106 protein-coding genes, 1 tRNA gene and 1 riboswitch (1 of these 108 running past the window's edge) are annotated in these 111,977 nt (G+C 71.7%); of the genes, 51 read left to right on the top strand and 56 right to left on the bottom strand.

Annotated elements, in window-relative coordinates; genetic code table 11:
* The 3 genes in view from P4R38_RS12470 to P4R38_RS12460 are tightly spaced (at most 45 nt apart) and all read right to left on the bottom strand, a layout consistent with a single transcriptional unit that may run on beyond the window.
* Window positions 1-664, bottom strand: the start of a protein-coding gene (locus tag P4R38_RS12470; protein WP_275238377.1) for a M16 family metallopeptidase. 689 nt of this gene lie to the left of the window's left edge; the window shows 664 of its 1,353 coding nt (coding positions 1-664); the start codon lies at window positions 662-664; its stop codon lies beyond the left edge, outside the window.
* Window positions 661-1,935 (bottom strand): M16 family metallopeptidase, encoded by a 1,275-nt coding sequence (locus P4R38_RS12465; protein ID WP_275238376.1) that lies wholly within the window; start codon window positions 1,933-1,935, stop codon window positions 661-663. Before P4R38_RS12465 ends, P4R38_RS12470 begins: the two co-directional genes overlap by 4 nt.
* Window positions 1,936-1,980: 45 nt before the next feature.
* On the bottom strand, window positions 1,981-3,381 hold the full coding sequence (locus tag P4R38_RS12460; RefSeq protein ID WP_277192408.1) for an NAD(P)/FAD-dependent oxidoreductase: 1,401 nt from the start codon (window positions 3,379-3,381) through the stop codon (window positions 1,981-1,983).
* 109 nt (window positions 3,382-3,490) lie between these two features.
* On the opposite strand from P4R38_RS12460, the gene P4R38_RS12455 reads away from it, so the two are divergent.
* The 5 genes from P4R38_RS12455 to P4R38_RS12435 all read left to right on the top strand — a co-directional run bounded on the left by P4R38_RS12455 (window position 3,491) and on the right by P4R38_RS12435 (window position 9,581).
* The gene (locus tag P4R38_RS12455) at window positions 3,491-4,567 is read left to right on the top strand and encodes an FHA domain-containing protein (protein WP_277192407.1); all 1,077 of its coding nucleotides are present in this window, start codon (window positions 3,491-3,493) and stop codon (window positions 4,565-4,567) included.
* A gap of 135 nt (window positions 4,568-4,702) precedes the next feature.
* Window positions 4,703-7,369: an ATP-binding cassette domain-containing protein gene (locus tag P4R38_RS12450; protein WP_277192406.1), complete on the top strand. Its 2,667-nt coding sequence runs from the start codon at window positions 4,703-4,705 to the stop codon at window positions 7,367-7,369.
* Window positions 7,370-7,510: 141 nt separating this feature from the next.
* On the top strand, window positions 7,511-8,251 hold the full coding sequence (locus P4R38_RS12445; RefSeq protein ID WP_277192405.1) for an ABC transporter ATP-binding protein: 741 nt from the start codon (window positions 7,511-7,513) through the stop codon (window positions 8,249-8,251).
* Complete coding sequence (locus P4R38_RS12440; RefSeq protein WP_277192404.1) at window positions 8,248-8,982, top strand: ABC transporter permease; 735 nt, start codon at window positions 8,248-8,250, stop codon at window positions 8,980-8,982. The genes P4R38_RS12445 and P4R38_RS12440 overlap by 4 nt, the downstream gene beginning before the upstream one ends.
* The gene (locus P4R38_RS12435; RefSeq protein ID WP_277192403.1) at window positions 8,979-9,581 is read left to right on the top strand and encodes a TetR/AcrR family transcriptional regulator; all 603 of its coding nucleotides are present in this window, start codon (window positions 8,979-8,981) and stop codon (window positions 9,579-9,581) included. Before P4R38_RS12440 ends, P4R38_RS12435 begins: the two co-directional genes overlap by 4 nt.
* 90 nt (window positions 9,582-9,671) lie before the next feature.
* On the opposite strand, the gene P4R38_RS12430 is transcribed toward P4R38_RS12435, so the two are convergent.
* Together P4R38_RS12430 and P4R38_RS12425 are read right to left on the bottom strand one after the other, a co-directional pair.
* Window positions 9,672-9,748: transfer RNA gene (locus P4R38_RS12430), tRNA-Met, on the bottom strand.
* A gap of 55 nt (window positions 9,749-9,803) precedes the next feature.
* Window positions 9,804-12,902 carry a UPF0182 family membrane protein gene (locus P4R38_RS12425; protein ID WP_277192402.1) on the bottom strand — a complete coding sequence of 1,033 codons (3,099 nt, stop codon included), beginning with the start codon at window positions 12,900-12,902 and terminating at the stop codon, window positions 9,804-9,806.
* Between the two features lie 168 nt (window positions 12,903-13,070).
* Between P4R38_RS12425 and P4R38_RS12420 the strand changes: the two genes are divergently transcribed.
* The gene (locus tag P4R38_RS12420) at window positions 13,071-13,562 is read left to right on the top strand and encodes a PPA1309 family protein (protein WP_277192469.1); all 492 of its coding nucleotides are present in this window, start codon (window positions 13,071-13,073) and stop codon (window positions 13,560-13,562) included.
* Between the two features lie 42 nt (window positions 13,563-13,604).
* Here P4R38_RS12420 and P4R38_RS12415 read toward each other — a convergent pair whose 3' ends face one another.
* The 3 genes from P4R38_RS12415 to P4R38_RS12405 are packed head-to-tail and all read right to left on the bottom strand — an operon-like array spanning window position 13,605 to window position 16,215.
* Window positions 13,605-14,708, bottom strand: a complete 1,104-nt coding sequence (locus P4R38_RS12415) for a YlbL family protein (RefSeq protein ID WP_275238368.1) — start codon at window positions 14,706-14,708, stop codon at window positions 13,605-13,607.
* A complete protein-coding gene (locus P4R38_RS12410; RefSeq protein ID WP_275238367.1) occupies window positions 14,705-15,151 on the bottom strand; it encodes a molybdenum cofactor biosynthesis protein MoaE in 447 nt (148 codons plus the stop codon). The genes P4R38_RS12415 and P4R38_RS12410 overlap by 4 nt, the downstream gene beginning before the upstream one ends.
* On the bottom strand, window positions 15,148-16,215 hold the full coding sequence (locus P4R38_RS12405; protein ID WP_277192401.1) for an NAD(P)H-binding protein: 1,068 nt from the start codon (window positions 16,213-16,215) through the stop codon (window positions 15,148-15,150). The genes P4R38_RS12410 and P4R38_RS12405 overlap by 4 nt, the downstream gene beginning before the upstream one ends.
* Window positions 16,216-16,351: 136 nt before the next feature.
* Here P4R38_RS12405 and P4R38_RS12400 point away from each other — a divergent pair, with 136 nt between their 5' ends.
* Together P4R38_RS12400 and P4R38_RS12395 are read left to right on the top strand one after the other, a co-directional pair.
* Window positions 16,352-17,842 carry a zinc-dependent metalloprotease gene (locus P4R38_RS12400; RefSeq protein WP_275238365.1) on the top strand — a complete coding sequence of 497 codons (1,491 nt, stop codon included), beginning with the start codon at window positions 16,352-16,354 and terminating at the stop codon, window positions 17,840-17,842.
* A complete protein-coding gene (locus tag P4R38_RS12395; RefSeq protein WP_275238364.1) occupies window positions 17,839-18,414 on the top strand; it encodes an NUDIX hydrolase in 576 nt (191 codons plus the stop codon). The genes P4R38_RS12400 and P4R38_RS12395 overlap by 4 nt, the downstream gene beginning before the upstream one ends.
* A 6-nt stretch (window positions 18,415-18,420) precedes the next feature.
* Here P4R38_RS12395 and P4R38_RS12390 read toward each other — a convergent pair whose 3' ends face one another.
* The 6 genes from P4R38_RS12390 to P4R38_RS12365 form a co-directional block, all read right to left on the bottom strand.
* Window positions 18,421-18,810, bottom strand: a complete 390-nt coding sequence (locus tag P4R38_RS12390; RefSeq protein WP_277192400.1) for a hypothetical protein — start codon at window positions 18,808-18,810, stop codon at window positions 18,421-18,423.
* 90 nt (window positions 18,811-18,900) lie between these two features.
* Entirely contained in the window at window positions 18,901-19,494 is a 594-nt protein-coding gene (locus P4R38_RS12385) for a M48 metallopeptidase family protein (RefSeq protein ID WP_277192399.1), read from the bottom strand.
* A 49-nt stretch (window positions 19,495-19,543) separates the two neighbouring features.
* Window positions 19,544-19,963, bottom strand: coding sequence for a metallophosphoesterase family protein (locus tag P4R38_RS12380; RefSeq protein ID WP_277192398.1), 420 nt, complete (start codon window positions 19,961-19,963; stop codon window positions 19,544-19,546).
* Between the two features lie 53 nt (window positions 19,964-20,016).
* A complete protein-coding gene (locus P4R38_RS12375; protein ID WP_277192397.1) occupies window positions 20,017-20,289 on the bottom strand; it encodes a metallophosphoesterase family protein in 273 nt (90 codons plus the stop codon).
* 32 nt (window positions 20,290-20,321) lie between these two features.
* Entirely contained in the window at window positions 20,322-20,672 is a 351-nt protein-coding gene (locus P4R38_RS12370; protein WP_277192396.1) for a hypothetical protein, read from the bottom strand.
* Entirely contained in the window at window positions 20,657-21,517 is an 861-nt protein-coding gene (locus tag P4R38_RS12365; RefSeq protein ID WP_277192395.1) for a DUF2207 family protein, read from the bottom strand. The genes P4R38_RS12370 and P4R38_RS12365 overlap by 16 nt, the downstream gene beginning before the upstream one ends.
* An 87-nt stretch (window positions 21,518-21,604) precedes the next feature.
* Between P4R38_RS12365 and P4R38_RS12360 the strand changes: the two genes are divergently transcribed.
* Together P4R38_RS12360 and P4R38_RS12355 are read left to right on the top strand one after the other, a co-directional pair.
* Window positions 21,605-22,426, top strand: coding sequence for a TOMM precursor leader peptide-binding protein (locus P4R38_RS12360; protein WP_275238359.1), 822 nt, complete (start codon window positions 21,605-21,607; stop codon window positions 22,424-22,426).
* A gap of 27 nt (window positions 22,427-22,453) precedes the next feature.
* Window positions 22,454-23,776 carry an ABC1 kinase family protein gene (locus tag P4R38_RS12355; RefSeq protein WP_277192394.1) on the top strand — a complete coding sequence of 441 codons (1,323 nt, stop codon included), beginning with the start codon at window positions 22,454-22,456 and terminating at the stop codon, window positions 23,774-23,776.
* A 364-nt stretch (window positions 23,777-24,140) separates the two neighbouring features.
* Here the strand turns inward: P4R38_RS12355 and P4R38_RS12350 are convergent, their stop codons facing one another.
* From P4R38_RS12350 to nudC, 4 genes are all read right to left on the bottom strand, one after another.
* The gene (locus P4R38_RS12350; RefSeq protein WP_275238357.1) at window positions 24,141-24,428 is read right to left on the bottom strand and encodes a WhiB family transcriptional regulator; all 288 of its coding nucleotides are present in this window, start codon (window positions 24,426-24,428) and stop codon (window positions 24,141-24,143) included.
* 221 nt (window positions 24,429-24,649) lie between these two features.
* The gene (locus tag P4R38_RS12345) at window positions 24,650-24,949 is read right to left on the bottom strand and encodes a hypothetical protein (protein WP_277192393.1); all 300 of its coding nucleotides are present in this window, start codon (window positions 24,947-24,949) and stop codon (window positions 24,650-24,652) included.
* A 138-nt stretch (window positions 24,950-25,087) separates the two neighbouring features.
* Window positions 25,088-27,202, bottom strand: coding sequence for an ATP-dependent DNA helicase UvrD2 (locus P4R38_RS12340; RefSeq protein WP_277192468.1), 2,115 nt, complete (start codon window positions 27,200-27,202; stop codon window positions 25,088-25,090).
* 76 nt (window positions 27,203-27,278) lie between these two features.
* On the bottom strand, window positions 27,279-28,220 hold the full coding sequence (gene nudC / locus P4R38_RS12335) for an NAD(+) diphosphatase (protein ID WP_277192392.1): 942 nt from the start codon (window positions 28,218-28,220) through the stop codon (window positions 27,279-27,281).
* Window positions 28,221-28,286: 66 nt separating this feature from the next.
* On the opposite strand from nudC, the gene P4R38_RS12330 reads away from it, so the two are divergent.
* From P4R38_RS12330 to P4R38_RS12300, 8 genes are all read left to right on the top strand, one after another.
* Window positions 28,287-29,582, top strand: a complete 1,296-nt coding sequence (locus tag P4R38_RS12330; protein ID WP_277192391.1) for a protein kinase family protein — start codon at window positions 28,287-28,289, stop codon at window positions 29,580-29,582.
* 82 nt (window positions 29,583-29,664) lie between these two features.
* Window positions 29,665-29,782, top strand: a riboswitch (SAM riboswitch).
* A 32-nt stretch (window positions 29,783-29,814) separates the two neighbouring features.
* Window positions 29,815-29,901 carry a putative leader peptide gene (locus tag P4R38_RS20105; RefSeq protein WP_409201262.1) on the top strand — a complete coding sequence of 29 codons (87 nt, stop codon included), beginning with the start codon at window positions 29,815-29,817 and terminating at the stop codon, window positions 29,899-29,901.
* A 147-nt stretch (window positions 29,902-30,048) separates the two neighbouring features.
* Complete coding sequence (ssuE, locus tag P4R38_RS12325) at window positions 30,049-30,612, top strand: NADPH-dependent FMN reductase (RefSeq protein ID WP_277192390.1); 564 nt, start codon at window positions 30,049-30,051, stop codon at window positions 30,610-30,612.
* Window positions 30,613-30,637: 25 nt separating this feature from the next.
* Window positions 30,638-31,666 carry an ABC transporter substrate-binding protein gene (locus P4R38_RS12320; RefSeq protein WP_277192389.1) on the top strand — a complete coding sequence of 343 codons (1,029 nt, stop codon included), beginning with the start codon at window positions 30,638-30,640 and terminating at the stop codon, window positions 31,664-31,666.
* Window positions 31,663-32,508, top strand: coding sequence for an ABC transporter ATP-binding protein (locus P4R38_RS12315; RefSeq protein ID WP_277192388.1), 846 nt, complete (start codon window positions 31,663-31,665; stop codon window positions 32,506-32,508). The genes P4R38_RS12320 and P4R38_RS12315 overlap by 4 nt, the downstream gene beginning before the upstream one ends.
* Entirely contained in the window at window positions 32,508-33,407 is a 900-nt protein-coding gene (locus P4R38_RS12310) for an ABC transporter permease (protein ID WP_277192387.1), read from the top strand. The genes P4R38_RS12315 and P4R38_RS12310 overlap by 1 nt, the downstream gene beginning before the upstream one ends.
* Window positions 33,408-33,444: 37 nt before the next feature.
* The gene (locus P4R38_RS12305; RefSeq protein ID WP_277192386.1) at window positions 33,445-34,785 is read left to right on the top strand and encodes an LLM class flavin-dependent oxidoreductase; all 1,341 of its coding nucleotides are present in this window, start codon (window positions 33,445-33,447) and stop codon (window positions 34,783-34,785) included.
* On the top strand, window positions 34,782-35,684 hold the full coding sequence (locus P4R38_RS12300; protein ID WP_277192385.1) for a TauD/TfdA dioxygenase family protein: 903 nt from the start codon (window positions 34,782-34,784) through the stop codon (window positions 35,682-35,684). The genes P4R38_RS12305 and P4R38_RS12300 overlap by 4 nt, the downstream gene beginning before the upstream one ends.
* Before the next feature lie 52 nt (window positions 35,685-35,736).
* Here the strand turns inward: P4R38_RS12300 and P4R38_RS12295 are convergent, their stop codons facing one another.
* The 4 genes from P4R38_RS12295 to moeB are packed head-to-tail and all read right to left on the bottom strand — an operon-like array spanning window position 35,737 to window position 43,673.
* On the bottom strand, window positions 35,737-39,042 hold the full coding sequence (locus P4R38_RS12295) for an ATP-dependent helicase (RefSeq protein WP_277192384.1): 3,306 nt from the start codon (window positions 39,040-39,042) through the stop codon (window positions 35,737-35,739).
* Complete coding sequence (locus P4R38_RS12290) at window positions 39,042-42,176, bottom strand: ATP-dependent helicase (protein WP_277192467.1); 3,135 nt, start codon at window positions 42,174-42,176, stop codon at window positions 39,042-39,044. The genes P4R38_RS12295 and P4R38_RS12290 overlap by 1 nt, the downstream gene beginning before the upstream one ends.
* 22 nt (window positions 42,177-42,198) lie before the next feature.
* Window positions 42,199-42,555, bottom strand: coding sequence for an MGMT family protein (locus tag P4R38_RS12285; protein WP_277192383.1), 357 nt, complete (start codon window positions 42,553-42,555; stop codon window positions 42,199-42,201).
* Window positions 42,555-43,673 (bottom strand): molybdopterin-synthase adenylyltransferase MoeB, encoded by a 1,119-nt coding sequence (moeB, locus tag P4R38_RS12280; RefSeq protein ID WP_277192382.1) that lies wholly within the window; start codon window positions 43,671-43,673, stop codon window positions 42,555-42,557. Before moeB ends, P4R38_RS12285 begins: the two co-directional genes overlap by 1 nt.
* A 115-nt stretch (window positions 43,674-43,788) precedes the next feature.
* Between moeB and P4R38_RS12275 the strand changes: the two genes are divergently transcribed.
* From P4R38_RS12275 to P4R38_RS12265, 3 genes are all read left to right on the top strand, one after another.
* On the top strand, window positions 43,789-44,433 hold the full coding sequence (locus tag P4R38_RS12275) for a TetR/AcrR family transcriptional regulator (RefSeq protein WP_346770757.1): 645 nt from the start codon (window positions 43,789-43,791) through the stop codon (window positions 44,431-44,433).
* Between the two features lie 86 nt (window positions 44,434-44,519).
* Window positions 44,520-44,741: a DUF3107 domain-containing protein gene (locus P4R38_RS12270; protein ID WP_275238344.1), complete on the top strand. Its 222-nt coding sequence runs from the start codon at window positions 44,520-44,522 to the stop codon at window positions 44,739-44,741.
* Window positions 44,742-44,872: 131 nt separating this feature from the next.
* On the top strand, window positions 44,873-45,172 hold the full coding sequence (locus P4R38_RS12265; protein ID WP_277192381.1) for a GlsB/YeaQ/YmgE family stress response membrane protein: 300 nt from the start codon (window positions 44,873-44,875) through the stop codon (window positions 45,170-45,172).
* Window positions 45,173-45,239: 67 nt separating this feature from the next.
* Here P4R38_RS12265 and P4R38_RS12260 read toward each other — a convergent pair whose 3' ends face one another.
* On the bottom strand, window positions 45,240-45,929 hold the full coding sequence (locus P4R38_RS12260; protein WP_275238342.1) for a ferritin-like fold-containing protein: 690 nt from the start codon (window positions 45,927-45,929) through the stop codon (window positions 45,240-45,242).
* A gap of 198 nt (window positions 45,930-46,127) precedes the next feature.
* Between P4R38_RS12260 and P4R38_RS12255 the strand changes: the two genes are divergently transcribed.
* On the top strand, window positions 46,128-47,624 hold the full coding sequence (locus P4R38_RS12255) for a DEAD/DEAH box helicase (protein WP_277192380.1): 1,497 nt from the start codon (window positions 46,128-46,130) through the stop codon (window positions 47,622-47,624).
* 10 nt (window positions 47,625-47,634) lie between these two features.
* Window positions 47,635-48,669 (top strand): helix-turn-helix transcriptional regulator, encoded by a 1,035-nt coding sequence (locus P4R38_RS12250; RefSeq protein ID WP_275238340.1) that lies wholly within the window; start codon window positions 47,635-47,637, stop codon window positions 48,667-48,669.
* Between the two features lie 252 nt (window positions 48,670-48,921).
* On the opposite strand, the gene P4R38_RS12245 is transcribed toward P4R38_RS12250, so the two are convergent.
* Window positions 48,922-49,989, bottom strand: coding sequence for an NAD(P)-dependent alcohol dehydrogenase (locus tag P4R38_RS12245; RefSeq protein WP_277192379.1), 1,068 nt, complete (start codon window positions 49,987-49,989; stop codon window positions 48,922-48,924).
* Window positions 49,990-50,194: 205 nt separating this feature from the next.
* On the opposite strand from P4R38_RS12245, the gene P4R38_RS12240 reads away from it, so the two are divergent.
* On the top strand, window positions 50,195-52,033 hold the full coding sequence (locus tag P4R38_RS12240; protein ID WP_409201258.1) for a BCCT family transporter: 1,839 nt from the start codon (window positions 50,195-50,197) through the stop codon (window positions 52,031-52,033).
* Here P4R38_RS12240 and P4R38_RS12235 read toward each other — a convergent pair.
* Both P4R38_RS12235 and P4R38_RS12230 read right to left on the bottom strand, forming a co-directional pair.
* Complete coding sequence (locus P4R38_RS12235) at window positions 51,973-52,836, bottom strand: RecB family exonuclease (RefSeq protein WP_277192378.1); 864 nt, start codon at window positions 52,834-52,836, stop codon at window positions 51,973-51,975. The two genes, P4R38_RS12240 and P4R38_RS12235, sit on opposite strands and share 61 nt — an antisense overlap.
* 58 nt (window positions 52,837-52,894) lie before the next feature.
* The gene (locus P4R38_RS12230) at window positions 52,895-53,743 is read right to left on the bottom strand and encodes a PHP domain-containing protein (protein ID WP_277192377.1); all 849 of its coding nucleotides are present in this window, start codon (window positions 53,741-53,743) and stop codon (window positions 52,895-52,897) included.
* A 90-nt stretch (window positions 53,744-53,833) separates the two neighbouring features.
* Between P4R38_RS12230 and P4R38_RS12225 the strand changes: the two genes are divergently transcribed.
* Window positions 53,834-54,394: a hypothetical protein gene (locus tag P4R38_RS12225; protein ID WP_277192376.1), complete on the top strand. Its 561-nt coding sequence runs from the start codon at window positions 53,834-53,836 to the stop codon at window positions 54,392-54,394.
* A gap of 77 nt (window positions 54,395-54,471) precedes the next feature.
* Complete coding sequence (locus P4R38_RS12220; RefSeq protein WP_277192375.1) at window positions 54,472-55,113, top strand: DcrB/PsbP domain-containing protein; 642 nt, start codon at window positions 54,472-54,474, stop codon at window positions 55,111-55,113.
* A gap of 2 nt (window positions 55,114-55,115) precedes the next feature.
* Here the strand turns inward: P4R38_RS12220 and P4R38_RS12215 are convergent, their stop codons facing one another.
* Entirely contained in the window at window positions 55,116-56,633 is a 1,518-nt protein-coding gene (locus tag P4R38_RS12215; RefSeq protein ID WP_277192374.1) for a threonine/serine exporter family protein, read from the bottom strand.
* A gap of 93 nt (window positions 56,634-56,726) precedes the next feature.
* On the opposite strand from P4R38_RS12215, the gene P4R38_RS12210 reads away from it, so the two are divergent.
* The gene (locus P4R38_RS12210; protein ID WP_277192373.1) at window positions 56,727-58,241 is read left to right on the top strand and encodes an aminopeptidase P family protein; all 1,515 of its coding nucleotides are present in this window, start codon (window positions 56,727-56,729) and stop codon (window positions 58,239-58,241) included.
* Between the two features lie 52 nt (window positions 58,242-58,293).
* On the opposite strand, the gene P4R38_RS12205 is transcribed toward P4R38_RS12210, so the two are convergent.
* Both P4R38_RS12205 and P4R38_RS12200 read right to left on the bottom strand, forming a co-directional pair.
* Window positions 58,294-58,806, bottom strand: coding sequence for a general stress protein (locus tag P4R38_RS12205; protein ID WP_275238332.1), 513 nt, complete (start codon window positions 58,804-58,806; stop codon window positions 58,294-58,296).
* Between the two features lie 95 nt (window positions 58,807-58,901).
* Window positions 58,902-59,654: a L,D-transpeptidase family protein gene (locus tag P4R38_RS12200; protein ID WP_277192372.1), complete on the bottom strand. Its 753-nt coding sequence runs from the start codon at window positions 59,652-59,654 to the stop codon at window positions 58,902-58,904.
* Between the two features lie 471 nt (window positions 59,655-60,125).
* Between P4R38_RS12200 and P4R38_RS12195 the strand changes: the two genes are divergently transcribed.
* The 4 genes from P4R38_RS12195 (at window position 60,126) to P4R38_RS12180 (ending at window position 63,769) form a co-directional block, all read left to right on the top strand.
* Window positions 60,126-60,608, top strand: coding sequence for a hypothetical protein (locus P4R38_RS12195; protein WP_277192371.1), 483 nt, complete (start codon window positions 60,126-60,128; stop codon window positions 60,606-60,608).
* 55 nt (window positions 60,609-60,663) lie between these two features.
* Window positions 60,664-61,962, top strand: a complete 1,299-nt coding sequence (locus P4R38_RS12190) for a magnesium transporter MgtE N-terminal domain-containing protein (protein WP_275238329.1) — start codon at window positions 60,664-60,666, stop codon at window positions 61,960-61,962.
* Window positions 61,963-62,049: 87 nt separating this feature from the next.
* Window positions 62,050-62,598: a DUF1003 domain-containing protein gene (locus tag P4R38_RS12185; RefSeq protein ID WP_409201261.1), complete on the top strand. Its 549-nt coding sequence runs from the start codon at window positions 62,050-62,052 to the stop codon at window positions 62,596-62,598.
* 34 nt (window positions 62,599-62,632) lie between these two features.
* On the top strand, window positions 62,633-63,769 hold the full coding sequence (locus P4R38_RS12180; RefSeq protein WP_277192370.1) for an Mrp/NBP35 family ATP-binding protein: 1,137 nt from the start codon (window positions 62,633-62,635) through the stop codon (window positions 63,767-63,769).
* A gap of 3 nt (window positions 63,770-63,772) precedes the next feature.
* Here P4R38_RS12180 and P4R38_RS12175 read toward each other — a convergent pair whose 3' ends face one another.
* Genes P4R38_RS12175 through sigE form a run of 5 tightly spaced genes read right to left on the bottom strand, consistent with a single transcriptional unit; the run spans window position 63,773 to window position 67,382 of the window.
* A complete protein-coding gene (locus P4R38_RS12175; protein WP_277192369.1) occupies window positions 63,773-64,210 on the bottom strand; it encodes a CoA-binding protein in 438 nt (145 codons plus the stop codon).
* Window positions 64,211-64,250: 40 nt separating this feature from the next.
* On the bottom strand, window positions 64,251-64,628 hold the full coding sequence (locus P4R38_RS12170) for a Sec-independent protein translocase family protein (RefSeq protein ID WP_277192368.1): 378 nt from the start codon (window positions 64,626-64,628) through the stop codon (window positions 64,251-64,253).
* 32 nt (window positions 64,629-64,660) lie between these two features.
* Window positions 64,661-66,094: a S1C family serine protease gene (locus P4R38_RS12165; RefSeq protein ID WP_277192367.1), complete on the bottom strand. Its 1,434-nt coding sequence runs from the start codon at window positions 66,092-66,094 to the stop codon at window positions 64,661-64,663.
* A gap of 29 nt (window positions 66,095-66,123) precedes the next feature.
* Window positions 66,124-66,726, bottom strand: coding sequence for an anti-sigma factor family protein (locus P4R38_RS12160; protein ID WP_277192366.1), 603 nt, complete (start codon window positions 66,724-66,726; stop codon window positions 66,124-66,126).
* Window positions 66,726-67,382, bottom strand: a complete 657-nt coding sequence (gene sigE / locus P4R38_RS12155; protein ID WP_275238323.1) for an RNA polymerase sigma factor SigE — start codon at window positions 67,380-67,382, stop codon at window positions 66,726-66,728. The genes P4R38_RS12160 and sigE overlap by 1 nt, the downstream gene beginning before the upstream one ends.
* 145 nt (window positions 67,383-67,527) lie before the next feature.
* Here sigE and P4R38_RS12150 point away from each other — a divergent pair, with 145 nt between their 5' ends.
* Window positions 67,528-68,160, top strand: coding sequence for an O-methyltransferase (locus P4R38_RS12150; protein ID WP_275238322.1), 633 nt, complete (start codon window positions 67,528-67,530; stop codon window positions 68,158-68,160).
* 6 nt (window positions 68,161-68,166) lie between these two features.
* On the opposite strand, the gene P4R38_RS12145 is transcribed toward P4R38_RS12150, so the two are convergent.
* Both P4R38_RS12145 and P4R38_RS12140 read right to left on the bottom strand, forming a co-directional pair.
* Window positions 68,167-69,393 carry a glucose-1-phosphate adenylyltransferase family protein gene (locus P4R38_RS12145; RefSeq protein ID WP_277192365.1) on the bottom strand — a complete coding sequence of 409 codons (1,227 nt, stop codon included), beginning with the start codon at window positions 69,391-69,393 and terminating at the stop codon, window positions 68,167-68,169.
* A gap of 77 nt (window positions 69,394-69,470) precedes the next feature.
* Window positions 69,471-69,638 (bottom strand): DUF3117 domain-containing protein, encoded by a 168-nt coding sequence (locus P4R38_RS12140; RefSeq protein ID WP_275238320.1) that lies wholly within the window; start codon window positions 69,636-69,638, stop codon window positions 69,471-69,473.
* Window positions 69,639-69,854: 216 nt separating this feature from the next.
* On the opposite strand from P4R38_RS12140, the gene P4R38_RS12135 reads away from it, so the two are divergent.
* Window positions 69,855-70,679, top strand: a complete 825-nt coding sequence (locus P4R38_RS12135; RefSeq protein ID WP_277192364.1) for a PaaX family transcriptional regulator — start codon at window positions 69,855-69,857, stop codon at window positions 70,677-70,679.
* A 28-nt stretch (window positions 70,680-70,707) separates the two neighbouring features.
* On the top strand, window positions 70,708-71,499 hold the full coding sequence (locus P4R38_RS12130) for an enoyl-CoA hydratase/isomerase family protein (protein ID WP_277192363.1): 792 nt from the start codon (window positions 70,708-70,710) through the stop codon (window positions 71,497-71,499).
* Window positions 71,500-71,880: 381 nt separating this feature from the next.
* Here P4R38_RS12130 and P4R38_RS12125 read toward each other — a convergent pair whose 3' ends face one another.
* Genes P4R38_RS12125 through dapE form a run of 6 tightly spaced genes read right to left on the bottom strand, consistent with a single transcriptional unit; the run spans window position 71,881 to window position 76,375 of the window.
* Window positions 71,881-73,143: a hypothetical protein gene (locus P4R38_RS12125; protein ID WP_277192362.1), complete on the bottom strand. Its 1,263-nt coding sequence runs from the start codon at window positions 73,141-73,143 to the stop codon at window positions 71,881-71,883.
* A complete protein-coding gene (locus P4R38_RS12120) occupies window positions 73,140-73,733 on the bottom strand; it encodes a DNA-3-methyladenine glycosylase I (RefSeq protein WP_275238316.1) in 594 nt (197 codons plus the stop codon). The genes P4R38_RS12125 and P4R38_RS12120 overlap by 4 nt, the downstream gene beginning before the upstream one ends.
* Window positions 73,730-74,170 carry an SRPBCC family protein gene (locus P4R38_RS12115; RefSeq protein WP_277192361.1) on the bottom strand — a complete coding sequence of 147 codons (441 nt, stop codon included), beginning with the start codon at window positions 74,168-74,170 and terminating at the stop codon, window positions 73,730-73,732. Before P4R38_RS12115 ends, P4R38_RS12120 begins: the two co-directional genes overlap by 4 nt.
* A 10-nt stretch (window positions 74,171-74,180) precedes the next feature.
* Window positions 74,181-74,495 (bottom strand): DivIVA domain-containing protein, encoded by a 315-nt coding sequence (locus P4R38_RS12110; RefSeq protein ID WP_275238314.1) that lies wholly within the window; start codon window positions 74,493-74,495, stop codon window positions 74,181-74,183.
* A gap of 36 nt (window positions 74,496-74,531) precedes the next feature.
* Window positions 74,532-75,284: an LOG family protein gene (locus tag P4R38_RS12105; RefSeq protein WP_275238313.1), complete on the bottom strand. Its 753-nt coding sequence runs from the start codon at window positions 75,282-75,284 to the stop codon at window positions 74,532-74,534.
* A complete protein-coding gene (gene dapE, locus P4R38_RS12100) occupies window positions 75,281-76,375 on the bottom strand; it encodes a succinyl-diaminopimelate desuccinylase (protein WP_277192360.1) in 1,095 nt (364 codons plus the stop codon). The genes P4R38_RS12105 and dapE overlap by 4 nt, the downstream gene beginning before the upstream one ends.
* Before the next feature lie 111 nt (window positions 76,376-76,486).
* Here dapE and dapD point away from each other — a divergent pair, with 111 nt between their 5' ends.
* A complete protein-coding gene (gene dapD / locus P4R38_RS12095; RefSeq protein WP_277192359.1) occupies window positions 76,487-77,428 on the top strand; it encodes a 2,3,4,5-tetrahydropyridine-2,6-dicarboxylate N-succinyltransferase in 942 nt (313 codons plus the stop codon).
* The gene (locus P4R38_RS12090) at window positions 77,425-78,375 is read left to right on the top strand and encodes a hypothetical protein (RefSeq protein ID WP_277192358.1); all 951 of its coding nucleotides are present in this window, start codon (window positions 77,425-77,427) and stop codon (window positions 78,373-78,375) included. Before dapD ends, P4R38_RS12090 begins: the two co-directional genes overlap by 4 nt.
* Window positions 78,376-78,444: 69 nt before the next feature.
* On the opposite strand, the gene P4R38_RS12085 is transcribed toward P4R38_RS12090, so the two are convergent.
* From P4R38_RS12085 to fdxA, 3 genes are all read right to left on the bottom strand, one after another.
* Entirely contained in the window at window positions 78,445-79,737 is a 1,293-nt protein-coding gene (locus P4R38_RS12085; protein ID WP_275238309.1) for a citrate synthase, read from the bottom strand.
* Between the two features lie 126 nt (window positions 79,738-79,863).
* Window positions 79,864-80,961, bottom strand: a complete 1,098-nt coding sequence (gene dapC, locus P4R38_RS12080) for a succinyldiaminopimelate transaminase (RefSeq protein ID WP_277192357.1) — start codon at window positions 80,959-80,961, stop codon at window positions 79,864-79,866.
* Between the two features lie 69 nt (window positions 80,962-81,030).
* Window positions 81,031-81,357 carry a ferredoxin gene (fdxA, locus tag P4R38_RS12075; RefSeq protein WP_275238307.1) on the bottom strand — a complete coding sequence of 109 codons (327 nt, stop codon included), beginning with the start codon at window positions 81,355-81,357 and terminating at the stop codon, window positions 81,031-81,033.
* 66 nt (window positions 81,358-81,423) lie between these two features.
* On the opposite strand from fdxA, the gene P4R38_RS12070 reads away from it, so the two are divergent.
* The 3 genes from P4R38_RS12070 to P4R38_RS12060 are packed head-to-tail and all read left to right on the top strand — an operon-like array spanning window position 81,424 to window position 84,033.
* Entirely contained in the window at window positions 81,424-82,431 is a 1,008-nt protein-coding gene (locus P4R38_RS12070) for a GNAT family N-acetyltransferase (RefSeq protein WP_277192356.1), read from the top strand.
* Between the two features lie 10 nt (window positions 82,432-82,441).
* Entirely contained in the window at window positions 82,442-83,170 is a 729-nt protein-coding gene (locus P4R38_RS12065) for a Type 1 glutamine amidotransferase-like domain-containing protein (RefSeq protein WP_277192355.1), read from the top strand.
* Between the two features lie 50 nt (window positions 83,171-83,220).
* Window positions 83,221-84,033: a GNAT family N-acetyltransferase gene (locus P4R38_RS12060; protein ID WP_277192354.1), complete on the top strand. Its 813-nt coding sequence runs from the start codon at window positions 83,221-83,223 to the stop codon at window positions 84,031-84,033.
* Between the two features lie 17 nt (window positions 84,034-84,050).
* Here P4R38_RS12060 and P4R38_RS12055 read toward each other — a convergent pair whose 3' ends face one another.
* The 5 genes from P4R38_RS12055 to typA form a co-directional block, all read right to left on the bottom strand.
* Entirely contained in the window at window positions 84,051-86,897 is a 2,847-nt protein-coding gene (locus P4R38_RS12055) for an FAD-binding and (Fe-S)-binding domain-containing protein (protein ID WP_277192353.1), read from the bottom strand.
* A gap of 96 nt (window positions 86,898-86,993) precedes the next feature.
* Window positions 86,994-89,528 carry a VanW family protein gene (locus tag P4R38_RS12050; protein ID WP_277192352.1) on the bottom strand — a complete coding sequence of 845 codons (2,535 nt, stop codon included), beginning with the start codon at window positions 89,526-89,528 and terminating at the stop codon, window positions 86,994-86,996.
* Window positions 89,525-90,031, bottom strand: coding sequence for a flavin reductase family protein (locus tag P4R38_RS12045; RefSeq protein WP_275238301.1), 507 nt, complete (start codon window positions 90,029-90,031; stop codon window positions 89,525-89,527). The genes P4R38_RS12050 and P4R38_RS12045 overlap by 4 nt, the downstream gene beginning before the upstream one ends.
* Window positions 90,028-90,900, bottom strand: a complete 873-nt coding sequence (locus P4R38_RS12040) for a PIG-L family deacetylase (protein WP_277192351.1) — start codon at window positions 90,898-90,900, stop codon at window positions 90,028-90,030. Before P4R38_RS12040 ends, P4R38_RS12045 begins: the two co-directional genes overlap by 4 nt.
* 12 nt (window positions 90,901-90,912) lie before the next feature.
* Entirely contained in the window at window positions 90,913-92,805 is a 1,893-nt protein-coding gene (gene typA / locus P4R38_RS12035; protein WP_275238299.1) for a translational GTPase TypA, read from the bottom strand.
* 79 nt (window positions 92,806-92,884) lie between these two features.
* Between typA and P4R38_RS12030 the strand changes: the two genes are divergently transcribed.
* The gene (locus P4R38_RS12030; protein WP_277192350.1) at window positions 92,885-93,370 is read left to right on the top strand and encodes a MarR family winged helix-turn-helix transcriptional regulator; all 486 of its coding nucleotides are present in this window, start codon (window positions 92,885-92,887) and stop codon (window positions 93,368-93,370) included.
* Here the strand turns inward: P4R38_RS12030 and P4R38_RS12025 are convergent.
* Together P4R38_RS12025 and P4R38_RS12020 are read right to left on the bottom strand one after the other, a co-directional pair.
* Window positions 93,333-94,787 (bottom strand): alpha/beta fold hydrolase, encoded by a 1,455-nt coding sequence (locus P4R38_RS12025; RefSeq protein ID WP_277192349.1) that lies wholly within the window; start codon window positions 94,785-94,787, stop codon window positions 93,333-93,335. The genes P4R38_RS12030 and P4R38_RS12025 overlap by 38 nt on opposite strands.
* A gap of 38 nt (window positions 94,788-94,825) precedes the next feature.
* Window positions 94,826-95,287: a (deoxy)nucleoside triphosphate pyrophosphohydrolase gene (locus P4R38_RS12020; protein ID WP_409201257.1), complete on the bottom strand. Its 462-nt coding sequence runs from the start codon at window positions 95,285-95,287 to the stop codon at window positions 94,826-94,828.
* Window positions 95,288-95,475: 188 nt separating this feature from the next.
* On the opposite strand from P4R38_RS12020, the gene P4R38_RS12015 reads away from it, so the two are divergent.
* From P4R38_RS12015 to P4R38_RS11985, 7 genes are all read left to right on the top strand, one after another.
* Entirely contained in the window at window positions 95,476-97,143 is a 1,668-nt protein-coding gene (locus P4R38_RS12015; RefSeq protein ID WP_277192348.1) for an ABC transporter substrate-binding protein, read from the top strand.
* 128 nt (window positions 97,144-97,271) lie between these two features.
* The gene (locus P4R38_RS12010; protein WP_277192347.1) at window positions 97,272-98,279 is read left to right on the top strand and encodes an ABC transporter permease; all 1,008 of its coding nucleotides are present in this window, start codon (window positions 97,272-97,274) and stop codon (window positions 98,277-98,279) included.
* 4 nt (window positions 98,280-98,283) lie between these two features.
* Window positions 98,284-99,297 carry an ABC transporter permease gene (locus tag P4R38_RS12005; RefSeq protein WP_277192346.1) on the top strand — a complete coding sequence of 338 codons (1,014 nt, stop codon included), beginning with the start codon at window positions 98,284-98,286 and terminating at the stop codon, window positions 99,295-99,297.
* A gap of 7 nt (window positions 99,298-99,304) precedes the next feature.
* Window positions 99,305-100,342, top strand: coding sequence for an ABC transporter ATP-binding protein (locus P4R38_RS12000; RefSeq protein ID WP_277192345.1), 1,038 nt, complete (start codon window positions 99,305-99,307; stop codon window positions 100,340-100,342).
* Window positions 100,342-101,499, top strand: coding sequence for an ABC transporter ATP-binding protein (locus P4R38_RS11995; protein WP_277192344.1), 1,158 nt, complete (start codon window positions 100,342-100,344; stop codon window positions 101,497-101,499). The genes P4R38_RS12000 and P4R38_RS11995 overlap by 1 nt, the downstream gene beginning before the upstream one ends.
* A gap of 111 nt (window positions 101,500-101,610) precedes the next feature.
* Window positions 101,611-102,318 (top strand): VOC family protein, encoded by a 708-nt coding sequence (locus tag P4R38_RS11990; RefSeq protein WP_277192343.1) that lies wholly within the window; start codon window positions 101,611-101,613, stop codon window positions 102,316-102,318.
* A gap of 4 nt (window positions 102,319-102,322) precedes the next feature.
* Complete coding sequence (locus tag P4R38_RS11985) at window positions 102,323-102,913, top strand: GNAT family N-acetyltransferase (RefSeq protein WP_277192342.1); 591 nt, start codon at window positions 102,323-102,325, stop codon at window positions 102,911-102,913.
* A gap of 36 nt (window positions 102,914-102,949) precedes the next feature.
* Here the strand turns inward: P4R38_RS11985 and P4R38_RS11980 are convergent, their stop codons facing one another.
* The 4 genes from P4R38_RS11980 to P4R38_RS11965 form a co-directional block, all read right to left on the bottom strand.
* A complete protein-coding gene (locus tag P4R38_RS11980) occupies window positions 102,950-103,828 on the bottom strand; it encodes a carbohydrate ABC transporter permease (protein ID WP_277192341.1) in 879 nt (292 codons plus the stop codon).
* Between the two features lie 13 nt (window positions 103,829-103,841).
* Window positions 103,842-104,804 (bottom strand): carbohydrate ABC transporter permease, encoded by a 963-nt coding sequence (locus P4R38_RS11975; protein WP_277192340.1) that lies wholly within the window; start codon window positions 104,802-104,804, stop codon window positions 103,842-103,844.
* Window positions 104,804-106,105 (bottom strand): extracellular solute-binding protein, encoded by a 1,302-nt coding sequence (locus tag P4R38_RS11970; RefSeq protein ID WP_277192339.1) that lies wholly within the window; start codon window positions 106,103-106,105, stop codon window positions 104,804-104,806. Before P4R38_RS11970 ends, P4R38_RS11975 begins: the two co-directional genes overlap by 1 nt.
* A gap of 146 nt (window positions 106,106-106,251) precedes the next feature.
* The gene (locus P4R38_RS11965) at window positions 106,252-107,205 is read right to left on the bottom strand and encodes a LysR family transcriptional regulator (RefSeq protein ID WP_277192338.1); all 954 of its coding nucleotides are present in this window, start codon (window positions 107,203-107,205) and stop codon (window positions 106,252-106,254) included.
* A gap of 221 nt (window positions 107,206-107,426) precedes the next feature.
* Between P4R38_RS11965 and P4R38_RS11960 the strand changes: the two genes are divergently transcribed.
* From P4R38_RS11960 to P4R38_RS11945, 4 genes are all read left to right on the top strand, one after another.
* Window positions 107,427-109,151, top strand: coding sequence for a M4 family metallopeptidase (locus tag P4R38_RS11960; RefSeq protein WP_275238285.1), 1,725 nt, complete (start codon window positions 107,427-107,429; stop codon window positions 109,149-109,151).
* A 352-nt stretch (window positions 109,152-109,503) separates the two neighbouring features.
* A complete protein-coding gene (ectA, locus tag P4R38_RS11955; RefSeq protein ID WP_275238284.1) occupies window positions 109,504-110,022 on the top strand; it encodes a diaminobutyrate acetyltransferase in 519 nt (172 codons plus the stop codon).
* Window positions 110,023-110,101: 79 nt separating this feature from the next.
* Window positions 110,102-111,439 carry a diaminobutyrate--2-oxoglutarate transaminase gene (ectB, locus tag P4R38_RS11950; protein ID WP_275238283.1) on the top strand — a complete coding sequence of 446 codons (1,338 nt, stop codon included), beginning with the start codon at window positions 110,102-110,104 and terminating at the stop codon, window positions 111,437-111,439.
* 45 nt (window positions 111,440-111,484) lie between these two features.
* On the top strand, window positions 111,485-111,886 hold the full coding sequence (locus P4R38_RS11945; protein WP_275238282.1) for an ectoine synthase: 402 nt from the start codon (window positions 111,485-111,487) through the stop codon (window positions 111,884-111,886).
* The last annotated feature ends 91 nt before the right edge of the window (window positions 111,887-111,977 follow it).

Here is a 111,977-nt window from a genome sequence, read left to right as displayed (position 1 = left end):
GCTCGAGCTCGTCGACCACGGCGGCGTCGTCGACGTCGCCGGCCACGACGACCGTGCCACCCTCCGGCCGGACCCACGAGCGGTGGTACGAGGCGCAGTCCGCGCTCTCGATCGGCTCGACGGTGTCGCGCGCGCCGGCGGTCGGTCGGGACCCGCGGGAGTCGTCGGTGTAGAACGTCCGAGCCCACTCCAGGGCGGCCCGGGACGCCGCGCCCGCGCGCTCGTGGTCGATCTCGGAGAGGCGCTGACGGACGTGTCGCCGGACCTCGGTCCCGTCGAAGACCGGCTCGCCGAGGCACTCCGTGGTCAGCTCCAGCGCGCGACCCAGCCGAGCGGTCGTGGCCTCGACCTCCACCACCAGGCCCTGCTCGGTGACACCCGCGCCCAGGCCGATGCCGTTGCGCTCGAACAGCTCGGCGAGCTCCTCACCGGTGTGCGAGCGCGTTCCCTCGTCCATGGTGCGCGACACGATGGAGGCCACGCCCTCCCGCGAGCGCGGCTCGCCCGACAGCAGGGACGGCAGCGCGATCCGGGTGGAGGCGACGTGCTGCCCGGGCAGCCGGTAGACCAGGGCTCGCATGCCGTTGGACAGCCGGTGCTCGGCAGGCGCCGGGAACGCCCACGGCTCGGGGGGTGCCACGTCCGGGCGGGCGGGGGTGCTCATGCGCCGGCTTCCTTCCGGTAGGCCACGACGGCTCGGCACTGCGGGGTGAGCCACCGTGCGGCGACGTCCCTGATGCGCTCCGGCGTCATGGCGCCGACCTTGTCGAGGTAGGTGTTCACGTACTGCGGGTCGTCGTGCAGCAGGGTGTACTGGCTGATCGTGTCCGCCCGCTCGTCGTGGGAGGCGAGCGCCGAGAGCCACCACCGCTCGGTGTCGTTGAGCAGCGTCTCCATCTCCACGTCCGTCGGGCCCTCCTCGCCGAGACGGACGAGCTCCTCGCACACTGCCTCTTCGACCGCGTCGGGATCCACGTCGTCCGAGACGTCGGCGACCAGCAGGCCGAGCGAGGTGCCGTCGACCAGCCCCATCGCCGTGCGGGACACCGAGGTCGCGATCTGCTCGCGACGCACGATGCGGCGGTACAGGCGCGAGGTCGCGAGGCCACCGAGCAGGTCCATCGCCAGCTCGGCGGCGTCGAACTCGGGCGAGCCCGCGACCGGCAGCCGGAAGGCGAGGTAGAGCCGGTTGCTCGGGACGTCCTCGGTCAGCTCGACCCGGACCGGGGCGGCCAGAGGTTCCAGCGGCTCCACCGGCCCGCGGGACGACTCAGCCGAGGCCGGGAGGTGTCCGAAGTAGCGCTCCGCGGCAGCGAGGCCGTCCTGCGCCGTGACGTCCCCCACCAGGGTCAGGACCGTGTTGTTCGGTCCGTAGTAGCGCCGGAAGAAGTCGTGCACGTCCTCCAGGGACGCCGCGTCCAGATCGGCCATCGACCCGATCGTCGAGTGGTGGTACGGATGGCCCGCGGGGAAGACGGCGGCGTACACCTCCTCCAGCGCGTGGCCGTACGGGCGGTTGTCGTACCGCTGCCGCTTCTCCTCCTTGACCACGTCGCGCTGGTTGTCCAGGTTCCCCTGGTTCACGGCGTCCAGGAGGTACCCGTGCCGGTCGGCCTCCATCCACAGCGCGAGCTCGTACGCCCCGGTGGGCACCGTCTCGAAGTAGTTGGTGCGGTCGAACCACGTGGTGGCGTTGAGGCGGGCGCCCTGAGCCATCAGCCGCGAGAAGTGCTCTCCCTCGGCGACGTTGCGCGAGCCCTGGAACATCAGGTGCTCGAACAGGTGGGCGAACCCCGTCTTGCCCTCCCGCTCGTGCCGCGAGCCGACGTTGACCCAGAGGTTCACGGTGACCGTGGGCACGCTGTGATCGGGTGAGACGACGACCCGCAGCCCGTTGTCGAGCGTGCGTTGATGGATGGGGTAGTCCAGCGGCATGCCCGCCACCCTAGGTCGCCGCACGCAGGCCACCGCCGCGCGGGCTCAGCCGACCGTCTGCTCGACCCGCTCGCCGGCGTTCCGGTCCAGGTTCAGCGAGGGCGTGAAGTCGTCCCCGAGACGCTCGAGCGCGAGGCGTGCGTAGATCTGCTGCTCGGTCGAGGTGCGCTCGCCCCGGGCCCGGCCGAGGAAGGCGACGGCCCAGTGCAGCAGGGTCGTGATGCGGCTCTTGAACCCGATGATGTAGACGAGGTGGACGGCCAGCCACATCGCCCACGCGACGAAGCCGGACAGCCGCAGCCGACCGATGCTGGCGACCGCGCTGAACCGCGAGATCGTCGCCATGCTGCCCTTGTCCTTGTAGCGGAACGGGCCCTCGGGAGCCTCGCCCGCGAGGCCGCGCTTGATCTGACGAGCGGCGTAGCGCCCGCCCTGGATGGCGACCTGCGCGACTCCGGGCAGCCGATCGAGGGAGATCATGTCGCCGACGACGTGGACCTCGGGGTGGCCGGGCAGGGTCAGGTCGGGCTGCACCTCGATCCGGCCGGCGCGGTCGACACCGGCCCCGGACTGCTCGGCCAGCTGCTGGCCGAGCGGGCTGGCCTGAACGCCGGCCGCCCAGACCTTGCAGATGGACTCGATGCGGCGGTGCTCGCCGTCCTGGTCCTCGATCTCGATGCCGGTCGCGTCGACGTCGACGACCTTGGCGCCCAGCTGGACCTCCACGCCCATCTGCTCCAGGCGCTGCTGCGCCTTGCTGCCGAGCCGGTCGCCGAACGCGCCCAGGACCGAGGGCGCCGCGTCCAGGAGGACGACGCGCGCGACGGTCGGGTCGATGTTGCGGAAGTCGCGCCGCAGCGTCCGCCGGGACAGCTCGCTGATCTGGCCGGCCATCTCGACGCCCGTCGGCCCGGCGCCGACGACGACGAACGTCATCAGCGCGGAGACCTCGTCGTGCCGACCCGCGGCCGCCGCGATCTCGGCGAGCTCGAACGAGCCGAAGATGCGCCCGCGCAGCTCGAGGGCGTCGTCCACCGACTTCATGCCCGGCGCGAAGCGGGCGAACTGGTCGTTGCCGAAGTAGGACTGACCGGCGCCGGCCGCGACGATCAGGCTGTCGTAGTCGTACGTCTCGGTGCTGTCCAGCGCCTTCGCGACGACCTGCTTGCGCTCGAGGTCGATCTCGTTGACGTGGCCGAAGATGACCTCGGCGTTGCGCTGACGGGCCAGTACCTCACGGGTCGCCGGGGCGATCAGGCCCTCGGACAGGATGCCGGTCGCGACCTGGTAGAGCAGCGGCTGGAACAGGTGGTGGGTGGTCGAGGAGATCAGGGTGACGTCCACGTCGGCACGCTTGAGAGCGCGCGCACTGAAGAGTCCCCCGAACCCGGAGCCGATGATCACCACACGGTGCCGACCGGTCGGCACATGTCCCTTGTTGCTCATACTGAAAGGGTAGTAACCACAGCGTGACGCGCTAGGACGCTGATCACACGGCGATACGCTGGCCGCAAGGACAGGACGCAGGACCACCCGACTGAGGCTGGAGACCGCTATGACTCACCCCCATGACGCCTACCGCGCGCCGGACAGCGCGAGCGGCGAGTACCAGTCACAGCCGCGCGGTGGCGCCCACCCGGCCGGGTCGTACGACGCCTCCCAGTACGACCCGGGCTACTCCTCGTCGCCGCAGGGCGGGTACGACCAGGGTCAGTCGCCCTACGACCAGGGCCAGTACGCCGCTGCGCCCGCCCCCGGGGCCGCGGCGCCGATCGTGTGGGGCAGCACCTCCGCGACCGGGGCGCCGGCGTGGTCGGGTCCCTCGGCCCGTGGCGGCTCGCGACAGGCGCCCGTCCAGGAACCGGCGTACCAGGGCGGCGGCTCAGCCGTCGGCGGCTGGCAGCAGGCACCGTCCTCCTCGGCCGGCTGGGCGGACGCACCCGCGCGCAGCGAGTCGATCTCCGACGTCCCCGAGCGCCCCGAGGTGCCCGCTCAGCCCGGGCCCGACGTACCGGACCGCCCGTCAGAGCCGGACAGCCCGGACCAGCCGGGCAACCCGCCTCAGCCACCGGCTCCGAGCCCGACGCCCTCGCCGGCACCGGACCCCGCCTCCTGGGGTGCCGAGCCGGGTCAGGGCAGCCGCGTCCCCTGGGGCGAGCAGCAGCGCTCCTCGGCTCCCGAGGCGCCGTCGTCGTGGGCGCAGTCCCCTGCCTCGGCCCCGTACCAGTCCCCGCAGCAGCACGTCCCGAGCGACCGCCGGCCGCCGGCGTACGACGGTCCGCCCGCAGCCGCGAACGCTCCGCTCGCCCCGTCGGAGGCGGCCGAGGCGCTGCCGACGCAGATGACGCCGGCCGTCGCGCCGCCGACCTCGGGGCAGGAGGCGGCCGAGGAGGCCCTCACCATCGGCCGCGGCCGCGCCAACTCCATCGTGCTGGACGACATGCTCGTGTCCCGCCAGCACGTGCGGATCACCGTGGACGACGAGGGCCTCGTGCTGGAGGACCTCGGCAGCCGGAACGGGACCTTCGTCAACGGACGTCGGATCGAACGCACGCACCTGCACGAAGGTGACCGCATCGGTATCGGGGCCTCGACGTTCGAGGTCCGGGACGGCTGGCTCGTCTCGATCTGATCGCCGCACCCGGCCACCCTGCCGATCGGTAGGGTGGCTGGCGCCTGCGGGGGAAGTCACGGTCGAGGCCGAGGCAGTCGGTTTCGTGGGTGCTTGCTGCCGACCGGACGCCCGCGACCTGATCACGGAGAGCTCATGACGACACCGCCCACGGGCCCGCCCGATCTTCGGCTGGTCTTCGACGGCCGGCCACACCCGGTACGCCCGGGCCAGACCGCGGTCATCGGCCGCGACCTCGGATGTGAGCTCACGGTCGCCGACGCGCGCGCGTCGCGGCGCCACGCCCAGGTCCACTTCGACGGTCGTGCCTGGGTCCTGACCGATCTCGGCAGCTCCAACGGCACCTATCTCGCGGGCCAGCGGCTGGCGACCCGTTCCTCGGTGCCGCTCACCGGCGACACCGCCGTACGGCTCGGCGCGGTCGACGGACCCGAGATCGAGATCCGGATCGACACCGCCCCCGCGTCGGCGACCGGCGCACCCCCAGCGGGTCAGCGGCTGCCCAGGCCCGCGACGGGTCCGACCGCCCACCGCACGCCCTCGGCTCCCATGCCCTCCGCCTCCCAGCCCGCAGCCGCCCGGCCCTCCGCCTCCCAGCCAGCAGCCGCGCGGCCGGCCGCGGCGCAGGCCGCGTACGCACCGGCAGGCGGCTCGCCGGCCGGCCCGGCGCAGTCCGCGGAAGCCCGGTCGTCCCGGCTCAGCCAGCCGCTCCCCCAGCGCAAGGCCGGCCTGCTCCCGACCAGCCCGTCGCACACCGGCGTCGTCTTCGACCGGTGGTCGCTGCCGAGCGGTCCGCTGGCGACCCGGACGCCGTCCGGGCGTGCCACCGTCACCGGCGCCGTACCCCAGGTCCTCTCGGTGCCGGAGCCCCAGCGAGGCGTGGGCGCCGGTTTCACGATCGGTCGCGGCCTGGAGAACCAGATCGTCGTCGACGACCTGCTCGCCTCCCGCCAGCACGTCCGGCTCGTGCCCCGGCCCGGCGGGTTCGACGTGCACGACCTCGACAGCCGCAACGGGACGTACGTCAACGGTCGCCGTGTCCAGCACGCGGGCCTGGCCGAGGGCGATCTGCTCGCCGTCGGGCACAGCCGGTTCACCGTCCGGCACGGCCAGCTCGTGGCCAGCGTCGACGAGGGCGACGTCAACTTCGTCGCGAACCACCTGACCTTCACCCTCGAGTCGGGCAAGGTCCTGCTCGACGACGTCTCCTTCGCGCTGGAGGGCTCCAGCCTGCTCGCGGTCGTCGGTCCGTCCGGCGCCGGCAAGTCCACCCTGCTCAAGGCGCTCACCGGCTCCCAGCAGGCCACGTCCGGCGAGGTCTACTACGACGGACGAGACCTCTACGACAACTACCAGGACCTGCGGCACCGCATCGGCGTGGTTCCTCAGGACGACGTCGTTCACCGGCAGCTGACCGTCAAGCAGGCCCTGCGCTTCGCGGCGGAGCTGCGCTTCCCGGACGACCTGGACAAGCACCTGCGCGAGCAGCGGGTGGATGAGGTCATGCACGAGCTCGACCTGACCAACCACGCCGACACCCGCGTCGACAAGCTCTCCGGCGGTCAGCGCAAGCGCACGTCCGTGGCGCTGGAGCTGCTGACCCGGCCCTCGCTGCTGTTCCTGGACGAGCCGACCTCGGGCCTGGACCCGGGCCTGGACAAGCAGGTCATGCACACGCTGCGCGGGCTCGCCGACGGCGGTCGCACGGTCGTCGTCATCACCCACTCGGTCGCCAACCTGGGCGTCTGCGACAAGGTGCTGCTCCTCGCTCCGGGCGGCAAGGTGGCCTACTTCGGTCCGCCGAACGAGATGCTGTCCTTCTTCGCCGCGAGCGACCACGCGGACGTGTTCACCGCGGTTTCCCGCGACGCCGAGGGCGCCAAGCAGCGGTTCCAGCACTCCCCGCTGATGCAGGAGCAGGTCGAGGCGCCACTGCGAGCGCCACGCCCGTTCCAGCCGGGACCGCCCGAGAAGCCACCGCGTCAGCAGTCGATCCCCTCGCAGCTGTCGACCCTGGCCCGCCGTCACCTGCGGGTGATCCTCGCCGACAAGGGTTACGCGCTCTTCATGCTGCTGCTGCCGATGGTGCTGGCCGTGCTGACCATGGTCGTGCCCGGCAAGTCCGGCCTCGGCATGCCGATCCCACCCCAGCTGCGGACCACCGAGGCCATGCAGCTGCTCGTCGTGCTCATCGTCGGGGCGATCTTCATGGGGACGGCGGCCAGCGTGCGCGAGCTCGTCGGCGAACGCGCGATCTTCCTGCGGGAGAAGGCCGTCGGGCTCTCACCCCAGGCGTACCTGTGGGGCAAGATGACGATCTTCGGCGTCCTGACCCTGATCCAGAGCATCATCATGGTGCTGCTGGTCCTGCTGGTGAAGCCGGGTCCGCAGGACGCCATCCTGCTCGGCTCGCCGACCGCCGAGCTCGTCGTCACGTGCTGGTTCACCGCGTTCGCAGCGGTCGCGCTCGGTCTGGTGATGTCGTCGTTCGTGAAGACGTCGGAGCAGGTGATGCCGCTGCTGGTCGTCTCGGTGATGGCCCAGTTGGTCTTCTGCGGCGGCCTGTTCCCGGTCAACGGGCGGCCCGTCCTGGAGCAGCTGTCCTGGATCACCCCCGCCCGTTGGGGGTACGCGGGTACGGCCGCGACGTCGGACCTGAGCGCGATCTGGCCGAAGGCCGACGACCCCCTCTGGCAGCACGAGCCCACCTACCTGCTGCTGGCGCTCGGGATGCTCGTCGTCATCGCGCTGGCGTTCTCGTTCGTGACGCTCTGGCGGCTGGGCCGTAAGGCCGACGCCTGACCCGACCCCGCGAGCGGCCACGCCCCACCACCTGACAGCACTGTCCGGTCCCCTCCCGGGGGCCGGACAGTGCGCGTTCGGCGACCGGGCCGCCACCTGGAGGTATTGACAACGGACGGCCATGAGGTCGATATTCATCACATGATGAATTCAACACCTGATGAGGCGGCGGTGTCCGTCGACGGGTTGAGCGTCGACCGGGGCGGCCATCCCGTGCTGCGCGACCTCGACTTCGCCGTACCGACCGGAGCTGTCGTCGGCCTGATGGGCCCGTCGGGCTGCGGGAAGACGACCCTCATGCGCACCCTGGTCGGCGTGCAGCGGATCACCTCCGGCACCGCCCGGGTCCTCGGGCACATCCCCGGCGCACCCACGCTGCGGTCGCGGATCGGGTACGTCACGCAGGCCGTCAGCGTCTACCGCGACCTCACCGTCGAGCAGAACGTCGCGTACTTCGCGACCCTGGCCGCAGCCCCTCGCAGCAGCGCTCGGGAGGCCATCGACACCGTAGGGCTGGGCGCGTACGCCGACCGCCGCGTCGACCGGCTGTCCGGCGGCCAGGCGAGCCGGGCCTCGCTGGCCTGCGCCCTGGTCGGCTCTCCCGAGCTGCTCGTCCTCGACGAGCCGACCGTCGGGCTCGACCCGCTCACCCGCGAGGAGCTGTGGACCTCGATGCGCGCACTCGCCGAGAACGGCGTCACGCTGCTGGTGTCCAGCCACGTCATGGACGAGGCGTCCCGGTGCGACAGCGTCCTGCTGATGCGCGACGGCCGGCTCCTCGCGCACGAGCCGCCGCAGGAGCTCATCCGCAGCACGGGTACCGACTCGATGGACGAGGCCTTCCTGGCTCTCATCCGCACGCAGCAGGAGGTCGCCGCATGAACCCTCGCATCGCTCTCGCCACCGCCGGGCGCAACCTGCAGCAGCTGCGGGCGGACCCGCGCACCATCGGCCTCATCGTCGCCGTGCCCACCTTGCTGCTCACGCTGCTCTCCTTCGTCTACGACGGCAGCGCGCGCTTCACCGGCATCGCGGTCGCCATGCTGGGGATCCTGCCGATGCTGGTGATGTTCCTGATCACGTCGGTCGCCATGCTGCGCGAACGCACCACCGGCACGCTGGAACGGCTGCTCACCACTCCCCTGCACCGCGCCGACCTGCTGGCGGGGTACGGCGCAGCGTTCGCGCTGGCGGCGCTGGTCCAGGCGGCCGTGCTCGTCGCGGTCAGCGTGTGGTTCCTCGACGTGCAGACGGCCGGCCCGGTGCTGTGGGTGCTGGTCGTCGCCGTCTTCGCCGCCGCGGTCGGTGTCGCGACCGGTCTGCTGGCCAGTGCGTTCGCGCGCACCGAGTTCCAGGCGGTGCAGTTCATGCCCCTGTTCGTCGGGCCGCAGGTGTTCCTGTGCGGCCTGCTCGCCCCGCGCGACTCGATGCCGCAGCTGCTGCAGTGGATCTCCGACTGCCTGCCCATGACGTACGCCGTCGACGCGCTGAGGTCGATCGCGGAACAGCAGGACCCGTCCGGCGACGTGCTGAAGGACGTGGGCGTGCTCGCCGCGTTCGCCGTGGGTGCGCTCGTGCTGGCTGCTCTGTCCATGCCCAGGAAGACGCGATGAGCGCAGCGGTCCGTCGCAGCGGTCGCCCGAGCGGCCCGTCCGACACCCGCGTCCGCATCCTCGACTCGGCCCGAGAGCTGTTCAGTACCAAGGGCTTCGAGCAGACGTCGATGCGAGCGGTCGCGGCGGCTGCGGGTGTCGACGCGGCTCTCATCAGCCACTACTTCGGGAGCAAGCGCGGGCTCTTCCTGGAGGTGGTCGCGCTGCCGGTCGACCCCGAGGTCGTCCTCGCACCGCTCGTCGAGGCGTCGGTCGAGGAGCTGGGAGCGACGCTGCTGCGGCAGATCGCCACCACCTGGGACTCCTCCGCCGGCCCGGCAGCCGTCGCGGCGTTCCGTACGGTGATGGCCGGTGGCGAGGAGGCGATGCTGCGCGAGTTCCTGCTCGGCATCGTCCTCGCGCCGCTGCGCGAACGGCTGCGCGGCACGGTCGACGACCTCGACCTGCGTCTCAGCCTGGTGGCCACCCAGGTGGCCGGCCTGCTGGTCGTCCGCAAGGTCGTCCAGGTGGAACCCCTCGCGTCCCTGCCTGTCGAGGACGTCGTCCGCATGGTCGGCCCGACAGTCCAGCGCTACCTGACCGGCGACCTTCGCAGCTGAGTCGCGGCCGTCGTCCGGGCTGCCTCGTCGGACTGGCGGAATGACGAAGGCCCGGACCACATGGTCCGGGCCTTCGTCCGCCTGACGCGTTGGTAGCGGGGGCAGGATTTGAACCTGCGACCTCCGGGTTATGAGCCCGGCGAGCTACCGAGCTGCTCCACCCCGCGTCGGTGAACCCAACAGTACGGGACCGGGCGCCGAGTGCCAAATCGAGCCGGCGACCTACTTCGACGAGGGTGACGGCGTGGTCGACGGCGTCGGCGTCACCGTCACCGAACCGCCCGACGGGTTGGCCTTGACCGCGCGGTCGATCGCCGCCTTCAGCTTCTTCTGCGCCTGGTCGTACGCCGTGAAGTCGCCCCGCTTGAGCGCCTGCTGGCCCTCGTTGTAGGCGTCCTGGATGTCCTTGACCGCCTGCTGCTGAGGGTTGAGCGTCCCCGACGGACCAGGCGTCGGAGGCGCACTGGAGGAACCGCTCGGCGAGGGTGACGGACTCGGCGAGGGTGACGGCGACGTCCCCGGTGGCGTCGTCGGTGTCGTCCCCGCGTCTCCGGCGGACGCGCCCGAGTTGCCGCCGAACAGCTGGTCGAGCGCGCCGTCCAGCGTGCCGGACCACGCGAGCTTGTTGCCGAAGGCCGTGACGACGTACCGCTGCAGCGGGTAGGACGTCTCGCCCTGGGCCTGGACGTAGATCGGCTCGACGTACAGCAGACCGCCGCCGACCGGCAGGGTGAGCAGGTTGCCGAGCGCGACGGTCGAGCCCTGCTGGCGGTTCAGCGCGAGCGTCTGCGACAGCGTCTGCTCGAAGCCCGTGCTGCGGACCGGAGAAGACTCGATGTCGTTCTGGAACTGGCCGGGGCCGCGGATGGTCGATGCACGTGGCATCTCCAGCAACCGGATGGTGCCGTACCCCGCGCGTTTCTTCCCGGTCTCACCCCCCGCGTCTGCATCGACGGCCATGAAGCCGGACAGGTTCTGGCGCGAGCCTGCAGGGATGAACGTGGTCGTCAGCGAGAACGCCGGCGCGGGCTGGCCCGGCATCGCGACGGACAGGTAGTACGGCGGCGTGACCGGGCCCTGCGCGACGCCGCTCGCGGTCGTCGTGCGCGCCTGCGTCGGGTCCGTCGGCACCTGCCAGGCATCGTTGCCCTGGTAGAACGCGCTCGGGTCGGTGACGTGGTAGCGGGCGAGCAGCTCCCGCTGCACCTTGAACAGGTCCTCCGGGTAGCGCAGGTGGCTCATCAGCGTGCCGTTGACCTGGGACAGCGGCTTCACGGTGTTGCCGAACGCCTTCGACCACGCCTTCAGCACCGGGTCCTGGTCGTCCCACGCGTACAGGTCGACCGAGCCGTCGTACGCGTCGACGGTCGCCTTGACCGAGTTGCGGATGTAGTTGACCTGACCGCCCTCGACCGCGCGGACGTTCTGGGACCGGTTGGTCAGCGAGTCGGAGGTGACGTCGCCGATCGAGGCCAGCTGGGAGTACGGGTAGCGCGCGCTGGTCGTGTAGCCGTCGACGACCCACTTGATCCGCCCGTTGACCACGACCGGGTAGGCGTTGCCGTCCAGCGTCAGCCACGGCGCCACGCGCTGGACGCGCTCGCGCGGCTCGCGGTGGTCCAGCAGGCGCGACCGGTCGTTCACGACGTCGGACAGCATGATGTTGTACTGCCGGTACTTGATGGCGTAGGCCAGCTTGCGCGCGGTGGAGCCGACGTTGACGCCGCCGCTCCCCCGATAGGTGTTCTTGGTCTCGCCGCCGGCCGCCTCGTTGGGGTAGTCCAGCTCCCGGGGCGCGCTGCCCGGTGCGCCGCCGACGATCGAGTACGTCGGCGAGGACTCCCCGAAGTAGATGCGCGGCTCGTACTTCCCGAGCTCACCCACCGGCGGGATGCTGCGCTCGAAGAACTGCGGCTCGCCCTCGGCGGTGCGCTTGTTGCCGTACGCCGCGACGAGGCCGAAGCCATGGGTGTAGACCGAGTGCTGGTTGACCCAGTTGCGCTGCCCCGCGGGGATACCGCTGAGGTCGAGCTCGCGCGCCGCGATGACGGTGTCGCGGGTCTGACCGCCGATGTCGTACCGGTCGACGTCCAGGGCGTCCGGGAACTGGTAGTAGTTCACCCGTCCCTGCAGCTGGCGGTAGGTGGGCGAGACGACCGAGGGGTCGACGATCCGGATGCCCGGGACGGTCGCGGCGTCCTCACGCAGCTGCCCGGCCGAGACGTCCGTCTTCGGCTGGTAGTTCTGCGACTTCGTGCTCGACAGGGCGTACGCCGTGCGCGTCGCGTCGATGTTGCGCTTGATGTACGGGGCCTCACGGGTCTGCTCGGACGGCCGCACGCTGAAGTTCTGCACCAGCGCCGGGTAGATGCCGCCGATCAGCACGGCGCACACCACCAGCAGACCGGTGCCGAGCAGCGGCAGCCGCCAGGTCCGGGTCCAGATCGTGGAGACGAACAGCGCGGCGCACAGCAGCGCCGCGATGGCCAGGATCGCCTTCGTGGGCAGCACTGCGTGCTGGTCGGTGTACCCGATGCCGGTGAACAGCCGGCCCTTGCTGGTCGTCAGGTCGTACCGGTCCAGCCAGTACGCGAGCGCCCGCAGCAGCACGATGCCCGCGAGCAGGAGCGACAGGTGGACGCGCGCCGCGTCCGTCGTGCGAGGACCCTTGCCCTGCAACGCGATCCCGCCGTAGACGTAGTGCGTCAGGACCGCGGCCACGAGCGAGAGCACCAGGGCCATCGTCAGGAAGCCGACCAGGAAGCCCAGCAGGGGCAGCGTGAAGACGTAGAAGCCGATGTCGAGGTGGAACTGGGGGTCCTTGACACCGAACGACTGGCGGTTGAGCCACAGCAGCGGGAGCTTCCACTGCGCCTGTGCCGCCACACCGGCGAACAGGCCGAACACGATCGGGACGGCGACGAAGGCGACCCGCCGGAAGGGGTCGAGCATCTCGCGGTAGCGGTCGAGGTTGTCCTGCTCCGGCGTCGACGGCGCGTAGATCGGCCGGCTCCGGTGCGCGACCACGAGACTGAGCGCGATGAGAGCGCCCGTGATCGCCCCGCCGATCAGGAACATCAGAATCTTGGCGGTCAGCTCCGTCCGGAACACCGAGGAGTAGCCCACGCTGTCGTACCAGAGCTTCTCGGTCCACAGGTTCGACCACAGCAGCGCGACGACGACGACGCCGACCACGGCGGCCAGGGCCGACGCCAGCGGCGAACGCCGGGATCGCAGGGCGCCCGGCACCCGAGGCCCGCGCGCGAAAGGGGATCGGCCGCGGCGGCCGCCGTCACCGTCGAAGTCGTCCGTCGAGCTCACCGAGATCCGCTCTCTCCAGGGGTGGCCAGGGGCCCCTAACCTAACCCGCCGACCTGGGTCCACCGGCGGCAGACCCGCCCGAGCGTCTGCGGGACGGGCGCTCCCGTGGGGCACGATGGCCCCGTGACGTCATCTGAGCCGCCCCTCCGCCCGGTCCTCACCCCCCTGATGAGCTGTGCCGTGGACACCGAACGCCACGTGGCAGGCGCGGGTTGGGACCAGCCGCCCAGGCTGTTCGCGATCGCCCGCAACGCCGACATCGCCCGCCGCGAGCCCGCCCTGGCGGACCAGCTCGCCGGGGTCGACCCGGACGCGTACAGCACCATCGAGCAGGAGGGCATGCCCCCGACCTCGTCGCTGGAGTCGATGCTCGGCCGGCTCGCGTGGCCCGAGGAGGTGGACGGCGTCGCCCTCGCGATCGAGCGGATCGTGGTGCCGCCGGAGGCCGAGCGCGACCTGCCCGAGAACCCCGAGGAGGCGAGCGAGGCCCTCGCCGCGCACCCCGAGCGCGAGGACGTCCGACTGCTGGTCGCCGTGCTCCGCGACGGCGAGGCGGTCTGTCTGCTGCGCCAGCGCAGCAACGACTCCGACGACAAGGTCGCCATCGGCAAGGACATCGCCCCCGGGCTCGTCGAGGCGCTGCGCGCGACGCTCAGCTGACCGCGGCGACCCGGCCGGGCGCGACAGCGCGCACGGCCGGGGTCAGCCGCAGGACGGGAGTCCGGACGTCTGCCCCTTGGCCACCTTCTCGACCGAGCTGCGCGCGTCCGCGAACGTCGTGACCTTGATGACGGTCATCCCGTCGGGCACGTGTCCCTTGACCTCGTTGCAGTTGTCCTTCGGCGCGAGGAAGAAGTCCGCGCCGTCGTCGCGCGCACCCACCAGCTTCTGCCGGATGCCGCCGATCGGGCCGACGGTGCCGTCGGTGTCGATCGTCCCGGTACCGGCGAACTCCTTGCCGGCGGTCAGCGGTCCGGGCGTGAGCTTGTCGTAGATCGCGAGGCTGAACATCAGACCCGCCGAGGGCCCACCGACGTCACCGGCGTTGACCTTGATCTCGACCGGGAAGTCGAACTTCGGCGCGAGCGTGATCCCGATCACCGCGCGTCCGCTCTGCGGGTCCTTCACGGTGGGCACGGCGACGGTCTGCCGGGTACCGGCGCGGGTCACGACGACCTGCACCGTGCCGCCCGCCTGCACCGAGTCCATCCGCTGGTGCACCGCGGCGAGCGTCGTCGCGGGTCGGCCGTCGATCGACTCGATGCGATCACCCGCCTTCAGCCGGCCATCGGCCGGGCGCCCCTTGCTCACCGCGCCGACGCTGACGGTCTCGCCGACCTTCTTGCCGGCGGCCCGCACGCCGACCACCTCCGCGGCCTGCTGGGAACCCACCATCTCCGCGGTGTTCTCCTGCTCGACCTGCTTGCCGGTCACGCCCTTGGGGAAGACGCGCTCCTCGGGCACGATCTGGCTGTCGTCGTCCGTCTTGGCCCGCAGCCACTGCCAGAGGCTCACCGGGTAGTTCGGGCCGCCGTACAGCGACACCGTGGTGAAGTCGAGGCGCCCCGAGGTCGGGTACGTGGGCGCGCCGCTGATCGCGATGATGTCCTGCTTGCCGGTCTTGCCGAGCGTGTCCTGCGCCGGGCCAGGGCTGAAGATCGCGTACGGCATCTTGACCATCTGGCCGACCGCCCCGATGATCACCGCGAGCACGACGACGACCAGGAGCCACGTCGTACGGCGGGAGAGGCCGCCACCGGTGGTGCGGCGCCGCTGCCCGGGCGGCGCGACCTGCTGCGTACTCATGGCAGACCCACCCACTCATCGCTCCCGTCACTGAACTGCTGGTGCTTCCAGATCGGCACCGTGCGCTTGAGAGTGTCGATCATCTCCCGGCACACCTCCAACGCGGGCCCGCGATGGGGTGCGCTGACCGCGACCACCACCGCGGTGTCACCCACCTCGAGGTGGCCGGTCCGATGGACGGCGGCCAGCGCGGTCACCTCGTCCGTCAGGACCGCCGCGGCTGCGCGACCGAGTGCGTCGACGGCGCTCGGGTGTGCGGAGTAGTCGAGTGCGGAGACCGGCTGGTCGTGATCGACCTGCCGGACGACGCCGACGAACAGCGCGATCCCGCCCGCCGCCGGGTCCTTGACCGCGGCCAGGACCTCGTCGACGGAGAGGGGCTCGTCCCGGACGTCCAGCAACCGCGCCCTGAGGTCGGTTCCTGCGATGGGCTGCTCGCTCACGCACTGCCTTTCTTCCGACGTCGGCGCACGATGGCCGCGGTGGCTCCGATCGCGACCGCCGCGCTCGCCGCGCCGATCGCCGCCCCATCCTTACGGTCGAACCTGCGAGTTGTCCCCATGCGGTGCGCCCGGGCATCGGTGAGCAACAGCTCCACGCACTCGCGGTTGTCGTGCTGCGGCTGCCAGCCCGCGTCGCGCAGCAGTTGCGCGGCGACGGCCCACGGGTGGGCGACGAAGTCCAGGTCCGTCGCCGGCGACGGGAGGGAGCCCACGCGGTGCAGCCGGTGCGCGATGCCCTGTGCAGCCGCACCGCTCAGCTCCACCGTGCGCAGACCGGACACCTCCTCCAGCTCAGACTGGGTCAGCCAGCCCTCACACGCGACGGTCACCGTCGGTCCGAGGTCCTGGTCGACGACCTGGGCGACCGCCCGGCCGAGGTCGTCGACATGGCACAGCTGCCAGGCGGGGGCCGAGTCCTTGAGTCGCAGCAGCCGCGGTGCGGCGACGTGCCGGGTGATGATCGTGTCGGTGCCGCCGACGAGGGTCGCCGGCCGCACGATGGTCGTCCGCAGCCCGGGGTGGAGTGCCGCAGCCCCCTCCAGCGCCTCCTCGGCGGCGACCAGGTCGCCGACCAGTCCGACCAGCGCCTCCGCGCGGCGGGGCGCGTCGTCCGGGAGCGGCACCGGGTTGTCCGGGAGCGCGCCGTGCACCATGGCGCTGGTCACCAGCACCAGGTGATCGACGGACGTCGCGGCGGCCGCCAGGACGAGCGTGCGCACCTCCGTGGCGATGCGGTCGCGGCGGTCGCGCTCGGCGAGCTCGGCGGCCAGGTCGTCGGGTGCGAGCACGAGGACGATCGCGCGCGCTCCGGCGAGGTGATCGGCGACGGAGGGTGCGGCCAGGTCGACGTCGGCGACGACCGCGACGCGCTCGGACGCGAGCTCGGGCTCGACCGTCCCCCCGGCCACGCCGAGCGCGCGGACGGCCACCCGGCCCGCCGGTCGGTCGGCCAGCGCGCGGACGATCGCCTCACCGGACGGGGTGCCGGCCCGCGCGACGACCACGGGAGAAGTGCGCCGAGAGCGAACGCGCCGGGCTGCGGAACTCACTACGGCCCCCTCGTGGTTATCTGGGAAGAGACGTCATCCTCTCACCGCGTGACTCGCGCGGCTCACCACCGACGTCAGAGGGAGACCCACCGTGTCCGACACCCCGCACCTGCAGCCGAGCGGCCCGGGTGACGACGAGCCCGACCTCTCCGAGATCCTGCGCGCTCTCACCGGTGGCGACCTGTCCGCCAACCCTGAGCTGGCCGACGCCCTGAAGCAGATGGGCGTCGACAACCTCGACCCCGCGATGCTGCAGATGGTCCAGGCCCAGGTCCAGGCGATGATGTCCGGCCCGAGCGACGGGTCGTTCAACGTCGCGCTCGCGACGGACGCCGCCCGCAAGACGGTCTCCGCCGCAGGCGACTCCACCGTGGGCAGCAGCACGGCCCGCGACGTCGAGCAGGTCGTCCAGGTCGCGAACCTGTGGCTGGACGAGGTCACCGACCTGCAGGCGCCTGCCGCGGGGGCACGCGCCTGGTCGCGCGCCGAGTGGGTCGAGCAGACGATGCCGGTCTGGCGCACGCTGGTGGAACCGGTGGCGGTCGGCGTCGGCACCGCGATCCGGGAGGCGATGAAGCAGCAGCTCGGCCAGCTGGGCGACGCGGACCTGTCCGCCGAGCTCGGTCTGCCACCCGGCGTCGACGCCTCGGCGCTCGTCGGTCAGATGGAGCCGATGGTGGCCCGGATGAGCAGCGCGATGTTCGGCATGCAGGTCGGCCAGGCGGTCGGTGCGCTCGCGGGCGAGCTGGTCACCGGCACCGAGGTCGGCCTCCCCCTCGTCGAGGGCAACCCCGTGGTGGTCCTCCCGGCCAACGTCGCCGCGTTCGCCGAGGGACTCGGTATCGAGGCGGGCGAGGTGCATCTCTACCTGGCGGTGCGTGAGGCCGCGCGCGCCCGGCTGTTCGACGAGGTGGCGTGGCTCGCTCCCGCTCTCCTCGCCGCCGTGCAGTCCTACGCCGGCGACATCAGCATCGACACCGAGCGCATCGAGGAGGCCCTCCGCGAGGCGGACACCTCGGACCCCGCCGCCATGCAGAGCGCGCTCCAGGGGTCGCTGTTCACGCCGGAGCCGAGCGAGGCGCAGCAGCGGGCCGTGCAGCGCATCGAGACGACCCTCGCGCTCGTCGAGGGCTGGGTCGACGTCGTCACCGAGCGGGCGACCAGCCCGCATCTGCCGCACGCCGCAGCGCTGTCGGAGGCCGTACGCCGTCGCCGCGCCGCCGGTGGTCCGGCCGAGCGGGTCTTCTCCTCGCTGGTCGGTCTGGAGCTGCGGCCCCGCCGGCTGCGCGATGCCGCCAACCTGTGGAGCGCGCTGGAGGAGGCCGCCGGCGCTCAGGAGCGCGACCGGGCCTGGGAACACCCCGACTTCGCGCCGAGCGGCGAGGACCTCGACGACCCGCTCGCCTACGTCGCACGACGGACGGCGATCGATGCCGACGAGCCCGCTCGCGACGAGATGGACGACGCGCTCGACCAGCTGCTGGCCCAGGGTCGCGCCGAGATGGACGCCGACGGCGCCGCGAGCGCCGATGACGACAACGAAGACGGTGGCTCCGGCGCCGGCGAGCGCAAGCCGGAGTGACGACCTCCATCTCCGTACCCTCCGCCTTCACCCGGCTCGACGCCGATGCCGCACGCCTGCTGACCGCCTGGGCGCCACCGGACGCGGCCCAGGCGGCGCTGCGGCAGCGGTTCCTGGAGCAGGTTCACCGTCACCCGGGCGCGACGTGGCGCCACGGGCCGGCGGAGCACCTGACCGCGAGCGCGCTGATCCTCGACGCCACGCTGGACCAGGTGCTGCTGACGCTGCACAAGAAGGCGCGCATCTGGGTCCAGGTCGGCGGCCACCTGGAGGAGACCGACCACGACGTGCACGCCGCCGCGACCCGCGAGGCCCGTGAGGAGTCGGGTATCGCCGGGCTCACGGTCCGGCCGGGGCTGGTGCAGCTGCACGAGCACGCGCTGCCGGCGGCGTTCGGCCGCTGCCGGGCCCACCTGGACCTCCGCTTCGCGGCGCGCGCGACGCCGGGTGCCGTACCTGTCGCCTCGGAGGAGTCCGAGGACCTCGCGTGGTGGCCGGTGGACGCACTTCCCGAGCGGACCGACCCCGACATGCACGAGCTCGTCGACGCAGCGCGCTCGGCCCTGGGCTGAGCCGACCTACCAGACCAGACCGGCCTGGGCCAGGTCCGCCTCGACCTGCAGACGCTCGGTGGCGTCCAGCCGGTCACCCGGCGGGAGCGGGACCTCCAGCGCGACGCAGCAGGAGCGCAACGTGTCGTCGTACGCGAGCGCCACTGCCTCCATGCGTCGTACCCGGGCCGGCTGGGCCGACAGCTCCAGGCGGGCGATCTCGGCGTCCAGCCGACGCAGGTCGGCGACCAGCCGCTCGAGCGGCGGGTGCGGGACGACGGGAGCCTGCGGTGCCTGCGTACTGCGGCTGCGCGGCCAGGGGGTCTCGCCCGTCCAGGCGCGGTAGCACCGCTCGGCGACCAGGAAGGTCACGCCGGGCAGGACACACACCACCAGGTAGAGGACCACGACGCTCATCGACGCTCCAGGCGACCGGCGCACCGGGCGACGTCGACCGGTTGCGACCGCCACGACCATGGTCGCACCGCGACCGGCGAACCGCCAGGGTCAGCCGCTCGCCTCGCCGGCCCCGATGTCGCCGGACTCGGCACCGTCGTCGGCGTCCTGGGTCGGCAGCCCGTCGGCGTGCGCGACCCCTTCGAGGAACCCGCGGGCGCGAGCCAGGTGCGGATAGCCGTCCAGCAGGGACCAGAACGACTTGCCGTGGCCGGGCTGGAGCAGGTGGGCGAGCTCGTGCAGCAGCACGTAGTCGACGACCCACTCCGGCATCCCCTGCAGCCGGTGGGACAGGCGGATGGTGCCGTCCATCGGTGTGCACGACCCCCAGCGGGTGCGCTGGTTGCTCACCCACCGCACCGAGGTCGGTCGGGCGAGCCCACCGAGGTAGCGCGCCGACAACGCCTCGGCCCGGCCGGCGAGCCTGCTGTCGCTGGGCTTCAGGCGCTGGTCCCGAGCCTGGATCTTGGACACCATCTCCGCGACCAGCGTGCGCTCCTGGACCTTGGTCAGCCGCGCCGGCACCAGGACGATGATGCGGTCGCCCTCCCGGTAGGCGCTCACCGTGCGCCGACGCCGGGCGCTGCGACGGATCTCCACCGCCGGCTCGGCGGCGGAGTCGATCGTCAGCGGCTGCTCGCCCATACCCACGAACTTAAGCGACACCCCTGACAAAGTCCCGTACGCGGGGCTCTCAGCGGCCGTCGCGGGGGCCGAAGGCGCGCACGGCGCCCGCGTCGGAGTTCCTCGACCACAGGTACTCCTCGACCCACTCCCGTACGTCCGGGTAGCCGCTGCTCGCGACGACCTGCTCGCACGCTGCGGCGATGTCGTACGCGGTCCGTCGCAGCTGCACGACGCCGTCGGCGAGCAGCGCCCAGTGCGCCCCGGCGCCGCCGTAGGGCATGCCGACGCTGCCGGGGTTCAGGACGAGGCGACGGTCCACCAGACGCTGAAACGGCATGTGCGTGTGCCCGCAGACGACGGTACGGACGTCCTCGGGCACGTCCGCGAGGACGTCGATCCAGCGGTCGATGCGCGTGTCCACCAGGACGACCTCGTCGTCGTCGCGCGGGCTGCCGTGGCAGAAGAGCACCGGTCCGAACCCCGACACGTCCAGCGTGACCGGGTGCGGCAGGCCGTCCAGCAGAGCGATCTGGTCCTCCCTCAGCTGCGCCGCACCCCAGACGTCGATGGGGTAGTCCGAGGTGGCCCCCGTGCACAGGCGACCAGCTCGCGGTCGGCGTTGCCGCGTACCCAGACGACCCGGTCATCCAGAGCGCTGAGCCGGTCCAGGGTCGCCACCGGTTGCGGGCCGGCGGCGATGTCGCCGGTGAGCACGATGCGGTCGGCGGCACGCACGTCCGGCTCCTCCAGGACGGCGTCCAGCGCCGGCAGCACGCCATGGATGTCGGAGAGGACCGCGACGGAGGAGATCATGAGCCGATCATGCCCCGCCGACGCCGGCACGATCAGTCGCCGCCACCACCGCCACCACCGGAGTCGCCTCCCCCGCCGGAGTCGCCTCCCCCGCCACTGTCCCCGCTGCCCGACCCGCCGTCGCCGGCAGCATCGCCGACGCCGGCCGACACGTCCGCGACGAGACCGTCCACCGAGCCGATGACGTCGGACACCGCGGTGTCGACCGCCGCGGCGAGGTCCCCCACAGCGGAGTCCAGCCCTGCCTGGACGTCACCGAGCCACGCCAGGTCGGTGGACCACCCCGGATCGCTCACGACCACGGTCCCGGCGCCGCCGTCGCGCGCGAGGGTCAGCACCTCCCGGAAGACCGCGCACCAGTGCTCGGTCAGACCGAAGGACACGGCCCACGGCAGGTACCGGCTGAAGATGCCAGCAGCCTCCTCGAAGCGCAGCTGTCGTGCCTCGGCCGTGGCGATGTACCGGCGGAAGCCGCCACCTGGACGGCCATGGCCGTCCCCTCTGCCGTCCGCGGGCGCACCCGATGGATGGCCACGGAGATCACGGACCAGATCATCGAGACCACGGCGAAGAACTTCACCGGGTCAGGGACGCCTCCCAAGGAGCCGGCGACCACGAGCAGCACGATCCCGAAGAGACCGAGCGCTGCAGCCGTGGGCACACCACCGGCCCGGTCCTGGCCGAACCACCCCAGCCGGCGCGCCTGCCACTCGACGTCGTCCCGGAGCCCCCTCAACGGCCCTCCGATCGCGCTACGCCGGGCTGCCAGCGTGGTCACCGCGTACCTGGGGAACAGCGTCGCGAGCACCTGTCGCTCGGCCTCGCTGAGCGGACCCGACGCAGCGACGAGCGGGGGCTCGAGCACCCACTCCCCCCGCCTCGTCCCGTTCTCGTGCGGCCCGGGGCGGCGGATCCGGAAGAACCCGCGAACGGCGAGGTCGAGGAATCCGGCGCTGAGGTCCCGGGCTCGGACCTCGCGGTCGAGCAGCAGCCCGGCGGCGACCGGCGGGACGCCGTCCGGTGGGGTGAGACGGACCGCCGCCTGCGAGACCAGCTCGCCCGCTCGAGCACCCGTACGACGGCTCGGGGCCTGGTCCGGGCCGGGAAGCAGCCCGGGTACGAGGTCGACGAAGTACTCGTCCCGGCCACCTCGGCGCCGTCGTCGTCGCGACACCGCTGCCACCGCAGGCGCTCCCAGGAGCACCACCAGTGCGATCACCAGACCCATGCCCACCTCCTCGACGCCCCTGTGGACGACGGCCGACGCCATCGGCGTTCCCTGCCAGAGTTCGACCACGCGAACCTGGAGGCCCGCATGACCACCGACATCCCACCTCATCTGGTGCCGCTGCGCGCCACGGCGTACGGCCCCGACTCGGTGCACGTCAGCCTGTCGCGACTACGAGCGATGGTGCTGGACGGTCTTGCCCCCGCCGAGACGGGGTTCCTGCTCGGCCTCGGAGCGACGAGCTCCGCGGCGCTGCGTGCCGCTGCGGCCCACGAGCGGACGCCCGACGGCGCACGCTCCCCCCTGGAGCGCCTCGCCCGGGCGGCCGAGTCGGCGGCGTCCGCGGCCCTCGTGCCGCACCGCGTCGCCGTGACGGGCAGTGGAGCAATGGCCGCGGCGCTCGGAGAGCTGTTCGCCACCGGCCGCGGCACCGTGGTCGATCCGCCCTCGCCGGGGCCGCACCCGGATCTGCGGGCGTCCGGTGCTGGTCCGGCCATCGTGATCTGCGTGAGCTCGGAGGTCGTCGACCTCGTCCGGGCGCAGGAGTGGCGCGCCACCGGTACGACCGTGGTCCCCGTCGTCGAGCGCGGCGACCGCGTGGCCGTCGGCCCGGTGCTTCGACCCGGCCGTGGTCCCTGCGCGCGCTGCCTGGAGCTGTACCAGGTCGGACGCGAGCCGGGTCGGGCCGCGCTCGCGGCGGCGCTGCTCGACGCGCCGCAGCTGGCCGACGGCGACCCCGCCCTCACGGCGCTGGCTGCAGGGCTGACCGCCCTCACGACACGCAGCGAGCTGGCGGGTTCCGGGCCGCCGGACGGCGTCGGTCTCGTGGCGTCGCTCCCGTCCGGGACGGTCACTCACCACCGGTGGCCTCAGCACCCCGAGTGCTCGTGCGTGACAATGGCTGCATGACCTTCGCACCAGGGCGCAGTCACAGCCATGAGTGAGATCCCCCGTCGAGCGGTCGCCCGCTCCGCCCGGCTGGCCACCTTGCCGATCGGGTTCGCCGGGCGTGCGGCGCTCGGCCTGGGCAAGCGGGTGGGAGGCCGCCCGGCCGAGCTGGTGGCGGCCGAGCTGCAGATGCGTACGGCCGAGCAGCTGTTCCAGGTGCTCGGCACCCTCAAGGGCGGCGCGATGAAGTTCGGCCAGTCGCTGTCGATGTTCGAGTCCGCCCTGCCCGAGGAGCTCGCCGGCCCGTACCGCGCCACGCTCACCCGACTGCAGGACGCGGCTCCGCCCATGCCGGCGTCGATGGTCCACACGCGGCTCGCGGAGGAGCTGGGTGAGGACTGGCGCGACCTGTTCACCAGCTTCGACGACCAGCCGGCCGCCGCCGCATCGATCGGCCAGGTGCACCGCGCCGTCTGGGCGGACGGCCGCGACGTCGCCGTGAAGGTGCAGTATCCCGGCGCCGCCCAGGCGCTGATGTCCGACCTGAACCAGCTGACCCGCGTCGCCCGGCTCGCCGCCGGCTGGGTCCCGGGCCTGGAGCTCGCGCCGATCCTGGACGAGCTCAAGGGACGGATGGCCGAGGAGCTGGACTACGAGCTCGAGGCCGGCTCCCAGGACCAGCTGGCGGAGGCGTACGCGGACGACCCCGACTTCATGGTGCCGGACGTCGTGGAGTGGTCCGAGCACGTCATCGTCTCGGAGTGGGTGGAGGGCACCCCGCTGTCGAAGATCATCGCCTCCGGCACACAGGCGCAGCGTGACCTCGCCGCGACGCGCTACCTGGAGTTCCTCGTCGGAGCGCCCGAGCGATCGGGCCTGCTGCACGCCGACCCGCACCCGGGCAACTACCGGCTGCTGCCCGACGGCCGGCTGGGGGTGCTCGACTTCGGCGCCGTGAACCGGCTGCCCGACGGGCTCCCCCCGGCGATGGGCGAGCTGCTCACCCTGGCGATGGAGGGTGACGCCGAGGGCCTGCTCGAAGGTCTGCGCGAGGAGGGCTTCATCAGGTCCCGCATCACCATCGACCCCGAGGACCTCCTCCAGTACCTCGGCCGGTTCCTCGAGCCGTTGCACGAACCGACGTTCGCGTTCTCACGGGCCTGGCTGCGGGGGATCTTCGCCTACGTCAACGACCCGCGCAGCAGCCACTTCGCGGTCGGCATGCGGCTCAACCTGCCTCCGCAGTACCTGCTGATCCACCGCACCTGGCTCGGCGGCATCGCGGTGCTGTGCCAGATCGAGGGCACCGTTCCGGCTCGGGACATCGTCAGCCGCTCGGTCCCCGGCGCCGACCTGCCGCACCTGCCCTGACGCATCCGTCCCAGGACACGGCGAAGCCGGGCGGAGTTGGCCGACTCCACCCGGCTTCGTGTGATCACGCCCGTGATCTGCTCACCTCGACCAGCGAGGTCCGGATCCTTCGGGCGCCCGGCGCCCGACATCACCGCGTGAGACGGTGACGCTCCTGACGACGCACGTGCAGGTTCACCTGGAGCGACCTGCGACGTACGCCCTGGCTGGCGGGCTGTACTCGCTGGCGAGCGAGCTGTTCGTTGAGAACGTTGTACATGGTGAGTCTCCTTGAGACGAAAAGGTTTTCGGTTGTCTTCGGTGAGCACGTCCTCCGCCGGAGGAACGTGCGGGACGGGAGTCGGGTCGGCACGGCGGCCACGACTTACGCCGCGACCGGGTGCTTGCGCGGACGCCCCCGCGGCCGCTTGCGCGGAATGACGGTGCCCTGGAGGAAGAGCTCGCCACCCCAGACGCCCCACGGCTCCCGGCGGTCCTTCGCGCCGGCCAGGCACGCCTCCTGCAGCGGGCAGGTACGGCACAGGGCCTTGGCGAACTCGACGTCCTCGGGACGCTCGGCGAACCACAGCTCGGGGTCGTTCACCCGGCACGGCAGCTCCGTGCCCTGGTCGACGGCCTCGATGGCGTCGGCGATGAGGTCGGTCAGCATCATCGGTGGCACCTCCTTCTTCTCCTGACCCCGGTCCTGGGGTCCCTCGTTCGTGCTCCGGAGCTGCGGATCGGTCGCGGCTGCGGTGGTCTGGCGCTGGCATCGGACTGGCGTGCTGGTAGGCATCTGCTCGCTTATCTGTGAGTTCGATGGCCCCGCGGACACGAGAAAGGCCGCGGACCCTGGTGTCGGGTTCCGCGGCCTGAAGGAGGCTGGTCTAGCAGCTAGACCGGATGACTCCGAGAAGCGGAACGAACGACACCGTCGGCAAAGGACGGGACGGACTTGTAGATGGGGGCGTCGACGGCGATGACCGGGGTGCCGGCTGCGTCGACGTGGCGCTCGATGTCGACGAGGCACAGGTCGACCTCCGCGCGATCGCGGACGGCGGCCTGGGCGGCAGCGGACACACTCGTCCCCTGGGCCTGGATGCGAGCGGACCCGAGGATCGGACGCATGAAGGCAGCGGTGAACGGCATGCCGGTGCTCTCGCACGTCATGCTCTGCATCGTGGTGATCTCCATGTGGCCAACCCTCCTTCTTCGCATCGCGGGCCCCATCCGGCTTCCTGAACCGGTGGGCTGAACATCTGACAGGCTACGACCGCGCGATGACGGCGCACAACTTATTTATGGGCGAATCCTGAAGATTCTTCGACCACATCATGCGGACTCCTCGGATTCCATTGCGGCACAGCACTTCTCGGCCTCCTGCTGCGGGTCGTTCCCGCCCATGACGGCGAGCACGAACGGGCCGTAACGCTGCAGCTTCCGGACACCGACCCCGGCGATCGTGCTGAGCTCCTGCGCCGACCCGGGGCGCCGCTCGGCGATCGCGATGAGCGTCGCGTCGGTGAAGACGACGTACGCGGGCACCTTGCTGGCCGTCGCGACCGCGAGCCGCCACGTACGCAGCGCCTCGAACTGCGCCTCGTCGTAGGTGGGCGGGCAGTCCTGGCAGCGCCCGATCTTGCGGTCGGCGGCACTGGTCAGCTCGGTACCGCAGCCCCGACAGTGCGTGCTCGTGGCGACCTTGCGCTCCTTGGCGGTCCGTCGGCGGGGCTGTGAGCGGGCGGCCTCCCCCAGGACGGACGCGGCCCCGTCGAGGAAGCGGGACGGGCGCCGGGACGCGCGGCCGCCGGAGTGACGGGCGGCGGCGTACGACAGCTGCAGCTGCCTGCGGGCACGGGTCAGCCCGACGTACAGCAGGCGCCGCTCCTCCTCGATCGCCTCGGGCCCCTCGGCCATGACGATGGGCAGCAGGCCGTCGCTGCAGCCGACGAGGAAGACGGCGTCCCACTCCAGCCCCTTGGCCGAGTGGAGGGAGGCGAGCGTGACGCCCTGGACCGTCGGTGCGTGCTGCTCGGCGGCGCGGCGGTCGAGCTCGGCCACCAGGTCGGGCAGCCGGACGGCCTCGCCGGCCTCGGCGAAGTCGTCTGCGAGCTGGGCGAGAGCGGTCAGGGACTCCCACCGCTCCCGGACCGCGCCGCCGGCCGGCGGCTCGGGCGACCAGCCAGCCCCGGTGATCACGTCCCGCACCAGGTGACCCAGGGGCACGCTGCCGTCGTCCGAGCGAGCCGCGCCCCGCAGCAGGAGGACGGCGTTGCGGACCTCCTGGCGGTTGAAGAACCGTTCGCCGCCGCGTACGAGGTAGGGCACGTCGGCATCGGCGAGCGCGGACTCCAGCGCCTCGGACTGCCCGTTGGTCCGGAACAGCACCGCGATCTCGCTCAGCGGGGTGCCCTTCCGCGCGAGCTGGGCGATCTGGTCGGCCACTCCACGGGCCTCGGCCTGGTCGTCGGGGTACGTCGTCATCGTCGGCGCGGCTCCGGTCTCGCCCTGTGCCTGCAGCTGGACCGACCCTCGCGTCCCCGCGCGGACGACGAGGTTGGCCAGGCCGATGATCTCCGGGCTGGACCGGTAGTTGCGCACCAGCTCGACCTGCTCGGCGTCCGCATGGCGCCGCCGGAACCCGAGCAGGTGCTGGGGCGAGGCGCCGGTGAAGGAGTAGATCGTCTGGGCCGGGTCGCCCACCACGCACAGGTCGCGTCGCTCACCGACCCAGGCGTCCAGCAGCTGCTGCTGGACGACGTTGACGTCCTGGTACTCGTCGACGACGAAATGCCTGTACTGCGAACGGATCTCGCGTGCCACGTCATCGCGGTCGTGCATGATCCCGACCATCAGCAGCAGGACGTCCTCGAAGTCGATGACGCCACGCTCGGTCTTCACCTCCTCGTACACCTCCAGCAGGCGCGCCATGGCGGTGAGGTCGAGCTCGGCGGGGCTGCGGCCGGCCCTCCTGGCCGCGGCGGGGTAGGTCTCGGGGGTCAGCATCGAGACCTTCGCCCACTCGATCTCCGATGCGAGGTCGCGCATGACCACACGGTCCAGCTGCAGCCGCAGCCGGGAACCGGCCTCACCGACGGCCGGCGCCTTGTGCGGCATGACCTCCGGAGCGGGACCGCCGATGACCTTGGGCCAGAAGTAGTGCAGCTGACGCAGCGCCGCCGCGTGGAACGTCCGCGCCTGCACCCGTGGCACGCCCAGCTCGCGCAGCCGGGTGCGCATCTCGCCGGCGGCCCGCGCGGTGAACGTCACCGCGAGTACGCGCTGCGGCTGGTAGGCCCCCGAGTGGACGCCGTACGCGATCCGGTGGGTGATCGCCCGGGTCTTGCCCGTGCCGGCGCCGGCCAGGACGACCATGCGACCGAGCGGGGCAGCGGCGACGGCTCGCTGCTCGGGGTCCAGGGCTGCGAGGACGTCGTCGGCGTTCATCGCGACCATGCTCCCACCTCGCGCGGACAGTCGACCGTCTGCGGCGCCGATCCTGTGGGCGACGGGCTGGGCGCCGTCACGCCCGGCGGGACCACTGCTCGGACGCGCCCTGCGGCTCGGTGATCCTCCCGCCGTACCAGTCCTCGATCAGGTGCCGGGCGATCGACAGGTGCGGGGAGAGCGACACCTCTCCGGCGGCGACCGCGGCGGCGAGCTCGTCCCGAGCGAACCAGCGGGCGTCCGCGATCTCCTCCGGGTCCAGGTGCAGCTCGGTGGTCGTGGCTCGGGCCCGGAAGCCGATCATCAGCGACGAGGGAAACGGCCACGGCTGGTTGCCGCGGTACCGGACGGCGTCGACCTCGACACCGACCTCCTCCATCACCTCACGGGCCACCGCCGCCTCGAGCGACTCCCCCGGCTCGACGAAGCCGGCGAGCACGGACATCCCGGTCGGACGCCACTGCGGGCCTCGGGCGAGCAGGAGCCGGTCGGCCTCGTCGACCACCGCCATGATCACCGCAGGGTCGGTGCGCGGGAAGTGCGACGACCCGTCGTTGGTGCAGACCCGCACCCAGCCGCCCTCGCGCGCCTCGGTCGGCGATCCGCACCGCGGGCAGAACCCCTGGGCGGCATGCCAGTTCGCCAGTCCCACCGACGCCGCGAGCACGCCCACGTCGAGGTCGTCCAGCTCCATGCCCAGCGAGCGCAGGTTCGCCCGTGAGTCCTCACCGTCGTCCTGCGCGGGCCGCACGGCGCACGCGTACGACACGCCGGCGTGAGCCCCCAGGTAGGCGACCAGACGCTCGGTGTCGGCGTCCTCCGGCGGCCGGTACCGCAACCGCCGCTCCCCTGGCTCGCCCTCGTACGGCGCGCGGTCGCCGTACAGGTCGAGGATGCGGGTCGTCGGGTCCCGCAGGATCGCGGCCGTCCGTCCGGAGTCCTTGCGTACCGTCGCGGAGCGGTCGAGCGCCGATCGCGACAGGCCCAGCTCGAGCAACGTCTCTGAGTCGTAGGGCACCACGAGTCCGAGGCTATGCCGCGTGCCTGCGAGCCAGTCACCGGTCCCTGACCTACCGTGATGGACGTGCCCAGTAGCCCGCTCGCCCTGGCCGCTTTGGCCACCGCAGCAGTCCCGGGCCTGCGACCGACGCAGGTCCAGGGTCTGGCGAGCCGCGCCGGTGACCGGTATGCGCAGGCGGTGGTCACCGACGACGAGGACCGCCGGTGGCACGTGCGCCAGGCGCGGACGACGAGCGCCGGCGCCGCCCTGGACCAGACCGAGCGGCTGGCCGTCCTGCTGGACAAGCGCCTGTCGTTCCGCATGCCCCGACTGGTCGGCACCGCGAGCGCGCGCGACAGCAGCACGGTCGGCGTCCTGCACCTGCTGCCGGGCGAGCCGCTTCCGTGGCGCGCACTGACCCCGCGGTCGGAGGAGGCCCGCTCGCTCGGTCGCGTGCTCGCGGAGCTGCACGACACGGACCCGAGGCTGTACGACGAGGCGGGCCTGCCGACGTACGACGCCGACGCCTACCGCAGCCGACGGCTCGCCGAGCTGGACCGCGCTGCCGCCACCGGGCACGTACCGGCCGGCCTGCTGGGCCGCTGGGAGCGTGCTCTGGAGGAGGTCGGCCTGTGGCGGTTCGCGACGACCCCCACTCACGGCAGCCTGCACGACGGTGACGTGCGGGTCGAGGGCGGCGAGGTCGTGGCCCTCGACGGGTGGGACGAGGCGGCGGTGAGCGACCCTGCCGCCGACTTCGCACTCCTGTCGCTCCTGGCTCTGCCGGAGGCCGTGGACACGGTGGTCGAGTCGTACGCCCAGTCCCGCCGCGAGCGCCCGGACACCCACCTGGAGCGACGGATGCGGCTGGCGGCCGAGCTGCGGCGGGTGACGGCACTGATGGAGGCCGCTGCCGCGGACGACGACGAGCTGGTCGAACGCCGCGCCGCCGCCCTGCGCCGGCTCGAGGAGCGCACGGAGTCCGACGAGTCGCTGCTGCCGCCTCCGGTCGCCCGTCGCAGCACCGGCAGCGCGGTCGGTGGCGCCGCACCGGCACCCGGGCCGTCCGTCGACCCGGCCGACATCGAGGTCGTCGAGGTGCGCGAGTCCGACGACGACGACGAGACCCTCGAGATCCCGCACGTGGACGAGGAGTCCGCCGACGACGGCTCCGGTGCCGGTTCGCACTCCGAGGACGACACGCAGGCCCTCCCGGTCGTTCTCGCGCCGGCCACCCGGGCCGGGGTGGCCGACCGGCAGGACGAGCAGGAGCCGGGGGAATGGATCCGGCCGCTGTCCGCCCCGGCCGGGGACCGGCACGAGGCCGACACCCAGCCGATCCGGCGTGAGCGAGCCGATCCGGGACGGCACGCGGGCTGACCGTCGGGCCGCTCGTCCCACATAACGAAACGTTGGGATAACTAGTTGCTTGGGTTATTCCGACCTCGCTAGGTTCTCACCAGGTCACGAGCTCCAGCGACCAGCCCCGGCTAGCTGGACAGCAACCCTCCCTTCGCGGCGGGGTGCTCCGGGTGATGACCTGGCGGACCGCCATGACCGGTCGTCCGCAAGCGCGAGGCATCCCAGCCTCTTCACGAGACGGGTCACGACCGTGAGCACCCAACGGCCGAGTGAGCGCCTGACCTGGCGCCGCCATGTCGACCTCCAGCGCGTGTCCAGCGCGCTCTGTCGGCGCTGACCTGATCCGCCGGCTCCGGCCGGCCGTCCCCGTCCCGGCGTCACCGACGACGCCTCTCCCAGCCGCGCCCCTGCTGCCCGGCTGCCATCCCCGCCTGCCCTGACGCCCGGCACCTGCGTGCTCGGCGCCCACCACCCGGAGGACCCCATGGCCCATGTCGTCGCCATCTCCAGCAGTCCCAGCAGCACCTCACGGACCGAAGCCGTGCTCGGCACGGTGACCGGCGCGCTCAGCGCCGACGGGCACGACGTGCACACGATCGCCCTGCGGGGCCTGCCCGCCGCACCCCTCCTGCTCGGCGACGCCACGGATCCCTCGGTGGCCGCCGCTGCGGAGCGGGTCACGACCGCGGACGCCGTCATCGTGACGACACCCGTCTACAAGGCGTCCTTCGGTGGGCTGCTCAAGACGTTCCTCGACCTCCTGCCCCAGTACGCGCTGCAGGGCAAGGCCGTCCTGCCGCTCGCGACCGGGGGCACGCCGGCTCACGTGCTCGTCGTCGACTACGCCCTCCGTCCGGTGCTGTCCAGCCTCGGAGCCACCCACGTCACGCCGGGGTGGTTCGTCCTGTCCTCGCACGTCACCGTCGCCGCCGACGGGTCCGTGCTGCTCGACGAGGCGGCCTCGACGCCGCTGGCCGAGGTCACCCGCCAGTTCGCCGACGCGATCGGCCGCCTGTCCCCCGTACGCGCCGCCGTCGCCGTCGCGTGACGACCCGTCACCTCAGGAGATCACCATGAACGATCCACGCCCCCTTGCACTCGCCAGCAGCGCCGCTCTCGTGCTGTCCCTCGGCGCCTGCGCCATCGGGACGGGCTCGGCCGCCGAGCGCGACGACTCCGGTCGTACGGTCCTGCGCTACCAGGGCTCGGCCAACGCCGTGACCCTCCCCGAGCTCGCCGCGGACCTCGGGTACTTCCACCGGATCACCCTCAAGTGGGTCGGCAACACGACCAGCGGTCCGCAGGACATCCAGTCCGCCGCCACCCGGCAGACCGACGTCGGTGGCGCCTTCTCCGGCGCGGTCGTCAAGCTCATCACCGCCGGCGCCCCGGTCAAGGCGGTCGTCAACTACTACGGCTCGGACGCCAAGAGCTTCACCGGGTTCTACGCCAGGGCGGGCAGCCCCGTCCGGGGCGCCCGCGACCTCATCGGCAAGAAGGTCGCCGTCAACACCCTCGGCGCGCACTCCGAGGCCGTGATCGACACCTACCTGACCCGCAACGGCCTCACGCCCGCCGAGATCAAGAAGGTGCAGCTGGTCGTCCTCCCGCCCAACGACACCGAGCAGGCCGTCCGGCGCGGCCAGGTCGACGTCGGTTCGCTGGGCGGGGTCCTGCAGGACCGCGCCGTCGCCGGCGGCGGCCTGCGCAAGGTCTTCGACGACTACGGGCTGTTCGGCACGTTCGACGGCGGACAGTACGTCCTGCGCAACGACTTCACCGCCCAGCACCCCGAAGCGGCCAAGGACTTCGTCACCGGCGTCGGCAAGGCGATCGAGTGGGAGCGGAGCACTCCGCGGGCGCAGGTCATCAAGCGGTTCACCTCGATCATCGCCGAGCGAGGACGGGGTGAGACGACGACGAACCTGAAGTACTGGAAGAGCGTCGGCATTCCGGCTCGCGGCGGCGTCGTCAGTGACCGCGACTACACCCAGTGGACGTCCTGGCTGGAGAGCAGCGGCATCGTCCGCAAGGGCGGTCTGCAGCCGAAGGACCTCTACACCAACGAGTTCAACGACCTGGCCGGCGGCGGTGCGCGATGACCGCCAAGATCAGCCTGCGGGGGGTCGGCAAGCAGTTCGTCGTGCGCCCGAGCCGGGACCAGACGCACGCCGCCGTGCTCGACGCGCTGCGCGACATCGACCTGGACATCGCCGCCGGCGAGCTCCTCACCCTGCTCGGTCCCAGCGGCTCGGGCAAGACCACGCTGCTGGACCTGCTCGGCGGGCTGAGCACGCCGTCGTCCGGCCAGGTCCTGCTCGACGGGAGCCCGACCACCGGTCCGGGTCTCGACCGCGGCATCGTCTTCCAGCAGTACGCCCTCTTCCCGTGGCGTACGGCACTCGCGAACGTGACCTTCGGCCTCGAGCAGCAGAACCTGTCCAGGGCCGCCCGGGACCTGCGGGCCCGCGAGTACCTGGAGCTCGTCGGGCTCGCGGGGTTCGAGGACCGCTACCCGCACGAGCTGTCCGGCGGGATGAAGCAGCGGGTGGCGATCGCGCGCAGCCTGGCCTACGAGCCGGACGTGCTGCTGATGGACGAGCCGTTCGCCGCACTGGACGCCCAGACGCGCGAGCAGCTGCAGGACGAGCTGCTGCGGATCTGGCGGACGACCGGCGCGACCGTCGTGTTCATCACCCACAGCATCGAGGAGGCGGTCTACCTCGGTCAGCGGGTCGCGGTGCTCACCTCACGTCCGGGCCGGATCAAAGAGGTGGTCGACATCGACCTGCCCGGTCGCGAAGGAGGCACCGACCTGCGCTCCGACCCGGCGTTCGTCGCCTACCGGCACCGGCTCTGGCAGCTGCTGCACGAGGAGATCGCCAGAGCCCGGGACGCCGGACACCGAAGGATCCAGCCCGACGGCACCGAAGGAGCCGCGTGATGTCCTCCATCCTGACCGACCCCACCACCCGACCGCCCCGGAGCGCCGAGCCCGCCCCCGGTCGACCCGAGGCAGCGGCGCCCGAAGCCGTTGCTGCTCAACGTCGTTCGCTCGTGCACCGCGTCGAGCGCAGCGCCCGGGCCGGCGTCTGGCGATCGGCGGCTGTCGTCCTGTTCCTCCTGCTCTGGGAGATCGGTCCGCAGACGCTCATCACCCCTGACACGCGAGTCTTCCTGCCACCGCTGCACGTCACCCTCGGCGCCTGGGTCGACCTCGTCCGGGACGGCACCCTGCAGACCCACCTGCAGGCGAGCCTCACCCGCTCGGTGCTCGGCTTCGGCATCGCCGTCGTCGGCGGGATCACCGTCGGTCTCGTCGTCTCCTGGTACGCGACCGTCCAGTCCTTCCTGACTCCGCTGCTGGAGCTGTTCCGCAACACCGCCGCTCTCGCCCTGCTGCCGGTCTTCACGCTGCTGCTCGGGATCGGCGAGGTCTCCAAGGTCTCGATCGTGGCGTACGCCGCGTTCTTCCCGGTGCTGCTCAACACCATCGCCGGCGTCCGGACGGTCGACCCAATGCTGATCCGGGCGGCGCGCTCACTCGGGCTGTCCCAGCTGCGTGTCTTCCAGAAGGTCGTCCTGCCCTCGGCCGTACCGACGATCTTCACGGGTGTCCGGATGGCTGGGACCGCGTCCATCCTCGTCCTGATCGCCGCCGAGATGGTCGGCGCGAAGGCCGGGCTCGGGTACCTGATCGTCAACTCCCAGAGCAGCTTCCAGATCCCCCAGATGTACGCGGGAATCCTCACGGTCTCGCTGCTCGGGCTCGCCGTGAACCTCGGCCTGGTCCGGCTCGAACGGCACTTCTCCCGGTGGCGGCCCGACGCGACAGGCCGCTGACGACCTCCCTCAATCCCTTTCCACAGGAGGAGAACTCATGACGAATCCTGCACGCCGTCTGCATCTCAACGCATTCGTGATGGCGAACGGCCACCACGAGGCCGCCTGGCGCCACCCGGACGTCCGGCCCACCGACGCGCTCACCCTGGCGCACTACGTCGACATCGCCCGGACCGCCGAACGCGGCCGGCTCGACTCGATCTTCTTCGCCGACAATCTCGCGCTGCCGAGGAACGTCCGGTTCAACGGGCACTCCGCCTTCGAGCCGATCACCCTGCTGTCCGCGATCGCCGCGGTGACCGAGCACATCGGGCTGATCGCCACGGCCTCGACGACGTACAACGAGCCGTACCTCCTCGCCAGGGCGTTCGCCTCGCTCGACCATCTCAGCCGCGGCCGTGCCGGCTGGAACATCGTCACCTCGGCCGGGCAGGACGAGGCCCGCAACGTCAACCTCGCCGAGCGGCCCGACCACGCCGACCGGTACGCGCGGGCGGCGGAGTTCCTCGACGTCGCGACCGCCCTGTGGGACAGCTGGGCCGACGATGCCGTCGTCGCCGACCAGGCCGCGGGCATCTGGGCCGATGTCGACGCCATCAGATCGATCGACCACGAGGGCGAGCACTTCCAGGTGCGCGGACCGCTCAACATCCGGCGGCCGGTGCAGGGACACCCGCTGCTGGTGCAGGCCGGCTCGTCCGAGGCCGGCAAGGAGTTCGCCGCCCGGACCGCGGAGGCGGTCTTCACGGCCCAGCAGACCCTCGAGGACGCGCAGGCCTTCTACCGCGACCTCAAGGGCCGCCTCGGCGGGTACGGACGCTCGCCCGAGGACCTGCTCGTCCTGCCCGGCATCAGCCCGGTCATCGGACGTACCGAGCAGGAGGCGCGCGATCGCGAGGCGGAGCTCAACAGCCTCATCAATCCGCAGTACGGGCTCGCCCAGCTGTCGGCGATGCTCGACACAGACCTGACCGACGTCCCGCTCGACGAGCCGCTTCCCGACGTCGCTCCCGGGACCGAGGGCAACCAGAGTCGCTTCGACCTGGTCGTCGGACTCGCCCGCCGGGAGGACCTCACGGTGCGCCGGCTGCTCGAACGGCTCGCTGGCGGACGCGGACACCGCGTCGTCGCCGGCACGCCGGAGCAGATCGCCGACGAGATCGAGCGGTGGTTCACCGACGGGGCGGCCGACGGCTTCAACGTCATGCCGCCCACGCTGCCCGGCTCGCTGGACGACTTCGTCGACCTCGTCGTCCCCGTGCTCCAGCGCCGCGGACTGTTCCGCACCGAGTACGACGGCGCCACCCTGCGCGAGCACTACGGGCTCGCCCGACCGACCGTACGAGACCGCCACCCCGAGAAGGAGAACGCAGCATGACCACCATCGCCACCGACCGCACCGTCCGCCGACTCACCGCCCACATCGGTGCCGAGATCTCCGGCATCGACATCACCCGAGCCCTCAGCGGCTCCGACGTCGAGCTCATCACCCGAGCGCTGCACGACCACAAGGCGCTGGTGTTCCGCAACGCGCCGCTGGACGACGCCGGCCAGCAGCAGTTCGCCTCGCACTTCGGGACGCTGACGACCGCGCACCCGACCGTCCCGGCCGTGGAGGGGGCGCCACACGTCCTGCCGGTCGACAGCGAGGGCGGCATGCCGGCCAACACCTGGCACACCGACGTGACGTTCGTGCTGAACCCGCCGAAGGCCAGCACGCTGGTGAGCCATGTGGTCGCGCCGTACGGCGGTGAGACCCTCATCGCCGACACCGCTGCCGCGTACCGCAACCTGCCCGAGCCCTTGCGCCGGCTCGCGGACACGCTGTGGGCCGTGCACACCAACGACCACGACTACGCGGTCGTACCCGAGGACCTCGACGACCAGGCCCGGCTACGGCGGGAGATCTTCACCTCCACGGTCTTCGAGACGCTGCACCCGGTGGTGCGAGTCCATCCGGAGACCGGCGAGAAGGGCCTGTTCCTCGGAGGATTCGCGACCCGGCTGAAGGGGCTGTCGACCTCGGAGTCGCGCGACATCATCCGGCTGCTGCAGGCGTACGTCACGAGGCCGGAGAACGTCGTGCGCGTCACCTGGGAGCCGGACCAGCTGGTGCTGTTCGACAACCGCATCACCCAGCACTACGCGCCGGACAACTACGACCGGACGCCGCGCCGGCTGCACCGGGTCACCGTCGCGGGCGACGTGCCGGTGTCGGTCAGCGGTGAGCGCAGCACGTCCCTCACCGGCGACGCGTCGCACTACACCGCGAGCTGAGGTCCGACCGGTCGTGCGGAGGCGGCGTCGGCACCGCCTCCGCACGACCGACTCAGCCGGGGATCGTCGCCAGCAGCTCCTGCAGCGCGGACTCACCGGGCAGGTCCGGCCAGACCGTGTCGCCGGTCGCCGCGTAGTAGAAGGCGGCCGCTACGTCCTCGACGGGGACGTCCCGCAGGCGCGCGTACGCGAGCCGGTACGCGGCCAGCTGGAGCACACGGTGCCGGGCGAGGTCACCGCTCGGCGGACGGCCCGTCTTCCAGTCCACGATGGTGAATCCGCCTGTGCCACGCGGGAACACGGCGTCGATGCGCCCGCGTACGGCGATCCCGTCCACGACGGTCTCGACCGCGACCTCGATCGCGACCGGCCGTTGCGCCGCCCACTCCGACGCCAGGAAGTGCTCCTTCATCGCCGGCAGGTCCGCGTCGTCGCCCGGGTCGGCGTCGGCCGCGCCGGGCATCTCGTTGACGTCGACGAGGGCCGCCTGGGCGTAGTGCTGCTCGACCCAGGCGTGGAACGCGGTCCCCCGCCGGGCTGCGATGGCGGGCGGGTGCGGCATCGGCCGTCGCAGCTCGCGGGCGAACGCCGCGGGATCGGTCGCCAGCGCGACCACCGACGAGGCCGACAGGTGCCGCGGAACGGTGACCGAGGCGTCGTGCGGCCGCAGATGACGGTCCCGCTCACGCAGCAGCAGGTCGATCTCCAGGGCTCGCTCGTCGACCGGTACGAGACCCTGCTCGAGGGGCGGTGGCTCGGCGATGGCCTCGCGCAGCCGCAGCGCACCGTCGGCGAGCTGCGCGCGGCGCCGGGCGAGCGGGTCGTGCGGCCACAGCGTCGTGAGCGCCTTGGCCAGCCGGGGGTTGGGCACGGACTTCTCACCGGGCGGGACCGCCGGCATCGGCGCCCACTCGCCCCGGCGTACGACACCGGACTCCAGGGCCTCCTGCACGAACCGTGACGTGACCCGCGGTGTCTTGCCGTCGGCCCACACCGGTGCCGTCAGCAGCAGCTCCTGGCGCGCCCGGGTGAAAGCGACGTACGCGAGCCGGCGCTCCTCCGCGACGGCGTGCGCCCCACCGTCCTGCTGGAACGTCACGAACGCGTCCTTGAGCTCCTGGGTGCCCTCGGCCGTCCGCCACGGCAGCACCGGCAGCCCGTCGGCGTCGCCGCGCAGGTCGTACGGGACGCCCTCGAGCCCGCTGGTCCAGCCCTTGTCCTTGACGACTCCGATGCGCCACTCGCCCGCGTCGTCACCCTCGCCCTCTGCGGCCGTCCAGGACGCGCGTGCATCGTGCGCCGGGAAGGTGCCCTCGGTGAGCCCGGGTACGGCCACGAGGTCCCACTCCAGACCCTTGGCGGCGTGGACGGTCAGGACCTGGACCGCGTCCGTCTCGACCTCGAGGTAGCCCAGGTCCAGGCCGCGCTCCTCCTTCTCGGCCGCGTCCAGCCACGCGAGGAACCCGCCGAGGGTCGGCCGGTCCGCCGAGGCGGCGAACTGCGCCGCCACGTCCGCGAACGCGTCGAGGTGGACCCGGGCGGTCGTCGGTGTGTGCTCCGGCCGGGAGAGCACCTCGATGTCGAGCCCGAGGACCCGCTCGGCCTCGCCGGCGAGGTCGGACAGCGGCAGACCGGTCAGGCTGCGCAACCGGCGGACGGCGGCAGCCAGGCCCGCGAGACGCTCGCGCGCGGTGGGACCGACCCGCTGGCCCTCGCGGCCGGTCCAGTCCGGCTGGGGCAGCTCGTCCAGGGCCTCGACCAGGGACGCCTGCTCGCGCGAGTCCGCCGCGATGTCCCCCCGCGCCCGCGGCACCTCCGGGCGGTCGCGCGCGGCAAGATGCCGCGACCAGGCGGCCAGTCCGTCGAGGTCCGCCGGGCCGAGCCGCAGGGCCGGTCCGGTGAGAAGGCGCATCAGCCGATCACCGCGACCGGGGTCCTGGACGACCCACAGCAGGCTCACCAGGTCCGAGACCTCGGGGGTGCTCAGCAGTCCGCCGATGCCGACCATCTCGACCGGCAGGCCGGCCTCGGTCAGCGCCTCGGCGACGAGCGAGAACTGGGAGCGCTTGCGGCACAGCACCGCCGCCGTACGACCCGAGCGCTCCCCCTCCGGGGTGAACCACCGCGCACGGACCCACTCCGCGACGTGCTGCGCCTCCTCCTCGGTGGTCTCCAGCCGGGCGGCCCGGATGCGACCCTCCCCCGCGTCCGGCCGCGGGTGCAGGATCTCGACGGCGACCCGGCTGGACTCCCGCAGCGGCGCGGCGGTGGCGTTGGCGACCTCGAGCACGCCCCGGTCGTTGCGCCAGCTGGTGGACAGCGGCAGCACCGTGGCGTCGCCGTCGGTGTCGGTGAACAGGTGCGGGTACCTCGCCAGCGTGGTGGCCGAGGCGCCGCGCCAGCCGTAGATCGACTGGTGCGGGTCGCCGACGGCCGTGACCGGGACCGCCTCGCCGGCGGCGGCGAACAGCGAGCGCAGCAGCACCATCTGGGCCTCGCTGGTGTCCTGGAACTCATCCAGCAGCACCGCCCGGAACCGCTGCCGCTCCATCGCGCCGAGCGCCGGGAACCGCCCGGCGAGCCGCGCCGCGAGGGCCATCTGGTCGGAGAAGTCCAGCGCCGAGCGCTGCCGCTTGAGGTCGGCGTACGCCTGCACGAGGGGGATGACGTCCCGGCGGGCGGCCAGCGTCTTCAGCATCGCGGTGGCGTCCGGCGGCGTACCACGGGTCCGTCCGGTGACGGGCAGCGTGGGGACGTGGGCGGCCACCTGGTCGAGGTACTGGCCGACCTGTGCGGGCTCCAGCAGGTGCTCGGCCATCTCGCCCGCGAGCGCGACCACCGCCGCGGTGATGGTGGCCTCGGCGAACTCGACGCGGTCCATCGGGCCGTCGTACCGCTGCACCACCTCGCTGGCGTACTGCCAGGCCGCGGCCTCAGAGAGCATCCGCGACTCCGGCTCGACGCCGAGCCGCAGGCCGTGCTCGCCGACCAGCCGGCCGGCGTAGGAGTGGTAGGTCGAGACCGACGGGATGTCGCCGAGGCCCTGGGTCCCGTCGTCGTCGACGGTGGGCGTCCACAGGCCCTCGTGCCGCAAGCGCCGCAGCCGGCGGCCGATGCGCTCGGCCAGCTCACCGGCGGCCTTGCGGGTGAAGGTCAGGCCGAGGACCTGGTCCGGCTCGACCATCCGGTTGGCCACCAGCCACACGACGCGCGAGGCCATCGTCTCGGTCTTGCCCGAACCCGCCCCTGCCACGACCAGCAGGGGCCGCAGCGGCGCCTCGATGACCGCACGCTGCTCGTCGGTCGGCGGCGGGTTGCCGAGCGCGCGAGCGAGCTCGGCCGCGGAGTACGACGGCATCAGACCACCTGTCCCTCGGGCTGCAGGGGGCAGGACCGGCGTACCGGGCACACTCCGCAGCGATCTCCCACCGTCGCGACGAAGGTGGCCGCGCCCATGCCGTCGGCCGTCGCGCGAACCACCTCGTGCGCCCACGACCCGGAGCCGCCGGCCTCGACGGCGGGCTGCACCTGGACGTCCGCGCCGTTCTTCAGCCCCGCCTTCCCCAGCTGCACCAGCGCGGCTCCGCCCGGCTCGTCGCCCTCGGCGAAGCCGCCCTCGGCCACGGCCACCTGGTACGCACCGAGCTGCGGGTGCTCGGCGAGCTCGTCCTTGGCCGGTTTGCTGCTGCCGGTCTTGAGGTCGACCACCCGGAAGCCACGCTTGCGGTTGCGCTCCAGCCGGTCGACCCGGCCCCGCAGGCGGGCCCGTCCGACCTCGACGTCGAAGTCGATCTCGACCGCGACCCGCTCCCAGCCCGCGGCGGCGGCCTCGATGAGGTAGCCCGCGAACCGGTCGAGCATCCGGTGGGCCTCCTGCCGCTTGCGGTCGGAGATCCAGCCGTCGCCCAGCCCGAGCCGCGGCCATCGCTCGTCGAGCACCTCGTGCATGCGCTCCGGCTCGCTGTCACCGAGCTCGGCGGCGACCTCGTGGACCAGGGTGCCGAGGGTCGCCGCCCCGATGTCGGGTCCTTCCCCGCCGCAGGTGGTGAGCAGCCAGCTCAGCCCGCAGGTGGCGAACTGCTCGACCTTGGAGGGCGACACGCCCACCTGCTGGTCCGGCCGGCGCAGCGCCCGCCCGTCGGAGAGCTCGGTCAGCGCCCACCAGGACGCGGGGTCGGCGCCGGGCACGCGCTCGTGGGCGAGCCGCGCCAACGTCTCGACGGCCTCCGCCCGCTGCTCGTCCGTACCGATCGCCAGCTCGCGACGCAGCTCGGCGACGGCTGCCGGCAGGGTCATCGGGCGCTGCACCTCGGTGAACCGGCGCAGCTCGTCGGGGTCGGAGTCACCGTACGCATCGAGCGGATCGACGATGTCGAGGTACGGCGACGGCTGCTCGTCCTCGGACCTCACGGCGGTCACGACGAGCCGTTCGCGCGCCCGCGACGCGGCCACCAGGAACTGCCGCGTCTCGTCGTGGCGGACGGCAGCCTGAGCCGCGCGCAGCGAGCTGCCCCGGCCGGTCAGCACGTCCACCAGGTGCTCGGACCCGAGCAGCGAGCCGCGCAGCCGCAGGTCCGGCCAGACGCCCTCCTGCACCCCGGCCACCACCACGGTGTGCCACTCGCGCCCGGCCGCGGCAGCGGGAGTCATCAGCGCCACGCACTCGTCGTCGGGCGCCCGCGCCACCAGCGTGTCGCCGGGGACGTCCTGACCGCGGACGTGCTCGAGGAACTCCACGGCGCTCGACTGCGGCAGCCGGTCGACGAAGGCCGCCGCGGCACCGAACAGACCGACCACGGCGTCGAGGTCGCGGTCCGCGCGCGCCCCCGCCGGCCCGCCGGCCAGAGCCGTGGACGACCACGGCTCGGCGAGCCTGGAGGCATGCCACATCGCCCAGAGCACCGACTCGGCCGTCGCGTCGTCCACGCCGGCCGCGTCCGCGCCCGCCCGCACCACCCGGGCGACGCGACGGGCCGGCGCGACCTCCGGGCCGTACAGCGTCAGCCACGCCGGGTCGAGCACGGAGACCGCGAGCAGCTCGTCGCCGGTCCTGCTCCCACCGTTCTCCAGCTCGACGCTGCGCAGGGCGCGTCGCATCCGTCGCAGCGCCACCGCGTCCGCGCCGCCCAGCGGTGAGGTGAGGACGTCGGTCGCGATCTCGGGCGTGAGCCCGACGTCCGAGGCCTCGTCCGGTTCGGCGGCTCGCTCGGCGAGTCGCAGCGCGACCTCCAGCAACGTCAGGAACGGTCGTACGGCCGGCTCGTCGCGCAGCGGCACGGTCGTCGGCGGCACCGCGACCGGCACGCCCGAGGACGCGAGCGCGCGCCGGAGCGCGCCGGTACGCCCCTGCCCGCGGACGATCACCGCCAGGTCCTGCCACGGGACGCCGTCGACCAGGTGGGCCCGGCGCAGCACGCCCGCCACGTGCGCAGCCTCCTGCGACACCGCTCGCAGGAGCGCGACCTCGACGGAACCACCCGGGCGGGTCACCACCTCGCGGTGCGCCGCGCCGTCGATCGCGCCGATCCGCGCACTCACCCGCTCGCCTGCCGCGCGCAACGCTGCGGGCTGGCGGTGCGAGAACTCCAGACGGCGCGGCTCACCGGCATCCCACTCCTGCGCGAGCATGCCGAGCTGCCGGGGATCGGCCCCGCGGAAGCCCTGCACGGTCACGTCCGGGTCGCCGACGAGGCGCACCTGGGTCCGAGGCCCGACGACCACCCGCAGCAGCCGCGCCGCGGCGGAGGTGAGCTCCTGCGCGTCGTCGACGACGACGAACCGCACGGTCTCGCGTACCCGCCGCAACGCCTCCTCGTCCTCCAGCAGCAGGTCCGCGGCCGAGCCGAGGATCCAAGCCGGGTCGTACGCGCCGGGCCGCGAGAGCGCCGTCACCTCGTCGTAGTCGTCGAGCACCTTGGCCGCTGCGACCCACTCCGGACGGTCCTGCTCGACGCCCATCCGCCGCAGGTCCTCCGCCTCCAGGCCCCACTCGACGGCGCGCATCAGCAGGTCACGCAGCTCGGCGCGAAATCCCCTGGTGGGCAACGCTTCTCGAATGTGGTCCGGCCAGGGCGGCTCGGGTGCCGAGCCGTCGGCGTACCCCGCCAGCAGCTCCTTGAGGACGACGTCCTGCTCGGGACCGTTGAGCAGACGCGGCGAGGGCAGACCGCGCAGCGAGGCCGCCTGGCGCAGGAGTCCGAACCCCAGCGCCTGGTGCGTCCGGGAGACCGGCTCGGTCGTCGTCCCCCGCAGCCGGGCGGTGACGCGGTCGCGCAGGTTGCCGGCTGCGACCCGGGTCGGGGACAGCAGGAGGCAGTGCTCGGGACGCACGCCCCGGCCGACCGCGGCCACCACCATCTCGACGGCGGCCAGCGTCTTGCCCGTGCCGGGTGCACCGAGCAGGGTCAGCGCGCGTCCGTCGAAGTCGACCGCCTCCCGCTGGACGGTGTCGAGCACGGGCAGCAGGGCCGTCGGGTCGGCGGCGCGTCGCATCCTGAGCACGCGCGCCATCCCATCACGCAGGGCTGACGTCCTCGACCGGAAGCAGCGGATGACGCGCCCGGCTCAGGTCCACCCGCCCGGACCGCAGCGGCGTGCCCTCCTCGCGGTAGCGCGCGACGGCCTCGTCCTCCAACCCCTGTGGCGGCCGGCCGTCGGCCCGCAGCACCCGCCACCACGCGACGAGCGATCCGTACCGCGACATCACGGCGCCGACCTGCCGCGGCCCGACGCCCGCGACCTTGCCGACGTCGCCGTAGGTCGTGACCCGCCCCTCGGGCACCTGGTCCACGATCGCGAGCACGAGGTCCGCGACCGGCGGGAGGTCCTCGACCGCCATCGGTCCGACGGTCGGCGGGTCGTCGGGGGCCATCAGTAGGTGTCCATCGTGGGGTCGACGTCCCGGGCCCAGGCCAGGACGCCGCCGTCCAGGGAGCGCGCCTGGCGACCGGTGGCGTCCTGCAGCAGGCGGACGGCCTCCGCCGATCGCGCACCCGACTTGCAGGTGATGACGAGCGGTACGCCGTCCGGGGTGTCCTCCAGCCGCGCGAACGCCGCTCCCGTCCGGAACTCCTCCAGCGGGACGGGCTCGGCCCCCTCGATGGCCGCGATCGCCCGTTCTCCCTCACCCCGCACGTCGACCAGGCGTACGGAGGTCGTGGCCCGCAACGAGGCGAGGTCGGCGGCACTGATGGTGGCGACGGCGCGCGCGGGCTCGCAGACCTGCTCGAGCGACACCGGCTCGGTGATCGTGGGCGCGTCCCCGCACACGGCGCACGCGGGGTTGCGCGCCACCGTGATCTCGCGCCAGGTCTGGCGCAGCGCGTCGTGGACCAGGAGGCGGCCCACCAACGGCTCGCCCACGCCGATCAGGAGCTTCAGCACCTCCGTGGCCTGCACCGAGCCGATGACGGCCGCGACCGCGCCGAGCACCCCGCCCTCGGCGCACGAGGGCACCTGGCCGGGCTCCGGCGGTGTCGGGAACACGCACCGGTAGCACGGCCCGTGACCACGCCACCACACCGAGACCTGCCCGTCGAAACGCAGGATCGAGCCCCAGACGAGCGGTACGCCGGCCAGGACGCACGCGTCGTTCAGCAGGTAGCGGGTCGCGAAGTTGTCCGTCCCGTCGACCACGACGTCGGCCCCGCCGACCAGGTCGGTGACGTTGTCGGCGCCGACGCGGACGCGGTGGGTGACCACCTCGACGTCGGGGTTCAGGTCGCGCAGCCGCTCCCGCGCCGAGTCGACCTTCGCGGCTCCCACCGCGGGCGTCGCGTGCAGCACCTGACGCTGCAGGTTGGTGACGTCGACCGTGTCGTCGTCGACGACGTCCAGCCGGCCCACGCCTGCAGCGGCGAGGTACAGCAGCACCGGCGAGCCGAGGCCGCCCGCCCCGATCACGACCACGCGCGCGTCGCGGAGCCGCTGCTGCCCCGCCGGCCCGACCTCGGGCAGCAGCAGGTGTCTGGCGTACCGAGCCTCACTCACCCCACCATTCTCACCCGTGACGAGCGCGCACGGACCGCCAACTCACCACCGTCGAGGTGTGACTCCCCAGTAGCACCGACATAGGATGCCGGGACCGCATGAGGTTGGAGGAGACGTGACGACGTTGTCTGAGGGACGTGGACGCACGAGCAGGCTGCCCCGATCGGCGCGCCGTGCTCAGCTGATGGAGGCCGCACAGTCGGTGTTCGTCGAGTCGGGGTACCACGCGACCGCGATGGACGAGATCGCCGACCGCGCCAAGGTCAGCAAGCCGGTTCTGTACCAGCACTTCCCGGGCAAGCTCGACCTCTACCTCGCGCTGATGGACACCCACACCGCGCAGCTGCCGGCCCTGGTCGAGCAGGCCCTGGCCTCCACCACCGACAACGCCCAGCGGGTCGCCGCCACGGTCGAGGCCTTCTTCGAGTTCGTGGAGCGCAAGGACGCCGCGTTCCGGATGGTGTTCGAGTCGGACCTGATCAACGAGCCGGCCGTCGCCGAGCGCGTCGAGCGGATGATGAGCCAGTGCGCCGAGTCGGTCTCCGAGGTCGTCAAGGAGGACACCGGCTTCCCGCAGGAGCAGGCCCACCTGATCGGCATGGCGATGGTCGGCATGTGCCAGGTCGTCGCGCGGTACTGGCTCAGCCAGGGCGCCTCGATCCCCCGCGAGGAGGCGGCGCGCCTGGTCGCCAAGCTCGGCTGGCGCGGCCTCGGCGGACTCCCCCTCACCGACGAGGCCGGGGAACACCCGGGCGCCTGACCGGTGTTGCAGCCGTCAGTCCTACTGTTCTGGGACCGGCCGTGAGCACTCTCGCGCGCCGAACCCACCACCGAAAGGGAACCACCGTGGAGGTCCGGATCGGCGTGCAGAACGTCGCACGCGAGGTCGTCATCGAGTCCAACCAGAGCCCTGACGACGTGCAGGGCCTGCTCCAGGAGGCCCTGACCTCGGGCAAGCCGCTGACGCTCATCGACGAGCGCGGCCACAGCGTCACCGTCCCGGCCGCGGTCATCGGCTACGTCGACGTGGGTTCTGAGCAGAAGGGGCGCGTCGGCTTCGGCAGCTGACCACGCCGGTCGCGGGTCTTGCCATCGGTTCGGCGTAGGAGCAAAGTCAGCCTCAGAAGCACCCGTACCGTCTCCTGACGGTGCGGGACCTGAGGCGGTCGCCGCAAGACGGCCGGGAGGGAGTCATCCCCATGATCGGGCTCATCATCGGCTACATCATCCTCGGCGCCATCATCGGCGCCCTGGCACGACTCGCTCTGCCCGGCAAGCAGGCCATGGGCTGGGCCCCGACGATCATCATCGGCATCATCGGCGCGTTCCTCGGGGGCATCATCACCCGGGCGATCGTGGGCGACGGGCACGGCATCATCACGTTCATCGTCAGTCTGATCGTCGGCATCGTCGGCGTCGCGATCTACACCGGCATGGCGGCCCGCGGGGGCCGCGGCTCCATGCCCGGCGGCCTCAGCGGCAGCAGCCGTACGCGCTGAGCCACGACCACACGACCCGAGCCCCGGCTCCTCCCTGGAGGGCCGGGGCTCGGTCGTGCGGTCGTGGTCAGGCCGACAGCCCGAGCGACTCCATCCGGTCGGTGTGGGCCTGGGTGAGCCGGGCGAAGATCTGCGTCAGCTCCGCGAGGTCGGCGCCGTGGCCGGACCCGTCGTCGACGAGCAGGGCGGTGATCGCGTCCCGCTCGGCGGCCACGCGCTGGGCCTGGGACAGCGCCTCGCCGATGAGCCGGCGCCCGAACAGTGCCAGCCGGCCGCCCGCCGCGGGGTCGTTGGCGATCGCCTCGCGCAGCGTCTGCCGGGCGAACTCGACGTGCCCGCCCTCCTGCATGACCTCGACGACCAGCGCCCGGGTGTCGGCGTCGACGTACGCGGAGATCTCCCGGTAGAAGTCCTCGGCCAGCGCGTGCCCGGCGTACACCTTCATCAGGCCCTCCAGCCAGCTGGACGGCGGCGTACGGCGGTGCCAGTCGTCGAAGCTCTCGGCGAACGGCTGCATCGCGACCTCGGGGTCCGCCCCGAGCTCCTCGATCCGTCCCGCGAGCCGCTCGTACTGCTCCAGCTCGTGGGCGGCCAGCCGGGCCAGCGCGATCCGGTCGCCCACCCGCGGAGCGGTCTCGGCGTCGTGCACGATCATGAAGAAGCCGACCAGCTCTCCGTACGCCAGCGCACCGCACAGCTCGATGACGCTCGCGCGGAACGAGGGGTCGGACAGGTCGCGGCCGGTGCTGGTTGCCATGCCTGGATGCTAACGATCGGGTGACCCGCGGGTAGAGTGGCGGGGTCAACTGGTGCCCGGTCGGCATGTGACGTGACCACGACCTGGCTCGACCCGTGATCGGGACGAGCCGCGAGACCTCCCGATCGGCCCAACACCTGGTGTGGCCCGCACGTTGGCGTGCGCGTGGCCCCCGCCGATCCGGAAGAGCTGCAGACCATGACCGACCAGACCACGACGGCGCCCGAGCAGGTCGCCGCCGAGCCCACCTTCGCCGACTTCGACGTGCACCCCGACATCGTCCACGCGCTCGCCGACGCCGGCATCGTCACGCCGTTCCCGATCCAGGCCATGACCCTGCCGGTCGCGCTGGGCGGCCACGACATCATCGGCCAGGCCAAGACGGGTACCGGTAAGACCCTCGGCTTCGGCGTCCCGATCCTGAACCGCGTCGTCGCCCCCTCGGACGCCGGGTTCTCCGGCCTGGCCGACCCGGGCAAGCCGCAGGCGCTCGCCGTGGCGCCGACCCGTGAGCTCGCCGTCCAGGTCGCAGGTGACCTTGAGCGGGCCGGCAAGAAGCGCGGCATCCGAGTCCTCACCGTGTACGGCGGTCGTGCGTACGAGCCGCAGATCGAGGCGCTGCAGCGTGGCGTCGAGGTCGTCGTCGGCACGCCCGGCCGGCTCATCGACCTGGCCAACCAGGGCCATCTGAACCTGTCGTACGTCCGGTCGGTCGTGCTGGACGAGGCCGACGAGATGCTGGACCTGGGCTTCCTCCCCGACGTCGAGAAGATCCTGGCCATGACCCCCGCGTCGCGCCAGACGATGCTGTTCAGCGCGACGATGCCCGGCGCCGTCGTCGCGCTCGCCCGCCGGTACATGACCCAGCCGACCCACATCCGGGCGATGGAGGAGGCCGGCGAGGACAGCCACACCGTCAAGGCCATCGAGCAGTTCGTCTACCGGGCCCACGCCCTGGACAAGGTCGAGATGCTCGCGCGCATCCTGCAGGCGCAGGGCCGTGGGCTGACCATCGTCTTCACCCGCACCAAGCGGACCGCGGCGAAGGTGTCCGACGAGCTGGTCGAGCGCGGTTTCGCGGCGGCGGCCATCCACGGCGACCTGGGCCAGGGCGCCCGGGAGCAGGCGCTGCGCGCGTTCCGGACCGGCAAGGTCGACATCCTGGTCGCCACTGACGTCGCGGCCCGCGGCATCGACGTCGACAACGTCACCCACGTCGTCAACTACCAGTGCACCGAGGACGAGAAGACCTACGTCCACCGCATCGGCCGTACGGGGCGGGCGGGCAACACCGGCATCGCCGTGACCTTCGTCGACTGGGACGACATGCCGCGCTGGGCGCTCATCAACAAGGCGCTCGACCTGGGCATCCCCGAGCCGGCGGAGACGTACTCCTCCTCCGAGCACCTCTACACCGACCTCGACATCCCGCAGGGCGCGACCGGCACGCTGCCGCGCTCGTCGCGGACCCGAGCGGGTCTGGACGCCGAGCGGATCGAGGACCTGGGCGAGACCGGTCGCTCGGCCGGTCGCGGTGAGGCTCGCCGAGGTTCCGGCGCCGACCGGTCCTCCTCCGGGCGCGGCGGCGGCCGCCGGTCCGAGCCCTCGAACGACGCTCCTCGCGGCGACGGTGGCCAGCGTCGTCGCCGCCGCCGGACGCGTGGAGGAAAGCCGACCGCGGGCGACCAGGGCTAACCTTCGGCCTATGCGCGACCAGGACGTCCCCTTCAGCCCCGTCACCGTGGCCGTCCTGCGCAACGCCGACCGGCGGCTGCGGCTGGCCGAGCGCGGCGACGTCATGCGGAAGTACTCCGCGTGCAAGGCCGCGCTCGCCGGCATCGCCGCGCTGGACTCGTTCTACATCGGCTACTTCAAGGGCGAGAACAGCCTGGTCATCACCTACATCTACGACGGTGACCAGTTCCTGACCCCCGAGGTGCTGTTCTACTCCCCCGGCGGCATGTCCCACTGGGTCCGCACCTCCCGCAAGCCCTACCGGCTGCGCAGCGACGACGGCCGCCTGCTGCACCGCGGCATCTCCTTCGGCGACGCCTCCCAGCTGTCGCAGGACGCGGTGGTCGTCCCCCTGCTGGACCCGCGGACCGGTGAGGCGACCGGGCTGATGAGCGCCCAGAGCATGCAGCCCGACGTCTTCGACGACGAGTTCGTGCGCGCCGCGGAGTGGGTCGCGCGGGCGCTGGTGCAGTCGATCGCCCGGGACACCGACGACGCGGACTCCCTGGGTCTGTACGAGCTCTACCCCGAGCTGGACAGCAGCCGGGTGCAGAACGAGGCCGACCTGGTCAACCGGATCGGCGACAAGCTGGACGAGCTGCGCCTGATGCTGGTGGATCTCGCCGACGTGGCGAGCGAGGCCGGCGAGCCCGTGACGACGGCGGTGGACGCGGCGCGGCAGCTGGCCGAGCGCGTGCAGACCGAGGTGGCCGAGCTCGTACGGGTGCACGAGCCGCGGCCGATGCACATCGACCTGACCACCCGAGAGATCGAGATCGCGGCCCTGATCGCCCGCGACGGGCTGTCCAACAACGCCCTGGCGCGCCGCCTGCACATCTCGGAGAAGACCGTGAAGACGCACGTCGGCAACATCCTGCGCAAGCTCGGCGTCACGCAGCGGTCCGCGATCGCCTGGACCCTTCCCCCGGAGGTCCTCGAGGCCACCGAGGACCCCGGGGTGTCGCGGCGGATCGGCCCCGGGCGCCGCACCGACGCCTCTGGCTGAGCGAAAGGTCCTAGGACCTTTCGCTCCAGAAGATCAGTCCCGGTCCGATGGAGCGATCCACCCGGAACGGGCAGGCTGTAGACAGGCCAAGGGGCGGGGGCCCGGCGGCCACGTCGGAGGACGGTTCGGGGGAGCCGTTCGCCGGCGGTCAGGTGAGACATCTGGGGAGAGAGCCTCACCCGGCGTCATTGCGGAGGCTGTCTGTGAGCCGCGGCCAGGGGGATGCTCACAGGCAGCCTCCGCAGCCACGTCCTAGTGTGCTGAGGTCGTCGCAGCCGCGCCGATGGACGTGACGTCGATCACCGCGCGGTAGTGCACGTCACCGGCCACGACCCGGTCGTACGCCGCATCCACATCGTCCGCCGAGATCGTCTCGATCGTGGCCGCGATGTCGTGCTGGGCGCAGAAGTCCAGCATCTCCTGGGTGAACGCCATCCCGCCGATGTTGGAGCCGGCGACGATGCGCGAGCCGCCCACCACCGACCACGGGCTCACCACGAAGTCCGACGGCGGCAGCCCGACGTTGACCAGGGCCCCACGCGGACGAGTGGTCTCCAGGTAGGCCTGCACCGGCAGGTCGGCGCTGACGGTGTTCAGCACGATGTCGTACGTCGACGCGACCGCCTCGAGTGCGCCCTCCTCGCCCGTCGCGACGTACCCGGTGGCGCCCAGCTCGCGCGCGTCCGCCTCCTTGGCCCGGGTCCGCGACATGACGGTCACCTCGGCGCCCATCGCGACGGCGATCTTGACGCCCATGTGGCCGAGCCCGCCGAGCCCGACGACGGCGACCGTGGTGCCGGGACCCGCCCCGAACCGCTTCAGCGGGTTGTAGGTGGTGATGCCGGCGCACAGCAGCGGCGCCGCGACGTCCAGGCCGATCCCGTCCGGGACGCGCGCGACGAACCGCTCGGCCACGACCACCTGCTGGCTGTACCCGCCCTGGGTGGTCGTGCCGTCGACGTCGTCGCTCCCGTACGTCCACACCGCGCCGTCACGGCAGTAGTTCTCCTGCCCGTCCTTGCAGGCGTCACACGTCCCGCAGGAGTCGACCATGCAGCCGACCCCGACCCGGTCGCCGACCCGCACGCGGGTCACCGCCGGACCGACCTCGGCGACCACACCGGCGATCTCGTGACCCGGGACCAGCGGGAAGGTGATCGGGCCCCACTCCTCACGGACGGTGTGGATGTCGCTGTGGCAGATGCCGGCGTAGGCGATCTCGATCCGGACGTCGTCGTCCCGGAGAGCTCGCCGCTGGATGGTGATCGTCTCGAAAGCGGCGCCCGCTGCGGGCATCGCCAGGGCCTGGACGGCAGTCATGTGGCCTTCCTTCGCTGTGCTCGGTGGGCGGAGTCACGTGGCGGATCTCACGCCTTGGACAGGCCGAACGAGGGCAGCACAAGTTGCCCCGATCCGGGTCCTACGGCAAAGTAACAAGGTCGCCCCTGTGAGAGATCAGCAGGGCCGCCCATGAAACGCATGTGAAGACCGAACGCAACTGAGAAGACGAGATCGAGGTCGAGAAGTGGCTACGACTACACCTACTACATCACCGCCAGGTGCGCCCCAGGATCACGGCAGATCCACCGAGCCGAGTACCGAGCACGAGCTCCTCGGCGGCATCACCGCTCCCATCGAGGAGCCGAGCGCTGTCCGTCGCGGCGTGGACCGAGTCATCTTCGGTGTCACCGCGGCGATCGCCCTCGGCTTCGTGGTCTGGGGCTTCCTGACGCCGCACTCGCTGGGCACCGTCTCCGACGACGCGCTCGGCTGGGTGATGGACACCGCAGGCTGGGCCTTCGTCCTCATGGCGTCGCTGTTCGTGGTGTTCGCCATCTGGCTCGCGGCCAGCCGGTACGGCAACATCCCGCTGGGCGCCGACGACGAGAAGCCCGAGTTCAAGACGGTCTCCTGGATCGCCATGATGTTCAGCGCCGGCATGGGGATCGGCCTGATGTTCTGGGGGGTCGCCGAGCCGCTGAACTTCTTCGCCGCGCCGCCGCCGGACACCGGGACCACCCCGCAGTCCACCGAGGCCATGAAGACCGCGATGGCCACCACGCTGTTCCACTGGACGCTGCACCCGTGGGCCATCTACGCGGTGGTCGGCGTCGCCATCGCGTACGGCACGTTCCGCAAGGGCCGTAGCCAGCTGATCTCCTCGGCCTTCCGGCCGCTCCTCGGCAAGCGCGCCGACGGCCCGGTCGGCAAGGTCATCGACATGCTCGCGATCTTCGCGACGCTCTTCGGCTCCGCCGCGTCGCTGGGCCTCGGCGCCCTGCAGATCGGGGCGGGCCTGGAGGCCAACGGCTGGGTCGGCAAGGCCGGTCAGGTCTCGCTCGTGTCCATCATCACCGTGCTGACCGTCGCCTTCATCCTCAGCGCCGTGTCCGGCGTGGCCAAGGGCATCCAGTGGCTCTCGAACATCAACATGGTGCTGGCGGTGTTCGTGTTCGTCGTGGGCCCGACGGTGTTCATCCTGGACCTGCTGCCGACCGCACTCGGCACGTACGTGGACGACCTGCCCTCGATGGCGGCTCGGACCCAGGCCGGCGGCGACGACAAGCTCGCGACCTGGCTGTCCTCCTGGACGATCTTCTACTGGGCGTGGTGGATCTCCTGGACACCCTTCGTCGGCATGTTCATCGCGCGCATCAGCCGCGGCCGCACGATCCGCCAGTTCATCACCGGTGTGCTGCTCGTGCCCAGCGTCGTGAGCCTGATCTGGTTCGCGATCTTCGGTGGCACGGCCATCGACGTCCAGCGCGACAGCAAGGACCTGGTGAAGGCCGTCGACGGCGTCGCATCCGTCGACAGCAACACCGCGCTGTTCGACATGCTCAACCACTTCCCGCTCGCGGGAATCATGACCGTCATCGTGATGGTGCTGGTCGGCATCTTCTTCGTGTCGGGTGCCGACGCGGCGTCCATCGTCATGGGCACGCTGTCCGAGCGCGGCTCGCTCGAGCCGAGCCGTCCGACGGTGATCTTCTGGGGCGTGCTCACCGGTGCGGTGGCCGCCGTGATGCTGCTCGCGGGCTTCGCGGACAACCCGGACGACCCGGGTGCCGCACTCACCTCGCTGCAGAACATCACGATCGTCGCGGCGCTGCCGTTCGTCTTCGTCATGGCCGCCATGTGCGTCGCCCTGGTGAAGGACCTGCAGGCCGACCCGATGATGCGTCGTGCGGCGCTGGGCCAGACGATGGTCGAGCGGGCCGTCATCTCGGGTGTCGCCGAGCACGGTCACGGGGACCTCACGCTGGTCGCCGAGGAGGCGCCCGAGACGGCGCGTCCGAATGATCAGTCGGACGCGTCCGGCTCCAGGGCCGCCCAGGACGACCGCTCCGGCCCGACGGCCTGACCCTCGGGGCAGTGGGCCCGGAAGTCGCACCACCGACACAGCGGTGTCGGGTTCGGAGCGAAGTACGGCGCCTGCTGCCCCTGGTCACGGAAGGCGGCGTCCGCGCGGCGCAGGTCGCGGGCGATGGACTCCGCCTCGCCGATCTTGCGCTCCAGCGACGCCGAGGTGTGCTCGTGGGCGACGACCTCGCCGGTCGGCACGTGGTGCAGCTCGACGCGGACGCACGGCTTGCGGAACATCCGTGAGCCGGCGGCCGCGTAGAACGCCAGCGCCATCGACGTCCGGGCGTCGTCCTCGGTCGGCGTACGCCGGCTGGTCTTGTAGTCGACCACCACGAGCTCGCCCTCGCGCTCGTCCATCCGGTCGACGCGGCCGGTCATCGCCAGGGTGTCGGTCTTCAGCGCCATGCTGCGCTCCCGCGCCACCGGCTGGGTGTCGCGATCGGCCGTGCGCAGGTAGTCGGTGATCTCCTGGGTGGTCCGGCTGCGCCAGCGGCTGGACTGGGACTCGTCCTTGAACCCCGCACCCGTCCACGCGTCGCGCACGAGGCTCACGACACCGGCAGGCGTCCGCTGGTGCGGCTCCAGGTCCCAGAAGTCGCGCAGCACGGTGTGGGTCACCAGCCCGACCGTCGTGTGCGCCCGCTGCGGGCGGATCGTTGGGCTCGGTCGGTCGAGGTACTGCATGCGGTAGCGGCGCGGGCAGTCCAGCCAGGTCGTCAGCCGGCTCGGGCTCGCGGCGTACAGGCGCTGCGGCATACCCGGCAGCTCGGTCTGGCTGCGTTCGGTGGCGGGCTGGTTCATCGCGCTCACCGTAGCCGCGACCACCGACCCTGCAGCGGCGGCCACGCGGCGGACGCGCTCAGGGCCGGACGACCGCCGTCGCGCCGGTCGCCTGCGCCTCGATCTGCTCCAGGACCTGCGGCGCCGTGGTGTGCTCACCGAGCCGGTTCGGCTTGCCCGCGCCGTGGTAGTCGCTGGAGCCGGTCACCAGGATCCCGAGCCGGTCGGCGAGCCGCAGCGCGTGCTCCCGCGCCTCGTCGTCGTGGTCGCGGTGGTACGCCTCCAGGCCGGCCAGCCCCGCTGCCGCCATCGCCTCGATCACGTCGTCGGCGACCACCCGACCCCGTTGGTGCGCGAACGGGTGGGCCATCACCGGAACGCCTCCGGAGCGACGGACGAGCTCCACCGCGCGGACGGGGTCCGGCGCGTAGTGGCTCACGTGGTACTTCCCCGAGGGGTGCAGGTACCGTGCGAAGGCCTCCGACCGGTCCGCGACCAGCCCCTTGGCCACGAGCGCGTCCGCGATGTGCGGCCGTCCGAGCGTCGCGTCCGCGCCGGCCTGCGCCACCACGTCCTCCCAGGTGAGCGGCAGGTCCTCGGCGATCAGCTCGACCATCCGGCGGGCCCGGGTCCGCCGGGACTCGCGGGCCCGTTCCAGCTCGCCGCGCAGGTCGGGCTGGGTCGGGTCGATGAGGTACCCCAGCAGGTGCACCGAGATCCCGCGTGACTGGCAGCTGATCTCGATGCCGGGCACGAGGGCGACCCCGTACTCCCCCACGGCGTCCGCGGCCTCGGTCCACCCCCGTGCCGTGTCGTGGTCGGTGAGAGCGATGGTCGACAGCCCGGCCACGGCCGCGGCCGCGACGACCGCAGCCGGGCTCTCGGTCCCGTCGCTCTCGGTCGAGTGGGTGTGCAGGTCGATGGCCACGGCGTGAGGTTATCCGCCTGCGGTGGGCACCACGGCAACCACCGACCTGACAAGGTGTGCCCAGCATCGTCCCTCCCGAAGGAGCCACCCGTGTCCGACCAGCCCGCACCGCCTCCCCCGCCTCCCGGGTCCGCAGGCCCGTACCAGAGCGCACCGCAGATGAGCCCGGACGGCTACGCGGCGCCACCCCGTGCGCAGCTGAGCCCGCCCAAGCCGGTCGACCTCGCCGTCAAGCTGATGTACGCGGGCGCGGCGCTCAGCGCGGTCAACATCGTCGTCAGTCTGCTCAGCAAGAGCGCGATCAAGGACGACATCACCGACCGGCTCGGCGACTCGGCGACCCAGAAGGAGATCGACAGCGCGTTCGCGAGCTTCAACGTCCAGACGATCTTCGCCGGCGTCATCGCCGTCGTCCTCTGGGTGCTCATGGCCCGCTTCAACCAGCTCGGCAAGACCTGGGCACGCATCGTGGCCACGGTGCTCGGGGGCATCAGCGTGCTGTCGCTCCTGGCCGCCCTGGTCGTGGGCACCATCCCGGTGCTCCTGGTGATCCAGGTGCTCGTCGTGGCGCTGGCCGTCGTCATCCTGGTGCTGCTGTGGAAGCGGGAGTCCTCGGCGTACTACAAGGCGCAGTCCGCACCGCGCGCCTGAACCGGGGCGGTGGGGACGCGACGCGCGCCCCCACCGCCTCCAGGGGAAGGGCAGACGGCTGACGTAACCTGCCACGCGTGAAGGCCCGTCGGAGCGTTGTCGCGCTACTGCCCGTAGCGCTGCTCGCTGCCGGCTGCTCCTCGCCGAATGGCGTCGACCCCAGCTCGGTCCCGCCCCAGCTGCCGACGACCGTCGAGGCGCCCTCCGCCACACACCTGGAGACCCGCGCGGCGCCCGGGGCACTGCCCGCGAGCGACCGTTCGTTCGGTGTGCTCGCCCCCGCCGGCTGGGCGAACGACACGACCAAGCACCCGACCACCGTGCTGTACCTGCGCGCTCCGCAGCCCTCGGCGAACGTGTACCCCTGCTTCAGCGTCGTCAAGAGCGTGCTGAAGGATCCGCCCGCCCTGGAGGAGCTGGTCAACCAGGGCATGATCGCCCAGCGGCAGAAGGGCGCCACCGTGACCAAGCTGGCCGACCGGACCGTCGGCGGCGCCCCGGCGTCGGGGTACGCGATCTCGCGGGTCGCGCAGGGGTACGACGTGGCCCAGACGCAGTACTACATCCTCAACGGCAGCCAGGTCGTCGTCACGACGATGACCTCGGCCGCCAAGGACAAGGCGACGGCGACCAGCACCCAGGAGTCGATCCTGACCTCGTGGTCGTGGGGCACGCCGAGCAGCGCCGCCCCGACGCCCGCTCCGTCCACGACCCCCTGAGCTCAGTCGCGGGTGTCGGCGACCGCGCGTCGCAGGATGCGCTTCTGCACCCGGTCCGCCCGCAGCAGGCGGACGGGCAGGCCTCCGAGCGAGATGCCACCGGCCAGCGCGAGGCCGAGCGCCGCGGCCGTGATCAGGGAGGCGACGCCCTTGCTGGGATCGGACGCGCTGTGCACGAGCTGGAAGATCCCGTTGAACAGGGACAGACCGGGCAGCAGCGGGATGATCGCGGCCGTGGTCACCGCGAGCGCCGGCACCCGGTAGCGAACGGCGACCAGCTGGGCGACGGCGCCGGCGACCACCGCTGCCACGAACGTCGCCGGTATGGCCGCGAGGACGCCGTGGTCGGAGCCGTTCGGCTGCTGCTGCGCCTGCGTGTCGAACCACGTGGTGGGAGCAGCCCAGATGTTGCTGATCCAGTACATGAGCCACGAGAAGGCTGCCACCCCCATCGCGAAGAGGGCGCCCCGCAGGCCGGTGTAGCTGGCGACGGAGTGCGCTGCGGCGATGACCCCCGAGGCGACGACGCCGAGCAGGAGGTTGGGCGTGATGTTCGCCGAGGCCGCGGTGAACGGCAGCATCTCGGGGTCGAGCCGCTGGCCGATGGCGAGCACGGTCGTGATGCCCGTCGCGACGCCGACCGACAGGATCACCACCTCGAAGGTGCGCGCGGCCGAGGTGAGGTAGTACCCGTCGAGGGTCTCCAGCGCCGCACTGACGACACCGAGGCCGGACAGCAGCACGACGATCGTCGTGGCGACCAGGGCGGACAACGAGTGCAGGCCGAGGTCGGCGCGTTCGTCCTTGGGCACCAGGGTCCACAGCAGCACCACGACCGTCGTCGGGATGGCCGCGCCGACCGCCTGGGTGAAGAAGGCCGAGACACCGCGCAGCGAGATGAACCGCTGCACGCGGTCGATGACCATCGACACGACGAACGAGAGCAGGATGAGGACGATCGAGCCGGCCAGGAGCGCGGTGATGGCCGCGCCCAGCAGGCCGATCGCCAGGGTCACGACCCCACGCCGGTAGGGGTGGTGCATGGCCAGGATCGCCTCCAGGCGGTCCTGCGCAGCGCCGATCTCGCCGGGCTCGTCGACGATGTCGCGCACGAGGGTGTGGATCGCCTCGAGACGTCCGTAGTCCGCGGCCAGCGCGGGGACGATGCGCATCACAGTGAGCGGGTCGCGCATGACGCCGCGGTGGTAGGAGATCGTGATCGAGGTGTACGTGACGTCGACGTGCAGCGAGCGGACGTCGTACGCCCGGGTGAGGCGCAGCACGGTCGCGGTCACGTCGGACGCCGAGGCGCCGGTCGCGAGCATGGTCTCGCCGACGCGCAGCGCCAGGTCGATCACGGCTCGGGAGTGCCACTCGGTCAGGCCGTTGTCGTCGCCGCGGATGCCGATCGGGACGGTCGGCGGGCGCTGCGCCCGGATGGCCCGCTGAGCGCGCCCGCGCAGCTCACCCGGGACGGGGCGGCGTGGGCGGTCGTGGTGCGTGGACTCCTCGGCGGTCACGTCCGTCACTGTGCCGCGAGCCCCTGGCGACCAGCAAGTTGAGCCTGCGCACCGCCGTCACCGCAGGCGCGGGACGAGTGAGACGATGGACGCGTGAGTGAGGAACAGCACAAGCCCGAGCACCGCAGCCGGCCGACGAGCCAGGCATTCCGCGACTTCGTCGCCCAGGGGTGGGCGCCGCGCAGCGAGGAGCGTCCGCAGCGCGCCGAAGCCGCCGCGTACGCCGCTGCCCGGCGCGCCGAGGTCTCCTCGGCCTTCCCCGGCGAGCGTCTGGTCGTGCCGGCCGGCGGCTTGAAGGTGCGCAGCAACGACACCGACTACGTCTTCCGCCCGCACAGCGCGTTCGCTCACCTCACCGGCCTCGGCGCCGACCGCGAGCCGGACGCGGTGCTGGTCCTGGAGCCGCAGACCGACGAGGACGGCGACGACGCCGGCCACGAGGCGGTGCTGTACTTCCGGCCGCTGGCCGGCCGCGACACCGAGGAGTTCTTCGGTGACTCCCGCTACGGCGAGTTCTGGGTGGGCGCGCGTCCGACGCTCGAGGACGCCGAGGCCGAGCTCGGGGTCACCGCCCGCCACATCGACGATCTCAAGGACCACGTGGCCAAGGACGCCGGCTCGGTGTCCGTCCGCGTGGTGCGGGAGGCCGACGTCGACGTCCGCGACGTGGTCGACCGGGCCCGGGCGACCGAGGCGCGGACCGACGAGCGCACCGAGAAGCAGCGCGAGCTGGACGCGGAGTTCGCGCGCCAGCTGTCCAGCCTGCGGTTCGTCAAGGACGAGTGGGAGGTGCAGCAGATGCGCGACGCCGTCGAGGCGACCTCGCACGGGTTCGAGGCGGTCATCGCCGACCTCCCCGAGGCGATCGAGCGGGGCCGCGGCGAGCGCTGGGTCGAGGGCGTCTTCGGCCTGTACGCCCGCCACGAGGGCAACGGCGTCGGCTACGACTCGATCTGCGCGGCCGGCGATCACGCGAACACGCTGCACTGGATCAAGAACACCGGCGACATCAAGCCGGGTGACCTGCTCCTGCTGGACGCCGGCGTCGAGGTCGACTCGCTCTACACCGCTGACATCACCCGCACCCTGCCGGTGAGCGGCACGTTCTCCGAGGCGCAGCGCAAGGTGTACGACGCGGTGTACGCGGCGCAGGAGGCGGGCATCGCCGCCGTCCGCCCGGGAGCCACGTTCTCCGACGTGCACGCGGCCGCGATCCGCGTGATCGCCGAGCACCTGTACGAGTGGGGGCTGCTGCCCGACGGCGTGTCCGTGGAGGACACCCTGGACACCGAGAAGGGGCAGTACCACCGCCGCTGGATGGTGCACGGGACGTCCCACCACCTCGGTCTGGACGTGCACGACTGCGCCGCCGCGCGCCGCGAGGAGTACATGGAGGGCGAGCTGCGTCCCGGAATGGTCCTGACGGTCGAGCCGGGGCTCTACTTCAAGGCCGACGACGAGCTGGTCCCGCAGGAGCTGCGCGGCATCGGCGTCCGGATCGAGGACGACGTCGTCGTCACCGAGGACGGCCGCGAGAACCTGTCCGGCTTCATGCCCCGGTCGGCCGACGACGTCGAGGCCTGGATCAAGGGCGTCTGGTCCCGCTGACGATCGACCGGGCATCCCGTCGCCGATCGCGCACGGGGTGCCCGGACGATCCTCAGGTCAGCGTCGGACCCGCACCGGGCCGCTGCGCCAGCAGGTCGCGTGCCTGCTGGGCGAACTTGTGCTCCACCAGGACCTCGTACTTGGTGGCGACCACCTGGCTGATCGAGGTGAAGTCGCGCTGACCACGGGTGACGCCGTAACCGATGGCTGCCCAGACGGCTCCGAAGATCGCGCCGAAGATCATCGTCGAGATGACCATCGCGAAGGTGTCCGAGCCGTTGCTGAACAGCGCGAAGATCAGGCCGACGAAGGCGCCGAGCCACACGCCGGACAGCACGCCGCCCAGGATGACCCGCCCCCACGTGAGCCGGCCTGTGACGCGCTCGACCTGCTTGAGCTCGGTGCCGACGATCATGCAGTTCTGGACCGGGAACTCATGATCGGACAGGTAGTCGACCGCCTGCTGCGCGTCGACGTACTGGTCGAAGACGCCGAGAGACATCGGGTACTCCAGCGTCAGACCGCCGGACGGCGGCCGCATCGATGACATGCCTGGGGTGCTCATCCTCGGAGTCTTCCACGGCGAGCGCCTCCTGACGACGGCCGAGGGCCGCCCCGACAGCGTCGGAGCGGCCCTCGGGACGTCGCTGGTCGTTCCGGTCAGTAGACCGTGACGGTGGCGCCGATCTTCAGGGCGCCGCGCGCGATGATCGTGTCCTGCGCGGCGGTGCTCAGCCGGCAGCAGCCGTGCGAGGCGTTGTACGGCGGGATGCTCGTGGAGCCGTGGATCGCGATGCCGCCGTTGAAGAACATCGGACGGTAGAGGTCGCCGAGCGCTCCGTGGTACCACCCCGGGACGTAGCGGAAGACCTTGAAGGTGCCGCTGGGCGTCCGACCGTCGTACCAGTGGCCGCCGCTCTCGAACGGCTTGTTCGCACCGGTGCTGGTGTTGAGGCACAGCTGCACCGCTCCCGAGGAGACGACGAACATCAGCTGACGCGCCTTGTCCACCTCGATGCGCGTCGTCGTGTAGCGCGACTTCGGCCGCTGGCGCAGGTTGACCTTGCCCCAGGTGAGCGGGCCGACCACACCGTCGCGGGACAGACCCCAGTACTTCTGGATCGCCCACACCGCCTGCTGGGTCAGGTGGCCGAAGGATCCGTCCACCGACCCGAGCCAGTAGCCCGCGCCCGACAGCTTGGTCTGCAGGTCCTTGACCGCGGTACCGGTACTGCCGCGCTTCAGCGTCGGATAAGTCGCGGCGACCACGGCGGTCGGCGCCGACGCGGGTGCCGCCGTCGGACGGACGGCCGCGTCGGCGCGTCCTGCCGTGGCGATACCGATCGCCCCCACTGTCCCGGCTACCGCGGCGCCCTGCAGCGCCTGGCGCCGATCGATCTTGATGTTCGTCATCGTTCCTCTGCCCTTCGAAGTCAACGCCCGGCCCGGATGCCGGTAGTGACGGTCCTCCCCGACCCTCAACGACCAGGACGCCGTACCCGCCCCCGACGTTGCACGACGATCCTGGGAAAAATCTGCCGTGTCCTGACCGTGACCTTAGGAGGTTCGCGGTCACCCCTTGATACCGGGCCGGGATGCAAGAAGCCCCCTGCCTCGGGCAGGGGGCTCATACGGTTGCTGCTGCGCTCAGCGACGGCGTCCGATGATCCGACGAGCACGCTCGGTGCGGTGCTTGTCCATCGCCTCGACGAGCGCCCGGCCGCCGTGGGTGTACATCGCGGTGGTGTTCACGATCTCCTCCGATTCCTTGGTTGTTCATCCGCTCCAACGCTTGTGCACCAGTTTATATTTCGAACTCGAAAAGTAACGAATCGTATGACCGTGACCTCGGTCACGCTGCCCTCCTCGCCGTACGATCCGGGCATGAGCCCCACCTCCGACGCCGCGCCGACCACGACCCCCGCCGACCGTCTGGTCCAGGAGGCGCTCAGCAAGTCGGGGCTCCTGTGGATCCGGACCGAGGAGCGCACCTGGCCGGTCTGGCACGCCAGCGTGGAAGGCACCGCCTACGTCGTCAGCGGGCCGGGCGAGCAGCCGCTCCCTGAGCTGCCGGAGCGGGTGTGGCTGGTGCTGCGCTCCAAGGACTCCCGGGCGCGACTGCTGACGGTGCCCGCCGCCGTCCGGCGCATCGGTGCCGACGACGCCGAGTGGGCCGCAGCGACGGCCGCCCTCAGGTCGAGCCGGCTGAACTCCTCCGTGCCCCAGGACCGGCTCGTCGACCACTGGGCCGAGCACGCCCGGGTGCTCGCGCTCGAGCCGGACGTCGCCCAGACCGAGATCGGCGCGGCAGGCGAGGAGGAGTCCGGCGCTGCTCCCCCGCTGCCCACGGACGCGGTGACGCGGTGACCCGAGGTCGACCGGGTGCCGGATTCCCGTGTGCCCTCTGGATAGCCTGTCCGGGATGAGCACGAGTCGCGTCTTCGTCGCCCGGATGGCCGGGCTCAAGGTCTTCGACCCGCTGGGTGACCAGGTGGGTCGGGTGCGCGACGTCGTCGTCATGTTCGCCGGCCCGCAGCGGGCGCGAGCCATCGGCCTGGTGACCGAGGTGCCCGGCCGACGCCGGGTGTTCGTGCCGATGACCCGCGTGACCTCCATCGACGCCGGCGCGGTGATCACGACCGGTCTGGTCAACATGCGGCGGTTCGAGCAGCGAGCGAACGAGACGCTGGTGCTCGCCGAGGTCCTGGACCGCGGCGTGGTGGTGCATTCCCCCGACGGTGACTACGAGGGCGTCGTCGAGGACGTCGCGATCGAGCAGAACGCGCGTCGGGACTGGATGGCCGTCAAGGTCTTCGTCCGTCGTCGCGGCGATGCGTCCACGGCCACGCGCGCGGTCTCCCGGCTGACCCGCCGCCGTACCGGAGCCACCGCCCTGGTCGACATCACCGACGTGTCGGGCCTGCACGAGCAGCCGGCGGCGCAGAGCGCCGAGCGACTCCTGGAGACCTACGACGACCTGCGGGTGGCCGACCTCGCCGAGGTCATCCACGACCTCAACCCCAAGCGCCGGGCCGAGGTCGCCGCCGCGCTGGACGACGAGAAGCTCGCCGACGTCCTCGAGGAGCTCCCCGAGGACGACCAGGTCGAGATCATCGCCGGTCTCGGCACCGACCGCGCCGCCGACGTCCTGGAGGCGATGGAGCCCGACGACGCCGCCGACCTGCTGGCGGACCTGCCGCCGGAGCAGGCCGAGGAGCTGCTGCAGCTCATGGAGCCGGACGAGGCCGCCCCGCTGCGCCGGCTGCTCGCGTACGACGAGAACACCGCCGGCGGTCTGATGACGACCGAGCCGGTGATCCTCGGACCGGAGGCCACCATCGCCGAGGCGCTCGCGCTGGTCCGGCGGGAGGAGATCGCGCCTGCGCTCGCCGCGTCGGTCTACGTGTGCCGGCCGCCGATCGAGCCGCCGACCGGTCGCTACGTCGGGATGGTCCACACCCAGCGGCTGCTGCGCGAGCCACCGCACACGGCAGTCGGGCAGGTCATCGACAAGACCGTCGAGCCGATCCTCCCCGACGCACCGCTCGGCGAGGTGACCCGGACGCTCGCGACGTACAACCTGGTCGGCATGCCGGTGGTCGACGCGGACGGCCGGCTGCTCGGCGCCGTCACCGTCGACGACGTGCTCGACCACATCCTCCCCGAGGACTGGCGCGAGGAACGCCACGAGATCCGCCCCGGACAACCCAGCTCAGCGTGACGACGAAGGAGGTGACCCGTGACCGAGCGTCCTGCGCAGGAACGCACCCGCGAGCGTGACAAGGAGCTCAAGGCGGACCGGACCCGGCTGAGGGCCGGCGCCCGCCGCGAGGTGAGCCGCCTGGACCAGCCGCGCGAGCTGCGCCGCCGCCTCTTCCCCACCGTCCCCATCAGCTCCGAACGATTCGGCGTCTGGAGCGAGAAGTTCGCCCGGTTCATGGGCACGGCGACCTTCCTGATCTGGATGACGATCTTCGTCGCGGTGTGGCTGGCGTGGAACACCTTCGCGCCCGAGGCCGCCCAGTTCGACCCGCGGTCGCTCAACTACACCCTGCTCACGCTGATCCTCTCGTTGCAGGCCTCGTACGCCGCGCCGCTCATCCTGCTCGCCCAGAACCGCCAGGACGACCGCGACCGGGTCGGCCTCGAGCAGGACCGGGCACGGGACGAGCGCAACCTCGCCGACACCGAGTTCCTCACCCGCGAGGTCGCCTCGCTCCGGCTGGCGATGCGCGACACCGCGACCCGCGACTTCGTCCGTTCCGAGCTGCGCTCGCTGCTGGAGGAGATGGAGGAGCGGGGGTACCTGCGAGCCGAGGTCGAGGGGCCCGCGGAGCAGGACAGGCCCACCGCGTAAGAGCGTGCCCCGGACGCGACTTACCATGGAGTACATGTCTGCAGCACCCACTCAGGACGCTGTCCTGGCCGCACTCGCCACCGTCGACGACCCCGAGATCAAGAAGCCCATCACCGAGCTCGGCATGGTCGACGCGGTCGAGATCTCCGACTCCGGCCACGTGCGGGTCACCGTGCTGCTCACGATCTCGGGCTGCCCGCTCAAGGCGACGCTGACCGAGCGCACCACGCAGGCCGTCCAGTCCGTCGAGGGCGTCACCGGCGTCGAGGTCCGTCTCGGGGTCATGACCGACGAGCAGCGCACGGCCCTGAAGGAGCAGCTGCGTGGCGGGGCGGCCGAGCGGGAGATCCCGTTCGCCAAGCCCGGCTCACTCACGCGGGTGTACGCCGTCGCGTCCGGCAAGGGCGGGGTCGGCAAGTCCTCGGTCACGGTCAACCTGGCCGCCGCGCTCGCCGAGCAGGGCCTGTCGGTCGGTGTCGTCGACGCGGACGTGTACGGCTTCTCGGTCCCCCGCATGCTCGGCGTCGAGCAGCGCCCCACCCAGGTCGACGACATGATCCTGCCGCCGATCAGCCACGACGTGAAGGTCATCTCGATCGGCATGTTCGTCCCCGGCAACCAGCCGGTGGTGTGGCGCGGGCCGATGCTGCACCGGGCGCTGCAGCAGTTCCTCGCCGACGTCTTCTGGGGTGACCTGGACGTCCTCCTGCTCGACCTGCCGCCGGGCACCGGTGACATCGCGATCTCCGTCGCCCAGCTGATCCCCGGCGCGGAGATCCTGGTGGTCACCACACCGCAGCAGGCCGCCGCCGAGGTGGCCGAGCGTGCTGGTGCGATCGCCCTGCAGACCAAGCAGCGGGTCGCCGGCGTCATCGAGAACATGTCGTGGCTGGAGCTGCCGGACGGCACCCGCCAGGAGCTCTTCGGGGCCGGCGGCGGTCGTACGGTCGCTGAGAGCCTCACCCGCTCCATCGGCGCCGAGGTGCCGCTGCTGGGTCAGATCCCGCTCGACGTCCGTCTGCGCGAGGGCGCCGACGCCGGCACTCCCGTCGTCCTCGGCGAGCCGACCAGTGCGGCGGCGGTGGCCCTTCGCGGCATCGCCAAGGGCCTGGGGGCGCGCGCCCGCGGTCTCGCCGGTCGCTCGCTCGGCCTCACTCCGGCCGGACGCTGACCCTCAGGCGACGTTGGGGCCCAGCCGAGGCCACTCGATGGCCGGGCACCGGTCCATCACCATGTCGACGCCGGCGGCCGTGACCCGGTCGTAGGCCGCCGGGTCGACGACGCCGAGCTGGAACCACACCGCCCGCGCACCGATCTGCAAGGCGTCGTCGGCCACGTCACCCGCCAGGCCGGACCTGACGAAGACGTCGACCACGTCGACCGGGAACGGGATGTCGCTCAGGCGCGCATACCCCTGCTCACCGTGCACCGTCTGCGCCTTGGGGTGCACCGGGACGATGCGCTTGCCGTTGCGCTGCAACAGCTTCGAGACGCCGTACGCGGCACGGCTGGGGTTCTCGGACAGGCCCACCACCGCCCAGGTCTCACCGCGTGCGAGCACGCGCCGGATGACCTCCGGATCGCCCCAGGTCGTGGTCAGCTCGTGTGCCATACCTGCGGGAACCCACCGCGCGAAAGGGCTATTCCGGCCCCTACGTCGCGTCGGCGTCCCACGGGGTGACCCGGTCGGGGTCGTACGGCTGGCCGAAGGGGACGGCGATCGGCGCCTCGGGGGCCGTCGGAGCCTCCTCCGGTGCCGCCGGTACCTCGTCGGCCGGCTCGTCCAGGAGGGCCTGGCGCACGATCTTGCGCGGGTCGTACTGCCGGGGGTCGTACTGGCTCCAGTCGATGTCCCGGTACTCCGGACCCATCTGGTCGCGCAGCTGCGACTTGGCACCCTCCGCCATGTCCCGGGCCTGACGGATCCAGTCGCGCAGCCTGCCGACGTACTCCGGCAGCCGGTCCGGGCCGATGACGAGCATGGCCAGGACCAGGAGTGCGAAGAACTCCCAGGTGTTGATCCCGAACACCGATCAGACCCCCTGCGGGCGTTGCGGTCGCGTCATCCGCCGGCTCCGGCCAGCGTCACCCGGACCGTGCGTTCCTGGCCACCGGACCGTACCAACAGCGCGACCGTGTCTCCCACCTGCCTGGCGCGGATCGTCACGATGAGCTGCTTGGCGCTGCGGACCTTCTGCCCATCGATCTGCAGGATCACGTCGCCGGCCTTGAGCCCGGCCTTGGCCGCAGGACCGCCGGGGCTGACCGCGGGCTGACCGTTGTCGCCCGAGATCTTGGCGCCCTCGCCGGTGTAGGCCTGGTCGACGAACGCCCCGATGATCGGGTGCTGCGCCTTGCCCGTCCGGATCAGCTGCTCGGCCGTCCGCCGGGTCTGGTCGGACGGGATCGCGAACCCGACGCCGATGCTCCCGCTCTCCTCGGACTGGCCGCCGGGGATCCGGGCGATCGCCGAGTTGACCCCCACGACCCGGCCGGCGCGGTCCAGCAGCGGTCCGCCGGAGTTGCCCGGGTTGATCGCGGCGTCGGTCTGGATCGCGTTGATGTAGGACTGCTGGTCGTCGGTGCCACCCGGCGACACGGGCCGGTTGAGAGCGCTCACGATGCCGGTCGTGACCGTGCTGTCGAGGCCGAGCGGAGAGCCGACGGCGATCACCGGGTCACCGACGGACACCGACTTCGACTCACCGAACGGCACGGCCGCCAGCCCGGGCTTGTTGACCTTCACGACGGCGAGGTCGTACGAGGCGTCTTTGCCCACCAGCTTGCCCGGCACCTCGCTGCCGTCGGAGAACAGCACCGTGATGTGCCCGTTGGCACCACCGGCCGAGACCACGTGGTTGTTGGTGACGATGTAGCCGTCCGCCCGCATCACGAAGCCCGACCCCGTACCGCCGGACTTCTCGCCGGCGTCGGCGACCTTGAGGGTCACGACGCTCGGCAGGACGGCCTTGGCCACGTCGGCGACCGGCGCAGCCGAACCGGCCGCTGCGGTCACGACCGGCGTCGTGTGCTGGCCGTTCTCCCCTTGACCGACGGCGTACCCGGCGGCCCCGCCGACCGCGCCGGCCAGCAGGGTCAGGCCGATGGCGCCTCCGACCAGGGCGCCGGTGCGGCGGCGCGGCTGCGGCCCGGCGTACGGTCCCTGACCGAGGGGCGCGGGCGCCGGGCCGGGACCCCACCCGCCGTACGGGGACGGACCTGGACGGCCGGGCTGGTAGCCCGGCGGTGCGTACGGCGTGGGTCTGTACGGCGGCGGTACGGGCTGCTGGGGCGGGCGAGGCTGCTGCGGGACGGGCCGCTGCGGGGGTGGTCCCTGCTGCCAGCCCGGGCCTGCGGCCTGGCCCGCGGCGTGCTGACCGGGTGCCGCGTGGGCACGCCCAGGCGGTGCGATGCGGCTCGCGTCGGTGCGTTCGATGTCGATCGGCTCCGTGGAAGAGCCCTCACCCGCGGACGCGTGGCCTCCGTGCTCGGTCATACCGCGATTCTGCCGCAGGGCCCGACGGCTCAGGGCACCCGGACCGTCGTGCGGTGCACGAACGGATGCGTCACCGAGGCCCGCACCGCGTCCTGCGCGTCGCTCTCGGCACGGGCGACGGCCACCGGTACGACCCGTCCGACGGTCACGGCCGAGGTGGCGGCCTTGGACGGGTTGCTGAGCCGGACGGTGGCAGGAACGGAGGTGACGCCGGTCGGCGTCGCCTGCACCCGGGTGGGAAGGCTCACCGCGACCAGGGTCACGCCGACGCAGCCGGCGACGGCCACGAGAGCGAGCAGCAGGGGGTGCTGGCGGACGGACTCGTACTGGGGCGGTGCGTCCGCGGTGACCAGAGTCGGCACGCGGCGAGGTGGCGCCGGCGCCCGGACCGGCTCGGCCGACGGCTGCTGCTCCGCCAGACCGAGCAGGCCGGCCATGAGGTCCTGCTGCCGTCGCGGGTCGGGTCGGAAGGAACGCAGGCTCTCGGTCAGAGCGCGATGCTGCTCGACCTGAGCGCGGCACATGGTGCACACCAGAAGGTGCTGCTCGACGCGCAGTGTCTGCTCGACGCCGAGCAGGCCGTCCACGTAGTCGTGGACCGCCTCGCCCAGGTGGTGATCGCGTCTGGCCATCAGCTCGTCCCGGTCACCACGCGTCCCGTACCCAGAGGTGTGCCGCCCATGAGGGGCGAGCGGACCGGACGCGTCGGCGCCCGGTGCGCGAGCGCCTCACGCAGCTGCGCCCGACCACGGTGGATGCGGGAGCGAACGGTGCCCAGCTTGATGCCGAGGGTGGTCGCGATCTCGTCGTAGGACAGTCCCTCGATGTCGCACAGCACGACCGCGGCGCGGAACTCCGGCGCCAGCGCGTCCAAGGCGCGCTGGACGTCGTCGTCGAAGTGGGTGTCGGCGTACTGCTGCTCCGGAGTCGCGTCGCGGCTCGGCAGCCGCGCGGCCGCGTCGTCGGCGAGCGCGTCGAACCGGATGCGCTGCTTTCGGCGCATCTTGTCCAGGAAGACGTTGGTCGTGATGCGGTGCAGCCAACCCTCGAAGGTGCCGGGGCGGTAGGAGTGCAGGGAGCGGAACACCCGGACGAACACGTCGTGCGTGAGGTCCTCGGCGTCATGGACGTTGCCGGTGAGGCGGTAGGACAGGCGGTAGACACGCGCCGAGTGCTCGGTGACGATCTCCTCCCAGGACGGGGGCTCCCACCCCGGCGGGGCCTCGTCCGGCACCTCGGTGCGGGTCGGTCGCACCCCGGCGACCGTGGTCACGTCGCTGCTGCTCATCGGCTCACCTCTTCCACACTCGGCGCCCCCGCGCCGTACGGGACGTGTCCGTCTCGTACCCGCATCGTCGCGGGTCAACCTGGGCGTTGTCTGGGGGGAACCTGGGGTGCGTCCGTGGATGAGGGGCGCGGCTACAGTCGTCGCCATGAGCACCATGAAGCCTGGAACGTGGGCGTACGCCGAGGAGTTCCCGCTGGAGCCGGAGGTCATCGAGACCGCCCGGCGGCGCGGCGGCGAGCTCGGGTGCACGCCGGTCTCCCCGGGGACCGGCGCGGCGTTGAGCATGCTCGCGGCGGCGGTCGCGGCGCGAGCCGTGGTCGAGATCGGCACCGGTGCGGGGACCTCCGGGCTGTGGTTGCTGCGGGGCATGCCGGCCGACGGCGTGCTCACCACCATCGACATCGAGCCGGAGCACCAGCGGGCGGCCAAGCAGGCGTACGCCGAGGCCGGCATCGCCTCCCAGCGCACCCGCACGATCTCCGGCAGCGCCCTGGAGGTCCTGCCGCGGCTGGCGGACGGCGCGTACGACCTGGTGCTGGTCGACGGCGACAAGCCGGAGTACCCGCAGTACGTCGAGCAGGCGGTCCGGCTGCTGCGCCGCGGCGGTGTGCTCGCGATCGACAACATGCTGTGGCACGACCGGGTGGCCGACCCCGCGGTGCGCGACCAGACCACCGTCGTGCTGCGCGACCTCGGCAAGCAGCTGCGGGACGACGAGCGGCTCGTGGTGTCGCTGCTGCCCGTCGGCGACGGCCTGCTGACCGCCGTCAAGCGCTGAGGCGGCTCAGACCCGCCGGCCCGGCTCGACCCGGGCTCCCAGGGGAACGTCGTGGCCGCCGGTCACCCGGACCCGGGCGCCGACCAGGGTGATCCGCTCGGACTCCACCGGGCGACCGCGCGGACGACCACCGACGCTCGCATCCCGGCCGACGACCACCTCCTCGTCCACGATCGACCACGACACTCGGGCACCCGCACGGACGACGGTGTCGCGGAAGATCACCGAGTCCGTCACCTCCGCGCCGCGCTCGACCACCACGCCCGGACCCAGCACGCTGCGCCGGACCGTACCTTCGATGCGGCAGCCGTTGCTGACGAGCCCGTCGACGACCGTGCTGCCCTCGGCGATCCACGCCGGTGCACGCTGCGGCTGCTGGGTGAGGACCGGCCGGTCGGCCCGGAAGACGTCGACGTGTCCCTCGATCAGATCGCGGTGGGCCTGCAAGTAGGTCTCCGGGCGGCCGACGTCCATCCAGTAGCCGTCCATGGCGTGGGCGACGGTCTTGCCGCGATCGACGAACCACGGGAGCAGGTGCTCACCGAAGTCACCCAGGCCGGTGTCGCCGTCCTCGGCGTCGTGCGTCGTGCGTGACTGGAGCTCCTCCAGCGCCTGGACCAGGAGCGCGGCGTCGTAGACGAACACCTCCGTCGCGATCACCGTGGTGGTCGGCTTCTCAGGCTTGTACGCGATGTCGCTGACCCGGCCCCGGTCGTCGGCGACCACGGTCGCGTGGGAGGACGCCTCCTGCTTGCCGCACGTGGTCGTCACCACCGTGCACTCGGCCCCCGCGTCCAGGTGGGTGCGCAGCACCTCGGTGTAGTCCAGCTGGTAGACGTGGTCCGCGCTCATCACCAGCACCGCGTCCACGCCGGCCCGGCCGATGTCGGCGCGGATCCGGAACAGCTGATCGGCGTTACCGGTCGCGAAGCCGTGGTCCTCGGCCGAGCCCGGCTCCTCCTGGGGGAAGACCAGCCGGAGCCCGCCGCGGGTGCGGTCCAGATCCCAGGGCCGCCCGTTCGCGACCACGTCGTGCAGCGAGTCCGCCTGGTACTGCAGGCACAGCCACACCCGATCGATCCCGCTGTGGTGCAGGTTCGACAGGGGGAAGTCGACCAGCTGGTAGGAGCCGGCGAACGGCAGGGCGGGCTTGGCGCGCTCGCGGGTGAGGACCTCCATCCGCGAGCCCTGACCACCCGCCTGGACGACGGCGAGGCAACGAGAGGTGTCCACGCGGCGATCCTGCCATCCTCCCGGACAGCGCGAACCCCGGTCGCCTCAGGCGACCGGGGTTCGCGTCGGACCGGGTGTCAGCCGATGCAGCCCTTGATGGCCTCACCGAGGGCCGCGGCCTCATCGGCGTTCATCTCGACCACCAGACGCCCGCCACCTTCGAGGGGCATGCGCAGCAGGATGCTGCGGCCCTCCTTGGTGACCTCGAGGGGACCGTCGCCGGTCCTGGGCTTCATCGCCGCCATGGGAACTCCCTTTCGGATCGCGTGGCTTGCAGTCTGAACGCATCGCCACGCGGAGGTTGCCTGCTGGCTGCCCAGCTGATGCGCTCAAGTGTTGACCTATTATCGCCTGCCGCGACGCCCGTGGGAAATCGCGGGGTCCCTCGATCTTTCCCGTTCCGCCGTGGTCGAGGTCGGGCGATCCGTCGCCGCGTCCGACCGGTCCGGCACACTGTCCCCATGCACGCCCGCGCCGCCGTGTTCGACCTCTACGGCGATCATCTCGCCGCTCGCGGCGGCTGGGCACCCATCGCCTCCGTCGTCCGCCTCCTGGCCGCCGTCGACGTCGCCGCACCGGCCGTCCGTACGGCCGTCTCCCGGCTCTCCCGCGAGGGGTGGCTCGAGCCGGAGGAGCGGGAGGGGATCCGCGGGTACGCCGCGACGCCCCGAGCCGAGCGACGGCTCCGGTCCGCCTGGGACCGCATCTACCGCACCACCGAGCAGCCCTGGAACGGCACCTGGCACGTCGTCGTGTGCGAGCACGTCGCCGACCGCCGGCGGCGCGACCGCATCAGCGCCTCGCTCGGCTACCTCGGGTACGCGCGGATGGCCGCCGACACCTGGGTCGGGCCGCGCGTGAGCGGGGAGCTGGACACCGCCCTGGAGGGTCAGCCCGCCCACTCCTTCGAGGGCCGCCTGTCCGGGGACGGCGACGGCCTGGCCCGCGACCTATGGGACCTGCAGGGTCTGGCCCGCGCCTACGACGGCTTCATCCGCTCCGCCGACCGGCTCACCGACGAGGTGCCCGCGCTGACCCGGCAGCCGGAGCAGGCGTTCGCGGTCCGGACCGACCTGGTGCACGAGTGGCGCAAGTTCCTGTTCAGCGATCCGGGTCTGCCGGCCCAGGTGCTGCCGGCGGACTGGCCGGGGCACGCCGCCGCGCAGCGGTTCGACCGCTTGACCCAGGCCCTGCGGCCGGCGGCCTCGACGTTCGTCGACGCCTGCCTGGCGGGCGAACCCGATGCCACCTCCCCGGCGCGCGCCGCTCTACAGTCGTCCGACTGATCCCACCCGCGAAGGAGCACGAGAAGCCATGTCCGACGGTCCTGTCCTGGTGACCCGCGACGGCGGCGTCGCCACCGTCCGCCTGAACCGCCCCGACGCGATGAACTCCCTCGACGTCCCCACCAAGGAGGCGCTGCTGAGCGCCCTGCAGGAGGTGGCGGAGGACGCCGACGTCCGCGCGGTCGTGCTCACCGGGTCGGGGCGGGCGTTCTGCGTCGGGCAGGATCTCAAGGAGCACGTCGGTCTGCTGAAGGCGCAGTCGGACGACTTGTTCCGGACGGTCCGGGACCACTACAACCCGATCGTCACCCTCGTCGCCACCATGAACAAACCGGTGATCGCGGCGCTCAACGGTGTCGCCGCGGGCGCCGGCGCGTCGCTCGCCTTCGCCTGCGACCTGCGGGTCCTCGCCGACAGCGCCGGTTTCAACCTCGCCTTCACCGGGATCGCACTGTCCTGTGACACCGGCTCGTCCTGGACGCTCCCCCGCCTCGTCGGCACCGCCAAGGCCAAGGAGCTGCTGCTCATGCCGCGTACGGTGCCCGCGCAGGAGGCGCTCGAGCTCGGTCTCGCCACGACGGTCGTCCCGGCCGATCGGCTGGACGCCACCGTCGGCGAGCTGGCGAGCCGGCTCGCCGACGGGCCGACCATCGCGTACGGGTCGGTGCGCCGCGCGATCGACCACTCCGCGTCGCACGACCTCGCCGAGTCGCTCGCGTACGAGGGCGAGCTGATGACGCTGACCGGCAAGACCGAGGACCACGCCGGTGCCGTCGAGGCCTTCCTGGCCAAGGAGAAGCCCACCTTCCACGGCCGCTGAGCCGGAACCTGGTGGGCCGGCTCACCGCCCACGGCCGGTTCGGGGCCAAAACCGTCCCGAGCGGTCACTCATGGAGCCCGACCGAGCCTGCGAGCCCGAACAACCGACCCGAGCGGTCACTCATCACACTCGGGGAAGCATCCGCGCAGCGTCTGTCGGAGTCTCCCCATGACTCACCGGGTTTCGACTCGGGCCTCGGCTTCGCCTCGCCCCGGCTCAACCAGCGGGGTGGTCGCCTCGCCCCGGCTCAACCAGCGGGGGTGGTCTCCTCGCCCCGGCTCAACCAGCGGGGGTGGTCGGCTCGTCCCGGCTCAACCAGCGGAGTCGTCGGCTCGTCCCGGCTCGACCAGCGGGGTGCGTCGGTGAGATCGGCGAGAAGAACTAGATCGGGTTGTCGGCGGGCGGGATGAAGCGCAGCAGCTCCCAGCCCCACCACACCTGCCAGCCGAGGCCGAGCAGGACGAGCACCACGGTGCGGAGCCCGACGAACCGGTAGCGCGCCGCTCGCGGGTCGTCGGGCGACCAGCCACCACCGATCATCACGACCGCCAGCGGGAACACGAACAGCAGGTACCGGTAGATGCTGGTCCACGGGTCGAGCACGGCGCCGAGGTAGAGCAGGTACCCCAGCACCCAGGTCCGCATGACCGGGCCGAGTGCACGGGCCCAGGGGCCGAGCATCGCGACGAGGACGCCGACGACGAAGGCGATCAGCGCGAAGCGTCCCCAGAACGGGCCGAGCGCGGCGGCCGAGTTGTTCCACCACGGCTCGAACGGCTTGACCACGCCGCCGACCCGCCAGGTGCCCATCGTGTCGGTGTACGCGGAGGAGCTGCCGGTCTGCGACCAGGCGATGGCCGGCCACATCAGACCCGCCACCCCGCAGGAGGCCAGCGCCGCCAGCATCCCGACGATCTCGGAGGGGTGCACCGGTCGGTCCGCACGCCGGCGCCAGCGAACGATGACGGCCACCAGCGCGACCAGTCCGAGGGGCAGCGCGATCGGGCGGGTGAGTCCGGTGAGCAGGGCGAGCGAGGCCGCCACCGCCCACTGCTCACGCTGGATCGCGAGCAGGAACCCGCACAGCAGCAGCATGGCCAGCGACTCGGTGTAGGCCATCTGCAGCGACGGGGAGGGCGGCGACGCGGCGTACACGCAGACGGCGGCGAGCGCGACGACCGGTCCGACGCGATCCCGTAGCAGGACGCCCATCACGGCGGCGGCGGCGGTGCCGAGCACGAGCGAGAACGTGGAGCCGACGACGCCGAAGGACAGGCCGGTCGCCGACATCAGCAGCTTGGTGATCTCCGGGAACAGCGGGTAGAACGCCCACTGGTTCTGCTGGAGCGCGCCGTTCACGACCGGCAGCTGGTCGGGGTAGCCCTCGCGCACCACCGTCTCGTACCAGCGGCCGTCCCACATGCGGGTCATGTCCCAGTACGTCGTGGTCGAGCCGTTCTCGGGGCCGAACGGGACGCCCTCGGGCACCTGGTGGCGCGCCAGCCAGATCATCAGCAGCGCCGACAGCAGCCGGAAGAACAGGTAGGCGACCACGACCATCGGGAGGAAGCGGGTGGCGACCAGGCGGGCCCGGTCGGTCATCTCGTGGGCCGCTCGCGGCTGCGCCAGGACAGTGCTGCTCATGATCGGGCTCCCGTGCTGCGGAAGCAGCCTGCCAGGTGGTCGTCGACCAGGCCGCACGCCTGCATGGCGGCGTACATGGTCGTGGGTCCGACGTGCGCGAAGCCCGCCTTCTTCAGCGTGCGGGCGAGCGCAACGGACTCCGGGGTGGTCGTCGCGGCATCGGCGAGGGTCCGCGGTGGCCGGTGAGAGGCCGGCCGGTGGGACCAGACCACGTGGTCGAGGCCGCCGTCCTCCCGCAGCCGGACGACGGCGCGGGCGTTGGTGACCGCCGCGTCGATCTTGCGGCGGTTGCGGACGATCGACGCGTCGCTCATCAGCCGCTCGACGTCCCCTTCGTCGTACGAGGCCACCGTGTCGGCGTCGAAGTCGGCGAAGGCCGCCCGGAACGCCGGGCGCTTGCGCAGGATCGTGATCCACGCCAGACCGGACTGGAAGGCCTCGAGGGTGACGCGCTCGTACAGGGCGCTCTCGCCGTGCACGGGGACGCCCCACTCGTGGTCGTGGTACTCCAGGTAGTCCGGCGTGGAGCCCGCCCACGCGCAGCGGGGCAGCTCGTCCGGACCGATGACGATGCCGTCCGGGACGCTCACTCGGCGGCCTCCCGCAGCAACCCGTCGACCGTCCGACCGAAGAGCACCCGCGCGGCGACGTCGGCGATCGGGCCGACGGCGCGCCCCAGCAGGTCGGGGCGCGGACGCACCAGCTCGGCCCAGGCGACGCGCGCACCCGAGCCGTGCGGCGCGACCTCGATGCGGGCACTGCCGGAGAGGACCCGGCCGATCTTGGTCAGCACGACGTGACCGGCGCTGCCGTCGGTCGGCGGCTCCCACTCGTCCACGCGCATCACGTCGTGGAAGGCGAACGGACCGAGACGGGTCGCGGCGTCGATCTCCTGGCCGACGCCGGGCGGCCCGGTGACGGTCAGGCGGGTGAGGGGCACGTGAGCACCGTGCCGGGGCCAGTCGGTGAGCACCGACCAGACCCGCCCGACGGGCGCGCTCGTCTCGCGGACGATCTCGACAGCCATGACGCGGGCCTCAGTCGGTCGACGCGGACCCGACCGGCCGGCCGGCCAGCTCGGCCCGCAGCCGCTCGATCTCGCGGTCCCGCGACAACAGCTCGTCGCGCAGCCGGTCCAGCACACCGTCGACCTGGCTCATCCGGTAGCCGCGCAACGTCTGGTCGAGCCGCAGCGCGTCCAGGTCGTCCTCGGTCACCCGGCCCTCCGGGAGCGGCTCGAACGCAGAGGTGGCGGTCGGGTCGTCCATCGTCGTGACGGGGATCCGGCCGATGACGACCGCAGCCGCCAGGCCGATGACGACCACGAGGAGAGCGATGAGGACCACGATCACGGGTCCGAGGATAGGTCACGGCCCTGAGCGGTGGGACTACTCAGGGCGTTGAGCCTCCATCCGCTCCTGCCGGGCGGTCGCGATGAGGTCGACGGCCTCCCGCGGGTCGTCGACGACGTGCAGCAGGTCGACGTCCTGCTCGCTGACCATCTTGTGGGTCAGCAGCGTGCCCCGCAGCCAGTCCACCATCGGCGTCCAGAACTCGCGGCCCAGCAGCACCACCGGGAAGCTGGTGACCTTCTGGGTCTGCACCAGGGTGATCGCCTCGAAGAGCTCGTCCAGCGTGCCGAACCCGCCGGGCAGGACGACGTACCCCTCCGCGTACTTCACGAACATCGTCTTGCGGGCGAAGAAGTAGCGGAAGTTGACGCCCAGGTCCACGTACGGGTTGAGGCCGGCCTCGAACGGCAGCTCGATCCCGAGCCCGACGCTGGTGCCGCCCGCCTCCATGGCGCCCTTGTTGGCGGCCTCCATGGCTCCCGGGCCGCCACCGGTGATGACGGCGTACCCCGCCTCGACGAGCAGCCGGCCGACCTCCTCGCCGAGGGCGTAGTACGGGGAGTCCGCGGGCGTGCGGGCCGACCCGAAGACGCTGACCGCCGGACCGAGCTCGGCGAGCGCCCCGAAACCCTCGACGAACTCGCTCTGGATGCGCAGCACCCGCCACGGGTCGGTGTGCAGCCAGTCGGCCGACTCGGCGTTGTCCAGCAGCCGGGCGTCGGTGGTCGTACCCGGCACCCGCTTGCCGCGCAGCGTGGTCGCTCCCTTGCGGTACTCCGGGGTGGTCATGGGTGCTCCTCGCCGTCGGTGGGTGCGTCCTCGAGCCAGCGCCGCAGCGCCGCCTCTGCGTCGATGATCTGCTGCTCGGGGCAGTGCTCGTGGTCGGTGTGGGCCAGGTTGGGGTCTCCCGGGCCGAAGTTCACCGCGGGGACACCCAGCGTGGAGAAGCGGGCGACGTCGGTCCATCCCTGCTTCGCCGTCACGGGCAGGCCGAGCGCGGCGACGAACGCCTGCGCCGCGGGGAGGTCCAGGCCGGGCCGCGCGCCGTCGGCCGTGTCGCCCAGCTCGACGTCGAACCCGTGGAACACCTCGCGGACGTGCTGCAGCGCCTGCTCGCCCGACCGGTCCGGCGCGAACCGGTAGTTGACGCTCACCGTGCACGCGTCCGGGATGACGTTGCCGGCAATGCCGCCGCTGATGCCCACGGCGTTCAGCGCCTCGCGGTACTCCAGCCCGTCCACCTCGGCGGTCCGCGGCTCGTACGCCGACAGCCGGGCCAGGATCTCGCCCGCCGCGTGGATCGCGTTGCTGCCGTTCCAGGGCCGGGCCGAGTGGGCGGCGACGCCGCCGGCATGGACGTCCACCCGCAGGGTGCCCTTGCACCCGCCCTCGATGCCCCCGTCGGTGGGTTCGAGCAGGACCGCGAAATCGCCCTGCAGCAGGTCCGGACGGGTCCGCGCCAGGCGGCCCAGACCGTTGTACCGGTCCTCGACCTCCTCGGCGTCGTAGAACACGTAGGTCACGTCGCGGGTCGACTCGGTGATCGTCGCCGCCAGCCGCAGCTGGACCGCGACACCGCCCTTCATGTCGGTCGTGCCCCGTCCGACCAGCCGGCCACTCTCGCGCCGTACGGGCAGGTTGGGCGGGTCGGTCAACGGCACCGTGTCCAGGTGGCCGGCGAGGATGACCCGCTCGGGGCGACCGAGGTCGGTGCGGGCGACGACCGCGTCGCCGTCGCGCACGACGGTCAGGTGCGGCAGCGCCCGCAGCGCCCGCTCCACCGCGTCCGCGAGCTCGGTCTCGTGGTGGCTGACGGACTCGATGTCGCAGACCGCGGCGGTCAGGGTGACCACGTCGGCGGTGAGGTCCAGGTCGGGCATGCGGCCATCCTGGCGCATCGGCACCGGCCCGTCCGCGCCGCAGTCCGGGCCGCCGCGACCATCGTCCGAACCGTGTCACGCGCTGCCCCCTCCCCCGCCTACTCTTTGCGCATGACTTCCCCGCGTACGGCCTGGGGCTTCGGCCTGGCCACCGAGACGATCGACGGCCGGGTGCTCGACACCTGGTATCCCTCGCCCGCGCTCGGGAGCTCGCCCGTCGCGAAGGGCCCGTACGCCGCCCCGGCCGACCTCGCCGCTCAGGTGCGCGAGGACCCGCGCCGCGGGGTGCGGACCCGGGTCGTGCACGAGCAGATCGACCTGGACGCGGCCCCTGCCTCGGTGCCGGACGCGTACCTGCGGCTCCACCTGCTCTCCCACCGTCTTGCGGCGCCCAACACCATCAACCTCGACGGGCTGTTCGGGGTGCTGAGCAACGTGGTCTGGACGAACCACGGCCCGTGCGCCGTCGAGGACTTCGAGGCGACCCGGCTGCGGCTGCGCGAGGCCGGCGCGGTCCAGGTGCTCGGGGTGGACAAGTTCCCCCGGATGACCGACTACGTCGTGCCGAGCGGGGTGCGCATCGCCGACGCCGACCGCGTCCGGCTCGGCGCCCACCTCGCACCGGGGACCACGGTGATGCACGAGGGCTTCTGCAACTTCAACGCCGGCACCTTGGGCACCTCGATGGTGGAGGGACGCATCGTCCAGGGCGTGGTCGTCGGCGACGGGTCCGACATCGGCGGCGGCGCCTCGATCATGGGCACCCTGTCCGGCGGCGGCACCGCACGCGTCTCGATCGGGCAGCGCTGCCTGATCGGCGCCCAGGCCGGGGTCGGCATCGCCCTCGGCGACGACTGCGTGGTCGAGGCCGGGCTCTACGTCACGGCGGGCACCAAGGTGACCTTGGAGGACGGCACCGTCGTCAAGGCGTCCGAGCTCTCGGGGCGCGACGGGATGCTGTTCATCCGCAACTCCACGACCGGTGTCGTCGAGTGCCGGGCCCGTCAGGGTCACGGCATCGCGCTCAACGACGCCCTCCACGCCGACCAATGACGCCGCTGCCCGGATCGCGCACGCGACAGGACGAGGCCGCCTGGGACACCCCCCAGGTTGGGAACACGTGGGACGAGCAGGACTTCGAGGAGCACCGCGGACGCGGGCGCTGGCGTAAGACAGTCGGCTGCCTGGTCCCGCTGCTCGTCCTCGGAGCCGTCGGCTACGGCGGGTACGTCGCCTACGACCATCTGGAGAACTTCTTCGGCGGAACCTCCTGCCGGATGGTCGACGGCGGCCACGAGGAGAAGTGGGAGCCGGAGCAGGCGGCCAACGCCTCCACCATCACCACGGTCGCGGTCACGCTGGACCGGTTGCCGACACAGGCCGCGCACATCGCGGTCACCACGGCCATCCAGGAGTCGAAGCTGCGCAACCTGACGTACGGCGACCGCGACTCCGTCGGGCTGTTCCAGCAGCGTCCGAGCCAGGGGTGGGGCACCGCGGACCAGATCGCCGACCCGGTCTACTCCAGCCGGGCGTTCTACGAGCACCTGGTCAAGGTCGACGGGTGGCGCGACCGTCCGCTGACCGAGGTGGCGCAGGAGGTCCAGCGCAGCGGGCACCCCGACGCCTACGCCGACCACGAGGACCAGGGCCGGACGATCACCCAGGTCCTCTCCGGGCAGGTGCCCGCCGCCGTGGGGTGCCGGCTCGACGCGGCCACGGACTCGACCGCCCCGGCGGCCCTGCTGACCAAGCTGCGCGCCCAGACCGGCGCCCGCGCGTCGGTGGCCGGCGGCGGCGTCGACGTGAGGGCCTCCAGCGAGCAGGTCGCCTGGGCGATCGCCGGCTGGGCCGTGACGCACTCCGAGTCCGACGGCATCACCAAGGTCACCGTCGGCGACCAGGAGTGGCGGCGCGAGCGCGGCAAGGACGGCTGGCGCTGGCACGAGGCGTCGACACCGACCAACGACACCCGGTCGGTACGGATCGACCTGGCCTGATCGCGGGCGCACGACGAAGCCCCGGTTCCCAAGTGGAACCGGGGCTTCGTCGTCAGCGTGGGACGCGGGTCAGCGCGTCTCGATGCCGACGTAGCTGCGCTCGGCCTCGCCGATGTAGAGCTGGCGCGGGCGACCGATCTTGGTGGCCGGGTCCTCCATCATCTCGCGCCACTGGGCGATCCAGCCCGGCAGGCGACCGATGGCGAACAGCACCGTGAACATCTCGGTCGGGAAGCCCATGGCCTTGTAGATCAGGCCGGTGTAGAAGTCGACGTTCGGGTAGAGCTTGCGCTCGACGAAGTAGTCGTCCTTGAGGGCGATCTCCTCCAGGCGCATCGCGATCTCCAGCTGCGGGTCGTCGACGCCCATCTTCTGGAGGACCTCGTGCGCGGTCTCCTTGACGATGGCGGCGCGCGGGTCGTAGTTCTTGTAGACCCGGTGGCCGAAGCCCATCAGCTTGACGCCGTCCTCCTTGTTCTTCACCTTCTTCATGAAGGTCTCGACGTCGTCGTCACTGCCGTCGATCGTGTCGAGCATCTCCAGGACGGCCGAGTTGGCGCCGCCGTGCAGCGGGCCGGACAGCGCGTGGATGCCCGCGGAGATGGACGCGAACAGGTGCGCGTGGCCCGAGCCGACCAGCCGCACCGTGGAGGTGGAGCAGTTCTGCTCGTGGTCGGCGTGCAGGATGAACAGCTGGTCCAGCGCCTTGGAAACGACCGGGTCCACGTCGTAGTCCTCGGCCGGCACGCCGAAGGTCATCCGCAGGAAGTTCGACACCAGGTCGAGCTTGTTGTCCGGGTACAGCGTCGGCTGGCCCTGGCTCTTCTTGTGCGCGTACGCGGCGATCGTCGGCAGCTTGGCCAGCAGCCGGGTGGTGGACAGCTCGACCTGGTCCTTGTCGGTGATCGAGAGGCTGTCCTGGTAGAACGTGCCGAGCGCCGAGACCGCCGCCGAGAGCACCGACATCGGGTGCGCGTCGCGCGGGAACGCCGCGAGGAGGTCCTTGAGGTCCTCGTGCAGCATGGTGTGGCGCCCGATGCGGTTGGTGAAGTCCTCCAGCTGGGCAGCCGTGGGCAGCTCGCCGTAGATCAGCAGGTAGGAGACCTCGAGGAAGCTCGAGCTCTTCGCCAGCTGGTCGATCGGGTAGCCGCGGTAGCGCAGGATGCCAGCGTCACCGTCGATGTAGGTGATCGCGGACTGGCACGACGCGGTGTTGACGAAGCCCACGTCGAGCGTGGTGTTGCCGGTCTCCTTCATCAGGGAGGAGATGTCGTAGCCTGCGTTGCCCTCGGTCGCCGGGAGCAGTGGGAACGACAGCTCCTTGTCGCCCGCCCTGAACGTGGCGGTGCCCTCTGTTGTCATCTGCTGTCCGTCCTCCTTGCGTTCCGGCGTCTTCCGCCGGTAAGTCAGCCCGGCCGACGTTACCCCAGCGTCAGGGCCCCGGTGCAATCGGGCCGGTCGGCCGGTCAACGCGTTTTTGACGCACCGTCAACGATCGGTCAGCCGTGCCACAGCCGCGTCGATACGCTCGTCCGTCGCCGTGAGCGCGATCCGCACGTGCCGGGCGCCGGCCACGCCGTAGAAGTCACCCGGAGCGACCAGGATCCCGCGCTGCGCCAGCCGGTCCACCGTCTCGCGGCACGGCTCGTCCGCGGTCGCCCACAAGTACAGACCCGCCTCGCTGTGGTCGATGCGCCAGCCGGCCGACTCCAGCGTCGGGCGCAGCAGCGCGCGGCGGGCGGCGTACCGCTTCTTCTGCTCCTGGACGTGATCATCGTCACCGAGCGCTGCTCGCAGCACCCGCTGGATCGGCCACGGGACGATCATGCCGGCGTGCTTGCGCACCTGGACCAGCCGATCGACCAGAGCGGGGTCGCCGGCGACGAAGGCCGCACGGTATCCGGCCAGGTTGGACTGCTTCGACAAGGAGTACACCGCCAGCAGGCCGTCGTGGGAGCCTGCGCACACCCGGTCGTCGAGGATGCTCGGCGCGCTGTCGGTGCCGTCCCAGGTCAGCTCGGCGTAGCACTCGTCGCTCGCGACGAGGACGCCGCGCGAGCGGGCCCAGTCCACGACCTTGCGCAGGTGCTCCACCCCGAGGACCTGCCCGGTCGGGTTGCTCGGCGTGTTCAGCCACAGCAGTCGCGGCGAGTGCGGACCGAGCTCGAGCAGGTTGGCCATGGGCCGCGGGTCGGCGCCCGCGAGCCGCGCGCCGACGTCGTACGTGGGGTAGGCGACCGAGGGGAACGCGACGGTGTCGCCCCGGCCGAGTCCGAGCAGCGTCGGCAGCCAGGCGACGAGCTCCTTGCTGCCGACCGTCGGCATGACCCCGTCCGGATCGACGCCGGTGGCGTGCCGGCGTCGGGCGAACCAGGTGCTCACCGACTCGCGGAGGTCGGGGGTGCCCCAGACCTGCGGGTAGCCCGGTGCGTCCGAGGCGGCGCTCAGCGCGTCACGCAGGACCCGCGGCGTGGGGTCGACCGGCGTGCCGACCGAGAGGTCGACGATGCCGTCGGGGTGCTGCTGGGCGAGCTCCTTCGCCGCGGCGAGCGTGTCCCAGGGGAAGTCGGGGAGCTGCAGGCTCACTCGTCCTCGCGGTCGTGATTCCAGCGACGCTCCGGGCCTCGCTGCGCTCGTTTCCTCACGCCGCTGTCATCACTCCGAGTGCTCCTGGGGCGGGAGCGCGGCGATGATCGGGTGGTCCTTCTCGATCTTGCCGAGCTTGGCCGCGCCGCCGGGGCTGCCGAGGTCGTCGAAGAACTCGACGTTGGCCTTGTAGTAGTCCGCCCACTCCTCGGGAGTGTCGTCCTCGTAGTAGATCGCCTCCACCGGGCAGACCGGCTCGCACGCACCGCAGTCGACGCACTCGTCGGGGTGGATGTAGAGCGAGCGCTCACCCTCGTAGATGCAGTCGACCGGGCACTCCTCGATGCAGGCCTTGTCCTTGAGGTCGACGCACGGCTGGGCGATGACGTAGGTCATGGGGGTGGATCCTCCTGCTGGTCGTCGGCGCACGAGCGCCGGTGCACTGCCTAGTATGCCGAGGCGATGAACGACGACCCTAGTGAGCCCCACCTCACCGCATCGTTGCGTGTCGGAATGCGGATCGTCGTCCGCTTCGCCATCGCCGGCGACGGTGACGCATCCGAGGGCGGACCGACGCTGACCGACGCGGTGGGCGAGCTGCTGCGCATCGACGAGCGCGCTCTCGTCGTGCGGACGCGTCGCGGGGAGGTCACGGTCGAGCAGAGCCGCGTCGTCGCCGCCAAGGAGATCCCACCGGCCCCGTCCCGGCGCGGACGCCCGCACCTGGCGGTGTCGATGACCGATCTGCAGGAGCTGATGGTGGAGGGCATGCCGCCGCTGCACCAGGAGTGGCTCGGGCGGTGGCTGCTGCGCAGCTCCGACGGCTACACCGGCCGCGGCAACTCGGTGCTGCCGCTCGGTGACCCCGGTGTACCGCTCGACGACGCCATGTCGCGGGTACAGGCCTGGTACGCCGAGCGCGGCCGGCCACCGCTGGTGCAGCTGTACGGCCCGACCGGCTTCGACGTCGCCCGCGACGAGCTCGGCGCATGGGCACTCGCCCACGGATGGCGGGTCTTCCAGCAGACCCTGGTGCTGACCGGTCCGGTCGAGGCGCTCGCCGCCGCACCGGCCCCCGGCCTCGAGGTCGCCGTGCACGACCGGGCGGACGACGCCTGGTTCGCGGGTGCGACCGCGCGCGAGCAGGAGCACGCCGACACCCTGCGCGCGATGCTCGCCCGGATCGAGGACGCCTCCTACCTCGTCGCGTCGCACGGGGACGAGGTCGGCGCGATCGGGCGCGTGGCGTACGGATCGGCGTGGGCGGGCGTCTTCGCGCTGCACGTCCGCCCCGACCTGCGACGCCGTGGCCTCGGTCGAGCGCTGCTGCGGGCGGCGGGTCAGGACGCGCAGTCGCGGGGCGTGCGGTCGGCGTACCTGCAGGTGTCGGCGGACAACGAGGCGGCGGTCGAGCTGTACCGGTCGCTGGGCTTCGACACCCACCACGAGTACTGGTACGCCAGGCCCTAGGGTCTGGCGCATGCCTGCTGAGCAGCCCACGATCCTCGCGACCTCCGGCGGCCTGAAGGAGGGGCGCCACACCTTCTGGGAGCTCTCGGCGCTCTCGACCTACGCGGTCGACCTGGCCGGAGTGAGCGGCCGCGCCCCGAAGGTCTGCTTCCTCGCGACGGCGCTCGGTGACAACGAAGCGGTGCTCGCGCGGCTGCACGACGCGGCGCGGGTCGCGGGGTGGCAGTCCAGCCACGTCCAGCTGTTCCCGATGCCGAACGTCCCCGACGTCCGAGCGCATCTGCTGGAGCAGGACGTCGTGTGGGTGATGGGCGGCAGCGTCGCCGGGCTCCTCGCGATGTGGCAGCTGCACGGGGTGGGCGAGGCGATGCGGGCCGCGTGGGAGGCGGGCGTCGTCCTGACCGGAGTCTCGGCCGGGTCGATCTGCTGGCACGTCGGCGGCACCACCGACTCGTTCGGCCCGGACCTGCGGCCCGTCACCAACGGGCTCGCCCTGCTGCCGTACAGCAACGGCGTGCACTACGACGCCGAGGAGCAGCGGCGGCCGTTGTTCGAGTCGCTGATCGCCGACGGCACCCTCCCCTCCGGCTACGCCACGGACAACGGGGTCGGACTCGTCTACCGCGGGACAGAGCTCGTCGAGGCGGTCAGCGAGATCGACGGCAAGGGTGCCTTCTTCGTCGAGCGCGCTGCCGACGGCACAGCGACCGAGACCCGCCTGGACGTCCGGGCCCTGTAGCGGCCGAAACGGACGCGACAGGGCGTCGCGGGCGGCCTAGGGTCACCGGGGTGACGAACCCGGACATCACCGCCCTGCTGCGCGCCTACGACGACAACCTGCGATCCGCGGCGGAGGTCCGGGGCACCGACGACGTCCAGCGGCACGGCCCGCTCTGGCTCGCGACCTACCCCGACCGCGGCTTCGTCACCTACGCCGACCTGGACGGCGCCGAGGGCGAGGCCGTCGACGAGCTGATCGCGTACGCGATCGAGTGGTTCCGCGACCACAGCACCGTGCCGTTCTTCGAGTGGAAGACCCGCGGGCACGACCTGCCGGCCGACCTGCCCGATCGCCTCGTCACGCACGGCTTCGTGGCCGAGGAGGTCGAGTCGGTGATGGTCGGTGAGGCCGCCGGCTGCGTGGCGGACCTCGCCCTCCCCGACGGCGTGACCATCCGGCGCCTCGACGCGTCCGCCCCGGATCTGGTCGGTGACATCGAGCGGATGATGGACATGCAGGCGGAGGTGTTCGGCCAACGGTTCGGCGACAGCGCGCAGACCGCCGAGCGGGTGCGGTCCGAGGGCGACGCCTTCCAGCTGTGGGTGGCCGAGGCAGACGGTCAGGTCGTGACCGCCGGGCGGCTGGACGTCGTACCGGGCACCGAGTTCGCCGGGGTGTGGGGCGGGTCGACCCGGCCGGAGTGGCGCGGTCGCGGGATCTACCGCGCCCTCACCGCCGAGCGCGCCCGGGCGGCGCTCACCCAGGGGGTGCGCTACCTGCACAGCGACTCCACCGAGTACTCCCGGCCGATCCTGGAGCGCAGCGGCCTGGTCAAGATTACGACCACCACGCCGTACATCTGGACGCGCCCGACCGGCTGACGGCGGCGTCCGCCGCGTCAGGTGCGCTCCGGGTCGAGCAGCTCGGCCAGGTGCACACCGTGCCGCTCGGTGAGGTCGGCGACCTGGGTCCGGCAGGAGAACCCGTCGGCGAGCAGCAGCGCGTCCGGCTCGTCGCGCAGGGCCGGCAGGAGCGACTGCTCGGCGACCTTCACCGACACCTCGTAGTGACCGAGCTCGACGCCGAAGTTGCCCGCCAGGCCGCAGCAGCCGCCGAGACGACGGACGTCGGCGCCCGCCCGGCGCAGCAGCTGCGCGTCGGGCGTCCACGACATCACCGCATGGTGGTGGCAGTGCGGCTGCGCGATCACCCGAAGGCCGGCGAGGTCGGGTGGCGACCACGCCGCGTCCGCGGTCAGCAGCTCGGCGAGCGTGCGTACCGCCGCGGCGACCGTGCGTGCGCGCTGCGCCGGCTCGCCGCCGGCGGCGTCGAACAGCTCGACGGCGTCCGAGCGCAGCACCGCCGTGCAGGACGGCTCGAGCCCGACGATCGGCACCCCGGCCGCCGCGGCGTCGTACAGGCCGCCGACGGTGTCGCCCAGGATCCGGCGGGCGGCGTCGAGCTGGCCGGTGGTGATCCAGGTCAGACCGCAGCAGCCGGGCGGGTCGAGCACGGGTTCGTACCCCGCCGCCCGCAGGACCCGGACCGCCGCCTCGCCGACCTGTGGTGAGAAGTGGTCGGTGAACGTGTCCGCCATCAGAACGACCTGGCGGTCGGTCACGGCAGCCGCGTCGAAGGTGGGCACGCCGTTCGCAGCCGCCCAGGCCCGGAAGGTCCGAGGTGCCAGCGGCGGGACGGACCGGCGCGGGTCGACCCCGGCCACCTTCTTCAGCGCGGAGAACCGCTCCCCCACCCCGAACATCGCGTTGACGACCGTGGGCATCCTCGAGCCCATCCGCACCCAGCGCGGCAGCTGCCCGAGCGCGTAGTGCGCACGAGGCCGCGGACGCCGCTTGTACGTCTGGTGCAGCACCTCCGACTTGTACGTCGCCATGTCGATGCCGGTCGGGCAGTCCGAGGCGCACCCCTTGCACGACAGGCACAGGTCGAGCGCCTCGTGCACCTCGGGCGCGTTCCAGCCCTGGACGAGCGAGCCGTTGACCATCTCCTGCAGGACGCGGGCCCGGCCGCGGGTGGAGTCCTTCTCCGCGCCGGTCGCGAGGTACGACGGACACATGACCCCGCCCGTACCGGTGTTGTCGGCACGGCACTTCCCGACGCCGGTGCACCGGTGGACGGCCTGGGAGAAGTCGCCGTGGTCGTGAATCAGGCTGAACGCCAATGGTTCTCGCACGGGGCGGGCCTGCGGGATGCGCAGGTCGGCGGTGGCGGGTGCCGGGTCGACGAGCACGCCGGGGTTGAGCAGGTTGTCCGGGTCGAGGTGGTGCTTGATCTCGGCGAACAGCTGCAGCGCCTCCGGCGAGTACATCGTCGGCAGGAGCTCACTGCGCGCCCGTCCGTCGCCGTGCTCGCCCGACAGCGACCCGCCGTACGACGCGACGAGCGCAGCGGACTCGCGCAGGAACGCACCGAACTGCGCTGTGCCGGAGGGGCTTTCGAGCGGGAAGTCGATCCGGATGTGGAGGCAGCCGTCGCCGAAGTGGCCGTACGGGAGGCCGGTCAGGTCGTGCTGCTCCAGCAGGGCGTCGAAGTCACGCAGGTACGCGCCGAGACGCTCGGGCGGGACGGCGGCGTCCTCCCACCCGGCGTGCGCCGGGCGGTCCCGTGGGCTGCGACCTGACAGGCCGGCGCCGTCCTCGCGGACCCGCCAGATGGTGGCGGCCTCCGCCTTGTCGGCCACGATGCGCGCCTCGATCGCTCCCGACGCCACGGCCAGCCGGTCGGCGCGCGAGCGCACCTCGCCCGGGTCGTCGCCGGCGAGCTCGACGAGCAGCCACCCGGCTCCGCGCGGCAGGACGGGTACGGCCGCCGGTCCGCGCCGCGCGAGCAGGATGTCGACGATGCGCTTGTCCATCCCCTCGACGGCGACCGGGTCGAAGCCCAGCATCGTGGGCGAGGCGTCCCCGGCGGCGGCGATGTCGGGGTAGCCCAGCACGACCAGCAGCCGCTCGGCGGGCTCGGTGACCAGGCGCACGGTGGCCTCGCTGAGCACGCCGAGCGTGCCCTCGCTGCCGGCCAGCAGGCGCGTCACGTCGAAGCCGGCCTCGGGGAGCAGGTGCTGGGCGGCGTACCCGGAGACCTGTCGGCCGAAGCGGCCGAGCTCGGTCCGGATCGTCGACAGGTGCCGGCCGGCGATCGCGTCCAGCCCCGCCCAGGTCGGCGACGCGGCCAGCACGTCGGCGCGGGAGGTGCCCACCGCGGTCCGCAGGACCTCGCCGGCGGCCGTCACGAGCTCGGCGCCGAGGAGGTTGTCGCCGGTCTTGCCGTACCCGAGCGCGCGGTTGCCGCACGCGTTGTTGCCGATCATCCCGCCGACCGTGCACCGGCTGTGCGAGGACGGGTCGGGGCCGTACCGCAGGCCCGCGGCGAGCGCCTGCCGCTGCAGGGCGGCGTGCACGGTGCCCGGCTGGACGACCGCGCTGGCGGACTCGGTGTCCAGGGTCAGCACGCGGTTCATGTGCCGGCTGAAGTCGACGACGATGCCCGTGCCGACCGCGTTGCCGGCGATGGATGTACCGCCGCCACGGGAGGTGACCGGAGCGCCGTGCCTCCGGGCGACCTCCAGCGTCGCGAGGAGCTCGTCCCGGTCGTACGGCCGGACGACGACCTGCGGGAGCAGCCGGTAGAGCGAGGCGTCCGAGGAGTACGCAGCGCGGGAGGTCGAGTCGGCGAGGACGTCGCGCAGCCCGGCGGCGCGCAGGTCGGCGACCAGCTCGGCAGTCATTCCCGCATCATCACCCGGCCCACCGGACCCGTGTCGGCGGGGTCCGGTGGGCGAACGTCGGTGGCGCCGTCCCTGCTCGGCGCAGGACGCCGCTCGTCAGTCCTGCGGTGGTGCCGTCGGCTTCGGCGTGGTCGGCGCCGACGGCGAGCCGCTGGGCGCCTTGCCGCAGATGATGTTGTTGGCGGCCTTGTACGTGGTGGTGGTCGTCTCGTTCTTCACCACGGCACCGCCCTGCTTCACCACCCGGGTGACCTTGACCGAGAACCCACGCTGCGGGAACACCTTGATGCAGCCGGGGTGGTCGTCGTAGATCGTCTTCGGCTCGCTGTAGTCGTACGGCTTGCCGGTGGTCGTCTCGACGGTGAACGTCTTCTTGCCGTAGAAGCGCATCACCACCTCGTTGCCCTCGGTGCCGGCCTGGATCAGGATCGGCGCGCCCGTGGTGTTGGTCCACTTGTTGTCCAGGACCGGGATCCACAGCGTCGCCTCGCGGCCCATCGGGTACCGCGAGATCCAGAACGAGTGCGCCTTGTGCTCGTCCAGCTGCACGCCGGCGAAGAACGCGGTGTTGTACATCGTCGTCGACACCTGGGAGACGCCGCCGCCGAGAGCGGCCCGCTCGTGGCCGTCCTGGATGGTCGGCGCCTCGACGTAACCCTGCTCCGGGGTCATCTCACCGCCGAGCGCTTGCACCAGGCTGAACTGCTCGCCCGGTGCGACCACCTGGCCGTTGAGGATGCTCAGCGCGACCTTGATGTTCTTGGTCCGCGCGACGTTGGTCGGGCCGCCGGGGAACCGGGAGCGGAACTCCGAGATCGCGGTGGTCGTGTTGACCGCCTTGGCCTCCTCGGTGCTGATCCGCGGCTTGACCGGGGTCGTCGCGACGGTCGCCTTGTGGTCCTCGGACGTCAGGCCCGCGAGGACCGCCGCGCCCAGCTTGGCGCGGTCCAGCTTGGAGCCGTCCTCGCCGGGGGTGATCTTCGGCTGGCCGGCCGCCAGCTCGATCCTGGCGTTGCGGGCCGGGTGGTCGAACTCCGGCTGCTCCTTCATCAGGGTGTCGGCGAGCTTCTCGGTGTCCACGACCGGCGACAGCCGACCGCGGTCGTTCTTGACGCTCAGCACCCTCGAGAGCTGCTTCGGGCTGAGCGAGGCGTCCGACCGGCCGTCGGTCACGGTCAGGTCCTCGGACATGGCCTTGTCGGCGAACGTGCTGACGAACCGGTCGATCTCTTCGTTCGTCAGGCGGCCGTCGCGCTCGGTGATCGTCGTGGAGTACTCCCGGTTCGCGGGCCACTCCTTACCGATCTTGGCCGCGAGCGCGTCCGCGTCGATGCCCTGACCGGAGGTCGACCGGACGACCTTCACCTTGCCGTTCTCGAAGCTGACCTTGCCGTCCACCGGCGCCTTGCTCAGCAGCGGACGGGTCGCGTCGTCGACCGCGTCGGCCAGGCGGTTCCGGTCGGTCTTCACGACCGCCGGGCGGTCCTCACCGCCGCCGAGGAAGCCGAAGACGTGGCCCGGTCCGATCCCGCTGCCGCCCAGGCCGTCGAGCGAGCGGGGTACGTCGACGGAGAGGCCGGCGGAGGCCGGCTGCACCTGGGCGCGACCGTCGCCGACGGTGACCGTCACGGGGAGCTTGGACACACGCGCGGACTCGGCCTCCAGCTTCGTGGTCGCGTCGGCCTTGCTGAGGCCGCCGACGTCGACACCGGCGACCGTGGTGCCGGAGGAGATCCGGCCGCCCTGCCACAGCGCCAGCACCAGGTAGGCGGCGATCAGCACGACCGCGACCGCACCGACGCGCGCCCAGGGGCTGCCCAGGAGGCCGCTCGGGCCGGCGGTGCGGGACGGACGGTCGCCGGAATCGCCGGAGTCGACGCGCGCGGCCGAGGAGGCCGTCGAGACCCGGTCGGCCCCGTCGTCCGCGGCGGGCGGGCGGGTCGACGCGGCGGCCACCGCGGGCCGCTGGTCGGGAGCCGCCGTCGGCCGGGACACCGACCCGACGACGGTCGGGTCCTCGTCGTCGCCGGCGTGCGTCGAGGCCGCTGGGGCCTGGGCCGAGGGGCGGGCCTGGCCAGGCAGCTGCTGGGCGGGCACGGCCGGCGCGGACGACGGGATGGCGCGACCGATCGGCATGGCGGTCGTCTCGTCCTCGGCGGCGTCAGCGCGATCCGCCGGGGACGGTGCGGTCGGCGTGACGGGGATGGCGGTCGTCTCGGCCTCGTGGCGATCGACGGCCGGCGCGGGCTCGCCGACCGGTGCCTCGACGGATGTGGGCTCGTGCTCGGTCGACGCCACCGTCTCAGTGGTGCGCTCGTCCGCAACCTCCGGCCCGGCTTCGGCCCCGGGCTCCGGCGCAGCAGCCGCGTGGGTCTCGTCCGCCGGGACGGCGGACTCCTGCGCGGGGGCGTCCGGCTCCGGCGCCTGCTCGGTCCCTTCCGTCACGGCCTGCTCGGTCCCCGCCGTCACGGCCTGCTCGGTGTCGAGCGTCTCGTCCTGCTCGGCGTCCGGCGTCGTCGCCGCGTCCACCCCTGCCATGTCCTGCTCCCCCTGTGGTCCTGCCTGCGCAGCCTGCTCGGCCGACGACTCCCCGTCGTGCGGCTCGGGCGTACCCGCGTCCTTCGTCGTCACGGAAGTGCTCCAAATCGTCCTCGGTAGTAGATCAGGGCGTCCCCGGGGTGCTCGCTGATCTGCACCGAGACTACGTTGCCCACCACCAGCGTGTGATCGCCTGCCAGGTGCGTCTGCACCGTCCGCAGCTCCAGGTGCGCCAGCGCCTCCGACAGCAGCGGGACCCCGGTCGCCTCTCCCTGGTGATGCGGGACGCGGTCCAGCTGGCCGTGCAGCGGCCGACCGCGCGTCGCCAACCATTGTGCCGTGCCGCGGGCGCTCGCGGGCAGCACACTCACTCCCCACACGCCGGCGTCGATGATCGCGTCGTGGAAGCGCGCCTCGCGCTCGACGCTCACCAGCATCAGCAGGGGGTCGAGGGAGACCGAGCAGATGGCGTTCGCGGTCATCGCGTGGTCGAGGTGCCCGACCCGCGTCGTGACGACCGTCACGCCCGTGGCGAACCGGCTCACGGCCCGGCGGTACTCGCCCTCGTCGACCTGCGGCACCGGCTCGCTGCTCATCGTCCCTCCAGTCCCGTTCGTCGTGCACCCGAACCCGCCACCGTACGACCGTCGGCCGGGTCGATCTCGACGAACCCCTCGCGACCGGACAACCGGGCGAGCACGTCGTTGGACAGGCAGTAGGCGTCGTCCGCCAGTACCCGGACCTGCGTGCGATGACACGCCAGCGCCCGCGCCTGGACCGCCACCGCGCCGGGGTCGACGGTCGCGTGCGTCACGACGGTGTCGTCGGCCACCGACAGCTCGGGTGCGTACGGCTCGGGCGGTGGCACGACGCCCCACTCCTCGAGGCGGTCCGCAGGTACGGCCGCCGCCCACGCCCGGTCCTCGACCGCCCACGACCGCGGGGTCAGGACCGCGAAAAGCCTTGGCGGCGAGGCCAGCTCGCGCACGGCCGCCACCGTCACCCGATGCGTCTGGATGTGGTCCGGGTGGCCGTACCCGCCGCGCTCGTCGTACGTCACCACGACGTCACACCCCAGCCGCTCGATGAGCGCCGCGACCTCGGTCGCGACCTCCTCGACCGGCGCCGAGGCGAACGCTCGCGGATGCCGGGCCGACGCCGTACCGACCATCCCGGAGTCCCTGTATCCCTCCAGGAGCGTCCAGGACGCGACGCCCATGACGTCCATCGCGGCGGCCAGCTCGGCGTGCCGGACGACGGCCAGCGGGTCGGCACCCTCGGGGTCCCGCTCCTCACCGGCCGGCAGCTCCAGGTGCGCCAGGTCGGCGGGGATGACCTCGCCCTCCTCGCCGGCCGTCATCGTCAGCACGTGCACCTCGTCACCAGCAGCGACGTGGTGCGCGATCGAGACGCCGGTCCACAGGAACTCGTCGTCCGGATGGGCGTGGACGAACAGCAGACGCACGGCCGGGGTGGGTCAGCGCCGGGCGCGTGCGGCCGCGCGGCCGCGCTCGCCGGCGTCGAGGACCACCTTGCGGATACGGACCGCGTCCGGGGTGACCTCGACGCACTCGTCCTCACGGCAGAACTCCAGGGACTGCTCCAGGCTCAGCTTGCGCGGCGGCACGACCTTCTCGAAGTTGTCGGCCGACGACGCGCGCACGTTGGTCAGCTTCTTCTCCTTGGTGATGTTGACGTCCATGTCGTCGGCGCGGGAGTTCTCGCCGACGATCATGCCCTCGTACACCTCGGTGGACGGCTCGACGAACAGCGAGCCGCGCTCCTGCAGGTTGACCATCGCGTAGGCGGTCACCGGACCGGAGCGGTCCGCGACGAGGGAGCCCGAGACGCGCGTGGTGATGGTGCCGTACCAGGGCTCGTAACCCTCGAAGATGTGGTGGGCGATGCCCGCGCCTCGGGTCTCGGTGAGGAACTCGGTGCGGAACCCGATGAGGCCGCGCGAGGGCACGAGGAACTCCATCCGGATCCAGCCGGTGCCGTGGTTGGTCATCTGCTCCATGCGGCCCTTGCGGGCAGCGAGGACCTGCGTGATCGCGCCGAGGTATTCCTCGGGGGTGTCGATCGTCAGACGCTCGACCGGCTCGTGCAGCTTGCCGTCGACGTCCTTGGTGACCACCTGCGGCTTGCCGACGGTCAGCTCGAAGCCCTCGCGGCGCATCTGCTCCACGAGGATCGCCAGCGCCAGCTCACCACGGCCCTGAACCTCCCAGGCGTCGGGCCGCTCGGTCGGAAGGACGCGCAGCGACACGTTGCCGATGAGCTCCTTGTCGAGGCGGTCCTTGACCATGCGGGCGGTGACCTTGGTCCCCTTGGTCGGCCCCCGGCCGACGAGCGGGGAGGTGTTGGTGCCCAGCGTGAGGGAGATCGCCGGCTCGTCGACGGTGATGACCGGCAGCGGGACCGGGTTCTCGGCGTCGGCGATCGTGTCGCCGATCATGATCTCCGGGATGCCGGCGATGGCGATGATGTCGCCGGGTCGGGCCGAGCCCTGGTCGAGCGGCTTGCGCGTGAGGCCGTCGGTGATGAGCAGCTCGGTGATCTTGACCTTCTCGGTCGAGCCGTCGTGGCGGCACCAGGTGACCTGCTGCCCCTTGCGCAGCTCGCCGTTGAAGACGCGCAGCAGCGCCAGGCGTCCGAGGAAGTTGCTGGAGTCGAGGTTGGTGACGTGCGCCTGGAGCGGGGCGTCGTCCTCGTAGGACGGGGCCGGGATCGTCTCCATGATCGTCTTGAAGAGGGGCTCGAGGTCGTCGTTGTCCGGGAGGGTGCCGTCCTGCGGCCGGTTGAGGCTCGCGGCACCGGCCTTGCCGGAGGTGTAGACGATCGGGAACTCGATCTGATCCTCGTCGGCGTCGAGGTCCATGAACAGCTCGTAGGCCTCGTCGACGACCTCGGAGATGCGGCTGTCGGGGCGGTCGACCTTGTTGATGGCCAGGATGACCGGCATCTTCGCCGCGAGCGCCTTGCGCAGGACGAAGCGGGTCTGCGGCAGCGGGCCCTCGGACGCGTCGACGAGCAGGACGACACCGTCGACCATCGACAGGCCGCGCTCGACCTCGCCACCGAAGTCGGCGTGACCGGGGGTGTCGATGATGTTGATCGTGACGCCGTCGGGGGCGTCGTGCGCGGCCGCGGAGGGGCCGTTGTAGTGGATCGCCGTGTTCTTGGCGAGGATCGTGATGCCCTTCTCCCGCTCGAGGTCACCGCTGTCCATGGCCCGCTCGTCGACGTGGTCGTGCTCGCCGAAGGCGCCTCCCTGCCAGAGCATCTTGTCGACAAGAGTGGTCTTGCCGTGGTCGACGTGGGCGACGATGGCGACATTGCGGATGTCGCTGCGAGACTTGCTGGGCATGATCCCTAGTGTCTCAGGGTTTTCGGGTGCTGCTGACCACCGCCCGGGACGCGCGCCCGCGCGCCCGTACCCTGGCCGCATGTCGCAGCCCGCTCCCACCCCCTCGGCGGAGTCGTCGCGGCTGCTGTTCAACGTCTTCCTGATCGAGCAGCAGGTCGGCGCCGTGCTGGCGCGGGCGCTGGAGGACATCGGCGTCACCCCGTCGGAGTTCGCGATCTACGCCGCGCTGGAGATGCACGGCGAGCCGATCACCCCGAGCGACCTGGCCGCCCGGATCAACGTCCCGCGCTCGACGCTGACCGGCTACCTCGGCGCCCTCGACCGGCGCGGCCACCTCGAGCGGCTGCCGAACCCCGCCGACGGGCGGTCCGCGTACGTCCGTCTCACCGACACCGGCCGCCGGACCCAGTCGACTGCGGCCGCGGCGGCACTGCAGGTCCAGGCCGACCTCGACCGCCGGCTGGGCCCGGCGCTGGAGGACGTGCGCCAGGCCCTCGTGACGCTGCACGAGGGCCTGGACGCGGTGCTCAGGGACGACCGAGGAACGCCGTCACCCGCTCGATGATCTCGGGGTGCTCGGCGCCGCGCGACTGCAGCGAGTGGCCCGCGCCCCGAACCACCAGGACCTCACCGTGCGGCGCGCGGCGGAACTCCCGGCTCGCCCACTCCAGCGGCGTGGACAGGTCCCGGTCGCCGGCGAGGAACAGCGTCGGCACGGGCGGCAGGTTGCGCTTGTGCGAGACCCGGTCCGGGGTCGTCACGCCCCAGGAGCGGCACAGCTGGACGAGGCCGTTGTCCGTCGCGGTGTCGACGTCGAACGGGTACACCTGCTGGGCGGTGAGCGTGGAACGCACCCGCTGCAGCGCCGCCTCGCGAGCGGCGAACGGGGTGTCACTGTCGCCCCACGGCTCCACCTGGTCCATGCACAGCGTGGCCGCGTGCAGACCCTGGCTGAACTCGGCGACCGGCGCCTCGGCCGCCACCCCTTGGAGCCAGCCCTGCAGCAGGCCGTCGTTGCCGTTCACGGCGTCGTGCAGCATCCCGGGGACGAAGTCGAACGAGGGCCGGATGACGCTGACGATCGCGAGCAGGTTGAGCAGCGCCGGGCCGTCGTAGCCGCGCGAGACGAGCGTCGCGAGGTCGGCGACCGGGTCGCCCGGGCACTGCTGGGCGGTACAGACGTCGCGCAGCACCCGACGGACCGCCACCATGCTGGTGAGCGAGAGGCTGTCCTGCGGCATCCACTGGTGCGGGACGACCGAGTCGAGGATCAGGTGGTCGACCGCGTGCGGGTACGTCACGGCGTACCGCTCGGCGACGTAGCTCCCGTAGGAGGTGCCGTCGACCGTCATGGTCCGCACGCGCAGCGCGCGCCGCAGCAGCTCCAGGTCCTGGACGGTGTCCTGGGTGCCGTAGAAGGGTCGCGTGGCGCCGAGGATGCCCGAGCACTCGCGTACGGACGCCGCGGTGGGCGTGAGCAGGTCGCCCTCGCCCATCTCGCGCTGCAGGCCCGGGCAGCTGATCGCGGTTGCGCCGGTGCCGCGCTGGTCCAGCATGACCAGCCGCCGGCCGTTCAGCGCGGGCGCGAGCCGCTGGGCGAACCGGGGTGCGAACGCGACGCCCGGCTGACCCGGGCCGCCGGTGAGGTTGAGCAGGACCGGGTCGGACGCTGGGCCCTTCTGGACGGTGACCGGCAGCGCGAGGGTCGCGCCGGCCGTCCGCTCGTGGTCCAGCGGGACGCGCAGCAGGCCGCAGGAGAAGCTCGCGAGCGCAGGGTCGGCGCACGGGCCGAGGTGCTCCAGCCCGGGTGCGACGGCCGTCCCGGGGCGCACGGTCGGCGGAGCGGACGCGGTCGACGCGGCGAGGGCCGCGGGACCGGAGGAGCACGCGGCTCCGAGGACGAGCAGCACCGAGGCCAGGAGAGCGAGCACGGTGCGTCCGGAGCGGAGCGGCAAGAACGCGGGTGGGACAGGAGCGGGCATGGCGACCTCCTCAGGTTCGCTCCGCACGCTAGCCCAAACTAGTTCGGGCCCGAACTAGTGTGACCCGATCGTGATGTGATCCATCGCTCGACGGCCTCGATCACCGGTCGGTCGTCGCGTAGCCAGCCCACGTCGTACAGCTGGGCGACCGGCAGCCAGCGCAGGGCGTCGTGCTCGTCGAGCGGCTGCGGCTCGCCCGTCACGACCACGGCGAGGCGGACGTGCATCGCGTACGACGGCCCGAGTGGCCAGGCGCCCTCCTCGGCATCGCCCCGCAGCGGTCCGGGTACGCGGTCACCGAGCTCGACCTGCACGCCGAGCTCCTCCGCCAGCTCCCGGTGCCACGCCTGCTCCAGGGACTCCCCCGGCTCGACCTTGCCGCCCGGCAGCTCCCAGCCCCCGGCGAGTGCGGGCGGTTCGGTCCGCCGCGCCGCGAGCAGCCGGGTCGGCCGCTCCAGGTCGTCCACCAGCGCGGCACCCACCACGAGTCGTCTGCTCACGTCGGTCAGGGTGCCAGGCACACCTCGCCGCGGCGCACCGGACCTGGAGGTCTCAACTCGGACAAGGCTGACCGAATCCGCCCCTCGCCGCCGGACCGCTCGGTACTGTCGCCCCACTCCGACACCACAGACGGGACCGGACGCGGCGCTACCCCGGCCGCCCGGTGCTGCAGGACTGAGAGGTACCCATGAAGGTCAACCGCAAGGCAGCGGCAGTCGCTGCTGCCAGCGCCGCCGTGCTCGCACTGGCGTCGTGCGCATCCTCCGACCGTGACAGCGGTTCGGGCAGCAGCAGCGGAGGCGGGGGTGGCGGCGGCACGCTGACCTTCGGTGCCGCGGGCGCGCCGGCCGTGTTCGACCCCTTCTACGCCTCCGACGGTGAGACGTTCCGCGTCACCCGCCAGCTGTACGACACGCTGGTGATGTTCAAGCCCGGTACGGCCGACATGACGCCCGCCCTCGCCGAGAGCTGGAACAACTCCCCCGACGGCAAGACCTGGACGTTCAACCTGCGCAGCGGTGTGAAGTTCAGCGACGGCACCGCCCTGGACGCCACCGCGGTCTGCAAGAACTTCGAGCGCTGGTACAACCAGACCGCCGACGGTCTCGCGGGCGCGGAGTACTGGTCGTCCAACTTCGGTGGCTCCAAGGTCACCAAGGAGCCCTCGCTCTACAAGTCCTGCACCCCGACCTCCAACAAGGTCGTCGTCCAGCTCAACCGCGTGACCTCCAAGTTCCCCTCGGTCCTGGGTCTGCCGTCCTTCTCCATCCAGAGCCCCACCGCGATGGACAAGTACAAGGCGAACGACCTCAAGGGCAAGGGCGAGGGCATCGCCTACCCGGAGTACGCCAAGTCGCACCCGACCGGCAGTGGCCCGTTCACGCTGGAGAAGTACGACACCGCGAACCAGACGATCACCCTCAAGCGCAACGCGAACTACTGGGGCGACAAGGCCAAGATCGACAAGCTCGTCTTCAAGATCATCCCGAACGAGAGCTCGCGCAAGCAGGCACTCGAGGCGGGCGAGATCGACGGCTACGACTTCCCGAACCCGGCCGACTGGAACTCCCTCAAGCAGAACAACGACCTCAAGGTCCGTCCGGCGTTCAACGTCCTCTACCTCGGTCTCAACGCCAAGGCCAACCCGAAGCTGAAGGACCTCAAGGTCCGTCAGGCCCTGATGACCGCCATCAACCGGCCGCAGCTGGTGAAGTCCCAGCTGCCGGAGGGCGCCAAGGTCGCCGACGAGTTCATGCCGGACACCGTCGACGGCTACAACACCAGCCCGACCAAGTACACCTACGACGTCAACAAGGCCAAGCAGATGCTGCAGCAGGCCGGCGCCGCGGGCATGCAGATCGAGCTGTGGTACCCGTCCGAGGTCAGCCGCCCGTACATGCCGAACCCGCAGAAGATCTTCGACGCCATCAAGAAGGACTGGGAGGCCGCCGGCCTCAAGGTCAAGCCGGTGACGAAGCCGTGGAACGGTGGCTACCTCGACGCGGTCGACAACGGTGACGCGTCCTCCTTCCTGCTCGGCTGGACCGGTGACTACAACACCGCCGACAACTTCATCGGCACGTTCTTCACCGAGACGACCAACCGCTTCCAGACGGGCCAGTACCCGTGGGGCAAGCAACTGTCGGCCGAGCTGACCAAGGCGGACAGCACCGTCGACGAGGCGGACCGCACCGCGCAGTACAAGACGATCAACAACAAGCTGGTCACCGAGTACCTGCCGGGCCTGCCCATTTCGCACTCGCCGCCCGCCATCGTCTTCAACAAGAAGGTCTCGGGCATCACGCCGAGCCCGCTGACCGACGAGCGCTACAACTACGCGGAGATCAAGAAGTGAGCTGACCGCCTTCGGCGGCAGGTTCGACACACAGGCGGCCGCCCTGGAGGGGACACTCCCCCGGGGCGGCCGTCGGCCTGTCACCGGCTGCAGCCCTCACTCGTGCGTCCTGGAAGGTTTACCCAAGCGTGCTCAGATACGTCGTACGCCGCCTCGTACAGATGGTCGGCGTCATGCTCCTGCTGTCCTTGCTGCTGTTCGTCTGGCTGCGCAGCCTGCCCGGTGGTCCCGCCTCCGCCATCTGCGGCGACCGGTGCAACCCGGCCAAGCTGGCCCAGATCAAGAAGACCCTGGGTCTGGACGACCCGGTCATCGTCCAGTACCTCAACTTCCTCAAGCGGGCCGTCACCGGCGACTTCGGCGTCTCCACCGGCGTCCAGCCCGGTCGGTCCTCGATGGAGATCTTCGTCGAGCGCCTGCCCGCCACGATCGAGCTCGGCGTCCTGGCGATGATCATCGCCGTGGCCGCCGGCATCCCGCTCGGCTACCTCGCCGCGCGCCGGCGCGGCGGGATCCTGGACGGGCTGACCTTGACCAGCTCGCTGCTCGGCGTGGCCATCCCGGTGTTCTTCACCGCATTCGTGCTGAAGTACTTCTTCGCCGTGGACTGGCACCTGTTCCCCATCAGCGGCCGTCAGGGCGACATCGAGGCCACCCGCGTCACCAACTTCTTCGTCCTCGACGGGCTGCTGACCCGCGAGTGGGACGCGGCCTGGGACGCCCTGCGCCACCTGATCCTTCCGGCCGTGACGCTGGCGACGATCCCGTTCTCCTTCGTCTTCCGCATCACGCGTGCAGCGGTCCTGGACGTCCTGGACGAGGACTACGTGCGCACCGCGGAGGCCAAGGGCCTCTCGTCCAAGGTCATCACCCGCCGGCACGTGCTGCGCAACGCGATGCTGCCGGTCGTCACGATCATCGGCCTGCAGATGGGCGCCCTGCTCGGCGGCGCGATCCTCACCGAGACGGTGTTCGGCTTCCCCGGCCTCGGGGACGCACTGGCCCGCGCCTTCACCGGTCGCGACTACTCCATGCTGCAGCTGCTCATCCTGATGGCCGCGGCCACGTACGTCGTCGTCAACCTCCTGGTCGACATCACGTACGCCTACATCGACCCGCGCGTCCGGACGAGGTGACCGCATGACCCCCTTGAACCGTAAGAAGGAACGCCTCGACGGCCTCGCGGCGAGCACGGCGGCGCCCGCGGCCGGTCAGGCCGGCGGCGTCGACGTGATGGACCCGGTCGACCCGGTGGGCGAGGCCGGTGCGGTCCGTGACGCCGAGGGCGTCAGCCTGCTGGCCAGTGCCTGGCGACGGCTGCGGCGCAACCCGATGTTCATCATCGGAGCGGTCCTGGTCGCGCTGTTCATCCTCGTCGCGGTCTTCGCCCCCCTGCTGGCGCCGCACGCTCCTGACGACCGGCCGCTGATTGGCCAGATCAGCGCATCGACCAACCCCATCCCGAAGGCGCAGGACGGCTTCCCGCTCGGCGGTGACGAGAAGGGACGCGACCTGCTGTCCCGGCTCATCTACGGCAGCCGGCAGACGCTGATCGTCGGCGTGCTCGCCACGCTCGGCGGTCTCGCCGGCGGCGTGACGCTCGGCACGCTCGCCGGCGCGTTCGGCGGCTGGGTCGACTCGGTCGTCATGCGCGTCGTCGACGTGCTGCTGTCGCTGCCGTCGATCCTGCTCGCCATCACCATCGCCTCGCTGGCGAGTCAGCCCAGCCAGTGGACGGTGATCGTCGCCATCGCGATCGTCCAGGTGCCGGTCTTCGCTCGGTTACTACGCGGCTCGATGCTCGCGCAACGCAGCAGCGACCACGTGCTCGCCGCGAGATCGCTCGGGGTGAAACGGTCCGCGATCGTGTTCCGGCACATGCTGCCCAACAGCCTCGGTCCGGTGTTCGTGCAGTCCACGCTGGCGCTGTCGGTCTCCATCATCGAGGCCGCCGCGCTGTCCTTCCTCGGCCTCGGCAACCCCGACGACAGCAAGGCCGAGTGGGGCCAGATGCTGGGTGCCGCGCAGAACCTCTTCGACCTGTACCCGCACATCGCGTTCTGGCCGGCGGCCTGCATCGTGGTCGTCTCGCTCGGCTTCACGCTGATGGGCGAGTCGATGCGCGAGGCCCTCGACCCCAAGAGCAGGAGGTGAGGCAGCGATGACTGCCACCACGACCCGGACCAGCCGCGACGCGCGTACCTCACGCGAGCCGCTGCTGCAGGTCCGCGACCTGTCCGTCACGTTCCGCCGCTCCGGCGAGGAGCCGTTCCACGCCGTCTCCGGGGTGTCGTTCGACGTGCAGCCCGGTCAGACGGTCGGCCTGGTCGGCGAGTCCGGCTGCGGCAAGTCGGTCACCTCGCTGGCGATCATGGGGCTGCTGCCCAAGCGCGGCAACACCGTCACCGGTGAGGCCGTCTTCGAGGGCACCGACCTGCTGAAGCTCTCGCCGAAGCAGATGCGGGACCGTCGCGGCCGGGACGTCGCGATGATCTTCCAGGACCCGCTCTCGTCGCTGAACCCCGTCGTCCCGATCGGGCGTCAGGTCACCGAGGTGATGGAGCGGCACCAGGGGCTCTCGCGCAAGGAGGCCGAGCCGAAGGCGCGTGAGCTGCTGGACAAGGTCGGCATCCCCGACCCCAGCCGGCGGCTCAAGGAGTACCCGCACCAGCTGTCGGGCGGCATGCGCCAGCGCGCGCTCATCGCGATGGCGCTGGCGTGCGCGCCGCGCCTGCTGATCGCCGACGAGCCGACGACGGCGCTGGACGTGACGATTCAGGCGCAGATCCTGACCCTGCTCAAGGACCTGGTGCAGGACTCCGACACGGCGCTGATCATGATCACGCACGACCTCGGGGTCGTCGCGGGGCTGTGCGACGAGGTCAACGTGCTGTACGGCGGCCGCATCGTCGAGCGCGCGGACCGGCACGACCTGTTCGCCCGGCCGCGGCACCCGTACACCCACGGCCTGCTGGCCTCGATCCCCCGGCTGGACTCCGCGCGCGGCGAGCGGCTCAACCCCGTCCCCGGCTCGGTCGCGGACAACCTGCCGTGGGACCACGCGTGCGCCTTCGCCCCGCGGTGCTCGAACGCCGTCGAGGCGTGCCGCACCACCCAGCCCGAGCTGGAGCGCATCGAGGGTGGCGTCGAGACGCCCCGGCTGCTGCGCTGCCACAACCCGATCAGCGAGGAGGCCTGATGTCGACGGCTGCCACCGAGACGACTCCGCAGGACGACGTCGCCGTCCCCGACGACGTCCTGGTCGACGTCCGCGGCCTGAAGGTCCACTTCCCCATCAAGCGCGGTGTCTTCTTCGACCGTACGGTCGGGCACGTCTACGCCGTGGACGGCATGGACATGCAGATCAAGCGCGGCGAGACGTACGGCCTGGTCGGTGAGTCCGGCTGCGGCAAGTCGACGTTCGGGCGTGCGCTGCTGCGGCTGGAGGAGCCGACCGAGGGCACGGTGCTGTTCGACGGCGTCGACGTCGCCTCGCTCAAGGGTGAGACGCTGCGCCGCAAGCGCCAGGACATGCAGATGGTCTTCCAGGACCCGCTGTCCAGCCTCGACCCGCGCCAGACCGTGGAGTCGCTGCTGCTGGAGGGCATGCAGGCGCACGGCCTCGCCAAGGACGGCAAGGCGGCGACGGCGCGGCTGCGCGAGCTGCTGTCGGCCGTGGGTCTGCCGCCGGCCGCGCTGCGCAAGTACCCGCACGAGTTCTCCGGCGGTCAGCGTCAGCGCATCGGCATCGCCCGCGCGCTCAGCGTGAACCCGCAGCTGATCGTGGCCGACGAGCCCGTCTCCGCGCTCGATGTGTCGGTGCAGGCGCAGGTGGTCAACCTGCTGGAGGAGCTGCAGGAGGAGTTCTCGCTCACCTACCTGGTGGTCGCGCACGACCTCGCCGTCGTCCGCCACATCAGTGACCGGGTCGGCGTGATGTACCTCGGCGCGCTCGTCGAGGAGGCCGACGCGGACGACCTCTACGCGATGCCGCTGCACCCGTACACCCGTGCGCTGATGTCGGCGGTGCCCGTGCCGGACCCGACGACGGAGGACCGCCGCGAGCGGATCATCCTGGCGGGCGACCTGCCGAGCCCGGCGAACCCGCCGACCGGCTGCCGGTTCCACACCCGCTGCCCGTGGAAGCAGGAGGAGCGCTGCGACACCGAGCGCCCGCAGCTGCGCACCATCGAGCTGGAGGGTGTCCCCGGCACCCACCGGGTCGCGTGCCACTTCGCCGAGCAGATCCAGCGCGGCGAGATCCAGCCGCACGAGGTCGACGTCTCGTTCGTCGAGCAGGTCGACGCGCAGCCGGACGACGCCACGCCGGTGACGGTGGAGCCCGGCGCTCCGTGACCGGCTCGCCCCGGTCGGTCTGCCGGCCGACCGGGGCATCCGGCCGGGCGCCCGGCGACAATGTGGCCAAGGGCCGCGGAACGTCCGGAATCACGGCTACTGTCCCGATGCATGGACATGCTGCACGGTGAGCAGATCGCCGCGGCCGACCTGACCGACTGGCGCAAGCTGGCCCAGGGCCTGCACGCCCGCTACCTCGTCGACGACTTCGCCACCGGGGCACGGTTCGTCGCCGCGGTGGGCGAGGCGGGTGACACGGTCGGTCACCATCCGCGGGTCTCGATCGGCCCGGGGTACGTCGACCTGGAGCTGGTCAGCGACGACGCCGTCTATCGCGACGACGAGGGCACCGAGTACGTCGTCGAGTGGGTGACCCAGCAGGACGTCGACCTCGCGCGGGCGATCACCCGGATCGCCGCCGACCACGGGATCGCCGCTGATCCGGCCTCGGTGAGCGAGCTCGAGCTTGGCCTCGACACCGCGGACTCCGCGGTCATCGCGCCGGTGTGGGCCGCGCTGCTGACCGGCAGCGGCGACTCCCAGGGCCGAGGATCCCCCAGCGACGAGGTCCGGGACGCCACCGGCCGCGTACCGAACCTGTGGTTCGGCGACGCCGACGAGCAGGCGGACGCGAACCGGCGGTTCCACGTCGAGGTCTACCTGGCGCCCGAGGCGGCGGCACCGCGGATCGCCGCCGCTCTCGCCGCGGGTGGGACGGTCGTCGACGACAGCGATGCGCCCGGCCTCACCGTGATCGCCGACCGGGACGGCAACACCGGTGTCGTCTGCGTCGACGTGTCCGCCGCGAAGAAGGGCTGAGCCCATGTCCGCCCAGTCGTCGTACACCATCGCGGCGCTCAGCCCCGAGACCTGGCCGGCGTTCGACGCGATGGTGCAGCGGCACAACGGCATCTTCGGCGGCTGCTGGTGCATCTGGTTCCACCCGGACGGCCCCGAGCGCGGCCAGGGCGCGGAGGCGAACCGGGCGCTGAAGAAGTCCTACGTCGAGCAGGGCAAGGCGCACGCCGCCCTGGTGATGGACGGTGAGGAGGCCATCGCGTGGGCCGAGTACGGCACCCCGGTCGAGCTGCCCACCCTGCACCACCTCAAGCAGTACGACGCCACCAAGACCGTCGATCCCGACTACCGGATCACCTGCGTGTTCGTCGACAAGCGCCACCGGCGACGCGGCGTGACGGAGCTGGCGATCGCCGGTGCGCTCGACCTGATCGCGCAGGCCGGCGGTGGCCGTGTGGAGAGCTATCCGCACGATCTGACCGACCAGACCAAGAAGATGTCGTCATCGTTCCTCTACAACGGCACCCGTCGGCTGTACGAGCGACTGGGCTTCACCTACGACCGGCCCAAGGGGCTGAAGAACTGCGTCATGGTGAAGACGGTCGAGCCGGCCTGAGGCCGGGCCGCGACCGGGGCTCGGTGCCGCCAGTGCCTACTTGACCGAACCCGCCGTCAGGCCGCCGACCAGGTGCTTCTCGATCACCGCGAAGAGGATCACGACCGGCACGATCGCGATGATCGACGCGGCGAACAGCTGGTCCCAGTGCTGCTCGTACCCGGTGACGTACGACGTCAGGCCCACCGGGAGCGGCTTCCTCGCGTCGTCCAGCATCAGGGTGAGCGCGACGACGTACTCGTTCCACGCGGCGATGAAGGTGAAGATCACCGCGGTCACCAGTCCGGGCCGGGTCAGCGGCAGCATCACCCGGCGCAGCGTCGTGAGCCGGCTGCAGCCGTCCAGGTGGGCGGCCTCCTCGATCTCCTGCGGGATCGAGGAGAAGAAGCCGTGCAGGATCCACGTCGCGAAGGCCAGGTTGAACGCCGCGTTGGTGAGGATGAGCGCACCGTAGGTGTTCACCATGTTCAGGTTGAACCACTCGCGGTAGATGCCGACGACCAGTGCGGTCGGCGAGAACATCTGGGTCACCAGCACCAGCAGCAGGAACGCGGTCCGCCCCGGGAAGCGGAACCGCGCGGTGAAGTACGCCGCCGGCACCGCCACCACGATGACCAGGGCCGTCGAGGCGGCCGCCACGATGAGCGAGGTCTTCAGCCAGGACAGGAACCGGTCGTCGCCGAGCACCTGGGAGAAGGTGTCCCACTGCCACTCCCGCGGCAGCAGCGAGCCGGGAGCCTGGACGATGTCGGCGCTCGGGCGGAACGCGTTCAGCAGCATCACGAGGTACGGGGCGAGGAAGACCAGCCCGACGAGCAGGCCGATCACCGGCAGGACGTACGGACGGACCCGCCGCCACCCGCGCGACCCGGACGCCACCGGCCGGACGTCACGCACCTGGTCCAGGGCACTCATGCCGTCTCCTCCCTCATGCCGTCTCCTCCCGCCAGCGCGTCACGCGCAGGTAGATCATCACGACCACGAGGATCAGCAGCACGTTGAAGACGCCGGCGGCCGCGGACATCCCGACGTCCTTCTCGGCGCTCTTGAACGCCAGCTTGTACATGAACGTGATGGACGTGTCGTGCCCGAAGCCGGGGTTGCGGTCGTTGAGCGTGTAGATGATCGGGAAGGAGTTGAACACGTAGATGATGTTCAGCACCGAGGCGACCATCAGCGCGGGACGCAGCAGCGGCAGCGTGATCCGGCGGTAGATCTGCCACGGGCCGGCGCCGTCGATGCGGGCCGCCTCGTACACCTCGTCGGGGATCGCGCTCAGCCCGGCGATGAAGACGTAGGCGGTGAAGGGGATGGAGACGAAGACCCCGACCAGGATCATCGACGGCATGATCCAGGTGTCGCTGCCCAGGTAGTCCACCGGCGCCATGCCCAGGTGGTCGCGGACGGTGTTGAGGGTGCCGTAGTAGAAGTCGAAGAGCAGCACGAACGTCTTGGCCGTGATGACCAGGGAAGCGGCCCACGGCACGATCAGCGCCCAGCGCACGAGCCGCCGGCCGAAGAAGTCCTTGGACAGTAGCTGGGCCACGGCGAGGCTGATCAGCACGGTCAGCGCCACGACGGCGACCACCCAGACCAGCGTGTTGGTCAGGACGGTCCCGAGGTCGGGGTGGTCCAGGACCCGGCGGTAGTTGGTGCCGCCGGCGTCCCCGAGCCGCAGGCCGGTCACCGAGAACCGGCTGAACGAGGCGCGGACCAGCTCGATCGCCGGGTAGACGACCACCCCGGCGATCAGCAGCAGGGCCGGGCCGAGCCACAGCAGCGCGGACAGGACCGAGGCCCGCGACCCGACCTGGCGGCGCCGCCCTCGGCGGCGTTGACGAGCCGGGGCCGCGGTGTCGGTCGACTCCGCGGCCCCGGTCTGGACGGTCATCAGCTCGAGCTCTCCGCGGTCTTCTGGAGGGAGTCGAGGGTCTTCTTCGGGTCACCGTTGGAGCCGACCCCGGAACCGATGTTCTGCTGCACCGCGAGCTTGACCTTGTCCCAGGCGGGGTCATCGGTCGGGGTGAGCTGGATGTTCGGCAGCGTGTCGAGGTAGACCTTCAGCTTGGCGTCGGACTTGAAGTAGTCCAGGCCGGTCTGCGTGACCGGCAGGAAGCCCTCGGCCTTGATGAACTGGTTGATCTGGTCCTTGGAGTAGTACAGGTCGTAGAAGTCCTTGACCGCCTGCTGGTTGCCCGGCTTCTTGAACGCCATCAGGTAGTCGGTCACGCCGTACGTCTTGGGCGCGCTGCCGTCCGCGGTCGGCATGGGCGCGACGCCGTAGTCGACCTTTCCCTCCTTGTCGAGGTCACCGGCCAGGGGTGAGAACCCGACGATCATGCCGACCTTGCCCGACTTGAACAGGTTGAACGCGTCCGCGCGGTTGGTGCGGCCCGGGTTGTTCTGAGTGACCTTGTCGGTGGTCGCGAGCTTCTTGAGGAAGTCGAGGGTCTTGACGTTCTGGTCGGAGTTGATCGTCCAGGAGTCGCCGTTCTTCCAGTTCCCGCCGTTGTTGAACGTCCAGATCGAGAACTCCGCCTGGGCCTCCTCCGGGCCGAGCGGCATGGCGTACCCGATGCTGCCGTTGCCCAGGCCCTGGATCTTCTTGGCGTCGGCCTCGAACTCGGCCCAGGTCTTCGGCGGGCTCATGATGCCTGCCTTCTTGAACAGCGCCTTGTTGTAGAAGAACGCCCGCGCCGAGGACAGGTCGGGCATGCCGTACATCTTGTCCTGGTACGTGCCGCTCTTGACGAACGCCGGCAGCAGGTCGGCCTTCGCGGTCGGGGACAGGACCTCGTCGGAGCTGTAGAGGAGCTTGTCCTTGGCGTACGAGGCGTAGGCGTTGAGGTTCAGGACGTCCGGCGCGCTGTTGTTCTGGATCATCGTGCTGGACGTCTGGTCGATGGTGTCCCAGCTGACGATCTGGACGTCGAGCTTGTTGCCGGTCTTCTTCTCGTACGCGGCCTTGAACTGGTTCCAGAACTTCGCGGTGTTGTCCTTGGAGTACTCCGCCGCGACGAGCTTGATCGTCTTGCCGCCGCCACCACCACCGCCGCTCGTCCCCGCGGAGGAACCCCCGCCGCCTCCGCCGGTCTGCTGCGAGTCACCGGCCCCGGTGCCGCCGCCGCACCCGGCGAGTGTCACCGCGAGGAGCATGCCGCCCGCCACGGTTGCTGATGTCTTCCTGCCCATCGGACCTCCAGAGCTCCCGGGCCCCGCGGGGACCGACACCGAACATGTGACGCCGGTCACCCGGCGTCTCCCGACCGTACTCGGGATGACCTCCACGGACGGCCCGACCGGCGCAAGCGCCGCAAACCGGACCGGGTGGCGAGACGTCAGCTCACCGAGGTCAGCGGACGCTCGCGCTCCAGCCACGCGTCGTACGCAGGCGCCATCTGCACCTCGGCCGCCATCCGCTCCCGCACCGAGCGGGCCAGGCGCTCGCCGTACCCCTGCAGGGGACCGCGCTGGGCGGTCAGCATCAGGTGGCGCACCCGTACCGGGCAGCGTCGGACGGGGCGGGTGACCAGGCCGTCGAACCGCGCCGTCGGGTAGCACAGGCCGAGGCGGCCGCCCTCCCGGATGAACGCCAGGGCGGCCGCGCCCCGCAGCGTGTGCTCGACCGTGGGCCGGATGCCCGCGCGAGCACAGGCCTGGGCGAAGACGTCGGGCTCGCGGTCCAGGTCGGTCGGCTGCAGCACCCAGCGGGCGTCGGCCAGGTCGCTCACCTGGATCTCCTCGTACTGCGCCAGCGGGTGGTCCGGAGCCATGACGACGAACACCGGCTCGACCCCGACCGTCTGCTTGTCCACGCCGGCCGGCAGGTCGACCTCCCACCCGACGAACTCACTCACAGCGGCCGCGTGCAGCAGCCCGGCGCCGACCATGTCGACCAGCGTCTGCATCCGCGTCTCGCTCTCCAGCACCACCCGGGTGGCCGGCAGGGCGCGGTCGAGGTACTCGGCCATCGCGATCAGCGGCGTGCCCGTACGAGCGCCGACGGTCACGATGCTCGGCGCGGACCCGGTCGACTGCTCGGCGTCGGCGCACAGCGTCTCGACCGCGGTGAGGACGGTGTGGGCTCGCGCCATCACCATCTCGCCGACCGGCGTCGGCGTCATGCCCTCGGCCGACCGCTCGAACAGCGGGCTGCCGAGGGAGTCCTCGATCCGGCGCAGCTGGCGGGTCGCCGCCGGCTGGGTCGTGCTCAGCGCGGCGGCGGCCTTCGAGACGCTTCCCAGCTCGCCGACCGCTTGTACCAGTTTCAGATGTCGCAGCTCGATCTCCATTGCTACTAGACCGTAAGGAACGACTTCCATCGACTGGTCTACCGGGTCTTTCCGAACGGCCAAGAGTCGGTAAGGAAGGCATGACCGGCTGGCATAGGCGCGCGCCGCCCCGGCTCGGCAGAGTGGTTCGAACCACGGTTCCCCGGCTGCTGTCGGGGCGCACCTCGGGGGACACGAAGGGCCGAGGTGGGAGCACCGAAACCTAGAGAGGACACCCTCATATGAGGAAGAAGCACATCGCACTGACCGGTACCGCGCTGCTCGCGTGCGGGTCGCTGGCCGGGGCGCCTGCCTTCGCCAACGGTGGAGACGACGCCGCGCCGAGCAACCAGGCCGCCGTCGCGTCCTACCTGAAGTCCGACGCGGCCGCCGTCAAGGGCGCCGCCGGTGACAGCTACGTCCTGGTTGGCACCTCGACCGCCAAGGACGGCTCCAGCCACGCGCGCTACCACCGGACCTACCGCGGCCTCCCCGTCGTCGGTGGCGACTTCGTCGTGCACAGCAAGGGCGGCAAGGTGACCGGTCAGTCGGTCGCGCAGCAGGCTCCGATCTCGGTCAGCACCACGGCCAAGGTCGCCAAGGGCACTGCGCGCACGAACGCCGCCGCCGGCGCCCGCTCGTTCAACGTCGACGGCGCGACCGACCCGATGCTGGTCGTCGACGCGCGTGGCGCCAAGCCGGTGCTCGCCTGGATGACGGTCGTCACCGGTGTGCAGTCCGACGGCTTGACGCCGAGCCGCAAGGCGGTCCTGGTGGACGCGCAGAGCGGCAAGACCATCCGCTCCTCGGAGACGGTGAAGACGCTCATGTCGGGCGCGACCTCCAAGGCCGCCATGGCACGCAAGGGTGTCCACCACGCGGCGACGCTGACCACCAAGGCGCCGGCGAACCTGCGTACGGTCGCCTGGGACGCGGTCGACCCGTCCGGCACGACGCGCGCCACCACGCGGGACGCCTCGCGGCCGAAGGCGACCGCAGGGGCCGAGGGCACCGGCAAGTCGCTCTTCCTGGGTGATGTCAAGATCAGCACCACCCAGGACGGCAGCTCCTACACGCTGACCGACCCCGACCGCGGCGGCAACTCCGCGTGCGACATGAACAACAGCGAGAGCGGCAGCTGCGACCCGTTCACCGACGCCGACAACGCCTGGGGCAGCGGCAGCAACGACGACCGCGCCACCGCGGCGGTCGACGTCTACTACGGCGCGGCGACCACGTGGGACTACTACAAGGACGCCTACGGCCGTAACGGCATCTTCGACGACGGCAAGGGCGTGCCCTCGCGCGTCCACTACGGCTCCAGCTACGTGAACGCGTTCTGGGACGGCCAGCAGATGACGTACGGCGACGGCGAGGGTGACAACGCCCCGCTGGTCGCGATCGACGTCGCGGGTCACGAGATGTCGCACGGTGTCGCGGAGGCGCTGGCCAACCTCGGCTACGAGGGCGACGTGGGCGGCATCAACGAGGCCAACAGCGACGTCAACGGCACGATGGTGGAGTTCAAGGCCAACAGCGCGGTCGACAAGCCGGACTTCCTCATCGGCGAGGAGATCGACATCAACGGCGACGGCAGCCCGCTGCGCTACATGGACAAGCCGTCCAAGGACGGTGCGTCGCACGACTGCTGGAGCTCCTCCACCGCGAACGACGACCCGCACTACACCTCGGGTGTCGGCAACCACGCCTTCTTCCTGCTCGCCAACGGCAGCGGTCAGTCGGAGTGGGGCACGAGCGAGACCTGCGACAGCAGCTCGGTGACCGGCATCGGCGCCGACAAGGCCGCCAAGATCTGGTACACCGCGATCAAGGACTACGGCACGAGCGACATGACCTACGCCGACCTGCACGCCGGCATGGTCAAGGCCGCGGACGCCGAGTTCGGCGCCGGCAGCACGGAGAGCAAGGCGGTCGACGCCGCCTGGAAGGCCGTCAGCGTCGGCTGACCCTCACCTCCTCCTCACGACGGGGCAGCGGCTCCGGTGCATCGCGCACCGGGGCCGCTGTGCGTCGTGTCACGGCCGCCTCCGCACCGCGCCGCGAGTCTGGATCACCACGCGTTACCGAATCTCGTTGTCGCGCAGTGAGTTCCGTCACAGTTCTGCGCTTCGACGCCCGTCAGGTGGGACGCGGCAGGCCTCGCTTCAGAACTTTTTGCAGGACGCGATCACCGACGGAAGGATTCCCAGTGCTGCTGCGGCTGACGGCGATTCGACCGGCCTCCTATAGCGACCGGATGGGCGTCCCAGGCGGGTTCTCGAGTTGATTACTCGCTCGAAGTCGTTACGTTCGTTCAGCGTGACCAGCGCCATCCTGACGCCCGCCGCCCCTGCGACCTCGAGCCCGACCATCGCCTTCCGACCACCCTCCGTGGCCGACGGCGGCGACCTGTGGCGCATCGCCTCGGACGCCCGGACGCTGGACGTGAACTCCTCGTACGCCTACCTGCTGTGGGCGCGCGACTACGCCCGGACCTCGATCCTGGCGGAGGTGGACGGTCAGCCCGCCGGCTTCGTCACCGGCTACACCCGGCCGAGCGCGCCGCAGACGCTGATGGTCTGGCAGGTCGCCGTGGACGACGGGCACCGTGGCCGCGGGATCGCGCTGCGGATGCTGCACGAGCTCGTGGACCAGGTCGACGACGCCGCGACGATGGAGACGACGATCACCGACGACAACACCGCGTCCATCGCGCTGTTCACCCGCTTCGCCCAGCAGCGCGGCACGATCATCACCCGCGAGGACCTGTTCGGCGCGGAGCACTTCCCGGAGGAGCACGCACCCGAGCGCCTCTACCGAATCCGCCCGTTGCGCTGACGCCCCCGATCCCCCGTCCTGCGACGGACCCGCGCGCCCACGCCGCGGCGGCCTCGCCCTCCCGACCCGAAGGATCTCCATGCCCAGCACCAGCACGAGCACCACGACGTCGGTCTTCGAGACCCGCGAGTCCCAGGTCCGCAGCTACTGCCGCGAGTGGCCGGCCGTCTTCACCTCCGCGCAGGGGGTGTACCAGTACGCCGAGGACGGCAGCCGCTACATCGACTTCTTCTCCGGCGCCGGTGCGCTGAACTACGGCCACAACCACCCAGAGCTCAAGCGCCACCTGATCGATTACCTGGCGGGCGACGGCGTCACCCACTCGCTCGACACCTACACCGTCGCCAAGCGCGAGTTCCTCGAGACGTTCGAGGAGGTCGTCCTGGCGCCGCGCGGGCTGGACTATGTCGTGCAGTTCCCCGGCCCGACCGGCACCAACAGCGTCGAGACCGCGCTGAAGATCGCGCGGAAGTGCACCGGCCGCCAGGACGTCGTCAGCTTCACCAACGCCTTCCACGGCATGACGCTGGGTTCCCTTGCGGTCACGGGGAACTCGATGAAGCGGGCCGGCGCCGGTACGCCGCTCTACCACTCCTCCACCGCGCCGTACGACGACTACTTCGACGGCGAGACGCCGGACTTCATGTGGCTCGAGCGCACCTGGAGCGACAGCGGCTCGGGCCTGGACCTGCCGGCTGCCGTCATCGTCGAGACCGTCCAGGGCGAGGGCGGTCTCAAGGCCGCGCGCGGGGTGTGGCTGCGTGAGCTCGCCGCCCTGTGCCGCCGCCACGACGTGCTGCTGATCGTCGACGACGTGCAAGCCGGCTGCGGGCGTACGGGCAGGTTCTTCTCCTTCGAGGAGGCCGGCATCGTGCCCGACATCGTGTGCCTGTCCAAGTCGATCTCCGGGTATGGCCTGCCGATGTCGCTGACGCTGATGCGGCGGGACCTGGATCAGTGGGAGCCCGGCGAGCACAACGGCACCTTCCGCGGGCACAACCCGGCGTTCGTCACCGCCACGGCCGCGCTGCGGACGTTCTGGACCGACGGCGCGATCGAGCAGAACGTCGCCGCGCGCGCCCACCAGCTGCGCGACGGGCTGCAGCGCATCATCGCCCGGTCGGACGGCGCCACGCTGCGCGGACGCGGCCTGCTCGCCGGTGTGGCGTTCGAGGACGTCGAGGTCGCCGGCCGGATCCAGGCGGCGGCGTTCGAGCGCGGCCTGCTGGTGGAGACCTCCGGCCCCAGCGGCGAGGTCGTCAAGGTGATGCCCGCGTTGACGATCACCGAGGCCGAGATGGCCGAGGGCCTGGAGATCCTCGTCGATGCCGCGAGCGCCGTGCTGCGCCGGACCGACGGCACCGCGGACGCTGCCCCGACCGTCGCCGCGGACCGCGAGCCTGCCTTCGCCGGCTGACGGCCGGCCACCCCACCTCCTCCTCCCCCGACGAAAGGACTCCCCATGCAGGTCATCAACCTGAGCGACCTCGACGGCACCGAGAACGACGTCGAGCACGGCAACTGGCGCAGCCGCCGGTTCGTGCTGGCCAAGGACGGCGTGGGCTTCTCCTTCCACGACACCGTGCTGTACGCCGGCACCGAGTCGGAGTTCTGGTACGCCAACCACGTCGAGTGCGTGTACGTCTACGCGGGCCGGGGCACGCTGCTCAACCGCGACACGAGCGAGGAGTTCCCGCTCGCGCCCGGGACGATGTACCTCCTGGACCAGCACGACAAGCACACGGTGAAGGTCGAGGAGGACATCCACTGCGCCTGCGTGTTCAACCCGCCGGTCACCGGCCGCGAGGTGCACGACGAGAACGGCGTGTACCCCGTCATCCACGAGGAGCCCGTCTCCGCCTGACCCCCGTCCGCCGGTCGAGTAGGGCGAACGAAGTGATGCCCGTATCGAGACCCGGTGACCGCGTGCACCTGGTCTCGATACGGCTCGCCCT

Origin of the sequence: Luteipulveratus flavus (assembly GCF_029439465.1) — a bacterium.
In the GTDB taxonomy this organism is placed as follows: Bacteria; Actinomycetota; Actinomycetes; order Actinomycetales; family Dermatophilaceae; genus Luteipulveratus; species Luteipulveratus flavus.
The sequence above is the reverse complement of the archived record's forward strand: the minus strand, read 5'-3'. Positions and strand labels throughout refer to the sequence as shown.

What these genes read in the sequence shown, in the direction of transcription:
- P4R38_RS12465 (WP_275238376.1), bottom strand. Translation starts at nt 1,935, where the DNA reads ATGCCGCTGGACTACCCCATCCATCAACGCACGCTCGACAACGGGCTG.
- P4R38_RS12460 (WP_277192408.1), bottom strand. Translation starts at nt 3,381, where the DNA reads ATGAGCAACAAGGGACATGTGCCGACCGGTCGGCACCGTGTGGTGATC.
- P4R38_RS12455 (WP_277192407.1), top strand. Translation starts at nt 3,491, where the DNA reads ATGACTCACCCCCATGACGCCTACCGCGCGCCGGACAGCGCGAGCGGC.
- P4R38_RS12450 (WP_277192406.1), top strand. Translation starts at nt 4,703, where the DNA reads ATGACGACACCGCCCACGGGCCCGCCCGATCTTCGGCTGGTCTTCGAC.
- P4R38_RS12445 (WP_277192405.1), top strand. Translation starts at nt 7,511, where the DNA reads ATGATGAATTCAACACCTGATGAGGCGGCGGTGTCCGTCGACGGGTTG.
- P4R38_RS12440 (WP_277192404.1), top strand. Translation starts at nt 8,248, where the DNA reads ATGAACCCTCGCATCGCTCTCGCCACCGCCGGGCGCAACCTGCAGCAG.
- P4R38_RS12435 (WP_277192403.1), top strand. Translation starts at nt 8,979, where the DNA reads ATGAGCGCAGCGGTCCGTCGCAGCGGTCGCCCGAGCGGCCCGTCCGAC.
- P4R38_RS12420 (WP_277192469.1), top strand. Translation starts at nt 13,071, where the DNA reads ATGAGCTGTGCCGTGGACACCGAACGCCACGTGGCAGGCGCGGGTTGG.
- P4R38_RS12415 (WP_275238368.1), bottom strand. Translation starts at nt 14,708, where the DNA reads ATGAGTACGCAGCAGGTCGCGCCGCCCGGGCAGCGGCGCCGCACCACC.
- P4R38_RS12390 (WP_277192400.1), bottom strand. Translation starts at nt 18,810, where the DNA reads ATGAGCGTCGTGGTCCTCTACCTGGTGGTGTGTGTCCTGCCCGGCGTG.
- P4R38_RS12385 (WP_277192399.1), bottom strand. Translation starts at nt 19,494, where the DNA reads ATGGGCGAGCAGCCGCTGACGATCGACTCCGCCGCCGAGCCGGCGGTG.
- P4R38_RS12375 (WP_277192397.1), bottom strand. Translation starts at nt 20,289, where the DNA reads ATGATCTCCTCCGTCGCGGTCCTCTCCGACATCCATGGCGTGCTGCCG.
- P4R38_RS12365 (WP_277192395.1), bottom strand. Translation starts at nt 21,517, where the DNA reads ATGGGTCTGGTGATCGCACTGGTGGTGCTCCTGGGAGCGCCTGCGGTG.
- P4R38_RS12360 (WP_275238359.1), top strand. Translation starts at nt 21,605, where the DNA reads ATGACCACCGACATCCCACCTCATCTGGTGCCGCTGCGCGCCACGGCG.
- P4R38_RS12355 (WP_277192394.1), top strand. Translation starts at nt 22,454, where the DNA reads ATGAGTGAGATCCCCCGTCGAGCGGTCGCCCGCTCCGCCCGGCTGGCC.
- P4R38_RS12350 (WP_275238357.1), bottom strand. Translation starts at nt 24,428, where the DNA reads ATGATGCTGACCGACCTCATCGCCGACGCCATCGAGGCCGTCGACCAG.
- P4R38_RS12345 (WP_277192393.1), bottom strand. Translation starts at nt 24,949, where the DNA reads ATGGAGATCACCACGATGCAGAGCATGACGTGCGAGAGCACCGGCATG.
- P4R38_RS12340 (WP_277192468.1), bottom strand. Translation starts at nt 27,202, where the DNA reads ATGAACGCCGACGACGTCCTCGCAGCCCTGGACCCCGAGCAGCGAGCC.
- ssuE (WP_277192390.1), top strand. Translation starts at nt 30,049, where the DNA reads ATGGCCCATGTCGTCGCCATCTCCAGCAGTCCCAGCAGCACCTCACGG.
- P4R38_RS12320 (WP_277192389.1), top strand. Translation starts at nt 30,638, where the DNA reads ATGAACGATCCACGCCCCCTTGCACTCGCCAGCAGCGCCGCTCTCGTG.
- P4R38_RS12315 (WP_277192388.1), top strand. Translation starts at nt 31,663, where the DNA reads ATGACCGCCAAGATCAGCCTGCGGGGGGTCGGCAAGCAGTTCGTCGTG.
- P4R38_RS12310 (WP_277192387.1), top strand. Translation starts at nt 32,508, where the DNA reads ATGTCCTCCATCCTGACCGACCCCACCACCCGACCGCCCCGGAGCGCC.
- P4R38_RS12305 (WP_277192386.1), top strand. Translation starts at nt 33,445, where the DNA reads ATGACGAATCCTGCACGCCGTCTGCATCTCAACGCATTCGTGATGGCG.
- P4R38_RS12300 (WP_277192385.1), top strand. Translation starts at nt 34,782, where the DNA reads ATGACCACCATCGCCACCGACCGCACCGTCCGCCGACTCACCGCCCAC.
- P4R38_RS12295 (WP_277192384.1), bottom strand. Translation starts at nt 39,042, where the DNA reads ATGCCGTCGTACTCCGCGGCCGAGCTCGCTCGCGCGCTCGGCAACCCG.
- P4R38_RS12290 (WP_277192467.1), bottom strand. Translation starts at nt 42,176, where the DNA reads ATGCGACGCGCCGCCGACCCGACGGCCCTGCTGCCCGTGCTCGACACC.
- P4R38_RS12285 (WP_277192383.1), bottom strand. Translation starts at nt 42,555, where the DNA reads ATGGCCCCCGACGACCCGCCGACCGTCGGACCGATGGCGGTCGAGGAC.
- P4R38_RS12265 (WP_277192381.1), top strand. Translation starts at nt 44,873, where the DNA reads ATGATCGGGCTCATCATCGGCTACATCATCCTCGGCGCCATCATCGGC.
- P4R38_RS12260 (WP_275238342.1), bottom strand. Translation starts at nt 45,929, where the DNA reads ATGGCAACCAGCACCGGCCGCGACCTGTCCGACCCCTCGTTCCGCGCG.
- P4R38_RS12255 (WP_277192380.1), top strand. Translation starts at nt 46,128, where the DNA reads ATGACCGACCAGACCACGACGGCGCCCGAGCAGGTCGCCGCCGAGCCC.
- P4R38_RS12250 (WP_275238340.1), top strand. Translation starts at nt 47,635, where the DNA reads ATGCGCGACCAGGACGTCCCCTTCAGCCCCGTCACCGTGGCCGTCCTG.
- P4R38_RS12245 (WP_277192379.1), bottom strand. Translation starts at nt 49,989, where the DNA reads ATGACTGCCGTCCAGGCCCTGGCGATGCCCGCAGCGGGCGCCGCTTTC.
- P4R38_RS12235 (WP_277192378.1), bottom strand. Translation starts at nt 52,836, where the DNA reads ATGAACCAGCCCGCCACCGAACGCAGCCAGACCGAGCTGCCGGGTATG.
- P4R38_RS12205 (WP_275238332.1), bottom strand. Translation starts at nt 58,806, where the DNA reads ATGAGCACCCCAGGCATGTCATCGATGCGGCCGCCGTCCGGCGGTCTG.
- P4R38_RS12200 (WP_277192372.1), bottom strand. Translation starts at nt 59,654, where the DNA reads ATGACGAACATCAAGATCGATCGGCGCCAGGCGCTGCAGGGCGCCGCG.
- P4R38_RS12195 (WP_277192371.1), top strand. Translation starts at nt 60,126, where the DNA reads ATGAGCCCCACCTCCGACGCCGCGCCGACCACGACCCCCGCCGACCGT.
- P4R38_RS12190 (WP_275238329.1), top strand. Translation starts at nt 60,664, where the DNA reads ATGAGCACGAGTCGCGTCTTCGTCGCCCGGATGGCCGGGCTCAAGGTC.
- P4R38_RS12180 (WP_277192370.1), top strand. Translation starts at nt 62,633, where the DNA reads ATGTCTGCAGCACCCACTCAGGACGCTGTCCTGGCCGCACTCGCCACC.
- P4R38_RS12175 (WP_277192369.1), bottom strand. Translation starts at nt 64,210, where the DNA reads ATGGCACACGAGCTGACCACGACCTGGGGCGATCCGGAGGTCATCCGG.
- P4R38_RS12165 (WP_277192367.1), bottom strand. Translation starts at nt 66,094, where the DNA reads ATGACCGAGCACGGAGGCCACGCGTCCGCGGGTGAGGGCTCTTCCACG.
- P4R38_RS12160 (WP_277192366.1), bottom strand. Translation starts at nt 66,726, where the DNA reads ATGGCCAGACGCGATCACCACCTGGGCGAGGCGGTCCACGACTACGTG.
- sigE (WP_275238323.1), bottom strand. Translation starts at nt 67,382, where the DNA reads ATGAGCAGCAGCGACGTGACCACGGTCGCCGGGGTGCGACCGACCCGC.
- P4R38_RS12150 (WP_275238322.1), top strand. Translation starts at nt 67,528, where the DNA reads ATGAGCACCATGAAGCCTGGAACGTGGGCGTACGCCGAGGAGTTCCCG.
- P4R38_RS12140 (WP_275238320.1), bottom strand. Translation starts at nt 69,638, where the DNA reads ATGGCGGCGATGAAGCCCAGGACCGGCGACGGTCCCCTCGAGGTCACC.
- P4R38_RS12135 (WP_277192364.1), top strand. Translation starts at nt 69,855, where the DNA reads ATGCACGCCCGCGCCGCCGTGTTCGACCTCTACGGCGATCATCTCGCC.
- P4R38_RS12130 (WP_277192363.1), top strand. Translation starts at nt 70,708, where the DNA reads ATGTCCGACGGTCCTGTCCTGGTGACCCGCGACGGCGGCGTCGCCACC.
- P4R38_RS12125 (WP_277192362.1), bottom strand. Translation starts at nt 73,143, where the DNA reads ATGAGCAGCACTGTCCTGGCGCAGCCGCGAGCGGCCCACGAGATGACC.
- P4R38_RS12115 (WP_277192361.1), bottom strand. Translation starts at nt 74,170, where the DNA reads ATGGCTGTCGAGATCGTCCGCGAGACGAGCGCGCCCGTCGGGCGGGTC.
- P4R38_RS12105 (WP_275238313.1), bottom strand. Translation starts at nt 75,284, where the DNA reads ATGACCACCCCGGAGTACCGCAAGGGAGCGACCACGCTGCGCGGCAAG.
- dapE (WP_277192360.1), bottom strand. Translation starts at nt 76,375, where the DNA reads ATGCCCGACCTGGACCTCACCGCCGACGTGGTCACCCTGACCGCCGCG.
- dapD (WP_277192359.1), top strand. Translation starts at nt 76,487, where the DNA reads ATGACTTCCCCGCGTACGGCCTGGGGCTTCGGCCTGGCCACCGAGACG.
- P4R38_RS12090 (WP_277192358.1), top strand. Translation starts at nt 77,425, where the DNA reads ATGACGCCGCTGCCCGGATCGCGCACGCGACAGGACGAGGCCGCCTGG.
- P4R38_RS12085 (WP_275238309.1), bottom strand. Translation starts at nt 79,737, where the DNA reads ATGACAACAGAGGGCACCGCCACGTTCAGGGCGGGCGACAAGGAGCTG.
- fdxA (WP_275238307.1), bottom strand. Translation starts at nt 81,357, where the DNA reads ATGACCTACGTCATCGCCCAGCCGTGCGTCGACCTCAAGGACAAGGCC.
- P4R38_RS12070 (WP_277192356.1), top strand. Translation starts at nt 81,424, where the DNA reads ATGAACGACGACCCTAGTGAGCCCCACCTCACCGCATCGTTGCGTGTC.
- P4R38_RS12065 (WP_277192355.1), top strand. Translation starts at nt 82,442, where the DNA reads ATGCCTGCTGAGCAGCCCACGATCCTCGCGACCTCCGGCGGCCTGAAG.
- P4R38_RS12055 (WP_277192353.1), bottom strand. Translation starts at nt 86,897, where the DNA reads ATGACTGCCGAGCTGGTCGCCGACCTGCGCGCCGCCGGGCTGCGCGAC.
- P4R38_RS12045 (WP_275238301.1), bottom strand. Translation starts at nt 90,031, where the DNA reads ATGAGCAGCGAGCCGGTGCCGCAGGTCGACGAGGGCGAGTACCGCCGG.
- typA (WP_275238299.1), bottom strand. Translation starts at nt 92,805, where the DNA reads ATGCCCAGCAAGTCTCGCAGCGACATCCGCAATGTCGCCATCGTCGCC.
- P4R38_RS12030 (WP_277192350.1), top strand. Translation starts at nt 92,885, where the DNA reads ATGTCGCAGCCCGCTCCCACCCCCTCGGCGGAGTCGTCGCGGCTGCTG.
- P4R38_RS12025 (WP_277192349.1), bottom strand. Translation starts at nt 94,787, where the DNA reads ATGCCCGCTCCTGTCCCACCCGCGTTCTTGCCGCTCCGCTCCGGACGC.
- P4R38_RS12015 (WP_277192348.1), top strand. Translation starts at nt 95,476, where the DNA reads ATGAAGGTCAACCGCAAGGCAGCGGCAGTCGCTGCTGCCAGCGCCGCC.
- P4R38_RS12005 (WP_277192346.1), top strand. Translation starts at nt 98,284, where the DNA reads ATGACCCCCTTGAACCGTAAGAAGGAACGCCTCGACGGCCTCGCGGCG.
- P4R38_RS12000 (WP_277192345.1), top strand. Translation starts at nt 99,305, where the DNA reads ATGACTGCCACCACGACCCGGACCAGCCGCGACGCGCGTACCTCACGC.
- P4R38_RS11995 (WP_277192344.1), top strand. Translation starts at nt 100,342, where the DNA reads ATGTCGACGGCTGCCACCGAGACGACTCCGCAGGACGACGTCGCCGTC.
- P4R38_RS11990 (WP_277192343.1), top strand. Translation starts at nt 101,611, where the DNA reads ATGGACATGCTGCACGGTGAGCAGATCGCCGCGGCCGACCTGACCGAC.
- P4R38_RS11985 (WP_277192342.1), top strand. Translation starts at nt 102,323, where the DNA reads ATGTCCGCCCAGTCGTCGTACACCATCGCGGCGCTCAGCCCCGAGACC.
- P4R38_RS11980 (WP_277192341.1), bottom strand. Translation starts at nt 103,828, where the DNA reads ATGAGTGCCCTGGACCAGGTGCGTGACGTCCGGCCGGTGGCGTCCGGG.
- P4R38_RS11975 (WP_277192340.1), bottom strand. Translation starts at nt 104,804, where the DNA reads ATGACCGTCCAGACCGGGGCCGCGGAGTCGACCGACACCGCGGCCCCG.
- P4R38_RS11970 (WP_277192339.1), bottom strand. Translation starts at nt 106,105, where the DNA reads ATGGGCAGGAAGACATCAGCAACCGTGGCGGGCGGCATGCTCCTCGCG.
- P4R38_RS11965 (WP_277192338.1), bottom strand. Translation starts at nt 107,205, where the DNA reads ATGGAGATCGAGCTGCGACATCTGAAACTGGTACAAGCGGTCGGCGAG.
- P4R38_RS11960 (WP_275238285.1), top strand. Translation starts at nt 107,427, where the DNA reads ATGAGGAAGAAGCACATCGCACTGACCGGTACCGCGCTGCTCGCGTGC.
- ectB (WP_275238283.1), top strand. Translation starts at nt 110,102, where the DNA reads ATGCCCAGCACCAGCACGAGCACCACGACGTCGGTCTTCGAGACCCGC.
- P4R38_RS11945 (WP_275238282.1), top strand. Translation starts at nt 111,485, where the DNA reads ATGCAGGTCATCAACCTGAGCGACCTCGACGGCACCGAGAACGACGTC.